Origin of the sequence: Mangrovibacter phragmitis (genome assembly GCF_040429585.1) — a bacterium.
In the GTDB taxonomy this organism is placed as follows: Bacteria; Pseudomonadota; Gammaproteobacteria; order Enterobacterales; family Enterobacteriaceae; genus Mangrovibacter; species Mangrovibacter phragmitis.
On record NZ_CP134782.1, the window covers coordinates 4,544,612 to 4,659,954 of the forward strand.

The following is a 115,343-nucleotide window of genomic DNA, read 5'->3' on the forward strand; positions in this document are numbered from 1 at the left end:
CTTACCTGCCCGGCTGAGCGGGCAGGTAAGTAAAGGCTTACTTTTAGAGAATACGTGCTTTCTCGCGTTGTGCTGCCCGGGCTTCTTCAGCCATACGCTTTTTACGCGCATCACAAGGTTCCGGGCAGTTACACACTTTTTCCAGCCCCAACGTTGTTATGCCACCGCAACTCCCCTGGATTGCCTTGCGCTTAAACAACCAGCCAAGAGACATACCCAGAATAACCAGTAAAAAAATGGCAAATGTGGCTACAAAAACAGTGAGCACTTTTCTTCCCCTTATCAGCCGCCGAAGTCATCCAGCATGATGTTTTCGTCTTCCACACCCAGTTCTTTCAGCATACGAATGACAGAAGCATTCATTACTGGTGGCCCACACATGTAAAACTCGCAGTCTTCAGGCGCTTCGTGATCCCGCAGGTAGTTTTCATAAAGAACATTGTGGATAAACCCGGTGTACCCTGTCCAGTTGTCCTCTGGCAGCGGTTCAGACAACGCAACATGGAAAGTGAAATTCGGGTTATCCCGTGCCAGTTGTTCAAACTCGTCCTGGTAGAACATCTCACGCATGGAGCGCGCACCGTACCAGAAGCTGATTTTACGCTTGCTGCTGAGGCGTTTTAACTGGTCGAAAATATGAGAACGCATTGGCGCCATTCCCGCACCACCACCCACAAATACCATTTCCGCATCGGTTTCTTTGGCGAAAAACTCCCCAAATGGCCCGGAAATCGTCACTTTATCGCCAGGCTTAAGTGACCAGATATACGAAGACATAATGCCCGGTGGGAGATCAGGTTTTGCTGGCGGCGGCGTGGCAATACGCACATTCAGCATGATAATGCCTTTTTCATCCGGATAGTTCGCCATGGAATAAGCACGAACACAGGGTTCTTTCACTACAGAGCGGTAACGGAATAAATTGAATTTATCCCAGTCGCTACGGTATTTTTCTGGTACATCGAAATCGCTATACGCCACTTCATGCGGGTCACACTCAATCTGAATATAACCGCCAGCCCGAAACGGTACATCTTCACCGTCCGGAATCCGTAACTTCAGCTCTTTAATGAAAGTGGCTTTGTTATCGTTAGAGATAACTTCGCATTCCCATTTTTTGACCCCGAAAATTTCCTCCGGAAGCTCAATTTGCATATCCTGCTTTACTGCAACCTGGCAGGCCAGGCGGCAACCTTCGCGGGCTTCACGTTTTGATATGTGGGAAAGCTCAGTAGGCAGAATATCGCCCCCACCTTGCTTAATTTTCACCCGGCACTGGCCACAGGAACCACCGCCACCACAGGCAGATGAAACAAAAATGCCCTGCCCGGATAACGTATTCAGCAGTTTGTCGCCAGCTGACGCGCGAAACTGTTTGTCAGCATCGCCGTTTACTTCAATCAGAACATCACCAGAGTTGACCAACTTTGATTTTGCAAAAAGAATCAACAGCGCCAGCGCCAGGACAATCAGCGTAAACATTACTACGCCAAGAATAATTTCCATACATTTCCGCCCTTATAGCTGCACACCAGAGAAAGACATAAAACCCAGTGCCATTAACCCGGTGGTGATAAAGGTAATGCCCAGACCACGCAACCCTGCGGGTACATTGGCATACTTCATTTTTTCACGAATACCTGCCAAAGCAACAATCGCCAGCATCCAGCCCACACCTGAACCAATGCCATAAACAATCGATTCACCAAAGTTGTAATCACGCTGCACCATGAACGAAACGCCACCGAAAATAGCGCAGTTCACAGTGATTAATGGCAGGAAGATCCCCAGCGCGTTATAGAGCGCAGGGAAAAAGCGATCCAGGATCATCTCCAGAATCTGCACCAGTGCCGCGATCACCCCAATAAAAGTAATGAAGTTCAGGAAGCTGAGATCCACGCCACTGACCAGCGCACCATCACGCAGAACCAGGTTGTAGACCAGATTATTCACGGGTACAGAAATGCCCAGCACCACCGTAACGGCAATGCCCAGGCCAAATGCCGTGGAGACTTTTTTGGATACAGCCAGGAAGGTGCACATGCCAAGGAAGAAGGCTAACGCCATGTTCTCCACAAAAACAGCGCGGACAAACAAGCTAATATAGTGAGCCATTGGCGGTTACTCCTTTTCCTGCTGAGCGGGTTTGAGGGTGCGAATTCCCCAAATCAGCAGGCCAATGATGAAAAACGCACTGGGTGCGAGCAAAAACATGCCATTTGGTTGGTACCAGCCACCGTTTTGTACGGTTTGCAGCACAGTGACACCAAACAGTTTCCCGCTGCCAATCAGTTCACGTAAAAAACCAACGATAATCAGAATGACACCGTAACCCAGGCCATTACCGATACCGTCCATAAAGCTTGCCAGTGGCGGGGATTTCATTGCATAGGCTTCAGCACGCCCCATCACAATACAGTTCGTGATAATCAGGCCGACGAATACTGATAACTGCTTGGAAATTTCGTAAGCGAAAGCCCTGAGCAACTGGTCCACGACAATCACCAGTGATGCAATAATTGCCATCTGCACTATGATACGCACACTGTTAGGAATATGGTGGCGAATCATGGAGATAAACATACTGGAAAACGCCGTAACCAGCGTTACTGCCAGCGTCATCACAAACGCCGTTTCCAGTTTGGTCGTAACGGCAAGCGCGGAGCAAACCCCAAGAATTTGCAAGGCAATCGGGTTGTTGTCCACTAACGGAGAAACAACTACCCGTTTAATTTCTTTCAAACCAGCAGCATCAGCCATTGTTCAGCCCCCCTTCCTGGACATGTTTCAGGAATGGCCCAAAACCTAATTTACCCAGCCAAAAATCGAAGGTGTGTTGCACGCCGTTTGAGGTCAGCGTTGCACCTGATAAGGCATCCACACCGTGTTTATCGCCTTGTGGCGCACCACCTTTCACTACGCGAATAGCAGGTTTACCACTATCATCAAACAGTGTTTTCCCCACCCACTTTTGCCGCCAGCTCGGGTTTTCAACTTCACCACCCAGCCCCGGAGTTTCTCCCTGGTCGTAATAGGTGATTCCCTTGACAGTACGGCCGTCGATATCCAGCGCTACAAAGGCGTACATCATGGACCACAAACCATTGCCATATACTGGCAACACTAATTCCTGAATTTTGTTGTCTTCGCCTTTTACCAGGTAAATTTCAACCAAATTACTGCGCCGTTTAATGCCTGCCGGATCTTGCGAAGCACTCAACGCAATACTCTGGTCGGCGGAGCGCAATGCTGCTGCCTGGTCAAATGACGCAGGATCTTTGTCTGTTAACTGGCCACTCTGCAAATCCAGCAACCGCGGTTCAATGCGCGAGCTGTAAATTTTCTTCACAGCTTCACTGCTCATGCCCGGTTTCACCAGACCTGCAACATCCAGAATATTACGTTGCTTATCCAGCAACTTCTGTTCCTGTTGGCGCGGTTTTAACCCTACGGCAGAACCTGCCACCACAACGGAACAGGCCAGACAAAGTAGCAGCACAACCAGCAATGTCTTGCCGATGCTATCGTTACTTTTTTTCTCAGCCACGAGATTTCCTCCGTTTGATGTTAGCCTGCACTACCAGGTAGTCGAACAACGGCGCGAAAAGGTTAGCAAACAAAATTGCCAGCATCATACCTTCCGGGTAAGCCGGGTTTACTACCCTTATCAAGACACACATGACGCCAATCAGCAGGCCATAACTCCATTTGGCTTTGTCAGTAAAAGAGGCGGAAACGGGATCGGTTGCCATGAACATCATGCCAAAAGCGAAACCACCCAGGACTAAATGCCAGTACCACGGCATCGCGAACATAGGGTTCGTGGCAGAGCCAATCAGGTTGAATAAGGTTGCGGTCGCTATCATCCCGATAAGAACACCAGCCACAATGCGCCAGGAAGCCACGCGGCCAAACATGATGATGGCCCCACCAATGATTATCATCAGTGTAGAGACTTCACCAATGGAACCGGGAATGTTGCCGAGAAAAGCATCCAGCCAGGTGACCGGCTGACCTGTCGTGACATTTACCAGCGCCTGCCCACCGTGGCTTGCCCACTGTGAAAGCGGTGTGGCGCCAGAGAAGCCATCGGCAGCCGTCCAGACCAGGTCTCCTGAAATCTGCGCAGGGTATGCAAAGAACAGAAAGGCACGACCGGCCAGTGCAGGGTTGAGGAAATTACGCCCGGTGCCGCCAAAAATCTCTTTAGCAATAACCACACCAAACGAGATCCCCAGTGCCGCCTGCCACAAAGGCAATGTGGGCGGAACAATCAGCGCAAACAGAATCGAGGTAACAAAGAAACCTTCGTTCACCTCATGCTTGCGAATAATGGCAAACAGCACTTCCCAGAAACCACCGACGATAAAAACAGTCAGGTAGATGGGAACAAAGAAAACGGCTCCCAGTAGCATCATGCTTAACCAGCCAGCATCGGGTGCGAAACTCACTCCCAGCCACTGGGCAACAGTATAATGCCAGTCACTGGCGATAACCTGTTGCAGTTGTTCAGGAGAATAGAGTTTATTAAGCGCCGGGATAGTTTGCTGCCCAACGTTATACATTCCCCAAAACATGGCAGGAAACACAGAGAACCAGACCAGAATCATCATGCGCTTCAGGTCAATGGCATCACGAATATGCGATGCGCCTTTAGTGACTGTCCCTGGTGTATAGAACACTGTTGCCGTCGCTTCAAACAGGGGATAATACTTCTCCAGCTTGCCGCCTTTAGTAAAATGCGGCTCAATCTTTTCAAATAACTGTTTTAAGCCCATGGTTATCCTTCCTGCTCGATACGGGTTAATACCTGGCGTAATACCGGGCCATATTCATATTTCCCCGGGCACACATAGGTGCACAATGCGAGGTCCTCTTCATCCAGTTCAAGGCACCCTAACGCCTGAGCGCCGTCTGTATCGCCAGCAAGCAGGTCGCGCAGCAGCAAGGTGGGCAGAATGTCGAGAGGCATCACACGCTCATAGTTACCAATAGGTACCATTGCGCGCTCACCACCGTTGGTATCTGTCGAGAAGTTAAACAGTTTATGTTTCAGGAAGTGACCCAGGGTGGTACGGGTAATCGAGAATTTGTCTTTACCCGGCATGACCCAGCCGAACAACTCTTTCTCGCGCCCTTCAAGTAATACCGAGACCTGCAAATGAAAACGGCCTAACCAGGCATGCGGGCCTTGTGCAATGTGCCCGTTAAGGACAGAGCCTGACAGAACACGGTTTTCACCTTCGGCCAGTTCGCCTTTTACCAGTTCTTCCAGTGATGCACCAAGGCAGGTACGCACCAGGCGCGGATTTTGTACTTGCGGGCCTCCCAGCGCCACAACGCGTTCACAAGATAATTCCCCATTGATAAACAGCTTACCGATGGCGATAACATCCTGGTAATTCAGGTGCCAGACCTGCTTTTGAAGGCTTACCGGTTCAAGGAAATGAATATGAGTACCCGGCAGACCAGCGGGATGAGGCCCGGCGAACTCATTAAATGTAACCTGACCAGATGAATGCCCACCAAGTTTGCCACCACTTGCCTGGCAAACATGCACTTTGCCTTTGGTCAGGCGGGCAAGTACCGACAACCCGGCATTAAACATTTCCCGTTCACTGTGAATAATCAGTTGTGGGTCTGCGGCAAGCGGGTTGGTATCTATTGCCGTAACAAAAATGGCCAGGGGTTCTGAACCCGGAGTGGGGGCTTTACTGAATGGACGCGTGCGTAATGCTACCCATAACCCAGAAACCAGTAGCTGTTGCTCTACCGTTTCCTGGGAGAGTTCAGCGAGGTCATTTGGCTCATAGCGGTTAAAAGTCACCTGCTCCGCGCCTTCAACTTTAATGACGACTGACTGCAACACGCGCTGTTCACCACGGTTAATGGCAACCACAGTGCCACTGGCAGGCGCAGTAAAAATAACCCCGGGATTTTTTTTATCTTCAAAGAGTGGCTGCCCTTTACGGACCTGTTCGCCTTCTTTGACTCGCATAGAAGGGCGCATGCCGACATATTCTTCGCCGAGCACAGCCACATGACTGATGGTGGGACCATCATAAATTTTCTGGATGGGCCGGCCTGCGATGGGCAGGTCGAGACCTTTTTTAATTTTAATCATATGGTTATCACGCAGTTTTTAACGTAATTCCGCCAGCATAAAGCCACTGACGCCAGAGTAGTGATGAAAGGTGTACAGCCTGAGGGTTAAGAGAAGGAGGAGTAACAATGCAGTAAAATACGCACGGCACGCCTTGTACCAAAAGGTGTGTGCCGTTTGTGAATCCCAGGAAAGCGTCCTTTCTTATCTTATCCGCCGGCCATCAATCAACTCACCGGGTTTAACTATGAAGCTACTTTTAGCCCGCAAGATAGTACCATTAATCGTCAGTCTTGCATGCCAAAAACCCAATCCAAAATCAGGGAGTGAGAACAAACTCGCAAAGTGCAGAATAAAAATATGCTTGTCATAACAACCATTACACAATTATCTGCCAAACAGCCCGTTCAAGGGCTTGCGAAAATTAACAGTGGTGTTAATGTGAGCCCGATCAGGCAGAATAATCTGATTTTGGGTCCTCTTAGCCAATCTGGCGATGATTTTCAGGTTTATCAAGGAATATAGTAGTATGCGTAAAATCGCACTTGTATTTGCGATGCTTCTGATGCCCCTCTTGTCGTTTGCCAGTGACATTTCCGGTGGCTCAATGGCAAAACCCGTTAGCGCAGAAATGAAAAAGCAATTAATGGGCTCTCCGGTTTATATCCAGATCTTCAAGGAAGAACGCATTCTTGAACTGTACGTCAAGATGGGTGAACGCTATCAGTTGATGAACAGCTATCACATCTGCGACTATTCTGGTGGCCTGGGGCCAAAACGGCGTATGGGCGATTTTAAAAGCCCTGAAGGCTTCTATTCTGTTGGGCGCAGCCAACTAAAGCCTGACAGCCGCTTTTATAAAGCGATTAACATTGGCTTCCCTAACACCTATGACCGGGAACACGGGTATGACGGCAAGTACCTGATGATCCATGGTGCCTGTGTATCCATTGGTTGCTATGCAATGACTAACTCGAATATTGATGAAATATTCCAGTTTGTTACCGGTGCTATTATTTTTGGGCAACAGCGGGTTGAAGTGAATATCTTCCCTTTCCGCATGACAGACGCCAATATGGCGCGTCATAAATACTCTTACTACATTAAGTTTTGGGAAGAACTGAAACCTGGTTACGACTATTTTGCCAAATACCACCAGCCGCCAGTGGTTTCCGTGGTCAATGGCCATTATGTTGTGGGCGCGCCCAATATGAACGCCACCCAACCGCAACTGGCCTCAAACTATACGGTCCCCCAGGCAAAATAGTGCCCATGAACCGGGCTCAATTTGAGTCCAGGTTTCATTGCCGGTTAAAGGCTGTGTCGCAATAACAGTGACCACATCATTTGGTGTGGTCTCTTTCTGGAAGTCGATTTCGACATCCTGATCCAGTAAGGTCGCTACGCCAAATGGTGCTCTACGGGTTATCCAGTGTAACCGGGTGGAACAATAGGCCATGACATAACGCCCGTCGGATAACAGCATATTGAATACGCCTTTTTCCCGCAGTTCCCCCGCAAGTTGTGCAATGTAGCGAAACACCGCAGGCATGTTACCAGGCGTGCGCGGGTAGCGCTCGTTAAGCTTGTGCAGTAACCAGCAAAAAGCATATTCGCTATCCGTTTCCCCTACCGGGCGAAAATGCCCCGTATCCAGAGAATGGTAGCCTTTCAGTTGCCCATTGTGTGCGTATGTCCAGTTACGCCCCCACAACTCACGGGTAAAAGGATGGGTATTTTCCAACGCAACTTTGCCACGATTGGCCTGACGGATATGCGCAATTACCGAGCATGATTTGATGGGATATTCCTGCACCAGGCGGGCAATGGGCGAACGAAAACTGGGTTGTGGATCTTTGAAGGTCCGGCACCCTTTCCCTTCGTAGAACGTAATTCCCCAACCATCTTTATGAGGACCGGTTCCGCCGCCACGCTGAACCAGCCCGGTAAAACTAAAGCAAATATCGGTGGGCACATTCGCGCTCATCCCGAGCAATTCACACATAAAACACCTCACACCTGCCAGCGGCACAATACGCAAAACCTGTGCCGCCAAGAGCTACTGCGCCATTGCCCTTAGCTGGCTCAGGCTTTTACCATCTCTTTTTCAATTAGCTGAATCAGAATATGGATAACTTTAATATGGATTTCCTGAATACGATCTGCATAGCCAAAATGCGGCACACGGATTTCCACATCAGCACTGCCCGCCATTTTGCCGCCATCTTTACCCGTCAGCGTAATGACTTTCATGCCTTTCGCTTTTGCCGCTTCAATAGCCTTAATCACGTTGCCTGAGTTACCGGAAGTAGAAATACCCAACAGTACATCCCCTTCACGGCCAACAGCTTCTACGTAACGGGAAAAGACATAGTCATAGCCGAAGTCATTGCTGACGCAGGAAAGGTGGCTGACATCAGAAATAGCGATTGCCGGATAGCCAGGACGGTTTTCACGATAGCGCCCGGTAAGCTCCTCAGCAAAATGCATTGCGTCACAATGAGAACCGCCATTACCGCAAGAGAGCACTTTGCCCCCGGCTTTGAAGCTGTCTGCCAGCATCACTGCCGCACGCTGAATGGAATGAATATTTCCATCATCTTTCAAAAAGTTAGCCAGAGTTTCGGCTGCTTCATTCAGCTCACCACGAATCAAATCCTGGTACATATGGAATATCCTTCAGTATTAAAAATATCAATCCGAAGTTTACCGGATAGCGTGAACAGCGAGAAGCGCTGCTGCCCGGATGAAACGTTTTTTTTCAGACTCCGGTAGTGAACATTGTGAACCAGGTTGTAATTATTTTGTAAAGAGATTGATAAAGAAATGCACATCCACTACAACCATAATTACATCAAGTGGTCAGACCTCCTACAAGAAGGGAGCTTTTCTTATGTTGATATTGAGTATTGTTGCAACGTTTGTTTTGCTCGGTGCGGTGTTTTATCACCGTCTGTCGCTGCCGCTGAGCAGCCTGATTCTGTTGCTATGGACCGCAGGTCTTGCTGCTGCCGGGCTTTGGTCTGCCTGGGTGCTATTACCGCTATTGATTATGCTGGTGCCTTTTAATTTCGCCCCCATGCGCAAATCGTTGATTTCAGCGCCAGTATTTCGCACTTTCCGCAAAGTGATGCCCCCTATGTCGCGTACCGAAAAAGAGGCTATTGATGCCGGTACCACCTGGTGGGAAGGTGACCTGTTTCAGGGGAAACCTGACTGGAAAAAATTACATAACTACCCACAGCCCGTATTAACCCCCGAAGAACAGGCTTTCCTGGATGGCCCGGTAGAAGAAGCCTGCCGCATGGCGAATGATTTTCAGATAACCCATGAAATGGCAGACCTCCCTCCAGAATTATGGGCTTACCTGAAAGAACATCGTTTCTTCGCGATGATTATCAAGAAAGAGTATGGCGGTCTGGCATTCTCGGCTTACGCACAGGCTAAAGTATTGCAAAAGCTCTCAGGCGTTTCTGGCATTCTGGCTATTACAGTTGGCGTTCCCAACTCTCTTGGGCCGGGTGAATTACTGCAACACTACGGTACTGAAGAGCAAAAAAACCATTACTTACCACGCCTGGCTCGTGGCCAGGAAATTCCCTGTTTTGCGCTTACCAGCCCGGAAGCCGGGTCTGATGCAGGAGCAATTCCGGATACGGGCGTTGTCTGCATGGGTGAATGGCAAGGTGAGCAAGTGTTGGGCATGCGCCTGACCTGGAATAAGCGCTATATCACCCTGGCGCCCATTGCTACGGTTCTGGGACTGGCGTTTAAACTTTCTGACCCGGATAACTTATTAGGCAAAGAAACGGAGCTGGGCATTACTTGTGCGTTAATTCCAACTTCTACGCCAGGCGTTGAAATTGGTCACCGCCACTTCCCGCTGAATGTGCCTTTCCAGAATGGCCCTACGCGTGGTAACGATGTGTTTGTCCCTATCGATTATATTATTGGTGGCCCGAAAATGGCGGGCCAGGGCTGGCGTATGCTGGTTGAATGCCTGTCTGTCGGACGCGGGATTACTCTGCCATCCAACTCAACTGGTGGCCTGAAATCTGTTGCAATGGCAACCGGGGCTTATGCGCATATTCGCCGCCAGTTCAAAGTTTCCATTGGTAAAATGGAAGGGATTGAAGAAGCACTGGCGCGCATTGCCGGTAATGCCTGGGTGATGGATGCCGCTGCCTCATTAATTACCTACGCGATTGTTATGGGTGAAAAACCGGCAGTGCTGTCGGCAATTGTGAAATACCACTGCACACACCGTGGCCAGCGTTCCATTATTGATGCCATGGATGTGGCAGGCGGTAAAGGTATCATGCTGGGTGAATCCAACTTCCTTGCCCGGGCTTACCAGGGCGCGCCTATTGCCATTACCGTTGAGGGTGCCAATATTCTGACCCGCAGCATGATGATTTTCGGCCAGGGCGCGATTCGTTGCCATCCGTATGTTCTGGATGAAATGGCCGCAGCCCAAAATAATGATGTGAACGCGTTTGATAAACTGCTTTTCCGCCACATTGGCCATGTGGGCAGCAATAAAGTACGCAGCTTCTGGCTGGGCCTGACGAATGGCCGTACCAGTGCTGCACCAACACGCGATGCTACCCGCCGTTATTACCAACAAATGAATAAGCTGTGTGCCAACCTGGCATTACTGTCAGATGTATCTATGGCCGTTCTGGGTGGGAGCCTGAAACGCCGTGAGCGTATTTCGGCGCGGCTTGGCGATATTCTCAGCCAGTTGTATTTGGCCTCTGCGGCGTTGAAACGCTATGAAGATGAAGGCCGCCACCAGGAAGATTTACCACTGGTGCACTGGGGAGTTCAGGATGCACTGTATCAGGCCGAACAGGCCATTGACGACCTGTTACGTAATTTCCCGAATAAAGCCGTTGCCCGTTTGTTGCGTGTGGTGGTGTTCCCGCTTGGCCGCCGCCATCAGGCACCCTCTGATAAACTGGACAGCAAGGTTGCGCAAATTCTGCAACAACCCAGCGCGACCCGTGACCGTCTCGGACGCGGTCAGTTTCTGGAGCCATGCGAGCATAACCCGGCAGGCCTGATGGAGGCCGCGCTGCAGGATGTTATTGCCGCTGAGCCCGTTCATAAACGGATCTGCGAAAGCCGGGGTAAAAACCTGTCATTTACCCGCCTTGACGCACTGGCGAAATCAGCGCTGGCTGCCGGGGAAATAACGGAAGAAGAAGCACAAATATTGCAACAGGCGGAAGCCAGCCGGTTACGCAGTATTAACGTCGATGAGTTTGAGCCAGACGCGCTGGCGACTCAGCCGGTAAAGTTTCACGAGCCCAGCCATAAAGACCAGGCTGCCTGATTTGCATTAAATCCGTTACCACAGTTACACATATCGCAAACCGCACCTGGCTACAGGTGCGGTTTTTATTCGCGGTCAAACGCGTTATTGTCTGATACAGTGTGATAATCGCTGAATAAATGTGGAGCGCTGACGGTGTCTGGTTTGAAAATTACCCTGTTGCAACAACCGCTGGTCTGGATGGATGGTTCCGCCAATTTGCGCCATTTTGATGTGGTGATGGATAAGCTGTCAGGGCGAGATTTGATTGTCCTGCCTGAAATGTTTACGACCGGATTTGCGATGGAAGCCGCACAGCAGTCCATGCCTGAAGCCCAGGTTATTGAGTGGATGAAAGAAAAGGCCAGCCAGTGTGACGCAATGATTGCAGGCAGTGCCGCATTGCAAACCGAATCAGGGGCGGTGAACCGCTTTTTATTGGTTACTCCGCAAGGTGGAGTCAGCCATTATGATAAACGGCACCTGTTCCGTATGGCAGATGAACACCAGTATTATCAGGCTGGCAATACCAGAGTAATTGTTGAATGGCGTGGTTGGCGGATTTTACCGTTAGTATGCTATGACCTGCGTTTCCCGGTGTGGTCTCGCAATCACGGTGATTACGATTTGGCTTTGTATGTTGCCAACTGGCCAGCGCCCCGCTCACAGCACTGGCAAACGTTACTGGCTGCCCGGGCCATTGAAAACCAGGCCTGGGTTGCAGGTTGTAACCGGGTGGGAACCGATGGCAATGGCCACCATTACCGGGGCGACAGCCGGGTTATCTCACCACAAGGGGAAATCATTGCCTCCTGTGATCCTCACCATGCTGCCCGTATTGATGCCGAGCTCTCACTCACTGCGTTGCAGGAGTACCGGGAAAAATTCCCGGCCTGGCGTGATGCGGATAACTTCACGCTTAACCCGTGATGCACGCCCTCTCATGCACTGGCATGAGGGGGTTTTAGCCTGCATTCAACTTCCCCGGTAGGTTGACCATGACCAGGGGGAAATCAAAAAGGGTAAGTGGTAGTGCAGATTATCTGCAGGCAAAATCAGGTCAATTTGCGCTACCGGGTAGAGCGTTTCACGTTGTGTAACCGCAAAATATTCACCGGTTTGCGCGACCAGCCGGTACTGCCCAGGCCCTAATTCCCCACCGCCGAGGTTTTTCAGGCGGCCATCGGTATCTGTTTCACCCTGTGTTAACGTTACCCACTCACCCGCCTGAAGCTGTTCCAGGCTAATCAATACACCCACAGCCGGTTTCCCGATAGCCGTATCCAGAATATGTGTGCTGAGCGTACTCATGGTAAGAAAACTCCTTCAAGGCGTAGTAACGTAATCTGACGTAACTGCTCAAGCGCTTCCTGAGTTTCTTGTTCCGGGTTCGACTTCATCCGGCGCTGTAACGCCTGCAAAATATCGTGCCCGGATAACCCTTTTGCACGAATAAGGAAAACTCGCCCAAAGCGCGCTTCGTAATCGGCATTCCCTTTTGCCAGCGCCTGTGCAAGTTCCTGGTCTGCAGTATTCACCGCAGCCTGTTCGCCGCGCGATAACTGCGCTTCCTCACTCTTACCTGTTGGCCGCTCGCCAATGCGGGGGTGAGCACTGAGCGCCTGATTAAGCTCTGCTGTTTGCCAGGTTGCAGCTAACGCAACAGCGTGCTTTTTCAATGCAGTAAACGACGAATAAGGCCGGCCGGCAACCAGCGCATCCTGCCAGGCAGGAATTGCAACGCAAGCCTGAATCATAGCCGTTGCAGCCTGGCTATCCGCCTGGTTAAACCGCACCAGTGGCGTTGGGGCTTCTGCAACCGCGCACACCGCCTGGCTCCATGCTTTCATCGCGACAGCAACATCAGCTTCAGTTATCGATTCTGCCGGATGATGGCTGATGCCTTTCTCGCAGCGAACAAACAACATACCGACAGGCCAGCGCTCTGCAACAGCAATAGCATCATGCCCTGCCCCGCTTGGCAGAGAAAGCGCTTTGCCCTGAGCAGAAGCAACCGCTTCACTCAATGCTGCCTGTAATATCGGGGAGCATGGCGTTGCCGGAATAGAATAGAAAGTGTCGTGAGTGAAGGACAACCCTCGCTGACTGGCGATGTTTTCTGCCTGTGCCAGCAATTGCGACAACAGTGCATCCCGGCTGTCATCCGATGGGCTGCGAATATCCAGGGTCAGTTCCACTGAGCCAGGAATAACATTGACGGCGCCTGGCAAACAGTTAACCGTACCAACCGTTGCTACATTGTCGCCACCGCTTGCCAGGGTTATCTGTTCCACCCGGTGAATCCAGGCGGCAGCGGCGGCAAGTGCGTCATGGCGATGCGCCATCGGTACTGTACCGGCATGCCCGGCCTGGCCGGTAAAACAACAACGCAAACGGTGAGCACCATTGATTGCTGTCACTACACCCAGCGGGAAATCAGCCTGCTCCAGCACCGGTCCCTGCTCGATATGCAGTTCAAGATAGGCGGTAAAATCCTCCTGGTTACGAGCCGCCATACCAATTCTTGCGGGATCAAGCCCTGCCTGTACCATCGCCTGAGCAACAGTAATACCTTCATTGTCCTGGCATTCCAGCCAGTTTTCCGGCCAGGTTCCGGTTATTCCCCGGCTACCCAGCAAGGTAATGCCAAAGCGCGTACCTTCTTCGTCAGAGAAGCCAATGACTTCAATTGCCTGGTTCAGGCGTTTTCCTTGCCGGTTAAGCCAGTCAACCACTTCAATGGCTGTCAGTACTCCCAGCATGCCATCATAACGCCCGGCATTTCTGACAGTATCCAGGTGTGAGCCCAGTAATACAGCACTCGCGCCTTCCGTTGCGCCTTCATAGCGGCCACAGATATTTCCAGTGGCGTCCTGCCAGGTGGTCATACCCGCCTCTTCCATCCAGCGGGCAACTTGCTGATTTGCGCGCAGATGTTCAGGCGACAGGAAAACCCGGGTAAGTTGCCCCGGGGTTTGAGAAATTAACGCCAGCGTATCGCTGCGCGCCATAATGCGGCTGGCCGCCTGGCGGGATTGTTCGTCGGGCATTGCCATTACTGTCATGGGCGCGCCTCCGCATCATAGATATCCCATGCAGCCTGCATCGCCGCACCTTGCGTGGTGCGAAAGCCCTGGCGGTTAAGCACGGCTTCCAGCGCCGCCAGCGTTTGCAGAACACAATCTTTACGGGCGTTATAGCCCATGGTGCCAATACGCCAGATTTTGCCCTGCAATGGGCCAAATGACGTGCCAATTTCAATATGGAAGTCTTCCAGTAGTGTTTTGCGCACCGCTTCGCCATGAACATTTTCCGGAATAACCACGCCCATTACATTGTTCATTTTATTGGCAATATCACCAAATACTGACAAGCCCATGCCCTGAATGCCAGCCACCATGGCCCGGCCGTGTAACGCGTGGCGGGCAATAATATTGTCCATGCCTTCTTCCAGCATGATGCGTGCGCACTCGCGCGCGGCAAATAACATGCTGGTTGCTTCAGTGTGGTGGTTGAGGCGCTCTGGTCCCCAGTAATCCATGATCATGCCCAGATCAAAATAGTTGGACCAGATCATTTCATCGTCGCCATCTTCATGAGATGCACTGCGTATCCCTTGCTCGATGCAACGCCGCTTGCTGATGACACTGGCCATTTCAGGGCTGAGCGTTACCGGAGAACTCCCGGAAGGCCCGCCCAGGCATTTTTGTAACCCCGCGGAAACGGCATCCAGGCCCCACTCATCTGCCTGCAATGGGTTCCCCCCCAGCGAAGCTGTGGCATCGGTGTAAAACAACACGCCATGGCGACGGCAAATCGCACCTAATTCTTCCAACGGCTGTAACATTGTGGTTGAGGTATCGCCCTGAACCGTCAGCAGCAGACGGGGTTTCACCTGCCGGATAGCATCTTCGATTTGATCCGGGGTAAATACCTCTCCCCAGGGAACTTCAATGGTATGCACTTCTGCATGGCATCGCCGGGCAATTTCACACAACAAATGGCCAAAACGGCCAAAAACGGGCACCAGAACTTTATCGCCAGGACGAATTGCTGACACCAGCACGGCTTCAATACCGGCACGAGATGTGCCGTCCACCAGCATCGTCCACTGGTTTTGAGTGCGAAAGACACCTCGGTATAAAGCCATCACTTCATTCATGTATCCCGTCATCACCGGATCATACTGGCCGATCAGTTGGCTGGACATAGCACGTAAAACGCGAGGGTCAGCATTAATTGGACCCGGTCCCATCAATAACCGGTGAGGAGGATTGATTTGTGGATATAGCTGGGTGTCGGACATGATGATTCCTTTGATATGGACAATTCTCAGTGAAACAAAAGATTCTTAATAAAAACTTCTGCAACTAATGTGCCATAGCAAAACAAAAACAACCAGCGCCATAACTACAGGTAAAATATTTATTTTTCAGAAAAGTTACAGCAGGAACAATGAGAAAGAACGACCCAAAAACGAGCACTACCGTGGTGCAATGGCACCACGGTAGTGCAATTCAACGTTGTTCCAGTTCATCAAGAGAACCATACAGTTCCGCTATCTGATGGATACGTTGCCTGCCATCTGCCAGGCTGTGGTGTAACAGTGCATTTGCCAATAAATTTACCAGGCTCATTGCACTGCTGTAGCAATCAAATGCCGACACGCTGTCGAGTGGAGCTTCAAGATGCCAGCCACCAATGCCTTTCAGAGTACTGGCCTGCGGCTCACTGATGACCAGCAGCGGAATACCACGCTGCGCCAGGTCATTGAGTATTGGGCGGATAATGCGCGGGCGGCGGCGAAAGGCCACCATAACAACACAATCACTGGGGCTGATGTCTACCAACTCTTCAGACAAAGTTTGCCCGGGCTGAGGAAGTACATAGACATTGCCACGGCTTTGCAGCAATTGCTGGCGCAGGTGCAGAGCGACAGGCCAACTGTTACGTAAGCCAACAATCAGAATACGTTTTGCGGCCGCCAAAGCAGAAATAATACTGCTGAATTGTGTAGCATCAAGGGTGTTGACCCAGTGCGTCAGGTTCGCCATTTCTTGTTTATAGTGACGTGCCAGCAGTGTGTTGCCCTGCACCGCATCACGGTTTTCTGTCAGGGGCATACCGCTTTGGCGCAATGTACGTAATTCATCACGCATGACTTTATAGCGGTCATACCCCAGGCGTTTAAACAGCCTGCTGACTGTCGCTTTCGAAACCCCACTCAGCCTTGCCAGTTCAGCACTGTTATAGCTTATCAAGTCATCGAAGTGATCCATGATAAACCCGGCCACTCGCTGTTCTTGTGGGGAAAGCTGGGCATAGCTGGCCCTAAGACGCTCATCCAGTTGTTTCATGGATTCTCCTGTAACTTTTGTTGCAACGGACTTGAGTATAATGAAACATTTCGCGTCATTCTGGAACGCCTCTTGCTTATTATTAATGTACCCCTGAGCAAGAGACATAAACGATGATACAAAGCAACATGGCCCCTTCAGGTATGGCAGTTACGCCACACCACCTGGCGAGTGAAACCGCCCTGTCCGTATTACGTCACGGTGGTGATGCAATTGAAGCCATGGTGGCTGCGGCTGCCACCATTGCCGTCACCTACCCGCATATGAATGGTATTGGTGGCGATGGTTTCTGGTTAATTGTTCCACCTGAAGGCGAACCAGTCGCCATCGACGCGAGTGGTGCGGCAGGCTCCCTGGCTTCAATGGAATTCTACGCCAATGAAACACATATTCCTCACCGTGGCCCTCGTGCTGCACTAACCGTGCCAGGTACTGTCAGTGGCTGGCAGGAAGCGCTGCAGATTTCACAGGAATTAGGTGGCGGGCAACTTCCTCTTTCCCGTTTACTGGCCGATGCCATTCGCTATGCGTCAGACGGGATACCCGTCACGCAATCACAGGCGATTGCCACTCAGGGGAAATACCATGAGCTGGTAAACGTGCCGGGATTCGCGCAGACATTTCTTTCCCGCGGTGAAGTGCCAATTGCCGGTAGCCGTTTTTGTCAGCCACGCCTGGCGCAAACACTCACGCGTTTAACAACAGAAGGCCTGGAGAGTTTTTACCGCGGCCCCCTCGCCAGCCAGATGGCCCAGGAACTGGAAGAATTGGGCATCCCGGTTACATTGCAGGACCTGGCCGCACACCGTGCCCACCGCCGGTTACCATTACACCTGTCTCACCCACAAGGTGATGTCTATAACCTTGCGCCTCCGACTCAGGGGCTGGTTTCGCTGGCCATTCTGGGTATTACAGCCGGGATGGAAATGACACAGGCGAGCGAAGTACAAACGATTCATCGGATTGTTGAAGCCACGAAAAAAGCATTTGCTCTTCGGGATCAGTATATTACGGATCCTCGCCATGTTACCCGCCCGGTACAAAGTCTGCTTGATCCGGAAAATTTAGAAAATATGGCAGCTGAAATTGATGATAACCAGGCGGCTCCCTGGGGAACCGGTAAAGGCCCGGGAGATACCGTATGGATGGGCGTTATTGATAATAACGGATTAGCGGTTTCTTTTATTCAGAGCATTTACCATGAATTTGGCAGCGGAGTGGTGCTGCCTCAAAGCGGTGTGCTGTGGCAAAACCGCGGGGCAGCATTCAGCCTGGATCCCCAACATATTCTGGCCTTATCGCCTGGCAAGCAACCTTTTCACACGCTCAACCCGGCGGCTGTGCGCCTGGCCGATGGCAGAGTAATGGTTTACGGCTCAATGGGAGGTGACGGGCAACCACAAACCCAGGCCGCACTGTTTACGCGCTATGTACTGCAAGGTGTACCACTTCAACAAGCCGTTTCCGCTCCCCGCTGGCTGCTGGGCCGCACCTGGGGGCAATCTTCCGACAGCCTGAAACTGGAGAACCGCTTCAGCCCACGAACATTTGAAGCCTTACGCGCCATGGGCCACGAAGTGGAAGCGCTGGATGACTTCAGCGAGGCCGTTGGCCATGCCGGAGCAATTGTGCGCCATACCAACGGTATGCTGGAAGGTGCTTACGACCCACGCAGCAATGGCAGTGCCGCCGGATTTTAAGGAGAGAACATGCAAACAACCGATTTTGACTGGCCTGGCTATATTACGTTAATGGCCCAAATACTGGATATGCCGCTGGATGATGCACGCCGGGCAGAGCTGGAAGTACAGTTGCGCCGTATTAATGAGATGGCACAACCATTAATGGACTTTAAGCTGGACCAGCGCCAGGAAGTCGCAGGGGTATATCAGTTATGAGTTTGCGGATAAGTGATATTCAACAAGGCCTGCGCGAGAAATCATTTTCTGCCACTGAGCTGGCAACACAGGCACTTGCAGACATTGAACGCATGAATCCGGCTATCAACGCGTTTACCCATGTTACCCAGCAGCGCATGCTGGATGAAGCCGCACATACAGACCAGTGCATTGCCCGTAATGAGGAACTCCCCCCACTTGCGGGTGTTCCCTACGCTGTTAAAAATTTATTTGATATTAGCGGGATAACCACTCTGGCCGGTGCCCGATTATTTCGCGATAACCCACCAGCCAGCCATGATGCTTTCGCCATCAGGCAATTACAGCACGCAGGGGCGTCCCTGGCAGGGGCACTCAATATGGATGCTTATGCCTACGGCTTTACTACCGAGAACACACACTATGGGGCAACCCATAATCCCCATGATCTTAGCCGGGTCGCCGGAGGGTCTTCTGGTGGTTCTGCCGCTGCAGTTGCCGCCGGGCTGGTGAATTTCTCGTTGGGCACTGACACCAACGGGTCAATTCGTGTGCCTTCCTCGTTGTGTGGCATTTTTGGCCTGAAACCGACCTTCGGCCGTCTTTCCCGCAGTGGTAGCCAGCCTTTTGTCGCGAGCCTTGATCATATTGGCCCTATGGCGCGCCATGTGGAAGATCTGGCCCTGGTTTATGATGTGCTTCAGGGTGATGATCCTCATGATCACTTTCAGGCGCGCCGCGCCCCGGCATTAATCGGGCAAGATTTGACGCCGGAACGGCCTTTACGTTGCGTTGTTCTGGGCGATTATTTTGACACCTGGTGCGATAACGATGCCAGAGATGCCGTCAACCGGGTTGCCAGAGGATTACAGGCAGCAGAGAGCATTACACTGCCGCAGGCCGAAATGGCACGTTCAGCCGCTTTCCTGCTCTCTGCTGCAGAAGGTGGCAACCACTATTTACCTTTGCTGCGCACAAAGCCGGAAGAATTTGAACCAAATTCCAGAGATCGTCTGCTTGCGGGTGCGATGACGCCTTCAGCCTGGTATACCCAGGCACAACGCTTCCGGGCCTGGTTCCGCGATATAACACTCCCGTTGTTTAATAACTTTGATATTCTGATCGCCCCGGCGACCCCTTGCTGCGCTACGGAGATTGGCCAGCAGACCATGCGCATCAACCAGTGTGATTTGCCAGTCAAAGCCAGTATGGGTATGTTGACCCAACCGATTTCATTTTTGGGCCTGCCTGTTGTCACCGTTCCTCTCATCACAACAGGAGGTTTGCCCATTGGTGTACAACTGATTGGTGCCCCGTGGCAGGAGAAACGCTGCCTGCAGGCTGCTCAGTCACTTGTTTTACAGAATATTTGCCAGGCAGCGCCGGTACAGGATTGTGTTCCATGAACAGAGATAATATCGACAGACAGGCTATTTTAAACGAAGTCACCGCCGCGTTTTATCGTTATGAGCAGGCGTTGATCAGTAATGATGTCGACGTGCTGGATGAGCTCTTTTGGGAGGATGCGCGCACTGTGCGTTATGGCGCAACAGAAAATCTCTATGGTATCGCAGAGATCCGGGCCTTTCGCCAGGCCCGTTCCCCCAAAGGGCTGGATCGCACACTGCGTAATACCACTATCACTACGTTTGGTGAAGATATGGCAGTGACCTGCACCGAGTTCACCCGTGAAGGTAGTGAGAGTATTGGCCGCCAGATGCAAACCTGGGTGAAGTTCGCGTTTGGCTGGCGGATTGTTGCCGCCCATGTCAGTAAAATGGGCTGAGGTGTTTATTGCGGGATGGCCGGTGGAGCCATCCCGTTGCATTTACTTTTGCCACGGATGCGTTTTTATCCAGTGGTCAGCAATATCCTGCCTGCGGCATACCCAGACGTCGTCGAAGCCCTGGATATAATCCAGGAAACGTTGCAGTGCCCGGAAGCGGCCAGGGCGGCCTAATAACCGGCAATGCATACCCACTGACATCATCTTCGGCGCCTGTGCGCCTTCTTCATATAACACGTCGAAGCTGTCTTTAAGGTAAGTATAGAACTGCTCCGCTGTATTAAACCCTTGTGCGGTGGCGAAGCGCATGTCGTTCGCATCCAGCGTATAAGGCACTATCAGATGAGGTTTTACCGTGCCATCCTGGCAAGTTACTTCACTCCAGAAAGGTAAATCGTCGCCATAATAATCACTGTCATACTGAAAACACCCTTGTTCAACCACCAGCCGTCGTGTGTTTGGGCTGTCGCGCCCGGTATACCAACCCGATGGTTTCTTACCAAACAAGTTTTCCAGGGTTTCAATTGCCTGCAGCATATGCTGGCGTTCTGTTTGTTCATCAATATTTTGATAATGAAGCCAGCGCCAGCCATGGCTGACCACATCATAGTCTGCGTTTTTGATTGCCTGGACGACTTCCGGATTACGCGCCAGCGCCATCGCCACACCAAAAATAGTCATGGTCAGCCCGCGACGTTGAAATTCGTTGTGGATACGCCAGAAACCAGCTCGCGAACCATACTCATAGAGCGAATCCATCGACATATGCCGGTCCGGATAGCTGGCCGCACCAATGATATCTGACAGAAACTGCTCTGAACCAGAGTCACCATGTAATACGTTGTTTTCACTACCCTCTTCATAATTCAGGACAAACTGAATCGCCAGGCGGGCACCACCAGGCCAGTGCGGATGAGGCGGTTTCCCTGCATAACCGAGCATGTCGCGCGGGTAGTTTTGTGTAAAAGGCCAGGGGTTATTTTCTTGTTCTGATTGCATGCCTTACTTTCCTCTTTTTACATCACAGATGGATCATTGAAGATTGCATACGGGCCAGTTAGTGGTTTGGGATTGGGTTTTGCCAAATCCCCATGCTTGCTGGTGCCCAGCCCCAGGCCAAGCAGGGCTTCCACCATTTTGACCGCAGCACTCACGCCATCAATGACCGGAATACTCAGTTCATGGCTCAGCTCTCGCGCCAGGTTTGCCATTCCGCCACAACCCAGCACAATCGCGCCACAATTATCCTGCGCTTTGGCCTGTATACAACGCTCCCGAACCTTTTGTTGAGCAAAACCCGTGCCATCCTCTAAAGACAACACAGGTAAATCAATAGCATGAACCGCCTGACAGTGGTGTTCGAAACCATACTGGCGTAATAAATGACGGGCGATAATCACAGTACGAGGCAGTGTAGTGACAATGGAAAAACGTGTCGCAACCAGTGTTGCCATATGCATAGCCGCTTCCGCTATGCCGACCACCGGGCCGGTTGCCAGTTCACGTGCAGCCAGTAACCCCGGGTCACCAAAACAGGCAATAATATGCCCGTCAACCCCTGCGCGCTCTCCCAGAGTAACCTGCTCCAGTACTCCCATCGCCCCAATAGCTTCATCAAAGTGGCCTTCAATAGACGGCACACCATGAGAAGGGCAAACGGACAAAATTTCAGTCCCCGTACTGGCAACCATACGGGCTGCCTCGCCAATAGTCTGTGTCATAGCCAGGCTGGTATTAGGGTTGATAACCTGAATACGAAATGTGGTCATCTGTTTGCCCCTTGTATACCGAATAACCGCGTGAAATCAGGCACCGTTTCACCACTTCGTTCAAAATGCAGGCTCTGGAGGATGTCTTCAAAGTGCTGTTGCATACACAATACCAGCCTGTCTGTGTCCTTTTGGCGTAACGCGTTAATCAACACACCATGGTCATCGCACCGGCACCCCTGCTGCCATGGTGCGCCCCAGGCGGCAATCACTAATGAGGAACGCCGGGTCAGGCGCGTCAGCGTCTCAACCATCACGGCATTGCCAGAAATAGCATGGAGTTGAATATGGAAATCCGCAGAGTAACGAATTGCTGCCGCGCCATCATGTTCGCGATGAGCCAGTTCTTCACGCTGAGTAATGTTTTCCAACGCAGCAATATGGGGAGGCTGAATATGTGACACGACATCGGGTAAATTGGCACATTCGAGTAACGCGCGGGTGCGAAAAATTTGTTTTGATTCTTCTACGCCCGGGCTTGCCACAAACGCACCACGCCGGGGCGTCATCGTCACCATTTGCACTGTTGCAAGGCGAGTCAGCACCTTTCTGATCCCTGTTCGGCTCACACCAAAGGCTTCAGCCAGCGCTTCCTCAGGAAGCTTACATCCAGGGGGAAGTTGATGTTCAACGATTGCCTGCATTAATGATTGCCATATTTCTGCTTCTTTATCTTGTTGCTCTTGCTGGGGTTGCCCCACATCCTGCTGCCTCATTCATTACTCCCGTACACAATGCATTTCCTATCTTGTATACAATATATATAAAATAAGTACACAAAAAATATGAACCTGGCCTGGTTCCTGCAATGGTTATCGCATACACCATCATCACCTGCTATCAAGTAAAGGAGCAGAATCCATGCCAAACGTACACCATACAACTGCTGATAACCCCAATGCAGGCTACAGCCCCAAATTGTGTAATGAAGATCTGGCGCCCACTCGCCAACAAAGCTGGACCTGGTACAACATCTTTTCATTCTGGATGTCCGATGTTCACAGCATGGGAGGTTATGTTGTTGCCGCCAGTTTCTTTGCATTAGGTTTATCAAGCTGGCAAGTGCTGTTATGCCTGTTGGTCGGTATTTGTATTGTTCAGGTATGCGCTAACCTGGTTGCCAAACCCAGCCAGATGGCCGGCGTGCCTTATGCTGTTATCAGCCGCCAGGCTTTCGGGGTATTTGGTGCCAATATTCCAGCAGTAATCCGTGGTTTGATTGCGTTTGCCTGGTACGGCATTCAGACATACCTTGCGGCAAATGCACTGATGTTGGTTATCCTGAAATTTTGGCCTTCCCTCGCCCCAATGACACAGAATCACTTTCTGGGCCTTTCGCATCTGGGCTGGATTTGCTTTGGCATTATGTGGGTACTGCAGGCGATGGTGTTCTGGCACGGCATGGATGCCATCAAGCGGTTTATTGATGTGGCAGGCCCGGCCGTCTATGTTGTGATGATGTGTCTTGCTGGTTGGATCCTTTACCAGACCGGGCTGGATGGTATTTCTTTTACGCTGTCCAGTAAAACACTCAGCCCTTCAGCTCAAGTGTGGGAAATGATTACCGCAACTGCGCTGGTTGTCTCCTATTTTTCCGGACCACTACTCAATTTTGGTGACTTCTCCCGTTATGCGAAAAACATGAATGAGATTCGCCGTGGTAACCGTTGGGGGCTGCCATTTAATTTCCTGCTCTTTTCCATTGTTACTGTCATTATTGTTTCTGGTACACAATCGTTATTTGGCAAAATGATTACCGACCCTATCGAGACAGTCAGCCATGTGGGAAATAGTCTGGCAATGGCGATTGGTTTGTTGACAATGATAACTGCCACTATTGGGATTAATATTGTCGCTAACTTTGTTTCACCTGCTTTTGACTTCTCAAACTGCTCTCCCCAAAAAATCAGTTTTCGTACCGGGGGCATGATTGCTGCAGTGGGCTCCGTGCTATTGACACCGTGGAATCTGTTCCAGTCACCAGAGTTAATCCATTACACACTGGATGTTCTGGGCTCTTTCATTGGCCCATTGTTTGGGATTTTGCTTGCTGACTTTTATTTGATTAAACGTGGCACAATTAACGTAGATGCTTTATTTAGCGTATCTCAGGAAGGCCCTTACTGGTACAACAATGGGTTCAACCCGAAAGCGATTGCTGCATTGATTCCTTCCGTCGTAGTTTGCCTGATTATCAGCTTTATCCCGTCATTACATGCCGTGGCAAATTTCAGTTGGTTTATCGGTGCGTTTTTGGCGGCCGGGAGCTACCGCTGGATTGCACGTAATGATCGTGTTGAAAATTCCGACACACTGACCCAGGTAATTACTGTACATCAGGAATAACATCTCGCTAATGGTGCCAGAATAGCCGCTCTGGCACCATCAACACTCTGTTTAGCTGATTACCTGGCAGAATAAATTTCCCTATTCGAAATATCCTCCACTCAAAAAAGTTAACACCACCACCTTAAAAGAATATTTTTGATATTTATCAAATAACAATTAAACATAGCTATGTTATAAACCCTACCCGACAAGCACACATGCATGCCGCACTCTTCTTCACTTTCAGGAAATAATTAATGGCTGTTAAAATCAATATGGAAAACCCGAAAACGGGTGAGCACTTACATGGCTTCTATGGTTTTTCATGGACAACGTTTTTCTTCGGTTGTATTCCGGCGCTTTTCAGAAAAGATTTTAAAACGTTTATAGGGGTATTTATTATTTTACTCATTCTGGCATTAGTCACGATGGGTATCGGTTCTACGGTTGCCATGATTGTCTGGGCATTTATGTATAATAAGTACTACACAACAAATCTGATTAAACGTGGTTTCCAGTTTGCCGGGACACATACTGAAAACGAACTGGCTTCAAGTAAACTGGGGCTGACGCTGAACCCGGACAACTGCAAAACCTTCACGCAGAATACCCCGACGTCACAAATTATTTCTTAATAAAGCGCCAAAACTGAAAAGTCACCACTGTTGTTGGTGACTTTCTTATTCTCGCAATAATTCTCTATTCAGTTAAATTATTGTTCCTATAACCATAGCAGGCTTCTTGCTATCTTCACGCCAACTCGCTACCCAGAATAGCCTCTCATCACCTTATGCCTGGCGCAATCAACGCCTCTTCAGGCAAATACAGATTTTTGCTTCACCGGGTATTGCCACACAATGGGAAAATCACTTTTGCCATGCAGGCAGACTACTGCAACAGTAGCAGAACAAACATGATAAGGGGTCGTAAACGAAAAAGCGCCATGTTAGAAATTAACATGGCGCTGGAATAGTGGCGGAACGGACGGGACTCGAACCCGCGACCCCCTGCGTGACAGGCAGGTATTCTAACCAACTGAACTACCGCTCCGCGATTGTTCCCCGTCGGGAACGATGCGGATATTACGGATACCTTACAGAAGCGTCAACGCTTTTTCTTTCTATTTTGACTGTTTGGCGCAAAATTCACCTGAACGGCCGGATTTTGCACACCATCATGCGCGCCACATGCAGCTGCCACCTTTTTTCTGCACCAGGTCCAGACGAGATTCATGCGCCACGCATTCTTCATCTGTTGCTCTGATAATTTTCAACCCGCCAGCGCGAACCACACGTTGTATACCTGTTGAGTCCACGGCCTGCTGTGCATCGCCTTCCATCGCAAATTTGATGCTGGTTTGCCCGCCGGTCATGGTCAGATAGACATCAGCCAGAATCTGGGCATCGAGTAATGCCCCGTGCAACGTTCGTTTACTGTTATCTATTTCGTAGCGCGAGCACAAAGCATCCAAGCTGTTACGTTTGCCGGGGAACATACGCCGCGCCAGAGCCAGGCTGTCTGTAACTTTACAGAATGTCTCTGTTTTGCCAATGCCCTTATTGAGCATGCCAAACTCATAATCCATAAAGCCGATATCAAACGATGCATTATGGATAACCAGTTCAGCCCCACGGATGTAATCAAGAAAATCATCAACAACATCGGCAAATACAGGCTGATATGCGAGGAACTCATCTGAAATACCGTGAACCATAAAGGCTTCCGGATCCACCAAACGGTCAGGCTTGAGATAAATATGAAAGTTGTTGCCTGTCAGGCGGCGGTTAATCACTTCAACAGCACCAATTTCGATAATACGATGCCCTTCGTAGTGCGCCCCTACCTGGTTCATACCTGTGGTTTCAGTATCAAGAACGATCTGTCTTGTGATTTCTGTGCTCATAGCGCTCATTTGTGTCAGACTTAGTTTTTTCTTCAGACCCGGGAAGTTTACCAGAATGCGTAAACAGGTAGAAATTTTCACCGACGGCTCCTGCTTAGGGAACCCAGGCCCTGGTGGCTACGGTGCGATTTTACGTTATAAACAACACGAAAAAACCTTCAGTGAAGGGTACTATCTCACAACGAATAATAGAATGGAGTTAATGGCGGCGATCGTCGCACTCGAAGCCATTAAGGAACACTGTGATATCACACTGAGCACGGACAGTCAGTATGTTCGTCAGGGAATTACCTCCTGGATCCATAACTGGAAAAAGCGTGGCTGGAAAACCGCAGATAAGAAGCCAGTCAAAAATGTTGATCTGTGGAAACGGCTGGACAGCGCTCTCAGCCAGCACAATATTAAATGGGAATGGGTAAAGGGCCATGCCGGCCATCCGGAAAATGAGCGATGTGACGAACTGGCACGCACAGCCGCAGGTTCGCCATCACAGGAAGATACGGGCTATTTATCTGAAAACGGGTGATCAGTCCTGTTTCGGTACTGGCGGGATGCAGTTACCGCCGGTCGCAACGACGCCCGTGATTTTCTGGCAGACATTGGGGTCATCGTTAATGGAATCGTTCTTTTCCGTGCCACTATCAACTGCATGCAACCCAGTGCCGGGAGGTGAGTGGAGAGCAAGCGCCCTCCTGACCGGTGCCAGGGGAGAACATGGAAACGCTTGTAATGCAGCACTTCAAAGTTAAGCAATGAAAGCCAGTCCAACTGGCGAACCAGAGTAAACATCCGGCTTTGAGTTGCCCCCTTTTTGCTACGAAACGGCATTGCTTTACCAATACCTAACAGGCTGACTGGATTAAAACCGCTCAGGATCAACCAGCCATCGTCAATCAATATACGATCAACTTCCCTGAGCAATCGGTGTGGATCCTGACACCAGGAGAGGCTATGGGCTAACAAGCAGGCGTCAACAGATTTTGCGGCAAAAGGCAGCGCCAGTGGATCTGCTATCACATGAAGTGCATGCCCTTGCATTGCCACGTTCACCTGGTGTGATATAGCGCATTCACTGGTATTGATTTCTGCGCTCAAATTCCCCAGTTTAATTAAATGGAATCCAAACATTTTTCCAAGCCAGGGTTGCACCTGCCGTTCAAGCGCTTCACGATAGTATTCACCCCAGGGCAATTCAGCCCATTGTCCAGGCGCCTGGAGTGGCAAAGGTGTCCTTGCCGGTTTCATTAAAACCTTCCATTTGAGAGCATTACCGAGGTCATTTATGAATCTTACCAGTATTCCTGCATTTCAGGACAACTATATCTGGGTACTCTATAACGACATGGGTGAATGCCTGGTTGTCGACCCGGGAGACGCAGGGCCTGTGCTTGACACAGTGGCGAAATTTGGCTGGAAACCTGTGGCGATTTTGCTTACCCACCACCATGCCGACCACACCGGCGGTGTGGCAGAATTATGTGCAACATGGCCGGAGTTGGTTGTTTATGGGCCAGAGGAAACCAGAAGTAAAGGTGCCACGCACATACTGACCGGTGGCGATAAATTCCCATTATTGGGACTTGAGTTTGAGGTAATATTTACACCCGGTCACACTTTAGGACATATCTGTTATTACAGTTCTCCTTATCTATTTTGCGGTGATACACTTTTTTCTGGTGGGTGTGGAAGACTATTCGAAGGCACTCCAACCCAGATGTACCAGTCACTTGGAACATTGAACAAACTGCCTGCTCAAACATTAATCTGTTGTGCCCATGAGTACACGCAATCAAATATTAACTTTTCTTTAAGTATTCTTCCGGAAGATGAAGCAATACTTAAATACAGTAATGAAGTTAATAAGTTACGTAAAAAAAATCACTCTTCCCTCCCCTCCACACTAGAAAAGGAGCGGCAAATTAATCTTTTTCTACGAACAGATGATGCTGTTTTAATTGAAAAAATTAAAGATGAAACAACTTTGCAACAACCTGAACAATATTTTGCCTGGTTACGCGCAAAGAAAGATAACTTCTAAATCCAGGGTTGAGTTATTTTGCAGTCGCAGGTATCATCGCTCGTCTTTTAAGCAACTATTGACACACACATGAAGGCAAAAGCGATTCTAATCGCCTCTGTCCTGCTGGTTGGGTGCCAGGCGTCGAAGCATGACGGGCATATACAACAGCACGCACAGAGCCTTTCTGCGGCTGGTCAAGGAGAAGCAGGAAAGTTCGCAGGTCAGGCGGACAGCGCGCAATGGTTGAACGATGGTACTTCCTTCGCGCATGATCAGGACCTGTGGACCTTCATTGGCAACGAGCTAAAGATGGGGATTCCGGAAAACGCCCGGATTCGCGAACAAAAACAGAAGTATTTGAGTAATAAGAGCTATCTCCACGATGTAACTTTACGGGCAGAGCCGTATATGTACTGGATAGCCGGGCAAGTTAAGAAACGTAACATGCCGATGGAACTGGTACTACTACCCATAGTGGAGAGCGCTTTTAACCCCCATGCAACGTCTGGTGCTAATGCCGCAGGCATTTGGCAAATCATTCCGAGCACGGGAAGGAACTATGGTTTAAAGCAAACTCGTGAGTATGATGCGCGGCGTGATGTGGTAGCTTCCACAACTGCCGCGTTGGACATGATGCAACGCCTTAACACTATGTTTGGCGGCGACTGGCTATTGACTGTTGCTGCATATAACAGCGGCGAAGGCAGGGTAATGCGTGCAATAAAAGCGAACAAAGCCCGTGGGAAACCAACAGACTTTTGGTCACTTTCTTTGCCACATGAAACGCGTGTCTATGTTCCCAAAATGTTAGCGCTGAGTGAGATTTTCAAAAACAGTCAGCGCTATGGTGTTCGCTTACCAACGCCGGATGAAAGCCGTGCGCTGGCAAAAGTGAAAGTATCCAGCCCAGTTCAGATGGACCAACTTGCCGAAATGGCAGGTATGTCGCTTAAAAAACTGAAAGCATTCAATGCGGGTTACAAAGGGGAAGTATTAGGCAAGAGCGGCCCGAAGTATGTCATGGTGCCACAAAAGCATGCGGATGAACTTCGTAGCTCTCTCGCTGCAAATACATTCGATGCAATGCAATCGTCTCTGGTCGCAAGCAATAGCAGCGCCGCGTATACAGTACGGCGTGGTGACACGCTTTCTGGTATTGCTGCTCGCTTGAATGTCTCAGAGCGTGATTTGCGGGCGTGGAATAACCTGACATCCAGCAAGATAAACATTGGTCAGACCCTGCAAACAGGTACGCTGAACAGTGATTCACGGCTGGTAAAAAATGACAGCATCACCTATCGCGTTAAAAAAGGTGACTCGCTGTATAGCATAGCCAGGCGGCATGGTCTCAACATTAATGATGTCATGCGCTGGAATAAGGATGTTGATGCGATTAAGCCTGGTGACCAGTTAACCTTGTTTGTTAACGACGGAACCAGCCCCGACTCCTGAGGAGCCGGAATTATGGCATGAGCATCATGCCCGCCAAACCACCTGTCGTGATATTGCTGCCATGCAGTGTATCAACACAGGTGGTTTTTTTATTTTGTCTTGCATGGGTTAAATTCCACTAACAATGGGTTATGGTCAGATGCCTGAGTAACCAGAACGGATGCATTCGCCACATTCAGGCCACGGTAAAAGACAAAATCCAGCGGGCGTCCGAATGCACGCCGACGCTGGTCATCTTTAAAACGCACTTCACGTAGTGACATTTCACGGGCAAACCCATATAGCGCACTGATCCTGGGACGGCTCCATGCATTGAAGTCCCCCGCCATAATAACTGGCCCACTATGATGCGCCATTTGCTCCCGAATGGGAGCTAATTGTTTGCTGTACACATCCACGCCTAAAGTAAAGTTGATGGCATGAATATTAACGACCATCAGCATCCGGGTATCGGGTAGCGGGTAAACAGTGACCAGAGCAGACTTGGCAAGCCGCAGAATAGGCTCCCGCTCGCGTAATGGACAACAATAGATAGGGTGAGCTGAAGAAAGAGTCATCACGCCTGAAGGGTGTTGAGGCAGGATCAAAGCGGGTACCTGGTCAGCCGCAAGGTAATTCGAAGTTGCGAAATCAACCAACTCCGGCGTTGTCTGGGCTTCCTGCAATAACACCAGATGCGCATCCTTACCAAAATTCTTCAGTACCGACAGCCACTCATTCCGTTGCTGTTTAAAAATGTTCCATACCAGAATACGTATCCGCTCCTCACTGGTAAGCGGTACTCCGGAAGGAAGAGCCTGACCAATGCTCGAAAACACCCCTGGCGGCAAAATCCTCTCCGCAGGCTGGCCTGCGACATAGCGCATGGCATAGGTCGGTTTACGCACGTTACAAAACACCTTTTTTTCGTTTAACCGCACACAACATGTTAGCAGTCTTTTCAGTTATAGAAGTTTTAGCAGCCAGTTTCAATCATCTACTGACGTTGATGCGGCAAGATGCGCTATTTCAGTATTTTCATTGCCAGCCGGTGCTACCGCGGGGTACTTTTATCACCAAATCACCCATAAATTGATTTAACTATTGCCATGGAGGCAATAATGAAAACAAATTCTGAGGAACTCGGCGTTTTTGTCGCAGTTGTGGAAAGCGGCAGCTTCAGCCGTGCTGCAGTGCAGCTTAACCTGGCAAATTCAGCAGTCAGCAGAGCAGTTAAACGCCTTGAGATGAAGTTGGGGGTTAACCTGCTCAACAGAACGACGCGTCAGTTAAGCCTGACAGAGGAAGGTAAACGTTACTTCCGCCGGGCTCAGCATATTCTTCAGGAGATGGCTGACGCCGAAAACGAAGTGCAGGAGACGAAAGAGACACCTTCCGGAACATTGATTATTGATGCAGCGACACCCGTAATATTGCATTTGCTCGTTCCTCTGATTAAAGCTTTTCGCGAGCGCTATCCACAAGTAACATTATCGCTGGTTTCTTCTGAAACCTTTATCAACCTGATTGAACGCAAAGTAGATGTTGCCATCCGTGTAGGTAACTTATCGGATTCGAGTTTACGCGCCCGGCAGTTGTTTAACAGCTATCGCCGTATAGTTGCCACACCAGAATATTTGGCATTAAATGGTACGCCTCAAACACCGGAAGATCTGGACACACATTGCTGCATTGGATTTTCCGAGCCGATATCCCTGAACTCATGGCCGGTACCGGATGAAAATGGCCAGTTAAGGCAAATTAACCCGACATTAACCGCTAACAATGGTGAAACTATTAAGCAGTTATGCCTGGGAGGGAATGGTATTGCCAGCTTGTCAGACTTTATGGTTGATGAGGAAATAATGCAGGGCCGGTTAGTTGAGGTTTTACAGGCACACAAGTTAGCCGTACCTACACCATTCAGCGCCGTTTACTACAGTGACCGGGCTATTAGTACCCGTATCCGTGCATTTATTGATTTTCTTACTGAGCACTTTACTGATAAAGCTATTCTGAATGCACAATTATTACAAGTGAAGCAGAAGCGCTAAAGTGCCGCGAAATAGAGAGTGGTGATCGTCTGCTGATCACCACTCTCATTCATTGAATAGCAACTAAAAACAATTTTCCTGAAGGGATATAAGTGATAAATACAAAAAACCCCTGAGTATCCTCAGGGGTTAATAATAATTGGCGGAACGGACGGGACTCGAACCCGCGACCCCCTGCGTGACAGGCAGGTATTCTAACCAACTGAACTACCGCTCCACCGAATTTTTCTGCAACAGCCATTACAATGGCTTATTACTTTTTCTTTCCACACCCGCATGATGCAGATGCTTAAATTAAAGCCTGGCAGTTCCCTACTCTCGCATGGGGAGACCCCACACTACCATCGGCGCTACGGCGTTTCACTTCTGAGTTCGGCATGGGGTCAGGTGGGACCACCGCGCTCTTGCCGCCAGGCAAATTCTTTGTGCTCGGTCGTGTCTCTTTTACGTTCTTGCTGCGTTGCTCTCGCCTGCCCGCTCAGTCACATACTTCAGTATGCTCCTTGCGCTGTGCGGCTCTGCGCCCTGCCATAACGTAAAATCCATCACGACTTTACTTATCCGTTAACAGGCTGAAAATTTCGTCTCTCTCACACCAAAACATCTTTGGCGTTGTAAGGTTAAGCCTCACGGTTCATTAGTACCGGTTAGCTCAACGCATCGCTGCGCTTACACACCCGGCCTATCAACGTCGTCGTCTTCAACGTTCCTTCAGGACCCTTAAAGAGTCAGGGAGAACTCATCTCGGGGCAAGTTTCGTGCTTAGATGCTTTCAGCACTTATCTCTTCCGCATGTAGCTACCGGGCAGTGCCATTGGCATGACAACCCGAACACCAGTGATGCGTCCACTCCGGTCCTCTCGTACTAGGAGCAGCCCCCCTCAATTCTCCAGCGCCCACGGCAGATAGGGACCGAACTGTCTCACGACGTTCTAAACCCAGCTCGCGTACCACTTTAAATGGCGAACAGCCATACCCTTGGGACCTACTTCAGCCCCAGGATGTGATGAGCCGACATCGAGGTGCCAAACACCGCCGTCGATATGAACTCTTGGGCGGTATCAGCCTGTTATCCCCGGAGTACCTTTTATCCGTTGAGCGATGGCCCTTCCATTCAGAACCACCGGATCACTATGACCTGCTTTCGCACCTGCTCGCGCCGTCACGCTCGCAGTCAAGCTGGCTTATGCCATTGCACTAACCTCCTGATGTCCGACCAGGATTAGCCAACCTTCGTGCTCCTCCGTTACACTTTAGGAGGAGACCGCCCCAGTCAAACTACCCACCAGACACTGTCCCCACGCCAGATTATGGCGCCAGGTTAGAACATCAAACATTAAAGGGTGGTATTTCAAGGTTGGCTCCATGCAGACTGGCGTCCACACTTCAAAGCCTCCCACCTATCCTACACATCAAGGCTCAATGTTCAGTGTCAAGCTATAGTAAAGGTTCACGGGGTCTTTCCGTCTTGCCGCGGGTACACCGCATCTTCACGGCGAGTTCAATTTCACTGAGTCCCGGGTGGAGACAGCCTGGCCATCATTACGCCATTCGTGCAGGTCGGAACTTACCCGACAAGGAATTTCGCTACCTTAGGACCGTTATAGTTACGGCCGCCGTTTACCGGGGCTTCGATCAGGAGCTTCGCTTGCGCTGACCCCATCAATTAACCTTCCGGCACCGGGCAGGCGTCACACCGTATACGTCCACTTTCGTGTTTGCACAGTGCTGTGTTTTTAATAAACAGTTGCAGCCAGCTGGTATCTTCGACTGACTTCAGCTCCATCCGCACGGGACTTCACCTACATGTCAGCGTGCCTTCTCCCGAAGTTACGGCACCATTTTGCCTAGTTCCTTCACCCGAGTTCTCTCAAGCGCCTTGGTATTCTCTACCTGACCACCTGTGTCGGTTTGGGGTACGATTTCGTGTTACCTGGAGCTTAGAGGCTTTTCCTGGAAGCAGGGCATCTGTCACTTCAGCACCGTAGTGCCTCGTCATCACGCCTCAGTGTTAATGAGCAACCGGATTTGCCTGGTCACTCCACCTTCACGCTTAAACCGGGACAACCGTCGCCCGGATGACACAGCCTTCTCCGTCCCCCCTTCGCAGTAACACCAAGTACAGGAATATTAACCTGTTTCCCATCGACTACGCCTTTCGGCCTCGCCTTAGGGGTCGACTCACCCTGCCCCGATTAACGTTGGACAGGAACCCTTGGTCTTCCGGCGTGCGGGTTTTTCACCCGCATTATCGTTACTTATGTCAGCATTCGCACTTCTGATACCTCCAGCATGCCTCACAGCACACCTTCACCGGCTTACAGAACGCTCCCCTACCCAACAACACTCAGTGTCGCTGCCGCAGCTTCGGTGCATGGTTTAGCCCCGTTACATCTTCCGCGCAGGCCGACTCGACCAGTGAGCTATTACGCTTTCTTTAAATGATGGCTGCTTCTAAGCCAACATCCTGGCTGTCTGGGCCTTCCCACATCGTTTCCCACTTAACCATGACTTTGGGACCTTAGCTGGCGGTCTGGGTTGTTTCCCTCTTCACGACGGACGTTAGCACCCGCCGTGTGTCTCCCGTGATAACATTCTCCGGTATTCGTAGTTTGCATCGGGTTGGTAAGCCGGGATGGCCCCCTAGCCGAAACAGTGCTCTACCCCCGGAGATGAATTCACGAGGCGCTACCTAAATAGCTTTCGGGGAGAACCAGCTATCTCCCGGTTTGATTGGCCTTTCACCCCCAGCCACAGGTCATCCGCTAATTTTTCAACATTAGTCGGTTCGGTCCTCCAGTTAGTGTTACCCAACCTTCAACCTGCCCATGGCTAGATCACCGGGTTTCGGGTCTATACCCTGCAACTGGACGCCCGGTTAAGACTCGGTTTCCCTGCGGCTCCCCTATACGGTTAACCTTGCTACAGAATATAAGTCGCTGACCCATTATACAAAAGGTACGCAGTCACCCCACCCCAAAACGCTCCACTGCCTGATTTTTTAAGTTGAACGTCGCTTACGCTCCGTTAACCGTCAGTCGCGCTGTCGTTACGCATTTTGCGCACCACACAAAGCGAAACGCTTTGGTGGTGGGGCTCCCACTGCTTGTACGTACACGGTTTCAGGTTCTTTTTCACTCCCCTCGCCGGGGTTCTTTTCGCCTTTCCCTCACGGTACTGGTTCACTATCGGTCAGTCAGGAGTATTTAGCCTTGGAGGATGGTCCCCCCATATTCAGACAGGATACCACGTGTCCCGCCCTACTCATCGAGCTCACAACGGGTGCGCTTTCGTGTACGGGGCTTTCACCCTGTATCGCCGGCCATTCCGGACCGTTCCACTAACACACCTGCTGATTCAGACTCTGGGCTCTTCCCCGTTCGCTCGCCGCTACTTGGGGAATCTCGGTTGATTTCTTTTCCTCGGGGTACTTAGATGTTTCAGTTCTCCCGGTTCGCCTCATTAACCTATGGATTCAGTTAATGATAGTGTGACGAGTCACACTGGGTTTCCCCATTCGGACATCGCCGGTTATAACGGTTCATATCACCTTACCGGCGCTTTTCGCAGATTAGCACGTCCTTCATCGCCTCTGACTGCCAGGGCATCCACCGTGTACGCTTAGTCGCTTAACCTCACAACCCGAAGATGTCTTCGTGCTGTAAGTTTTGAGAGACTCACGAACAACTTGCGTTGTTCTGTGTTTCAATTTTCAGCTTGTTCCGGATTTTTAAAGAGCAAATATCTCAAACGTGATTCACTGCTGAATCAGTTTTGAGATACTGAGGTTGGCGACTTTCACTCACAAACCAGCAAGTGGCGTCCCCTGGGAGGTCTGACCTCATCAGTTAACGCTTGGCGTCCCCTAGGGGATTCGAACCCCTGTTACCGCCGTGAAAGGGCGGTGTCCTGGGCCTCTAGACGAAGGGGACACAAAATTTGTTCACGAATCGCTGATTCGTAATTTTGTGCAGGGTGAGCTTTCATTAATAGAAAGCGAGCGACATTATCTGCCACAAACTCACGCCCCACGTTAAAACGCCTTGCTTCTTTACTTTCATCAGACAATCTGTGTGAGCACTGCAAAAGACCGTATCTCTAAGGTAAGGAGGTGATCCAACCGCAGGTTCCCCTACGGTTACCTTGTTACGACTTCACCCCAGTCATGAATCACAAAGTGGTAAGCGCCCTCCCTAAGGTTAAGCTACCTACTTCTTTTGCAACCCACTCCCATGGTGTGACGGGCGGTGTGTACAAGGCCCGGGAACGTATTCACCGCGGCATTCTGATCCGCGATTACTAGCGATTCCGACTTCATGGAGTCGAGTTGCAGACTCCAATCCGGACTACGACGCACTTTATGAGGTCCGCTTACTCTCGCAAGTTCGCTTCTCTTTGTATGCGCCATTGTAGCACGTGTGTAGCCCTGGTCGTAAGGGCCATGATGACTTGACGTCATCCCCACCTTCCTCCAGTTTATCACTGGCAGTCTCCTTTGAGTTCCCGGCCTAACCGCTGGCAACAAAGGATAAGGGTTGCGCTCGTTGCGGGACTTAACCCAACATTTCACAACACGAGCTGACGACAGCCATGCAGCACCTGTCTCAGAGCTCCCGAAGGCACTCCCGCATCTCTGCAGGATTCTCTGGATGTCAAGACCAGGTAAGGTTCTTCGCGTTGCATCGAATTAAACCACATGCTCCACCGCTTGTGCGGGCCCCCGTCAATTCATTTGAGTTTTAACCTTGCGGCCGTACTCCCCAGGCGGTCGACTTAACGCGTTAGCTCCGGAAGCCACGCCTCAAGGGCACAGCCTCCAAGTCGACATCGTTTACGGCGTGGACTACCAGGGTATCTAATCCTGTTTGCTCCCCACGCTTTCGCACCTGAGCGTCAGTCTTCGTCCAGGAGGCCGCCTTCGCCACCGGTATTCCTCCAGATCTCTACGCATTTCACCGCTACACCTGGAATTCTACCTCCCTCTACGAGACTCCAGCCTGCCAGTTTCGAATGCAGTTCCCAGGTTGAGCCCGGGGATTTCACATCCGACTTGACAGACCGCCTGCGTGCGCTTTACGCCCAGTAATTCCGATTAACGCTTGCACCCTCCGTATTACCGCGGCTGCTGGCACGGAGTTAGCCGGTGCTTCTTCTGTCAGTAACGTCAATTGATGAGCGTATTAAGCTCACCACCTTCCTCCTGACTGAAAGTACTTTACAACCCGAAGGCCTTCTTCATACACGCGGCATGGCTGCATCAGGCTTGCGCCCATTGTGCAATATTCCCCACTGCTGCCTCCCGTAGGAGTCTGGACCGTGTCTCAGTTCCAGTGTGGCTGGTCATCCTCTCAGACCAGCTAGGGATCGTCGCCTTGGTGAGCCGTTACCTCACCAACAAGCTAATCCCATCTGGGCACATCTGATGGCAAGAGGCCCGAAGGTCCCCCTCTTTGGTCTTGCGACGTTATGCGGTATTAGCCACCGTTTCCAGTAGTTATCCCCCTCCATCAGGCAGTTTCCCAGACATTACTCACCCGTCCGCCGCTCGCCGGCAAAGAAGCAAGCTTCTTCCCGCTGCCGCTCGACTTGCATGTGTTAGGCCTGCCGCCAGCGTTCAATCTGAGCCATGATCAAACTCTTCAATTTAAAGTTTGATGCTCAAAGAATTAAACTGTTTATTCGTAATGAATTAACTGTTAGTCACTCTTTAAGACTTGATAATTTTTAGCGTCTTGCGACGTTAAGATATCAGTGCTTATGAGTGCCCACACAGATTGTCTGATAAATTGTTAAAGAGCAGTGCGACCCGGCATTCTGCCTGCTGTCGCGAGGTGGCGTATATTACGCTTTCCTCTTTCAGAGTCAACCCAATTTTTCAGGATTTTTTCTCTTTATCTCCCCGGCTTACTGCACTCAGTGAAGCGTGCCGCCGTGTCGATGGAGGCGCATTATAGGGCCATGTTTTGGGATGGCAAGCGGAAAACACAAAAAAAATCTCAACCGCTCACCTTTTAGTCATTTCAGCGTTTTTTTATCAGTTCCGGTAAGTCGGCAAGGCTGTCTGCCACCATATCGGCCAAAGCCTGTGCTTCAGGCGTGACAGGCTTACCAGTGCGCACCAGCACTTTTGTTCCAACACCAGCCGCCTGTGCTGCCTGCATATCTTCGGCTTTATCACCAACCATATAGGATGCAGCCATATCTATATGCAGATAATCGCGCGCAGAAATCAGCATACCGGGTTGTGGTTTGCGGCAATCACATTGCTGGCGGTATTCATCTACAGTGCCTTCCGGGTGATGCGGGCAATAATAGATGCCATCCAGGTCAACACCTCTGTCTGCCAGCGACCAGTCCATCCATTCAGTAAGTTGTTCAAACTGAGCTTCACTGAATATGCCCCGGGCAATACCAGACTGGTTAGTTACCAAAACAAGGGCGAACCCCATTGCTTTTAACTCACGTAGTGCCTCAATGGCACCATCAATGAATTCAAATTTATCAATTTCATGGACATAACCGTGATCAACATTAATCGTGCCATCACGATCCAGAAAGATTGCGGGTACAGTTTGGGCCACCTGAAAACTCCTGACGAAATAAAGTGGCGCTATTATCGCACGTTTCCTTCGCGACAACATTTGCCTGATGACTTAGATTGATTTAGACGTCTGGATGCCTTAACATCCATATCCATCAATGGCCGAGGATGCATCGGCAGAGTAAATGCCACGGCTTACATTTATAAGATAATAACCAGACTAATGATTAAACTTTCTAACATCACCAAAGAGTTCCAGCAGGGAAACCGTACTATACAGGCACTGAAAGATGTGTCTCTGCACGTTCCTGCCGGGCAAATTTACGGCGTCATCGGCGCGTCTGGTGCGGGTAAAAGTACCTTAATACGGTGCGTAAACCTGCTTGAGCGCCCAACACAGGGTAGCGTTCTGGTTGATGGCCAGGATTTGACTGCGCTGTCTGCCACACAACTGACCAAAGCCCGCCGCCAGATTGGCATGATCTTCCAGCACTTTAACCTGCTGTCCTCCCGTACTGTTTTCGGGAATATTGCATTGCCACTTGAGCTTGATGGTCTGTCTCGCGATGCGATTAATACTCGCGTGACGGAATTACTGGAGCTTGTAGGGCTCAGCGAGAAGAAAGATGTCTACCCTGCCAATTTATCTGGCGGGCAAAAACAGCGTGTTGCTATTGCCAGGGCTCTCGCAAGTAACCCTAAAGTACTGCTGTGTGATGAAGCAACCAGTGCGCTCGATCCAGCAACAACGCGCGCTATTCTGGAACTACTGAAAGATATCAACCGCCGTCTTGGCCTGACCATTTTACTCATCACCCACGAAATGGATGTAGTGAAGCGTATTTGTGATTGTGTTGCAGTTATCAGTAATGGGGTGTTGATTGAACAAGACACCGTCAGTGAAGTATTTTCACACCCCAAAACGCCGCTGGCACAACAATTTATCCAGTCAACGTTGCATTTGGATATTCCTGATGATTACGTGCAGCGCCTTTCCCCCACCAGCAATGGCGATACAGTCCCGCTACTGCGGCTTGAGTTTACCGGCCAGTCTGTAGATGCGCCGCTATTATCTGAGACAGCTCGCCGTTTTAATGTGAATAACAACATTATTAGTGCTCAAATGGATTATGCCGGTGGAGTTAAGTTCGGCATTATGCTGGCCGAAATGCATGGAGAAAGCGCCAATACCGCTGCAGCCATCGCTTATTTACAACAACATCATGTGAAAATTGAGGTACTGGGTTATGTCTGAAGCAATGATGTGGTTGATGGTTCGCGGTGTCTGGGAAACCCTTGCGATGACATTCGTCTCAGGCTTTTTTGGCTTTGTGCTCGGCCTTCCTGTGGGTGTACTGCTTTATATTACGCGGCCAGGACAAATCCTTGAGAACGGGAAACTTTATCGTTCAGTCTCTGCCCTGGTGAATATTTTCCGCTCCATTCCTTTTATTATTTTACTGGTATGGATGATTCCCTTTACGCGCATGATTGTTGGCACATCAATTGGTCTTCAGGCTGCTATTGTCCCACTGACAGTTGGTGCCGCGCCATTTATTGCCCGTATGGTTGAAAACGCCTTATTGGAAATTCCGTCAGGTTTAATTGAAGCGTCACGCGCAATGGGTGCAACGCCACTGCAAATTATTCGTAAAGTTTTACTCCCGGAAGCACTGGCAGGGCTGGTTAATGCCGCTACTATCACTTTGATAACTCTGGTCGGTTATTCCGCGATGGGTGGTGCGGTAGGTGCCGGTGGTCTTGGGCAGATTGGTTATCAGTACGGCTATATCGGTTATGATGCTACTGTTATGAATACCGTACTGGTATTGCTGGTACTGCTGGTATACCTGATTCAATTCTGTGGCGATCGTATCGTCCGGGCTGTGACTCACAAGTAATTACATAATCAACACGACTGTATATAAGTAAGGAAAGGATATGTCTTTTAAATTCAGAACCTTTGCAGCAATTGGCGCATTAATCGGTTCTTTAGCTCTGGTGGGTTGTGGTCAGGAAGAGAAAGATCCTAACCACATTAAAGTTGGCGTTATCGTTGGGGCTGAACAACAAGTTGCTGAAGTTGCACAGAAAGTCGCTAAAGAAAAATATGGTCTGGATGTTGAACTGGTTACCTTCAACGATTACGTACTGCCTAATGAAGCATTGAGCAAAGGCGACATTGACGTAAATGCGTTCCAGCATAAACCCTATCTTGATCAGCAGATTAAAGACCGCGGTTATAAACTGGTTCCGGTCGGGAACACCTTTGTTTACCCAATTGCAGGTTACTCTAAAAAAATCAAATCCCTCAGTGAACTGCAGGATGGTGCTCAAATCGCCGTACCAAACGATCCGACAAACCTGGGCCGTTCCTTGCTGTTACTGCAAAAAGTGGGGCTGATTAAACTCAAAGATGGTGTTGGCCTGTTACCGACTGTACTGGATATCACCGAAAACCCGAAAAACCTGAAGATTGTTCAACTGGAAGCACCACAGTTGCCACGTTCTTTGGATGATGCGCAAATCGCTCTTGCTGTTATCAACACCACTTATGCCAGCCAGATTGGTTTGACTCCGGAAAAAGACGGTATCTTTGTTGAAGATAAAGACTCTCCGTATGTGAACCTGATTGTGGCTCGAGAAGATAATAAAGATGCTGAGAACGTGAAAAAATTCGTTAAAGCATATGAATCAGATGAAGTTGCTGCCGCTGCGAACAAGATTTTTAACGGCGGTGCTGTGAAAGGTTGGTAAGACTTTCCCAGGCAACAAACAAATAATTACAGGACGGGCGCAAGCCCGTCTTGTTATTTGTGCCATAGCTTGCTTCAATAACAGCCGTTTTAACTATTCCGTTTTCACTTTTATCGAGGAATTATTATGCGTGCTTTACCGGTCTGTTTAATTGCGCTAGCGAGTCTTCTCAGCGGCTGCTCATTGTTAAATAGACCCCCTGTAGAACCTGTTGAAAGCACCGTAACGCCGCCGAAAACAGAACATACTCAACCCAAAGTTAGCCACGCTGCGCCTGTTCAGATTTACACAGACGCAACTGCACTGGTGGGTAAACCCTTCCGCGATTTAGGCGAAGTCTCTGGTGAATCATGCCAGTCAAGTAGCCAGGATTCTCCGCCCAACATTCCAACAGCACGCAAGCGTCTGCAAATTAATGCTTCAAAAATGAAAGCCAACGCGGTTTTACTGCATAGCTGTGAAGTCACCAGTGGTACTCCCGGGTGCTACCGGCAAGCCGTATGCCTGGGATCAGCATTACAGGTTTCTGAGAAATAACGCCTGATGAGCGTTTTCGAGCTTAACCAGATAGGGGTTATTCATTCCCCATATAAGGAAAAATTTGCCGTCCCCCGGCAACCCGGTTTGGTGAATGCGATGGGTGGCGAATTGCATCTTCTCCCCCCTTATAATCAGGCCGAGGCTGTTCGCGGCCTGGAAAACTTTAGTCATTTATGGGTGCTATTCGTTTTTCATCAAACAATGGAAAATGGCTGGCGTCCTACTGTTCGCCCTCCCCGTCTTGGGGGCAATGCGCGTATGGGGGTGTTCGCTACACGGTCAACCTTCAGGCCGAACCCTGTAGGGCAGTCTCTGGTGGCACTTAAACATGTGGAGTGCCGGGGGCAGAACGTGATTTTGCACCTCGGCGGGTTGGATCTGGTTGATGGAACCCCCGTTATTGATGTCAAACCCTATCTTCCTTTTGCTGAATCCATACCTGATGCCCGTGCCGGTTATGCGCAGACGGAGCCACCCGCTGCTCTTGTCATAACATTTACCACACAGGTCGGGGAACAGTTGCGCAACCTGGCATCGCGCTATCCTGACTTAGAGCGCTTTATTGTCGAAGTACTGTCTCAGGACCCACGCCCTGCTTACCGAAAATCGGAGGCACCAGGCAAAACCTATGCTGTATTGCTGGCAGACTTCAATGTTCGCTGGCGAATAACCGGGGCAGGTGCTGAAGTCTTCGCGCTGGAGCCACGCTAATTTCACTGTTCACCCTTTTGACATCTGGCCCACGCTGGTAAACTAAACCACTTTTTATATCAGGCACTGTGCCTGAAACCTTTGTTCAACTGGAACCGTAACAACATGCGTACTAGCCAATACATGCTCTCCACTCTTAAGGAGACACCCGCCGACGCCGAAGTCATCAGCCATCAGTTGATGCTCCGTGCTGGTATGATTCGTAAGCTGGCCTCCGGTTTGTACACCTGGTTGCCCACCGGTTTGCGCGTTCTGAAAAAAGTCGAAAACATCGTGCGCGAAGAGATGAATAATGCCGGTGCTATCGAGGTGTCTATGCCCGTTGTCCAGCCCGCAGACCTCTGGCAGGAAAGTGGTCGTTGGGAACAATATGGCCCGGAATTGCTGCGTTTTGTTGACCGTGGTGAGCGCCCGTTTGTATTAGGCCCAACGCATGAAGAAGTGATTACAGACCTGGTTCGTAACGAGTTGAGCTCCTACAAACAATTACCGCTCAACTTTTTCCAGATTCAAACCAAATTCCGTGATGAAGTGCGCCCTCGCTTTGGTGTTATGCGTTCACGCGAATTTATCATGAAAGATGCGTACTCTTTCCATACCAGCCAGGAATCACTGCAAGAAACTTACGACACCATGTACCAGGCGTACAGCAAGATTTTCTCCCGTATGGGGCTGGATTTCCGTGCTGTTCAGGCTGACACTGGCTCAATTGGTGGCAGTGCTTCTCATGAGTTTCAGGTACTGGCACAAAGTGGTGAAGACGATATTGTTTTCTCTACCGAGTCTGATTTTGCCGCTAATATTGAACTGGCAGAAGCCGTAGCACCTGCCTCGGAACGTGCCGCACCTTCTCAGGCTATGAGCACCGTTGATACACCGAACGCGAAAACCATCGCAGAACTGGTGGAGCAGTTTAATTTACCTGTAGAAAAAACTGTCAAAACGCTGTTGGTTAAAGCCGCAGAAGACAGCGAACATCCACTGGTTGCCTTACTGGTACGTGGTGACCATGAGCTGAATGAAGTTAAAGCCGAGAAGTTACCACTGGTTGCCAGCCCGCTGACTTTTGCCACTGAAGAAGAAATTCGTGCAATTGTTAATGCAGGCCCGGGTTCTCTTGGCCCGGTGAATATGCCAATACCGGTAATTGTTGACCGTAGCGTCGCTGTAATGAGTGATTTTGCAGCTGGTGCGAACATTGATGGTAAACACTTCTTCGGTATCAACTGGGATCGTGATGTAGCGTTGCCTGTAGTTGCTGACATTCGTAATGTTGTTGAAGGTGATCCAAGCCCGGATGGTAAAGGTACTTTGCTTATCAAACGTGGTATTGAAGTGGGGCATATTTTCCAGTTAGGTACCAAATATTCAGCTGCGCTGAAAGCCACTGTTCAGGGTGAAGATGGCCGTAATCAAACGCTGACAATGGGTTGCTATGGGATTGGTGTAACACGCGTAGTGGCAGCGGCAATTGAACAGAATAATGATGAGCGTGGTATTGTCTGGCCTGAAGCCATTGCACCTTTCCAGGTTGCAATTCTGCCAATGAACATGCACAAATCTTTTCGGGTTCAGGAAGTTGCTGAGCGCCTGTATAACGAACTGCGTGCTCAGGGAATTGAAGTACTTCTGGATGACCGTAAAGAGCGCCCGGGTGTTATGTTTGCCGATATGGAACTGATTGGGATTCCACACATGGTTGTTATCGGTGACCGTAACCTGGACAGCGACGATATCGAATACAAATATCGCCGTGAAGGTGAGAAGAAAATGATTAAAGTTGGCGAAATTCTCAATTACCTCGTCAACCAAATCAAAGGTTAAGACCGGATTACGGACTAAAAAAGCCCTGTTAATAAATCACAGGGCTTTTCTTTTTATGACGTATATTACGTATTACAGCTAAAGGCTATTGTTGTACCGTTGTACTACACCCCATATTGGGTTTAAAAATGCCTTCAGAATCAGCTACCAGCGCAATATGCATTACACCGGTATCAGGATTAGGCTCATGCGTGAAATGAGCATCAAGCACGACTAAAACGGGTGCCATATCTGGTTTACGGCTTGCCCTGTAACCTCTTTCCAGCGCTATATTACTGACAACAGGAAATCGCTTACCTGTAACACAATCAGTAAACGTTGCGGAATCAGCTATATATTTATACATGCCTCGCATTGGCATAGGTTGTTCGGGAAGCGGTTGTTGTACAGGTTTCAATGTATAGTTCAGTGAAGACTCAATAGCATTGCCTTCTTGATCCAGCATCACCAGGGTATCGCCCTGAGGATGGAAGAACCATTTTTCGCCATCAGTAGCCGTTAATGTCAGTTTATTCGCCGTTCTTGCCCAGGTTCCCCAGGAAGCCGTAGCCGTCCCGTCCCCGCGTCCCTGATATTTTTGTTGCATAATCCATGAACCATCTTTTTCTAAAAAAAGACTGGTTTCAATCCCGCCACAATCCGCACATGGCAAAACACCCTTGTAGCTCTGTTGCATAGGTTTGAATTCTGCTGGCACAACAGCTACGCCCTCAGCACGGTTATTACAGCCTGACAGCACCAGCATACTGCCTAACACAACAGATACCGCTATAATAATTTTTCTCACTTTCTCATTCCTCAGCCAGTAACTTTTCGGCTTGCGCCAGGCGTGAAATTTGCCTTAAAAGCAGGGTTCATTGGTTTTTATTATCGTTATACCTGAACAACGATAGGGTGGACGCCTGATAATTCTCAATATTTCTGAAAAAAACGCCAGTTCCTCACTCAAAAAAACGACGAACCTTACTGCGTAGCGTCTTCACAATACTGTGTTTATTCTTAGCATCCAGCCGGCGTACAACACTTGTCCGTGTTGGTTTAGTACTCTTTCGGATCTTCTCTTCCCGGGTCAACTCACGAATCAACGTGACAAGACGCGAGATTGCAGCATCTTTGTTCATCTGTTGGCTACGATACGATTGCGATTTAATAATGATTACACCATCTTCCGTAATTAAGTGATGCGTGGCAGACAGTAAACGCGCCTTGTAGTGTTCAGGTAATGACGATTGCTTTATATCGAAGCGCAAATGAATTGCCGTGGATGCTTTATTAACATGTTGCCCACCCGCTCCCTGAGCACGAATCGCTGTTATCTCCAGTTCTTCGTCTTCTAAAACAACATGATTCGATAGTCTAATCATCCGTGATTCACCATTGATGAGGTTGTATTTCCAGATTGCTGCTGCCATCAGACAACCAGATAACACCTTCCTGAAGCGTTGCCTGGAGCGACATTGTGCGGGATATCAACGCGGTAAGTTGCGCCAGTTGTTGATCGTCCAGATACCATACTGTTAAATCAGCATAACCATTGATTACGCCTCGCATCTGCTCATACCACACTTGTGCTGCCCGTGAATTATAAGCAAACAAAACCACTTTATCTGAAAGACTATTCGCTTTTTTGAGGCGCTTCTCTTCTGGGAGTCCTAAATCTATCCAAAGTTCAATGCCACCAAAATCATTACGTAACCAGAGCTCTGGTTCATCATCCGCACATAAACCACGAGTAAAATGCAAAGACTCGCTGGCATACATTATCCAGGCCAGCAAACGAAGCATCATTCTTTCCTGGGTTTCCGATGGGTGCTGAGCCAGGGTAAGGTTATGTTCCAGATAAACGTGCCTGTTCAGATCTGCCACATTCACCGTAGCCTTATAAACCGTTGCTTTTAATGCCATATATCCCCCACAAAAACACCTGACGTGCATTGTAACGAAAAGCATTAATTTGCACAGGTAAACGAATGAATTTATGCGTGACTTTACATAAGCCCGCGGTAATATCAACCAGATGAGTATGCTATAGTCACCTTGCGAAACAGCATTTATCTTCGTAGGCTTAACTGGCATCCCATGTATAAGTCTGTAGCCAAAAGCTGACTGGAGGGTATGTGGAAAAATATTGTGATTTGATTCGCAGACGTTACTCAGAAATTGCCAGTGGCGACCTGGGCTATGTGCCTGATGCGCTGGGTTGTGTATTGAAAACGTTGAATAACATTGCCTCAGACGAAACGCTTTCTGATTCTGTCAGGGAACCTGCAGCTTACGCTGCCGCTAACTTACTGGTGAGCGATTATGTCAATGAATGATGCGTATCAGCCAATCAATTGCGATGACTATGACAATCTGGAGCTGGCCTGCCAGCATCACCTGATGCTGACCGTAGAGTTAAAAACAGGCGATGTAATAAAAGCAAAGGCACAGGATCTGATTTCGCGTAAAAACGTTGAATACCTGGTGCTTGATGACGGCGGAAACAGCCAGGAGTTGCGCCTCGATAAAATTGCCAGCTTCAGCCACCCGGAAATTGGCACCGTAGTGGTCAGTGACTCATAATTGCCCAGGGCAGCAACGCTGCCCTGATTTATTCAGGCTGCCAACAAAAGTACCATTGGTCTGGGCCGGGTTCACCCTGCTGAGTAATAAAATAACCAGCCGCCGCAATAAGTTGTTCGTTATAAAACAATAATGGAACAGTCCTTCTCTTCCATGGTGCAACCCCCAGTTCCTGCCATATTTTCTTCAGTTCCCTCCCTTTGTCCCGACCAACAATGTGCAATAACCCCGAAGCAGTAAAACGAATGGACACTTTTTCATCTTCTGTTGCTGGCCGCACCGCCAGGCCATTACCCGGTACCTCACGGCAAAAAACTTGCCCACACCCGGCAGGTAATTGCAAAGGCGTCAGTGGATATTCCCAGGGTATACAGGCATTTCGTGGGATCCTTACAGGTTTGACCAAATATAACGCCCCCTGGAAACGTCGTACCTCCCATGGTGCTATATGGAGGCAGGGCATAGCGTCTTCACGGCTCACGGCCACTTCATACCACAACCGCTTTAATTGCTCCCGTGAAGGCATTTTTGCACCAAGACACGCCAGCCAGCGCCGTAAGATTGCAGCTCGCCGCACTTCGCTCATGGTGTTCAGAGGCGCTATTTGTAATGAACTATCTGGCTGCACCAGAGCCTCAAGCTCCTCCGCGAGAAGTTCATCCAGCAATTGTTCCTGTTCCGCACACAACTGCGCACTCCTGGCCACAGCCTGCGTGAAATGAGGCCATCGTTGTTTCAGCTCTGGCAATATAGTCAGGCGCAAAAAATTCCGGTCATACCGGGTATCGGTGTTACTGTCATCGTCAATCCAGTGGAGCTTCGCAGCCCGTGCATAATGCTCCAGTTCAGTGCGCGAAAGTGATAATAAAGGGCGCAGTAGCGCACGGCCCGAAAACTGCATTTCTCGCGGCATGGCAGAAAGGCCAGCAGGCCCGCTACCGCGCTTCAATGCCAGTAAGAAAGTCTCGCTTTGGTCGTCAAGGTGCTGAGCAGTCAGCAACGCTTCGTCAGGAGCCAGAACGGCTTCAATCGCCTGATAGCGAACTTCCCGTGCCGCAGCTTCCACTCCTTTACCATTCGGGGAGACAGCCACATGGCAGGCGATAAACTCAACATCCCACAACTGGCATAATTGCCTGCAATGCGCCAGCCAGGCATCAGCGTGAGCGCTTAAGCCATGGTGCACATGTACCGCCCGAACAGATAATGCCGGGTTTTCAGCACGCAGTGCAACCAATTGGTGGAGCAGCACTGTCGAATCCAGCCCGCCACTGAAACCAACCAGGAAGTGGCGGTGATCTCCAAGGTCAGACAGGGAAAATAAAGGGCCAGGTAACATAGCCGTCATACTGTCATTCGTCACAGTAATTAACTCTGATAAAGTTCGAGGGGTAACCCATCCGGGTCACTGAAAAAAGTGAACCGTTTCCCGGTGAACTCATCTGTTCTCACTGGTTCGCAGGTTACCCCTTTGTCCTGCAGCACACCCACGGCCGCCTGAATATCGTCTACCGCAAACGCCAGATGGCGCAAACCACAGGCTTCGGGCCTTGAAGGGCGGGCTGGTGGAAAAGGGAATGAGAAAAGCTCAATAACATACTGCCCGTTCAAACCGAGGTCGGCCTTCCATGAGTCCCGCGCTTCACGGTAAACCTCCGCAAGCAGAGTAAAACCCAGAATGTCGCAATAAAATTGCTTACTTGCTGCATAGTCGGATGCAATTATCGCAATATGATGGATGCGTTTAATAGCCAGCATAATGTCATTATCCCTTTCTTTTAGCGTAAAAATGCCTGTTATTCTTTTAACACCCGCACACGGTAGATACCGTCTTCCCCAAGCCTCGCCCCATGAATATCCGTTTCAAACCCAGGGTAATGTTTACCTATGGAACAAAGCATTAGCAGAAAGTCCAGCACTCCCCTGCTTGCGTCAGTGATACGTTCACCAGGCATAACAACGGGAACACCAGGAGGATAAGGTAAGATCATATTCGCCGAAACTCGACCAGCAAGTTTCTCAATTTCTACAGTTTCTACATTACCGCGTAATTGTTGCTGATACATTTGATGGGGTGTCAATGCCATTTCGGGCAGCGTATCAAACGCATTTAACATCAGGCGTGGCAACTCATGCTGCTGGATAAGATCATGGATCCCTTGTGCCAGTGTCTGAATTCGCATATTGCGATAAAAATCAGGTGCCTCTGCATACAGGTCTGGCAGTATATTGCGCACCCGCAGATTCAGGTCATAAGCGCGCTTGAATTCCATCAGGCCACGCAACAGGCTCATCGCCCGGGTTTTATCAATACCAATACTGAACAGGAACAACAGATTATACGGCCCAGTTTTTTCCACCACCACGCCGCGTTCATCAAGGAACCTGGCGACCAGCGCGGCTGGGATCCCTTCGCTCGCCATAGTACCCTGCTGATCCATACCAGGCGTGAGGATCGTAACTTTGACAGGATCAAGGTACATATGAGCATGGCAGGCGTCACGAAAACCGTGCCAGTCCTCTCCGGGTTCTATGGGCCAACAATCTGCTTCATCAATATCTTCTGGCTGCCAGATATCAAAAAACCACCCATCAGCTTCTTCTCGCAGGCGCTTAATCTCTTTGCGAAAATGCAGGGCCCGTTCAACTGAGCGGTTAATCAACCGCCGGCCGGGATTTCCCCGTAACATTGCCGCCGCAGTTTCAATGGAAGCCACCAGTGGGTAACTGGGAGATGTGGAAGTATGCATCATGTATGCTTCGTTAAAGGTTTCCTCGTCATAGTCACCTTTAATATGAATCAGCGATGCCTGAGAAAGCGCGGCCAACATTTTGTGTGTGGACTGCGTTTCAAAAAAGACCTTGCCCGGAACCCGCTCCCCACTCATGCCACTTTTTCCATTATAAATAGGATGGAACTGGGTATAGGGCACCCAGGCTGAATCAAAATGAATAGAAGGAACATCCAGGGTTTGCTTGATCCAGTTGGTGTTGTACAGCAAACCATCGTAGGTAGAGTTGGTTATCACAGCATGAACAGGCCAGCTCGCACCAGGCGTTAACGCCACTTTGGCCTCAATACTCTCATGTGAAAATTGTGACTGCGGAATACCGCCCAGAATCCCCAGAGCATTACGTGTCGGCTTTAACCAGAGTGGCACAATATCGCTCATCATCAGCAAATGCGTCAGAGATTTATGGCAGTTACGATCAACCAGCACAGTACTGCCAGCGGGTGCCGCATACATGCCCACAATTTTGTTCGAAGTGGATGTCCCATTTGTGACCATATAGCTCTGCTCGGCACCAAAGGTGCGAGCAATATACTCTTCTGCCTCTAAATGTGGCCCGGAATGATCTAATAAAGACCCCAGTTCAGTAACAGAGATGGAGACATCTGCCTTTAAGGTATTCTCACCAAAGAAATCGTAAAACAGACACCCCACCGGGCTCTTTTGATAAGCTGTTCCACCCATATGGCCCGGGGTACAAAATGTGTATTTCCCTTCTTTTACATAAGTAAACAGCGCTTTGGTAAAAGGGGGAGTAATGGCATCAAGATATTCATCAGTGTACTGAACAATACGCTGAGCAATATCATGTGCCACTCCAAGGGTGTATTCAAAAAAACACAATGCCATACGCATTTCATTGGTACTGACATCTAACGTGGAGTGCGTATTGATGAACGCATACAAAGGCAAATGTTCGTTCAGTTGGTTGATTTCCGGGCACAACTCCAGGCCGTAGTCATCCCAGTCAAACACCACACCACAAATGCGCGGATTATGCTCAAGCAATTTCAGTAAGTCTGCACTGCTTCCCGGGAAGATAAGTTGAAAATTCTGCTGGCGCAGGGCATCAGCCAGTTCACGTAATGGACCTTCTTTATAAAACACACCATGCGTTTCCATGATAGCGATAATATTCACATTTACCTCTTTGCTTATTCCTTTGTGTAAGCATAACCAGGCTGTCTGATTCCTGAAACGAAAAAGGGCCGCTAAGCGGCCCTTCAGATTGATGAAAAAGAAGGAAAAAGCGTGGTTTTTCCTTCTTTTTAGCTAGCAGCCGAAAATCAATGAATTGATTTTCCTGGTTTTTATTGGGTGACATCCTCTCGTTCTCTGCGAACATGAGGTTTGTCATCAGGCTCAAGGGCCGCTAAGCGGCCCTTTAAGACAGTCGGTTGATTAAGCGTAACCGTAGGTCATCAAACGCTGATAACGCCTGTCGAGTAATTCATCTTTACTTAACACGTCTAAATCAGCAAGATCAGCAATCAATTGCGCTTTCAATGATTCTGCCATGGTTTCGGGGTTACGATGAGCCCCACCCAGAGGTTCGGCAACTACACTGTCTATCAGTTTCAGTTCTTTAAGACGTGGGGCGGTAATTCCCATCGCCTCTGCAGCCAGTGGGGCTTTATCCGCACTTTTCCACAGAATAGAGGCACAACCTTCCGGTGAAATCACAGAATAAGTGCTGTATTGCAACATGTTGACTTTATCGCCAACGCCAATTGCCAGAGCACCACCTGAGCCCCCCTCACCGATGACTGTACAGATGACAGGCACTTTCAGGCGAGACATTTCGCGCAGGTTACGGGCAATCGCTTCAGACTGACCACGCTCTTCAGCACCCACACCAGGATAAGCGCCAGGAGTGTCAATAAAGGTAATAATGGGCATATTGAAGCGCTCAGCCATTTCCATCAGGCGCAACGCTTTGCGGTAACCTTCTGGTGCCGGCATACCAAAGTTACGGCGGATCTTCTCTTTGGTTTCACGGCCTTTCTGGTGGCCGATTATCATCACCGGGCGCCCATCTAAACGCGCAATACCGCCGACAATCGCTTTATCGTCAGCATAAGCACGGTCTCCGGCCAGCTCATCAAACTCATCGAACGCCAGGCGAACATAATCCAGAGTATAAGGACGCAGAGGATGACGGGCGAGCTGTGCAATTTGCCAGGCCCCCAAATCAGCGAAGATTTTACGCGTCAGTTCCACGCTTTTTTCGCGCAAACGGTGAACTTCTTCGTCGATATTTATATCCAGTTTTTCATCCTGACGGCCTACGCTGGTCAAGGAATCGATTTTCGCTTCCAGCTCTGCAATAGGCTGTTCAAAATCAAGGAAATTCAGACTCATAATATTCCTGTTTTAGTCAAACTCCAGTTCCACCTGCTCCGGGCCAATAAGGCCACGTAAATCGTTAAGTAAACGATCACTCGGAGATACACGCCACGTTGCCCCAAAGCGTAACCGCGCACGTGCGTCCGCCCTCTGATAATAGAGATGTACCGGAATAGTCCCCGAACGGTGGGGTTCCAGTGACTGGCGGAGACGGTTTAAAAGCTGGTCATCAATTTGCCTGTCCGTCAGCGAGATAGCAAGCCCGCGTGCATATTTTTCCCGGGCTTCGTCAATATCTATGACTTCACGGGCGGTCATTTTAAGCCCCCCGCTGAAGTCATCAAAGCTGACCTGTCCACTGACGATCAAAATACGGTCTTTTTCCAGCAATTGCTGGTATTTGTCCAGAGCATCGGTAAATAACATCACTTCCAGGCGACCAGAACGGTCATCCAGAGTACAAATACCAATACGGTTGCCTCGCTTGGTGACCATAACCCGCGCAGCAAGCACCAAACCTGCAGCAGTGGTAACTTTACCACGCTCGGTCGGGTGCATATCTTTCAGACGCATTCCTCCAACATACCGCTCAATTTCTTTCAGATACTGATTAATAGGGTGACCGGTAAGGTATAGCCCAAGGGTTTCGCGCTCGCCATCCAGTACAACCTGTTCAGGCCAGGGTGTTACACTGGCATAAGATTGCTCTACCTGCTCAGGCTCTTCCGCCAGTACACCAAACATATCAGCCTGACCAATGGCTTCGGCTTTGGCATGCTGATCGGCCGCTTTCAGCGCATCACCAAGAGCGTTCATCAGCGCAGCCCGGTGTGGGCCCAGCCGGTCAAACGCCCCCGACATAATCAGTTTTTCCAGCACTCGCCTGTTTAACTTCTTAGTATCAGTACGGGCACAGAGATCGAACAACTCGCGGAAATAGCCCCCTTCATTGCGCGCTTCAATAATGGCTTCAATCGGGCCTTCACCCACACCTTTGATTGCGCCAATGCCATACACAATTTCCCCGTCATTATTCACATGGAAGTGATAAAGACCAGAATTTATATCTGGTGGCAGAATTTTGAGCCCCATCCGCCAGCACTCATCCACCAGCCCGACAATTTTATCGGTATTGTCCATATCAGCGGTCATCACCGCCGCCATAAACTCAGCGGGATAGTGTGCCTTAAGCCAAAGCGTCTGATACGACACCAGAGCATAAGCCGCTGAGTGTGACTTGTTAAACCCATAACCGGCGAATTTCTCCACCAGGTCAAAGATTTTCATTGCCAGTTCGCCATCAACGCCATTTTTTTTCGCACCTTCTTCAAAGGTACCGCGTTGTTTGGCCATTTCTTCTGGCTTTTTCTTACCCATGGCGCGCCGCAGCATATCTGCGCCACCCAGAGTATACCCAGAGAGAACCTGCGCTATCTGCATCACCTGTTCCTGATACAGAATAATGCCATAAGTCGGCTCAAGAACAGGCTTCAGGCTTTCGTGTTGCCACTGAACATCAGGATAGGATATTTCTTCTCGCCCGTGTTTACGGTCAATGAAGTTATCCACCATACCGGACTGCAACGGCCCGGGCCGGAACAGTGCCACCAGGGCTATCATGTCTTCAAAGCAGTCAGGCTGCAGGCGCTTAATCAGATCTTTCATACCACGGGATTCCAACTGGAATACCGCGGTTGTTTCTGAGCGCTGCAGCATATCGAAACTTTTTTTATCATCAAGCGGAATCGCCGCAATATCTAACGGCGGCAGCCCTTCACGCTCCCTGCGGGCGTTGATCATTTCCATCGCCCAGTTGATGATGGTCAGTGTCCGCAAGCCAAGGAAGTCAAACTTCACAAGACCGGCATATTCAACATCACTTTTATCAAACTGAGTAACCGGGTGCCCACCCAGTTCATCGCAATATAATGGTGCAAAATCAGTAATTTTGGTGGGCGAAATGACCACGCCCCCCGCATGTTTCCCGGCATTACGCGTAACACCTTCCAGCTTACGTGCCATATCAATCAGCGCACGAACTTCTTCATCCGCTTCATAGATTTCTGGTAGCTGTGGCTCGGCCTCAAACGCCTTGGCGAGGGTCATCCCCGGGTCTGGAGGAACCAGTTTCGAAATACGGTCGACAAAACCATACGGGTGCCCAAGTACACGGCCAACATCGCGAATAACCGCTTTGGCCGCCATGGTACCGAATGTGATTATCTGCGAAACCGCATCACGCCCGTACATATCCGCAACGTGGTCAATAACCCGGTCGCGCTTTTCCATACAAAAATCGACGTCGAAGTCAGGCATGGAAACACGTTCTGGGTTCAGAAAGCGTTCAAACAGCAAATCCAGCGCCAGGGGATCGAGGTCGGTAATCTTCAGGGAATATGCCACCAGCGAGCCCGCTCCTGAACCACGACCAGGGCCAACGGGAACGCCGTTATCTTTCGACCACTGGATAAACTCCATTACTATCAGGAAGTACCCCGGGAACCCCATTTGGTTGATAACCTTGAGTTCTGTTTCCAGGCGTTCATCATAGGGAGGCCGCCGTTTCTGGCGTTCTTCTTCATCCGGGAACAAGAAAGCAAGGCGTTCTTCAAGGCCTTCGCGAGATTTTTTTACCAGGAAGTCCTCGGTGGACATATCACCAGTTGGGAACTTGGGAAGGAAATATTCGCCAAGGCGCACTGTGACATTGCAACGCTTCGCAATTTCTACGCTGTTTTCCAGCGCTTCCGGAATGTCAGCGAACAATTCGCACATTTCGTCTTCACTGCGCATGTACTGCTGCGCAGAGTAGAGGCGCGGGCGTTTAGGGTCATCAAGTGTAAAACCATCATGAATAGCGACACGAATCTCATGGGCATCAAAGTCCGATGCTTCAAGGAAACGGACATCGTTGGTTGCAACAACAGGCAAATCATGCTGCTCCGCAAGCTTTACTGCTGCGTGCAAATAGTTTTCTTCATCAGGTCGCCCGGTGCGAATCAATTCAAGGTAGAACCGGTTCGGAAAATGTTGTTTCCAGAAAGCCAGGCTTTGCTCGACCTGAACATCATTACCACGCAGTATCGCTTTTCCCACCTCTCCCATGCGCCCACCGGAAAGGATTATCAGCCCTTCACTCAACTCAACCAGCCACTCACGGTCAATCCACGGGCCTGCATCACCATAACCACGCTGGTAGGCATGTGAAATAAGCAAGGTAAGGTTTTGATAACCGGTATTGTTGACAGCCAGCACAGTCAGTTGCGTCATTTCATCGCCACTGATCTCACTGGTCATTTGCAGGTCCGCGCCAACAATAGGCTTCATGCCGACACCATGCGCGCCACCATAAAACTTCACCAGACCACACAAGTTGGTGAAATCCGTAATGGCCATCGCTGGCATGTTAAGTGACGCAGCTTTTTTAACCAACGGCCCGACTTTCGCCAGGCCGTCAATCATTGAGTAATCACTGTGTATCCGTAAGTGGACAAAACGTGGTTCAGCCATCTCTTCATCCGGTTAATGGTCTCAATTGGACAGGCCGTACTTCAGGCCAGACCCAGAGCCCTTTTGACTGGGGAAAAACTGCGGCGATGATGCTCTGTCGCACCCAGGGCCGCCAATTTTTCAAGGTGATAAGCTGTCGGGTAGCCTTTATGTTGAGCAAACCCATATTCTGGATATTGTAAGTCCAGTTCGACCATTTCTTTATCGCGGGTTACTTTTGCCAGAATGGAAGCAGCACTGATTTCCGCTACCAGACTGTCACCTTTGACGACGGCCATTGAAGGCACAGGCAATACCGGGCAACGGTTACCATCTATCAATACATACTCAGGCGAAATGCTCAAACCGGCAACAGCACGCTGCATCGCAAGCATAGTAGCATGAAGAATATTCAGTGAATCTATTTCTGCCGGTTCAGCACGACCAAGGCTCCAGGCAAGAGCTTTATCAACAATCTCGTCGTACAGTGACAGACGGCGTTTTTCTGATAACTTTTTCGAATCCGCCAGCCCTGATATTGGACGGGCAGGATCGAGGATAACGGCGGCAGTCACCACTGCTCCAACAAGTGGGCCTCGCCCCACTTCATCAACCCCCGCCACTCTGTATGTGTGTGGGTAGATAAACTCACTCATTGAACTAACTCCAGTACAGCCTGTGCTGCCTGATCATCTGCATTGCACCGGATTTGCTCATGTAATGCCCGGAAGGTGTCATGCAAATGCTGGCTCTCATCTCCGCCTTCCAGCATGGGAATTAATGCCTGCGCCAGTTTTTCTGGCTGGCATTCATCCTGCAGTAATTCCGGTACCAGTTCGCGCCCGGCCAGCAAATTAGGCAACGAGACATATTGTGTTTTCACCAGACGTTTGGCCAGCCAAAAAGTGAAGGGTTTCATGCGATACCCGACAACCATAGGACATTTCGCCAGCATACATTCCAAAGCAGCAGTGCCCGAGGCCAGTAATGCAGCATCACTGGCAACCATGGCTTCGCGTGCCTGCCCGTCCAGTAAGTGGAGCGGAAAATCAGGAGCAACACGCTGTTTAATCTCTTCAAACTCAGCCCGGCGTTTAGCGTTGACCAGCGGCACAACGACTTCAAGATTAGGCCAACGCTGGCGAAGTAGCTGTGCTGTAGCGATAAAATCAGCGCTCAGCATCGACACTTCGGCATGCCGGCTTCCTGGCAGCAATGCAAGACATCGCGCTTGCGGATCCAGCCCCAATATTTTACGTGCTGCCTGCTTGTCCGGGTCCAGGGGCATAGCATCGGCCATTGTGTGCCCAATAAACCGGCATGCCACCGAGTAGCGATCATAAAAGGCTTTTTCAAATGGCAGAAACGCCAGAACGATATCTGTTGCCCGCCCTATTTTGAATACACGCTTTTGCCGCCATGCCCACACTGAAGGGCTGACATAATGAACAGTACGTATTCCACGCTGTTTGAGGCTTTCTTCCAGTGTGAGATTGAAATCGGGCGCATCAATACCCACAAACACATCTGGCCTGAGTTCACTGAAACGCCGGGTCAGGTCAGCACGGACATGAAGCAGCCGCGGTAAACGCCCTAACACTTCAACAATGCCCATTACGGCCAGTTCTTCCATTTCATACCAGACTTCGCACCCTTCAGCCTGCATGCGTGGTCCTGCGACCCCAACAAAGCGGGCATCAGGGACACGGGCTTTCAGAGCTTTTATCAGACCGGCACCAAGAATATCGCCGGAGGTTTCTCCGGCGACCAGGGCAATAGTGAGGGGACGAGCAGGTTTCATTTAACGAATCAAACCGCGTGTCGAGCGCTCAAAGAACTCGGTGAATAGTGCAACCTCAGGAACGTTAGCAGCCAGCTCGGTAATTTCCGGCTTCACATCTTCCAGTGTTTTACCGCTACGATACAGTAACTTGTACGCACTGCGGATAGCTGTAATCGCTTCACGGCTAAAGCCACGGCGTTTCAGACCTTCAATATTCACACCAAATGGTGATGCATGGTTACCCTGCGCTATCACATACGGTGGTACGTCCTGAGCAACCCCAGAACAACCACCGACCATGACGTGAGCGCCAATAATGCAGAATTGGTGCACAGCCGTCATACCGCCAATAATCGCGAAATCATCAACAGACACATGCCCGGCAAGTGTTGCATTATTTGCAAGGATACAACGATTTCCTACAGTGCAATCATGCGCAATATGCGCATTGATCATCAACAGGTTATCGCTGCCCACCTTTGTCAATCCCCCGCCCTGAGCTGTTCCGCGATGAATAGTGACACTTTCACGAATGCGATTGCGATCACCAATTTCTACACGCGTTGGTTCACCTGCGTATTTGAGGTCCTGATTCACTTCGCCAATAGAAGCAAACTGGTAAATCTCATTGTCACAGCCAATTTTCGTATGGCCGTTAACAACAACATGGGATTTCAGAACTGTACCAGAACCAATTTCCACATGGGGGCCGACAATACAAAAGGGACCAATGTGAGCACCGGCACCAATAACAGCACCGTCTTCAACAATGGCAGAAGGATGAATAAAGGCGGATTTATCTATCACGTATTATGCCTCCCGGCTCCGTGCACACATCATTGTGGCTTCGCAAACCACTTTACCGTCAACCAGAGCCACGCCTTTAAAGCGGGTCAGCCCACGACGTGTTTTCTCGAAAGTCACTTCCATGACCATCTGGTCTCCAGGCACGACTGGGCGTTTAAAACGCGCTTCATCAATACCTGCAAAATAGTAAAGCTCACCTGGCTCCAGTTTACCAACGCTTTTAAATGCCAAAATTCCCGTTGCCTGCGCCATCGCTTCCAGGATTAGTACACCTGGAAAAATCGGTTTACCGGGGAAATGTCCCTGGAAAAACGGCTCATTGACGGAAACGTTTTTCACGGCACGGAGAAAATGGCCTTCTTCAAAATCCAGCACACGGTCTACCAGCAAAAAAGGATAACGATGCGGCAGCAACTCTAAAATCTCTTCAATGTGCAGAGTATGAGTGTCAGTAGTCAAAATACTCTTCCTGTTCAATATACTAAAAAGCAATAATAACACGGCCTGCGGCAACCTAAATAGATCGCTTGCAGGCCGATAATCAGGCAACATCCGTGTCAGCGCGAGTGATGTCAGTCTTGTTGATTAACTTTGCGCTCGATGGCTTTAAGACGTTTTGTCAGGTCATCGATATTCATCACCAACGCAGCTGTTTTGCGCCAGACTTTATTGGGTTGCAAAGGAATACCAGACGAATACACGCCAGGCTCAGTAATCGGGCGCATGACCATCCCCATACCCGTCACTGTGACCTTATCGCAAATTTCCATGTGGCCGTTGATAACACTGGCGCCACCAATCATACAGTAGCGGCCAATTTTCAGGCTGCCAGCCATTATCACACCACCAGCAACTGCGGTATTGTCGCCAATCACAACGTTATGTGCAATCTGGCACTGATTATCAATAATGACACCCTGCCCAATAACTGTATCGTCGAGGGCTCCACGGTCTATGGTGGTACATGCGCCAATCTCAACGTTATCGCCAATAATTACGCGACCAAGCTGAGGAATTTTGATCCAGTTGCCGCGTTCGTTAGCGTAACCGAAACCGTCAGAACCAATCACAGTGCCGGACTGGATAAGGCAGGACTGGCCAATATGAATTTCATGGTAAACCGTGACATTGGCCCACAAACGTGTGCCTGCGCCAATATGGGTATTTTTACCCACAAAGCAGCCAGCACCAATGACTACGTTATCGCCCAGTTCAACGCCTGACTCAATAACCGCGTTTGCGCCAATCGCCACATTGTCACCTAATTTGGCGGTGGCATCGACAACTGCACTCGGAGCTATATTTTTTGCAGGTTGCGGCGTTGTATCCAGAATTTGCGCCATACGCGCATAAGTCACATACGGGTTTTTAACCACCAATGCCGCACTTTTTGCGTAGGGTAAATCATCCGTTGTCATCACAACAGCAGAAGCCTGGCATTGGGCCAGATGCTCGCGATAACGTGGATTAACCATAAAGGTTATTTGGCCTTCCCCGGCAGATTGCATCGAGGCCACACCGGTGATGACGATATCGCCATCACCGTGTAACTCGGCATCCAATTGCTGGGCTAAATCAGCCAGTCGAATTGAAGGCATGAGACTTATTTAACCTGTTTCAGTACATCTGCAGTGATATCTTTAATGTCACTGCTGGTATAAGCAACAGTGTTGGCGTCCAGCACTACATCATAACCTTCATCAGCGGCCACTTTTTTCACTGCGGATTCGATACGTGTAACCAGCTTGCCACGTTCTTCATTAGAACGACGGGCACGATCCTGTTCAAAAGCCTGAGCTTTGCTCTGGAAGGCTTCACGTTTCGCCATAACATCTTTTTCCAGCTTGCTACGGTCGCTGGCTTTCATGGTTGAACCATCACGTTGCAGGCGTTGCATTTGGGATTGCAGGCTGTTTTCCATGCTTTGCAATTCACTGGCGCGGCCTTTGAACTCATTTTCCAGAGATTTAGAAACACCTGAGCTCTGCGCAACTTGCTGGAACAAGTTCCCCATGTTGACTACAGCGATTTTATCTGCTGCCTGAGCAGAAGCAGCCATGACCAGACCCAAACCTGCTGCAACTAACCACTTTTTCACAATAAAACTCCTTACCGTCCCAAATATACCCGAAGGTACGCTTTTGCCAGCCAGTAGTCACCAAAAATGAACTGACTGGCTGAGCTTTGCACTACGAGGCCATCCCGGGCCCGGAAAAATTACCAGGTTTTACCAATGTTAAACTGGAACTGTTCCGCTTTATCTCCACTGTATTTCTTAAATGGCTGCGCATAAGAAAAGACCAATGGGCCTAATGGAGACATCCATTGTAATGACAAACCTGCAGACATACGGATATTAGTTGGATCACTATAGTCAGGAATACCTAACGCGCGCATCTGTTCCGTATTTTTCCAGTGTGTATCCCAGACACTACCTGCATCAACAAACAGTGATGTCCGCAGTGAATTCGCATATTTTTCACTAACAAACGGGGTTGGCGTAATCAACTCAAGACTGGCCACACCCATAGCATTCCCACCAACTGCATCACTTGAGCTACAAAGATCTGCGGAACTACAGTTACTCTGGTTCGGACCATAGTAAACCGCTTTCGGACCAATGTTGTTAGACTGGAACCCACGCACAGTGCTTGAACCACCAGCGTAGAAGTTTTCATAGAATGGCAATTCTTTGCCACCCAGACCATCACCATAACCCCAGCGAGTCCGGCCTAACAGAACCCAGGTGTGATCATCGTTAATAGGCAGATAACTTTGCGTATCCAGCGTAACCTTGTAGAACTCGTTATCAGAGCCAGGGATCGTCACTTTGCCATTCAGGTTAACGCGCGTACCTGACGTTGGGAAGAAACCACGATCAAGACGGTTGTATGTCCAGCCGTAGTTAAAAGTGAAGTCATCCGCACTAAAGCTGTTACTTGTAGACGACATATTCGCGTTCTGGCCAACTGATTTCAGATAGCGCCACATTGCGACCTGAGGCTGCATGTTTGACAAGTCGTTATGCACGTAACCTAAACCTGCACGTAACGAGTTGTACTCATTAATCGGGAACCCGAGAGTGCCGTCCAGGCCATAACTTTTGTTGGTATAGCTGGACAAGTCCGCATTGTCTGCCTTGAAGTCGTTATAGAAAATACGCCCACCAAGGCTGACACCATCTACCGTGAAATACGGATTGGTGACAGAAAATTCTGAATAGGTCTGGTAGTCATTCTTAGTACCATTGATACCCACTGAATAACCCGTACCCAACCAGTTATCCTGCTGTACCCCAACCTGGAAACTGACACCGCTTTCTGTACCGTAACCAACACCAAAGTTGAAGCTACCGGTGTTACGTTCTTTAACTTTGTACACCACATCAACTTCGTCCGGCTTACCTGGTACACGTTGTGTATCGGTATCTACCGTTTCGAAATAACCAAGGCGGTTCAGGCGCTCTTTACCCTGCTCGACTAAATCGCTCCCTAACCACGCACCTTCCATCTGACGCATTTCACGGCGCAAAACAGAATCTTTGGTGATATCGTTACCTTCGAAACGAATACGACGAACATAGAAACGGTTGCCCGCATCTACATTGATATTCAACTTAACGGTCTTATTGGCATCATCGACTTCGGGTACGGTCTGCACGCGTGGGTACGCGTAGCCATATTTGCCCAATAATTTTTTGATGTCGTCTTCCATCTTCGTCACTTTCGTGCCGTTATAGAGTTCGCCCGGCTGGATCTTCGTCAGCGCTTCAATTTCAGCGGAGTGTCCTGCCAGATTACCGCGAACGGTAACGCCTGAAAGCTTATATTGATGGCCTTCAGTAATATTGATGGTGATATAAATGCCTTTCTTGTCTGGCGTGAGACTGACCTGAGTCGAATCAATATTGAAACGCGCATAACCATGATCAAGGTAGAAACTGCGCAGCGTCTCCAGGTCACCAGACAGTTTTTGTTTCTGGTATTTTTGGTCTGCAACAACGTTCCACCACGGAACTTCATCGCGCAACTGGAACCGGGAGACCAGGCTGTCCGTACTGTAAGCATGGTTGCCAACAATGTTGATCTGCTGAATTTTCGCAGATACCCCTTCCTGGAAAACCAGTTTCAGGTCAACACGGTTACGGGGAAGTGGCGTGACTACAGCTTTCACGCTGGCACTGTATTTACCAACGCTATAGTAGAAATCTTCCAGCCCTTTTTCGATATCAGACAGTGTTGTCCGGTCCAGCGCTTCGCCGACACGCACTCCCGAAGCTTCAAGGTTCTGCTTGAGCATGTCGTCTTTCACTGACTTATTGCCAGCAAACGTGATGCTGGCAATCGTCGGGCGTTCTTTGACCTGCACTAACAAAGAATCACCGTCACGCAGAACACGAACATCTTCAAAGTTACCGGTGGCGAACAGTGAACGGATGGTATTACTGATATCCTCGTCAGTAACGGTGTCACCTGGACGCACCGGCATACTGAGAAGGGCCGCACCAACGGCGACTCGCTGCAGGCCTTCGAAATGAATATTCTTCACTACGAAACCGTCTGCGCCGTATACGGTAGCGCTGCTAAACAGCAGCGACGCTATGAGCAACTTTTTTATCGCCATCGTTATTATGCGTTCTTCCTAACCTGAGTCTCTCTATAACCGAGAGAAATCATTAAAAAGTGCAAGCCCCATTAACAGCATCAGTAGAACAGAACCAACCCGATAACTGAGGTCTTGAACTCGCTCGGAAACCGGCGCGCCTTTAAGCTTCTCAATAGCCAAAAACAGCAAGTGTCCCCCGTCCAGCACAGGAAGAGGAAACAGGTTGATTATCCCAAGATTCACACTGATGAGAGCAAGAAACATCAGGTAATAGATCAACCCAAACTCTGCTGACATTCCGGCACCCTGAGCAATAGAAATAGGCCCACTCAGGTTGTTCAGCTTAACGTCACCGATTACTAATTTGCCCAGCATATCGACCGTGAGCCTCATCAATTGCCATGTTTTTCCTGTGGCTTCAATGACTGCGGCAAACGGCCCATACTGGCGCACTGTCTTATACTCATCAGGCAAAGGAATCACATGCGGCACAACGCCCGCGAAGCCCTCAGCCTGTTTTGTTCTGCCATTCTCTTTCACCGCAGGTGTCAGCGTAAGAGAAAGCAAATTTCCTTTGCGTTCGACATCCAGCCGAAGTGGTTTACCCGGGTTATCCCGCACCTGACTGACAAAATCTGACCACTGAACCAATGGCTGACCATCGACTTTAACGATCCTGTCCCCTGCTTGCAAACCTGCATTGCTCGCGGCTGAATGAGGTTGGACCTCAGCAAGTACTGGTTCGACTTGCGGTGATACCGGCAAAAAACCAAGAGACAGAACAGGATCCTGCTTGTCTGGTTCAAAGTGCCACTGGCGTAAATCCAGTGTGACATCACGCTGTTTATCTGTACCAAAAGGTGCCACACGCAGCGTCGTGCTGCTATCACCAATCTTACTGATAAACGCGAGGCGAACAGCATCCCAGTCAGGCGTTTCGATACCATCTACCGCTTTTAGTTCCGTGCCGGGTAAAATTTGTGCCTGCGCGGCGATTGAATCAGGCCTTACGCCACTAACAACCGGATAGACACTGGGGATACCAATAATGAAGACCATCCAATAGGCAAAGATGGCAAAAATGAAGTTAGCAACTGGCCCCGCCGCAATAATTGCAGCACGCTGAGCAACGGTTTTGTTATTGAAAGCACGATGGCGCTGTTCGGGCGCAACAGGTTCAATGCGCTCATCCAGCATTTTGACATACCCCCCAAGAGGGATAAGTGCGATGACAAACTCAGTACCCTGTTTATCTGTTCGTTTCCACAATGCCTTGCCAAAACCAATAGAAAAACGGTCAACACGGACTCCGCAACGGCGCGCAACCCAAAAATGGCCGAACTCATGCACCGTAATTAAAACTCCAAGTGCAACGATAAAAGCAGCCAGATTCCAGAGTATGCTGAGCATAAAACCTTCCGTTAAATCGTCCTGAAAACTAACAACAAAAGACAGGCAAAAACAGGAACCGCCGCTGTCAAACTGTCGATACGGTCGAGAATACCGCCATGCCCGGGAATCAACGAACCACTGTCTTTGATACCCGCTTCGCGTTTAAACATACTTTCCGTTAAATCGCCCAGTACCGAAGCAAGTGCGGCGATGACAGAACAAGTTAGCAAAGTAACCGGTGCGACGTCTAAATGAGCCAGTGCGCCAAATGCCCACGCAATAACAGCGGATGTCAGCAGGCCACCAATAAACCCTTGCCATGTTTTACCTGGTGACACTTTTGGTGCCAGCTTATGCTTGCCAAACAGCTTGCCAAACATGTAAGCCCCTGAGTCTGCTCCCCAGACCAGAAACATAACATACAGCAACCAGACAGATCCGGCGTAATGGTTGTCATCATAATGCCAGGAGCGCAGAACTACCATGCCCCAAAAAAAAGGTACAATGGTGGCAACACCAAAGCACAGGCGTAATATGTGTGAGCGCCTCCAGACACTGGCAGAAGCCGGGTAACTTAATACCAGCAGCAGAGCAACACACCACCAGCCCAGGGCAAGCCACAGCCACCCTTCAATCAAAGGAATGTGCGCATTATGGCGATATTCCGGCAACAGAAACAGCATCAGGGTTAAAAGCAACCCACATAATACTGCCAGCCAGACACGTTGAGAGCGGCTCTTAAAGCCACTCAACTGCCCCCATTCCCAGGCGGCGAGCATGCACACAACCAGCGTCACAATGGCAAATCCTGCGGGCGGCAGCCAGAATAACGCAGCAATGACGACCGGTATTAAAATAAATGCGGAAATCAGGCGATACTTCAGCAAAAGCAACCCCCATCAGGCTTTTTCGCCATCCGGTGCTGTACCGCCATAACGACGTTCCCTGCTCGCAAAGGCATTGAGTGCACCTTCAAAATCTTGTTCATCGAAATCAGGCCAAAGCACTTCGGTAAAGTAAAGTTCAGCATAGGCTATCTGCCACAGCAAAAAATTACTGATCCGGTGTTCTCCACCTGTCCTAATCACTAAATCCACGGGTGACAACTCATTCATACAAACCTGTTGCCCCAGCATGTCTTCATCAATTTGCTCAGGGAGAACTTCGCCCGACTGAACGCGCGCAGCAAGCGCTTTCACTCCCTGAATAATATCCCAGCGCCCACCATAGTTGGCTGCGATATTCAGCGTCAGCCCAGTATTCTGAGCAGTTAACGCCTCCGCTTTTCTGATCCGTTCCTGTAACCGCGCATTAAAGCGGCTGGTATCACCAATAACCCGCAAACGGACATTGTTGCGGTGCAGGTTTTTCACCTCGCTATCCAGTGCCCAGATGAACAGTTCCATTAAAGCACTAACTTCTTGTGCCGGACGGTTCCAGTTTTCGCTACTGAACGCATAAAGTGTCAGCGCATCCAGACCGATATTCGCGGCAAATGTCACAGCCCGACGAACCGATTTGGCTCCGGCCTTATGGCCAAAGGCCCTCATTTTCCCCTGACGTTTCGCCCAGCGCCCGTTACCATCCATAATGATGGCAACATGACGGGCACCATGTTCAGGCAAACTTTCGCTTAATGGTTGGTTAGCAGACAACATAACGCGTTTTATTCCCTAATCGGATTAAGCGGTTCTCAGGAATACTGATGCCTTTACGTAAAAAAGCCGTGCTCAATCACGGCTTACCCGATAAAAAAACAAACTCAGACATTTATCGGGTGGCGCAGACTATATCACCTCAGCCTGATGCTCACAAATGGCACTGAATTCAGCGCGTGAATATTCCCCACGCTACCCCCCAATATGGTTAACCTGTTTACTTGCCAGTTCACGAGCACCTGCATCGACATCCAGCACTTCATCAACCGATAGCGGCTCCCTGACATTCAGCTTATCGAGCACCGCACTGTTAACCTGGGCAATATCCGTAAAACGAATACGATTCGCCAGAAATGCAGCTACTGCAACTTCATTCGCAGCATTCAGTGCAGTTGTCGCAGCCTGGCCTTGTTGCGAGGCATCAATTGCCAGGCGCAGACAAGGATAGCGTGAGTAATCTGGCTGGCTGAAAGTCAGTTGATTCAAACGGCAAAAATCGAGTGGTTTCACGCCAGCATTAACACGGCCAGGCCAGCCCATTGTATGGGCAATGGGTGTGCGCATATCAGGTTCACCCAGTTGCGCCAGTACGCTACCATCACGATAACGCACCATTGAATGAATCACCGACTGGGGGTGAATCAGAACTTCCATCTGCTGTGCTGAGGCATTAAAAAGCCAGCGGGCTTCAATATACTCGAGTCCCTTATTCATCATTGTGGCCGAATCGACTGAAATCTTACGCCCCATTGACCAGTTAGGATGACGACAAGCCTCTTCAGGCGTCATCATTTCAAGGTCACTGAGCACAGTTTCACGAAAAGGCCCACCAGACCCGGTGAGAAGAATGGATGACACTCCATACTCTTCAAGTTCAGCGTATCCCAGATTTTGCTGGATTGGTTCCGGTAAACTCTGAAAAATGGCATTATGTTCGCTATCCACAGGTAGCAATTGCGCACCATATTGCTTCACCGCATTCATGAAAAGGCGACCACAGGTGACCAGTGACTCCTTGTTGGCGAGCAAAATTTGCTTGCTCGCTTTTATCGCGGCAAGAGTTGGCAGCAAACCTGCTGCACCGACAATAGCCGCCATAACCTGGTCAACGCCATCCAGTGCCGCCATTTCGCATGCCGCCTGCGGGCCGAACAGAACCTCTGTTTTGCTGCCTGCATCCCGCAATTGCTGGCACAATGCACGGGCACTCTCCTCATCATTCATAACAGCGAAACGCGGGTTAAATTCCAGACATTGCTCAACCATGCGCGTGACATTTTTGCCAGCGACAAGCGCGGTAACCGAAAATTGCTGAGGATTATGGCGGATGACATCGAGGGTGCTACTACCCACTGACCCGGTGGACCCGAGAATAGTCAATTGCTTCATGCGTTGCCTGTTGTAGAACCGAGTAACCAGGCACATCGTTACCTGATTCGCTCCTGACTGCAGCACACCTGCAGTCCCCTCTCTTTCAGCACACAGGCTGAACAGAGAAAATCACTGAATTGCCCTAAAACGATGCTGGCTGATAAGCCAGGTTGCCTGGTGGCAAAGGCAGTCAGTGCCCAGAAACTAAGCACTACTGACAAAAAAGCCGTGAGTCAGACACGGCTTTTTCTTGCAGCGCTAAGTCATTCAATCAGAACTGCATCAGTTCCGCTTCTTTATCAGCCAGTGCGGCGTCAACTTTCTTGATTGCTGCATCAGTCAGTTTCTGAACATCGTCCTGAGAACGACGGTCGTCATCTTCACTGATTTCTTTTTCTTTCAGCAAAGCTTTAACTTTATCGTTAGCGTCACGACGAACGTTACGCACAGCAACACGCGCCTGTTCGGCTTCACCACGCACGACCTTGATCAAGTCTTTACGGCGTTCTTCAGTCAGTGGTGGCAGCGGCACACGAATAACACTCCCGGCGGAGTTCGGGTTCAGTCCCAGGTCGGAAGCCATAATTGCTTTTTCTACTGCCGGCCCCATGGTGCGGTCAAATACGGTCAGTGCCAGGGTACGGGAATCTTCTGCGACCACGTTTGCCAACTGGCGCAACGGGGTTGGCGTACCATAGTATTCCACCATGATACCGTCCAGCAGACTGGGGGAGGCACGGCCTGTACGGACTTTGCTGATTTGATTTTTAAATGCTTCAACGCATTTTTCCATACGCACTTCAGCATCTTTTCTGATGTCGTTAATCACGTTACGAATCCTTGAAAACTGGTTGTCAGGCAGACCACACTTCTGTTTCCTCCCACAGCAACTGTGGTTGACCTAAGTATAGTCTCGTAAAATTCATGGCACCCGTATGGCTGCCTGTCGTCAAACTAACTTTTCTGGACTGAATGGTACCCTGATTCCGGCCTAAGGAACATTAGTCTGTAATCAAAGTGCCTTCTTTTTCACCCATAACCACCCGACGCAGTGCGCCTGGCTTGTTCATGTTGAAAACACGGATGGGTAATTTGTGATCGCGCGCAAGTGTAAATGCGGCCAGGTCCATCACTTTCAGCTCTCTGTCGAGAACATCATGATAAGACAGTTGTTCATAAAGCGTCGCAGAAGGGTCTTTTACCGGGTCAGCGGAGAACACGCCATCAACTTTGGTTGCTTTCAGTACTACATCGGCTTCAATTTCAATACCACGCAGACATGCTGCTGAGTCAGTAGTAAAGAAAGGATTACCAGTACCAGCAGAAAAAATGACGACGCGATTATTACGCAACAAGCTGATTGCTTCTGCCCAGCTATAGTTATCGCACACGCCATTGAGCGGAATAGCTGACATTAAGCGCGCATTAACATAGGCACGATGCAAAGCGTCACGCATAGCCAGGCCATTCATTACTGTCGCCAGCATCCCCATATGGTCACCGACCACACGGTTCATTCCAGCCTGAGCAAGGCCGGCACCGCGGAATAAGTTACCACCGCCGATGACTACCCCGACCTGGATCCCCAGTTCAACCAGTTCTTTGATCTCCTGAGCCATACGATCCAGTATGCTCGCGTCAATACCGAAGCCTTCCGCTCCTTGCAGTGCTTCCCCACTCAATTTGAGCAGAATACGCTTGTAGACAGGTTTTGCGTTGGTAGCCATGTTTCTTTCCTGGGACAGTAAACAAATGGAATGGATAATCTGGTGACAATATTTGTCATATTTCAGGACGGCTGACATCAGAGCAGGCCGATTTTTTCAGACCCCGCAATAATGCTCTGGTATTTCGCCGGACAATTGCCATCCTGTTGTCATGCTTTTCTCTGCCGGTTGCAGGCATTATCACATTTTTTGAGGGTGGCTTAGTTCTGAAAATGACAGATACAAAAAAGGAGCCGCCCTAAGACGGCTCCTCCCGGCATTACGAGTTTTTGGACATTGCTGCAACTTCAGCAGCGAAGTCAACTTCCGCTTTTTCAATGCCTTCACCCACTTCAAAGCGGATGAAACCTGTTACATCAGCATTGTGTTCTTTCAGCAGCTGACCAACAGTTTTGCTCGGATCCATTACGAAGTTCTGACCAGTCAGAGAGATCTCACCGGTGAATTTACGCATACGGCCTTCAACCATTTTTTCAGCGATTTCACGCGGTTTACCAGACTGCATGGCAATATCCAGCTGGATTTGGTGTTCGTGGCTTACTACGTCAGCCGGTACATCTTCCGGTTTAACGTATTCTGGTTTGCTGGCAGCAACGTGCATGGCAATGTGTTTAACCAGTTCGTCATCCGCACCAGTCGCAGCAACCATAACACCGATACGCGCACCGTGCAGGTAAGAACCCAGAACATCGCCTTCGATAACAGAAACACGACGGATGTTGATGTTTTCACCAATTTTGGCAACCAGTGCAGTACGTTGTTCTTCAAACTGCGCTTTCAGAACTTCTACATCGGAAACACGGCCAGCCACAGCTGCAGCCAGAACTTCTTCGCCAAATGCTTTAAAACCAGCATCTTTAGCAACGAAGTCAGTTTCACAGTTCAGTTCCAGAACGAGACCAAATTTGCCATCGATAGCAGTCAGGATAACGCCTTCAGCAGCAACACGGCCTGCTTTTTTAGCCGCTTTTGCCTGACCAGACTTACGCATGTTATCGATTGCCAGTTCGATGTCGCCATTCGCTTCGACCAGCGCTTTTTTACATTCCATCATGCCTGCGCCAGTACGTTCGCGCAGCTCTTTTACCAGAGAAGCGGTAATTTCTGCCATTTTCTAATCCTCGGTTATCTCGTGCGGGGAGATATACCCTGCATGTTGAAGCCACACCCGGCACCTGTAACAAGTGCTTTCCGATGTGTTTTACCACACCACTGTGACACCAATGCAAAAGGGTATAGCGTTCAGCTTGTCTGGCTTTATAAAGCCGGACAGGCCGGACTCAAACAAAAAAGGGAGCCTGAGACAGGCCCCCTAACCAAACTATTCATACCTGGTTAATAAGGGCTCTTAAAGAGCGAACCTTATTATTCAGCTTCTACGAAGCTTTCTTCCGCCTGAGTAGCCAGATCCTGAGAACGGCCTTCACGTACGGTTTCTGCAACTGCGCCCAGGTACAGGCTGACAGCACGGATTGCATCGTCGTTACCCGGGATAACGAAATCAACACCATCCGGATCAGAGTTGGTATCAACAATAGCAAATACCGGGATGCCCAGGTTGTTTGCTTCTTTGATAGCGATGTGTTCGTGATCAGCGTCGATAACAAACAGTGCGTCCGGCAGGCCGCCCATATCTTTGATACCGCCCAGGCTGTTTTCCAGCTTGTCCAGTTCACGAGTACGCATCAGCGCTTCTTTTTTGGTCAGCTTGTCGAAGGTACCGTCCTGAGACTGAGTTTCCAGGTCTTTCAGACGTTTGATGGACTGACGAACAGTTTTCCAGTTAGTCAGCATACCGCCCAACCAACGATGGTTCACGAAGAACTGATCGCAGCTCAGAGCAGCGTCTTTTACCGCTTCGCTTGCAGCGCGTTTTGTACCAACGAACAGAATCTTACCTTTACGGGAAGAAATTTTGTTCAGCTCGGCCAGAGCGTCGTTGAACATCGGTACAGTTTTCTCAAGGTTGATGATGTGAACTTTGTTACGCGCACCGAAGATGAACGGTTTCATTTTCGGGTTCCAGTAACGGGTCTGGTGACCGAAGTGAACACCAGCCTTGAGCATGTCGCGCATGGAAACAGTTGCCATGTTTTAAAACCTCTATATAAAGTTGGGGTTATGCCTCCACGTATCCCATATTACCGACCCCGAAGAGCACCCCGGAATATGTGCCGATACGTGTGTGTTATACACAAAGTGAGATTGAAATCTTCCATAGTCCGTTTTTTGACACGGAAGTCCGGCGCGCTTTATACCACAAATGACGCAAGGACTCCAATAGTTGTTAGCGGGTTCTTTACTTCATTATTCCCGATTTGGCACTCTCTCGCCTGCCCTGATAACATTAGCGTTACTTTGTTTAATTATTGCCGAAATCCCGGCATCTGCGGACCTGATTAATGGCTATTTCAATTAAGACCCCTGAAGATATCGAAAAAATGCGCGTTGCTGGCCGCCTGGCTGCCGATGTGCTTGAAATGATCGAATCCCATGTAAAACCTGGAGTAACCACAGGCGAGCTGGATCGTATTTGTGATGATTACATCGTAAATCATCAAAAAGCAGTCTCTGCCTGCCTGGGCTACCACGGCTACCCCAAATCTGTCTGCATCTCTGTCAATGAAGTGGTATGCCATGGCATTCCAAGTGAAGACAAGGTTTTGAAAGATGGCGATATTGTTAATATCGATGTGACCGTGATTAAAGATGAATTCCACGGCGATACATCTAAAATGTTTATCGTCGGTAAACCCACTATTCTGGGCGAGCGTCTGTGCCGTATTACCCAGGAAAGCCTGTACCTGGGTCTGCATATGGTGAAACCGGGTATTCGTCTGCGTACCATCGGTGCTGCAATTCAGAAGTTTGTTGAAGCCGAAGGCTACTCTGTTGTACGTGAATACTGTGGTCACGGTATCGGCCGTGTTTTCCATGAAGAGCCTCAGGTGCTGCACTATGACGCAGATGATGGCGGTGTGGTGCTGAAAACCGGCATGACTTTTACCATTGAACCTATGGTGAATGCAGGTGATTACCGTATCCGAACGATGAAAGATGGCTGGACGGTAAAAACCAAAGACAGAAGCTTGTCTGCCCAATACGAGCATACTATTGTGGTGACAGATAACGGCTGCGAAATTCTTACGTTGCGTAAAGATGACACCATCCCCAACATTATTTCGCACGATGAATAAGTGAAAAACCGGCATTGTCCGGTTTATCATTACTCTCAGGCCGGCACTTGCCGGCCTTTTTTATGGGCACCACATATGACCAATAGTTTTCCCGAGCAGTATATCGAGCCAAACCTCCCTCTACTCCCAGGTCAACCTGATTACCCGTCTTCCTGGCCTGGTTGCCAGTTAGAATGTCAGCCCATAAAAAGCGCCCTGGAAACTTTTCAACAATGGCTGGGCAGCGCCTTTGATGAAGGTGTGTCTGTCGAGAAACTGGTTGCGGCCCGAACGGAATTCATTGATCAGCTTCTGGAGCGCCTGTGGTCTCATTTTGGGTTCGACACCATTGCCGGGACTGCTCTGGTTGCTGTGGGTGGTTACGGGCGTGGCGAGCTGCATCCGCTGTCGGATATTGACCTGTTGGTATTAAGCCGTGAACGCCTGCCCGAAGACCAGTCACAAAAAATTGGTGAACTGCTGACACTACTCTGGGATATCAAGCTGGAGGTAGGCCACAGTGTGCGCAGCCTTGAAGAGTGTCTGCTCGAAGGGCTGTCCGATCTGACTATTGCCACGAACCTGATTGAATCACGGCTGCTGACAGGCGATGTGGCCCTGTTTCTCGAACTACAAAAACAAGTCTTCAGTGACGGGTTCTGGCCCTCTGAGAAGTTTTTCGCAGCTAAAATTGATGAGCAAAATGAACGCCATCAACGCTACCACGGTACCAGCTATAACCTGGAACCCGATATTAAAAGCAGCCCGGGCGGCCTGCGAGATATCCAAACACTGCAATGGGTAGCCCGTCGCCACTTTGGCGCCACATCCATGAATGAAATGCTCGGTTTTGGTTTCCTGACCGAGGCCGAGCGCGATGAACTGAATGAATGCCAGCATATTTTGTGGCGAATACGTTTTGCGCTGCATCTGGAACTGAACCGCTACGATAACCGCCTGCTGTTTGACCGCCAACTCAGCGTTGCCCAACGCCTCAAATACCAGGGTGAAGGTAATGAGCCCGTTGAACACATGATGAAAGATTTCTACCGTGCGACACGTCATGTCAGCGAACTCAATCAAATGCTGTTACAACTGTTTGATGAAGCAATTCTTGCACTGGATGCAAACGAAAAACCACGCCCACTGGATGATGATTTTCAACTGCGTGGCACACTGATTGATTTGCGCGATGACACGCTTTTTCTTCAGGATCCCTGCGCTATTTTGCGTATGTTTTACACCATGGTGCGTAATCGCGAAATTAGCGGCATCTATTCAACAACCTTACGTCATTTGCGTCACGCCAGACGCCATCTGAATGAGCCGTTGTGCTACAAAGCCGAAGCGCGTGAACTGTTCCTGGTTATGCTGCGCCACCCGGGAGCTGTCAGCCGTGGGCTGGTGCCAATGCATCGCTACAGCGTATTGTCCGCGTATATGCCCCAGTGGTCGCATATCGTTGGGCAAATGCAGTTTGACTTATTCCATGCCTACACCGTAGATGAACACACTTTGCGTGTGTTGCAAAAACTGGAAAGTTTTTCACACGAAGAAACCCGCCAGCGCCACCCACTGTGCGTTGAATTATGGCCGCGACTTTCTCACCCTGAATTGATTCTGATTGCCGCACTGTTTCACGATATCGCCAAAGGCCGGGGGGGTGATCATTCCGTACTGGGCGCACAGGATGTCATAAAATTTGCTGAACTCCATGGTCTTAACTCCCGGGAAAGCCAGTTAATCGCCTGGTTGGTTCGCCAGCACCTGTTGATGTCTGTTACCGCGCAACGCCGCGATATTCAGGATCCTGAAGTCATTGTGCAGTTTGCTGAAGAAGTCCAGACAGAAAACCGCTTACGTTACCTGGTTTGCCTGACCGTTGCCGATATTTGTGCCACGAATGAGACGTTATGGAACAGTTGGAAACAGAGCCTGATTCGTGAACTCTACTTTGCCACCGAAAAACAACTACGCAGGGGAATGCAAAATACCCCGGATATGCGGGAGCGTGTGCGTAATCACCAGGCCCAGGCTCTGGCGTTACTGCGTATGGAAAATATCGATGAAGAAGCATTACATAAAATTTGGGCACGTTGCCGGGCCAGCTATTTTGTTCGTCACTCCCCGAATCAACTGGCATGGCACGCTCGTCACTTGTTACAACACGATTTAAAGCAACCCATGATTTTGCTCAGCCCACAGGCGACCCGCGGCGGTACCGAAATATTTATCTGGAGCCCGGACCGACCTTATCTGTTTGCCGCAGTGTGTGCTGAACTCGACCGGCGTAACCTTAGTGTTCACGACGCACAGATCTTCACTACTCGCGACGGTATGGCAATGGACAGCTTTATTGTGCTGGAGCCCGATGGCAGCCCGCTATCACCTGACAGGCACGACGCGATTCGTCAGGGACTGGAGCAAACCGTTAACCAGCGTACCTGGCAGCCACCACAACCACGGCGCCAGCCCGCCCGTCTGCGCCACTTTACGGTAGACACTGAAGTCAACTTTTTGCCAACGCATACCGACCGGCGCACATTTATTGAACTGATCGCGTTAGACCAGCCCGGCCTGCTGGCAATTGTCGGCCAGGTCTTCGCTGACCTCGGTATTTCATTACACGGCGCACGTATCACTACCATTGGCGAACGTGTTGAAGATTTATTTATTGTCGCCACCAGCGAGCGGCGAGCTCTGGATGCCACTCTGCAACAAGAAGTACAACAACGGTTGACAGAAGGCCTCAATCCAAACGATAAAGTGTAGTGAAGTTTTTTTCATGTCATTCACATAAAACATCAGGAAATGATTAACAATGCAGCAGCTACAGAACATTATTGAGTCCGCGTTTGAGCGCCGGGCAGATATTACGCCGGTCAATGTAGATACAGTCACCCGTGAAGCAATTAACCAGGTGATTTCACTGCTCGACAGCGGCGCGCTGCGCGTTGCGGAAAAGATTGACGGCCAATGGGTAACCCATCAATGGCTCAAGAAAGCTGTGCTGCTTTCTTTCCGTATTAACGACAATCAGGTCATTGACGGCGCTGAAAGCCGCTTCTATGACAAAGTGCCGATGAAATTCGCCGATTACGACGAAGCACGCTTCCAGAAAGAAGGTTTCCGTGTTGTGCCGCCGGCAGCCGTTCGCCAGGGTGCATTTATCGCCCGCAACACTGTACTGATGCCTTCTTATGTCAATATTGGCGCTTACGTCGATGAAGGTACGATGGTCGATACCTGGGCCACTGTAGGTTCTTGTGCGCAAATTGGTAAAAACGTGCATCTGTCTGGTGGTGTGGGTATTGGTGGGGTTCTGGAACCGCTGCAGGCAAACCCGACCATCATTGAAGATAACTGCTTTATTGGTGCCCGTTCTGAAGTTGTTGAAGGGGTTATTGTTGAAGAAGGCTCAGTTATCTCTATGGGCGTCTATATTGGCCAAAGCACACGTATTTATGACCGTGAAACTGGCGAAATTCACTATGGCCGCGTACCTGCTGGCTCTGTCGTGGTATCTGGCAACCTGCCGTCTAAAGATGGTAAGTACAGCCTGTACTGTGCGGTTATCGTGAAGAAAGTCGACGCAAAGACCCGTGGCAAAGTGGGTATCAACGAGTTGCTGCGTACCATTGACTAATGGCGGTGATAAAAAGGCAGGGAGAACCTGCCTTTTTTGTATCTGGCACTGGCGGAAACACTTTTTTTCGTTAATTATCTAATAGTTATTTATTCGCTGAGGGTACCGCTATGTACGATAATCTGAAAAGCCTGGGTATTACCAATCCTGATGAAATTGATCGTTACAGCCTCCGACAGGAAGCGAATAATGATATCCTGAAGATCTATTTTCATAAGGATAAGGGCGAGTTTTTCGCTAAAAGCGTTAAATTCAAATACCCACGCCAGCGTAAAACAGTTGTGTCAGACAGTGTAGGTCAGGGTTATAAAGAGATTCAGGAAATCAGCCCAAATCTCCGTTACGTTATTGATGAGTTGGATCAAATTTGCCAGCGCGACCGTAGTGAAGTCGATCTGAAAAGAAAAATTCTTGACGATCTGCGCCATCTTGAAAGTGTTGTTGCCAACAAGATCAGCGAAATCGAAGCCGATCTGGAAAAACTCACCCGTAAATGACCTTCAGGCTGGCGCTAAGCCAGCCTTTTCTTTAGCCATGCTGTTCATCCAGCTGTAACGCAATATACAACAGCAGCCGGTCGTCAAAACTACTTAAATCAAGCCCGGTCAGTTCCGCAATTCTGTTCAGTCGGTACTCTAAAGTATTACGGTGAATAAACAGAGATTTGGATGTTGCCAGTGGCTGTACATTATGGCGAAACCAGGCGGTTAATGTGCGACGCAACAAGCCGTTATTATCCATTGCCCTGAGCCTCTCCAAAGGACGGGCAAGTTCATTCGCCTGCCAGCCGCCACGCAGGCTGTCAAGTAAGACAGGCAGCATCAGATCCTGGTAAAAATAACTACGGCTGTCTGGCATACGTTGTTTACCCACCATCATAGTGGTGCGCGCCGTTCGGTAAGAACGGGCAATGCTCCCTTCGCCAGTAAAATAGTTTCCCAGAGCGACGCGAAAACGTAGTTGGCCGTTTTCTTTCATTCGCGACAACAGAACATCTACCCGGCGTCGGTGATCATCGGCATCCCATCGCCCATACTGATTCAGTGCAGGTTTCAATACCACCATTTCACTCAGAGAGACAATCGCCACCAGGTTATTTCGCTCAGGTGTGGTTAATGCTGTTTGCAGTTGCTGAAGTTCATCCATGGCAGAATCCACTCCTAACTGCCCGCTATCGACTTCAACCACAGCCACCACTCTGGGCATCGTCAGGTCAATTCCCAGCCGTTGTGCCCACTCACTTAATGCAGGTGTAATGGTTTCTGCCTGAACCAGGTTCATCACCAGTTCTTCACGCAAACGGCTGTCTTGTGCCAGTAAGTGCATCAGGCGAGACTGCTCCAGCATCATCTCCGCCGTCATGCATACCAGCTCACCATATTTACGTAAGTTCTCTGGTTCACCTGTCAGCCCAATCACCCCCACTATCTCGCCTTCAAGGCGTAAGGGCAAATTGATCCCTTCCCGGACACCATGCAAATGGCGGGCAACAGCATTATCAATGTCAACAACGCGCCCCTGGGACAGTACCAGTAATGCCCCTTCGTGCAATTCCCCAATACGCTCCTGGTCGCCACTACCAATTATCCGCCCGCGCGCATCCATCACGTTGATATTGGTATCAATTATCTTCATGGTACGAGCTACTATCTCTTGCGCCATTCTCGTATCAAAGTGCCAGCCTGCCATATTTGCCGCCTCCTGTACGTCATCAGCACAGCATAATGAAGAGGCAGATGCCTTACATTGGGCAAATGACCAATTCACCAGGTAATAATGCAGAGTTGTGTAAAAGCTCACAAAAAAGGCCGCATACGCGGCCTTTAACTCGAAGAAATTAATTAGTAATGCATTACTGAAGGAGCAGATAAATGGAGCTGTCACCACGTTGAATATTTAACGCCAGTACACTCGGTTTGCTATCCAGGATTTTGCGCAGTTCAGCAATGTTATTCACTGGTTGCTGATTTGCCCCCACGATAATATCGCCTTTCTTCAGCCCGATACGCGCCGCCTGTGAACCGGCTTTCACACTGTTCACTACCACGCCTTTATCTTTACCGGCACGATTGCTCATCTCTGCACCTTCGATACCGCTGAAGATACTGGATGAATCCACCTGGGTTTGGCTGCTCTGCTGCAATTCAACATTCACGTCAATACGCTTGCCTTCACGCAACAAGCCCAGTTTCATTTTACTGCCCACTGGCATAGAACCAATTTCAGCACGTAACGCAGCAAAGCTGTTAATCGGTTTATCGTTCATAGAGACAATCACGTCCCCGGCTTTAATACCTGCTTTGGCTGCAGAAGAGTTTGGCAACACCTGGCTTACAAAAGCACCACGCTGAGCGTCAACTTTCATTGCCTTAGCCAGTTCAGAGTTCAGTTCTGTGCCCATAATGCCCAATTCACCACGGCGCACCTGCCCGTACTGAATCATTTGCTCTGTCAGGTTTTTCACCATATTACTCGGGATAGCAAAACCAATACCGATGTTGCCGCCATCCGGAGCCAGGATTGCTGTGTTAATCCCAATTAGCTCACCTTTGAGGTTAACCAGCGCACCGCCAGAGTTACCCCGGTTAATAGCGGCGTCGGTTTGAATGAAGTTCTCATAATTCTCAACATTCAGACCACTACGCCCCAGAGCGGAAACAATCCCCGAAGTAACAGTCTCGCCCAGACCATAAGGGTTACCAATCGCTACGGTATAATCACCAACCCGTAAATTATCGGAATCAGCAATTTTTATCGCAGTCAGGTTTTTCGGATCTTTAAGTTGGATCAGCGCAATATCAGAGCGCGGGTCTTTTCCAACAACTTTTGCGTCAAACCGGCGCCCATCGCTCAGTTGCACTTTAATTGATGTAGCGTTTTCAACAACGTGGTTATTGGTTACTACATAGCCTTTAGCTGCATCAATAATGACACCGGAGCCCAGTGCCATAAATTTCTGCTGCTGGCTGCCATCAGCACCGCCACCATTCCCTCCCCCCTGGCAGAAGGGTGAGTTCTGGAATGGCGAACCATCCTGGCAGAAGGGCGAGTTATCGCCAAAGAACTGCTGGAAATTACGCGACATGCGTGGCGTATTCACTGTCGTGCTACCTTCGACATTAATACTGACGACAGAAGGCATAATTTTTTCCAGCATAGGTGCCAGGCTGGGCATTTCTTGCGAAGTTGTAGCGGAAGAGGTTTCCGCCGCCAGCGCTGTTACCGGATTTAATGCCAGGCCCAGGCTCAGTGCCAGGGCGCTCAATGCTAGTGTCGTTTTTTTCATATGGCTCATTCTCAAATTAAGCAGGTAATACAACGTTGCTGTGTTCGTGGTTATCAGAGTCATATTTATAGCGTTAAGTTCCACGACAGCGTTTTCATAAAAGTAAAAAAGTATTGTGCATCTTTACAAATCTCGCTGGTATTATTCCACAGCCATCAGGCGTCGATATTCATCCCACGCATACAAATCTGTCATACCACTGATATAGTCCTGAATAAGCCGACAACGATAATAGAACTCCCAGACAGGATATTCAGATTGTGTGTTATCCAGTTTCTCAATGGCTTCCTGATACGCCATACAATGTTTGCTGGATAGTTTATGAAACAGCCGGCTTTCAATTGGCAGCCGGCGTACATTTCCCTCTGAAACTAATAACTGGAAATCCGCAAGTGGCAACAGGAGTAATGGCCGGTAAATATCCAGTAACCCACTGATTACACGGTAACCTTGTAGTTCAAGTTGCTCAACGTCCGGGTGCGAGAAAACGTGACGCATGGCAACACGTTTGAACATGCCAAGTAAACGGCTGTACGAACTATCATCTTCCAACAGGGCATGATTAAAATGCCCTGGGTATATTTCTGGCAGATTATCAATAAACCGCCGGGCGGCATGCGGCACCAGTTTACTGAGAGTATTAACACGTAAATACATAAAGAACACATCTTCCGCACCACTGCGTACTTTTCCTGCTCGCGACTTTTCCCAGGCATCTTCCACAACCAGAGAAAATAAGTCTCCTGAGTGATGCTCCCCCCAGGCGGTAGAAAGGTGCTGATAAAGTTGTTCAAGGCTAAAAATCCGCTTTTCTACAGCATCCTCTAAATCGGCAACGCAATAGGAAATATCATCTGCAGCCTCCATTATCCAGGTAAGTGGGAAACGACAATTTTCCTCAAGTGAAAGTTCTTTACGTAACCGTACAATATAATTCGCTTCTGAAAGATAAAAACCCGGTTTTTTCATTAAATAGTGGAAGCCCTCTGGCGCCGGGCCGCTTTCCCAGGCTGGCCGGGTGTATTTTAAAATACACCCCATTTGTGCCCAGGTGAGGTTCATACGCATCAAGGTATTAACCAAACGAATACCCTGAGCATTTCCTTCAAAGTGGCACAAATCTGTTATTACATGCTGGCGCAGGGTATTCAGGGCGGTCTCCCCTTCACGCAAACACAAAACCTCTGCTGCGCGAGATTCTTTTCCCTGCGCATCGTTATCAACACCGGGAAGCAGGCGTTGCCGGAACCAGTCGTTGATGGCTGCTTCACCAAAATGCCCGAATGGCGGATTACCAACGTCGTGCATCAGGCAGGCCATTTCAACAATACTCTCGAATGGGCCGGTCAGCTCACTCAACCCATATTGCTCCAGCAACCGGGCTTCTTTCAGGCGACTGATAACTTCTTTAGCAATATAGCGCCCCACCTGCTGTACTTCCATTGAATGGGTCAGACGTGTACGTACTGCAGCATTGCGCTCCAGAGGGAATACTTGCGTTTTTTGTTGCAACCGGCGAATGGCCGCAGAATTAATAATTCGCCCACGATCACTTTCAAAAATCCGCTGGATTTCGTGCTCGTTTTTTGTCCCTTCTGGCGAACGGAATTGACGATGCCAGTTTATTTTCTTTTGGAAGTTGAACTCACCCATATCACCGCCTTGAAAGGGAAAAATAATCCGATTAAATCCTGTTTGTCTGCCATGATAGACTATGTCTCTGAATACATCATTTAAACAGGTATGGCTATGAAAGCAGGCATCATTGGTGCAATGGAAGAAGAAGTTACGCTCTTGCGTGACAAAATCGAAAACCGCCAGACAATAAAACTGGCTGGTTGCGAAATCTATACTGGTACGTTAAACGGTACAGAGGTCGCACTGTTAAAATCCGGGATAGGTAAAGTGTCTGCAGCCGTTGGCGCGACATTGTTACTTGAGCACTGCAAACCCGATGTCATTATTAACACCGGCTCAGCTGGTGGCCTGGCGCCAACACTAAAAGTAGGTGATATCGTGGTTTCTGATGAAGTTCGCTATCACGATGCTGATGTGACCGCATTTGGCTATGAATATGGACAACTTCCAGGGTGTCCTGCCGGCTTTAAAGCCGATGAAAAACTGGTGGAAGCTGCGGAACAATGCATTACTGAGTTGTCGTTTCACGCCGTACGCGGACTGGTTGTTAGCGGTGATGCATTTATTAATGGCTCCGTTGGTCTGGCTAAAATTCGCCACAATTTCCCGAAAGCAATAGCAGTAGAAATGGAAGCAACGGCAATTGGTCATGTCTGCCATAAATTTTCCGTGCCTTTTGTTGTAGTACGCGCCATTTCCGATGTGGCAGACCAGCAATCACATCTGAGTTTTGACGAGTTTCTGACTGTTGCGGCGAAGCAATCTACTTTGCTGGTTGAGCGCCTGGTACAAAAACTTGCTCAGAGTTAATCTCCTGTTTTTACGTGTATTCGCTTTATTGCTCTTCCCGGCGTGGCTTATGGCCGCGCCGCGTGTCATTACACTCTCGCCTGGTAATACGGAGCTGGCTTTTGCTGCCGGGATCACCCCTGTTGCTGTCAGCGCCTGGTCTGATTACCCACCAGCGGCAAAGTCTATTGAGCAGGTGGCAAACTGGCAGGGCATTAATCTCGAACGCATCGTCGCATTAAAGCCCGACCTGGTGATCGCCTGGCAGGGGGCTAATGCTCAAAGGCAGGTCGGCCAGCTATCTGCGTTGGGGATTCATGTATTGTGGCTTGACCCGCAAAATGTCTCTCAGGTTGCGGATGCCATTCGCCACCTGGCTGCGTGGAGTCCCCACCCGGAACAGGCATTAAAGGCCGCGGATACGTTGATGTCACAATTTGCGGCGCTTGAAAAACGCTATGCTGCCACCCCACGCAAGCGGGTGTTTTTACAATTTGGTGGTCAGCCACTGTTCACAACCGGCCAACACTCCATTCAGAACCAGGTCCTGCAGGTATGTGGAGGTGATAACGTTTTTGCCGACAGTGCAGTTCCCTGGCCGCAGGTTAGCCGCGAGCAGGTTCTGGCCAGGAAACCCCAGGTGATTCTGGTTACCGGTGATGAGACACAAATCCCAAAAATTGAACAATTTTGGCACAATCAACTTTCAGCGTCGGTTATTGCGGTAAATAACGACTGGTTTGAACGTGCAGGCCCACGTATTATCCTCGCCGCACAACAGATATGTGCAGCGCTGGCTGGTTTGCCCAATGTAAACAAGCTGGCGCATTAACTCACCTGGCGGCATCAATCCGTTGGGAAATGTTTTGGAAAAGCATTCAAGAGGAAGACCATGTTGGTGTACTGGCTGGATATCATCGGTACCGCTGTTTTTGCTATTTCAGGTGTTTTGTTAGCGGGCAAGCTGCGTATGGACCCTTTTGGAGTGCTGGTGCTTGGGGTAGTAACTGCTATTGGCGGTGGCACAATACGGGATATGGCCCTGAATAACGGACCGGTTTTTTGGGTAAAAGACCCAACTGACCTGGTCGTTGCGATGGTGACCTGCATGTTGACTATCTTGTTAGTTCGCCAGCCCCGGCGCCTACCAAAGTGGATCCTGCCAGTACTTGACGCCGTTGGACTGGCTGTTTTTGTCGGCATAGGAGTAAATAAGGCCTTTGCTGCAGATACCGGCCCACTGGTTGCCATCTGTATGGGTGTGGTAACGGGTGTCGGTGGTGGGATTATTCGTGATGTTCTGGCCCGGGAGGTCCCCATGATCCTCAGAACGGAAATCTATGCAACAGCCTGTATTGCCGGCGGAATTGTCCATGCAACAGCGTACTACACTTTTGGCGTACCACTTGAAATCGCCAGTATGGCTGGCATGGTAATCACGCTGGCTATTCGCCTGGCCGCAATTCGCTGGCACCTGAAGCTCCCCACCTTTGCTCTGGATGACAGAACGCACTGACACACAAGTCATAGCGCCATCCGGCCAAAACGACGACGCCGTGCATGTGCACGGCGTCAGGTGGCAAAACATCACTAAGGCTGGTCAGATACTGAAAGAAGAACCACAGCCACAGGTGCTTTTCGCATTGGGGTTATTTACCACAAAACGCGAACCTTCAAGTCCTTCGGTATAGTCTACCGCGCCACCAACCAGATACTGCAGGCTCATTGGGTCAACAACCAGTGCCACACCCTGTTTTTCGATGGTCATATCACCTTCGTTAATCTGATCATCAAAGGTAAAACCATACTGAAATCCACTACAACCACCGCCAGTAATATACACACGCAACTTCAGATTCGGGTTCTCTTCATCCGCGATCAGACTTTTTACTTTATTAGCTGCTGCATCAGTAAACTGCAACGGCAACGCGACATCATCACTCATTTTCTGCTCCCAACGAAGAAACAACTCACGCAAGACATGACCACAAACAGGCCTGCCAGACAACACAATACCCGGTGGATACACCTGTCTTGCGCCAGTACTTATTGGTGATTATCTAATACCCTGGTGAATCGTTCAAGTATTCTCCAGTGAAGCCGCCTCGGGTTGGGCGGTTTTCTGCTGCGCATCCTGTTTGGCCAATGTGCGCGCCAGAATAGAAGAATACAGCGGTTTTCCGCCTAAGAATTGTGCTAACAGCGTAGCGCCGAGACAGGTGATAATCATTGGCAAAATGAGCTGATAATTATCGGTCATCTCCAGTACCAGCACGATACCGGTCAGTGGAGCACGCACTGATGCAGCAAACAGCGCCCCCATTCCTGCAATAGCAAATGTCCCCGCTTCCAGGTGATACCCGGGAAACCAGGCGGTACAGGCCATACCGTAGGCGGTGCCAAAAAGTGTCCCCAGCGCAAGCATTGGTGCAAAAATCCCGCCCGGAGCACCAGAACTAAAACACAACAAAGTAGTAATAATGCGTGCAATAAAGATAAACAGCAGTGTCCCTACCGCATAGTTCCCTGCTGCTGCAATAGGGATTAGATTAAAGCCACCGCCAGCCGCTTCCGGTTCAATAAAACCCAAAACCCCACACACACCACCCAGGACTCCGCCGATCAATACCCATTTTGTTATCTCACCGCCGTGTAGACGTTGAAACATATCCTGGGTACGAAAAATAAGTGAATTAAAAATCGGACCGACAATCCCGAAAATCATCCCGAGGATCAGATACAGCCATAACGTATTGACCGGCGCCACGCTGAGTTTACCCACTTCTATCACCGATACTTCGCCATTGAAGTAACGGAAAACAATCGTGGACATGATCACACCAATAAACACGGCCTTAATCGAAATCAGGCTGTAGCGAAATTGTGGGCGCATCTCTTCAATAATGAATAATATGCCTGCCAGTGGTGCATTAAACGCCGCGGCTAACCCGGCTGCAGCCCCTGTCGCCAACAATGTATGGCGGGATTCAGCGCCACGAATACGAAATATATCGAGCACCATACGCCCGATATTTCCTCCCAGTTGCACGGTTGGGCCTTCACGCCCAAGCACCATACCAGCCCCAAGGGTGCCCATCCCACCAAAAAACTTCACTGGAATAACTCGCCACCAGCGAACCGGGCGTAACTCCTCCAATGCACCTTCTATTTCTGGAATGCCTGAACCACCCGCTTCCTGGGCAAAACGGCGAACCAGCCAATACCCCACCATTGCCAGTAGTGCAGAGGCTATAAATGCCAGCGGCCATACCAGAAAAGGAGAATCAGCAAAGTTGAGTAGCATGCTCATTCGGTAATGTAATACCCAATTAACAGCTTTCTCAAAACCAACCCCGGCAAGACCTGCCAGAGTCCCTACAACAGCGGCCATAATAAGAACTGCCAGTGGCGTTTTGTCTCGCCTTACCAGCCGGCGAACCATGTCGCCACGCCGTAACCGAATAATCTGCTGTGCTTCAAAAGAAGGTGTTTCAGGTTTCATGAGTTGTCAGTGCAATTAGTAATACAAATGAGGCAGCATTCTACCTGCCCCGCCAGGGTTAGTCCTGTCCCAAATCAATACATAATGTGTTGTTTCAATCGGGCAAAACTTTCATAACGTTTACCGAATCACTTAGAATGACCCGCACGCTTACATATACCCCTCAGGAGTCCATTGATGAGTAAGTCAGAAAACTTGTATGCCACCGCCAGAGAATTAATCCCTGGTGGCGTCAACTCCCCCGTCCGCGCGTTTACAGGCGTCGGCGGCGTACCGCTGTTTATCGAACGTGCCGACGGGGCCAGACTCTACGACGCCGATGGTAAAGCTTATATTGACTACGTGGGTTCCTGGGGGCCAATGGTACTTGGCCATAATCACCCGGCTATCCGTAATGCGGTGATCGAAGCCGCTCAACGTGGATTGAGCTTTGGTGCACCAACTGAAATGGAAGTTAAGATGGCGCAACTGGTGACTGAGTTAGTGCCAACCATGGATATGGTTCGTATGGTTAACTCAGGAACAGAAGCAACAATGAGTGCAATCCGCCTTGCCCGAGGGTACACCGGACGCGACAAGCTAATCAAGTTTGAAGGTTGCTATCATGGGCACGCAGACTGCCTGCTGGTGAAAGCCGGTTCGGGCGCGCTTACCCTTGGGCAGCCTAATTCCCCAGGTGTGCCAGCTGATTTTGCCCGCCATACGCTGACCTGTACTTACAACTCACTGGATTCAGTGCGTGCGACCTTTGAACAATACCCGCAAGAGATAGCCTGCATTATTGTTGAGCCTGTCGCTGGCAATATGAACTGCGTTCCCCCTCAGCCTGAATTTTTACCTGGCCTGCGTGCACTGTGCGATGAGTTTGGTGCATTGCTGATAATTGATGAGGTGATGACAGGTTTCCGTGTCGCACTGGCGGGCGCTCAGTCTTACTACAATGTTGAACCAGACTTAACCTGCCTGGGTAAAATCATTGGTGGCGGTATGCCGGTAGGTGCGTTTGGCGGACGGCGAGAAATCATGGATGCACTGGCACCAACCGGCCCGGTGTACCAGGCCGGTACCCTTTCCGGTAACCCGATTGCGATGGCTGCGGGTTATGCCTGCCTGACCGAGGTAGCACAACCTGGTGTGCATGAAACACTGGACACCTTAACCACACAACTGGCTGAGGGCCTCAAAGAGGCCGCAGACCAGGCCGGTATTCCTTTCGTGGTAAACCATGTGGGAGGCATGTTTGGCCTGTTCTTCACTGATGCGCCCGCTGTCACCTGCTACCAGGACGTGATGGCCTGTGATGTTGAGCGGTTTAAACGCTTCTTCCACCTGATGCTTGAAGGCGGGATTTACCTGGCGCCTTCCGCGTTTGAAGCCGGTTTTATGTCTGTGGCGCACACGCCGGAAGACATTAACGCCACTATTGATGTTGCCCGTAATGTATTTGCGCAACTCGCCTGACAATAAAATCAGGTAAACAATAAAGTAAGCGTGTTAAGGCAGCCTGGTTTACTGACCGGGCTGCCTCACAGGTCAGTGAGTTTGCTTACGCAACAGGTAAACAAAATAGGGCGCGCCAATAAAAGTGGCGAGTAACCCGGCAGGTACCTGGTATGGAAACAGTAACATGCGGCCCAGCCAGTCGGCAGACATCATCAACACCCCACCTAACAACGCAGCAATGACCAGTTGTGGTAATGTCCTGCGAAATCCCATCATGCGGGTGATATGTGGAGCCATCAAACCGACAAAACTTAATGGCCCTATGGTCAGCGTTGCGGCTGCAGTCAGCGCGGCAGCTAACAGCAATAAGCCAATGCGCACAGGTGTCAGTGCCAGTCCTACCGAGCGTGACATTTCACTTCCCAGTGGGAGTACAGTCAACCAGCGTCCGCACAGTGGTGTCACGGCCAGAAGCACAACCATGATTACCGTTGCCCGGACAGCCTGCTCCCCAGAAACATTATAAGTTGAACCAGAAAGCCAGGTCAGAACTTGCGCCATACGCGGATCACCACTGGCCTGAAGCATCATCAGTAACATCGTAAAAGCGGTACTGAGCGCCATCCCAGCCAGCAACATTCGTTGCGGAGAAAATCCGCCTTTGCCGGCAACTAACAAAATCACTACTAATGTAGCCGCAGCCCCCAGGCACCCGGCAGGCAGCAACCAGGCAAACGCATCACCAGGAACAAAAAACAGCATTAACACCACGCCGAATGCGGCTCCGGAGCTGATACCCAGGACTTCCGGGCTTGCCATGCCATTACCCGTGAGGCGCTGAATAATACACCCGGCGGCAGCCAGCATACACCCGGCACTCAGGGCAGATAATACGCGCGGCCAACGCCAGAACAACAGTGTGTCCAGTTCATGCCCTGTGGCAAAAAACCAGCCATGGCTGCCGCGCCCCAGTGATAACGCCACTCCAGTCAGTAATAGCAAGATGCCTGCGCCAACCAGAGCGAACCACGCCACATGTTGGCGCTCTGGTGTCACACTGTCGCCCTGAGCCAAAGACGGCGCGTTCAGTGACCGCAGGCGCGGCAGCAACCATAATAACAATGGCGTACCAACCAACGATGTCATAGTACCCGTGGATATTTCCCGCCACTCCCGGGTCAATAACACAATCACCTGGTCTGATAGCCATAAAATCAACGCGCCAATGACGGGAGCCAGCAACAAACGGCTGGTCAGCCTGCGGGCACCCAACAGCTTTGCCAGGAGAGGTGCAAACAGCCCAATAAAGCCAATAATCCCTACGGCATTGACCAGCATTGCACTGATACCTGTTGCCAGGATAAGTGTGGCAAAACGTGCCAGTGACAACATCAGCCCCAAATTACGGGCAACGCCATCATCCAGCCCCAACAACGTTAATGGGCGTAGTAATAGCACGGTCATCAGTACACCGACAACCAGCACCGGCCATAACCGGGTAACCCCCAGCCAGTCCGTCTGATTCAGTGCGCCAGTGCTCCACAAAAACATGCTCTGTAACTGGTCATGGTGAAAAATCACCAACAGCTGGTTCACCGCACCGCAATACAGGCTGACCACCAGCCCGGCAAGAATGAGCGTAACCGGTGACAGGCGTTTGCCCCAGGCAACACCAAAGACCAGTGCTCCGACTATGCAGGCACCAAACAGTGCGGAAAATTGCTGAGCCAGCGCACCACCAGGCAAAACCCACAAGGTAGACACAGTAATGCCCAGTTGTGCCCCGGTCGCCACACCTAATGTGGTAGGTTCGGCCAGAGGGTTGCGTAACACCTGCTGGAATAACACCCCGACCAGCCCCAGCCCTGCCCCGACCATTAGCGACATCACCAGGCGAGGTAATGCACTGTAGTGGAATAACATCTGGTTGACTGCATCAGGTGAGGGCGACCAGAATGCGGCAGGCCAGTCCGTCAAAGGCAATAAAGCCTGTAAATTAAACAGAGTCAGCCCAGTACCACACAACAGAATGGCAGCAAACACGCCAGGTGAAATATGCACAGTACGCGTCACTTTTTCTCCCCCAGCGTTTGGCTCAGAACACGGCCAAAATGCATGGCTGAGAGTGTGGCACCATAAAACCAGACCGCAGGAACCCGATGAAAGCGGTTCTGGCGCACAAAAGGCATTGACTGCCATAAAGGTGTGTGGGTAATGGCCCGTTCAGTTGCGTTGTCGCCATGCCCGAAACACAATACGTCTGCATCGCGGATATCCGCCAGGCGTTCAACACCAACAATCGCACTGCCCCAAAAAGTCACCTCCCCCTGCCAGGCATTCTCAATACCCAGCGGATCCAGCACTTGCTGGAATAAGCTGTTATTACCAAGCACTAAAGCATGGTGAGATTCAAGTAAGCTCATCAGCAATACCGGGCGTTTCCCCCGGTGCGCAAATGTCGTTCTCAGGCCATCAATAAACTGATCGTATTGCCCGAGGTGGGTTTGCGCAGCCTGCTGCATATCAAGCAACTCTGCCATCTGGACTAAAGATCGCCGTGCTACATCCAGCGGGTGTTTACCATCAGTAAAAGTAAACCCCTGCCCGGGGGCGATACGGGACAATTTCGTTGCAGCCGGGCCATATCCCGCAGACCAGACAATCAACGAGGGCTTCATGCTGGCCAGCAACTCCAGATTAGGTTCAGTACGCAAACCTAAGTCGATAACCGAGTCTGGCAGGGCTGGTTCACTAACCCAGCGGCGATAATTGGGAATATCTGCCACACCATATGGGGTAACACCCAGTGCAACCAATAACTCAACCGGTAACCATTCCAGTGCGGCAACACGGTGGGGATTTATTCGTGCCGCCAGCGCATTCTGTGATTTCAGCCATAACGGTGAGGAGGCCATCAGCGTGAGTAACTGACGGCGGGATAAAGAAGAGAATAACGATTTCATCAGCAAACAAAACTCACTGGCGCACCACCCGCCGGGTGAGGCAAGGTTCCCATGGGAATACCGTAAATCATGGACAGCGTTTCAGGTTGCATGATGTGTTCAGGTTCTCCCTGAGCAATCATCTGCCCACCGCGCAGTGCGACTAAATAGTCGCAATACCTGGCCGCCATATTGATATCATGCAGCACCGCAATCACAGTTAAACCACGTTGTTCACTGAGCCGGTGAATCAGTGCCAGCACTTCAACCTGATGAGCAATATCCAGCGCAGAGGTGGGTTCATCAAGCAACAAACACTGGCTGTTTTGCGCCACCATCATCGCTATCCATGCCCGCTGGCGTTCACCACCAGACAAGCTATCTACCAGGCGTTGGGCAAAGGGTTTCAAGCCAACCAGGGCGATTGCGTCTTCGACATGTTGCCGGTCTTCGGCACTAAACCGCCCTAACGCGCCATGCCAGGGATAACGCCCTATCGCAACCAGTTCCCGAACGGTCATCCCTTCAGCTGCTGGTAACTGTTGTGGCAAATATGCAACACGCCGCGCACATGCCTTACTGTTCCATGTTTCCAGTGGCGCATTACCCAGTGTTATCTGCCCTTCACTCGGTGTTTGGTGGCGCCCTAACATTTTCAACAATGTTGATTTTCCTGAGCCATTGTGGCCTATCAGACCAGTAACTTTACCTTCCGGAAAAGCCAGACTCAGCGGGTGAAGTAATGTACGCCCGGGCACCCGAAACGTAACATTATCAAGGCTGAAAGTGATAGGAGTTGTTGTGTTCTGTGTATCCTGCATGGTGCCAACGTCGCCCTGACGGTGTATGAATTAAAAAACGGTGCAGCAACACCCGGTAATATAATGAATTCCCGGTGAGTATCACGCCCCCGGCAAGTGAAAACAGGAACGCAAACGAGAATTATTATTATAATCGATGAATAATATGCGAACTGGGCAGCCTGAAGCAAGCCTGAATGGCGGGTTTACATATAGCCAGATTTTCCCTTCTGACCACTGACTGTATTACGTTTTACAGTATTAGTAAGAGAAAGCCCCTGTATGTCGACTGCTTCCCCATAACTAAAATGGGAAAACAGTATGCCATTGTACAGGGGCTGTATGGTTAATTACTGCCGAACATTTCTTTTATCCAGCCAGCCACACCATCACTCTTCTGTTGTTGAGGCTGTTGCTGTTGCGGTTGTTGCGGTTGCTGGGACGGTTGCCCTTGCTGCCCATCAGCCGCAGGTGGTTGCTGAGACATTGGCTGAGACTGCTGGCACAGCACTGACGGGTCGGTGGTCCAGACCGGTAATGTACGTACACCACCACCGTTGCACTGGAACTGCCCCATATCGTCCACGCTCATGTCGACAATGTCCTCAGGTGGCACCAAATCCAGCGGCATTGGCGACTCATTACTGAGATAGCGCTGATACAGCGTCATTGCCCCACTTGAACCATAAAAACGTGTTGGCTGGTTATTATCACGGCCAAGCCAGGTAATCACGACCTCACGGCCATCAATCCCCGCAAACCAGCTATCCACCAGATTGTTCGTCGTCCCGGTTTTACCGGCCAAATGCAGTTTCGGGAACTTCAAACTCAGTGCATGGCCGGTACCACGGCTAACCACCTGTTGCATGGTATAGAGCGTCAGATAGGCAGCCTGAGCCGGTACAGCCCGTTCCGCCTGCGGGAAGCTCTGATACAGCACAGTACCATCTTCACCAATTACAGAACGTAATACGGATAATGTCGCCCGGTTTCCACCGCTGGCAATGGTCTGGAATGCCTGTGCCACCTCAATCGGGGTAAGGTTCAATGCACCCAGCAACATCGCTGGTACCGGTGTCAGTTGGTCTTTGGACACCCCCAGTTTTTGCCAGGTATCAACAATAGAAGACAGGCCCAGCGTCATCCCCAGGTTAACCGTCGGCACGTTCATTGAACGCGTGAGCGCATCCACCAACATCACCTGCCCGCTGAAGCGCTTATCATCGTTTTGCGGCGACCAGGTTTGGCCATTGGATAAACGCAAAGTGATAGGCGCATCAGCAATCCAGGTATTCAGGCGATACTGATTAGGCTGACTCAGTGCCGTCAGGTATGTAGCCGGTTTTGCCAAAGAACCAATAGAGCGACGTGCCTGAAGCGCGCGGTTATACCCGGCAAACTGAGGATTCGCTCCACCAACAATCGCCCGAACTTCCCCTGTGAAGCGGTCGACAACAACCATCGCCGTTTCCAGATCGCTCAATTTACGTTGTTTACGTAATTGTGGGATCCCTTCGGTCACTGCTTTTTCTGCGGCATCCTGGGAAACCTGATCAAATGTCGTGAAAATTTTCACCCCGGAGAGATCTTTGACCTTGTCGCCCAGTTTCTGCTGTAACTCCTGTTTAACCAGTTGCATAAACGCAGGCTGTGGTGAAATCACACCACCACGCGGCTGCACACCTAACGGGCGCGCACTTAGCGTGTTATAGAGATCCTGGTCAATAACTTTCTGCTCCTGCAACAAGCGCAATACGATATTACGCCGCTCCAGTGCCAGTTTTGGCCGGCTCCACGGATTATACAATGACGCCCCTTTCACCATACCAACCAGCAACGCCTGTTGATCCAGGCTCAGCTCTTCTACCGGTCGGCCAAAGTAATACAGGCTGGCAAGCGGGAAACCGCGAATCTCATTATTGCCACTCTGCCCCAGATAGACTTCATTCAGGTAGAGTTCCAGAATACGGTCTTTGCTGTAGCGGGCGTCCATAATCAGCGCCATATAGGCTTCATTGGCCTTACGCCACAAAGAACGCTCATTGGTCAAAAACAGGTTTTTGACCAACTGCTGCGTCAGAGTACTCCCCCCCTGAACAGCACGCCCGGCAGTAATATTCGCGATAAACGCACGGCCAATGGAGTACAGGCTTATCCCGTCATGTTCATAGAAATGCCGATCTTCTGTGGCAATCAGCGTGTCCACCAGCAGGTCAGGGAAGCCTGAGCGTTTCACAAACAAGCGTTCTTCACCATTGGGCGAAGACAGCATGGTTATCAGACGCGGGTCGAGACGCAACAGACCAAAACTGCGGCCATTGTCCATGTTCTGGATGGAATCCAGGTGATCACCATTAAACACCAGACGTGCCCGTACCTGACCTTCCTTGCCATCAGGGAAATCAAATGGACGGCGGATCATCTCAATACTGTTCGCCTGGACAGTAAACTCACCAGGGCGCGTCATCCGCGTCACCTGACGGTATTGCGTTGCTTCCAGCAAATTGATCATCTCTTTTTTGCTGGTGGGCATATCGGGTTCCAGGTTTACCATGCGGCCATAAACGGCTGCCGGTAATTGCCAAACCTGCCCGTCAATACGGCTGCGGATTTTCTGGTCGAGGTAAACCCCATATGCAGCGACAATCACTGCAAAAACAATGAACAGTTTTACCAGTAACCACAGCAACCAGCGCTTTTTGCCCGGAGGGCTCTTTTTCTTACCTTTCCGTTTACTCGGCATGGGCTCCTCGTCTTCGTCCTCATACTCATCGTCGTAATCGTCGTATTCGTCATCGTAATCATCATCCCGATGCCCGCGACGGCTTGCTTTCGGTTTTGAAGGACGGCCAGATTTGGGTTTACGTCCGATTGGTTCGCGGTCATTCCCCGCCATGCTTTTTCTCCAAAAAAACGCCAGGCGCAGGCGTTTGATTCTCATTGCTTGCGCCAATTCTGAAACAAGAAATCTCTCAAAAAACAGATAACCGCCTGATTCAGACTGGCGGTTGGTACTTTTTCGTCCTGCGGGTCGGCGCAGTTGTCGCGGGTGAGTCCGGCCAGAGATGCTTGGGATAACGCCCTTTCATCTCTTTTTGGACCTCCCGATACGCCCCTTGCCAGAACCCGCTCAAATCACTGGTTACCTGCAGCGGGCGCATTGCCGGTGAAAGCAGTTCCAGTGTTAGCGGAACACGATTCTGTGCAATACATGGGGTCACAGCTTCGCCATACATTTCCTGCATTCTTACCGAGAGTATTGGGGGTTTATCACTAAAATAACGAATGGCAACCCGACTCCCGGTGGGCACAGTGTAATGAGTTGGTAGCTCACTATCCAGACGTTGACGTAATGACCAGTCCAGTAAATTGCAAAGAGCTTTAACTAAATCCACATTCAGCAAAGCCTGTCGAGAACTAATCTGTTGAATTTCCGGTGCCAGCCAGGTGTCAATATTTGCCAATAATGCGTCATCATCCACACACGGCCAGTTGTACTCGGGCAACCAGTTCGCCGCACAGGCAATTCGCACCCGCATTTGTTGTGACGCTTCAGTCCAGTTCAGGGCGGACAAACCTTTATCACGTATGCCATTCAAAATCGCCTGAGTCATATCCGCCTGAGAAGGCCTGGCAAGTGGCTGGCTCTTCACCACCAACTCACCAATTTGCCAACGGCGAATAGCGCGCAATGTTCCCTGCTCTTCATGCCATTCCACACTGTCGCGCACTGCAACCAGGTGCCCCATTTCTGCCTGTACAGCGTCAATATCCAGCGGCAGCGCAAGCAGGATCCGGGCATCGGGTGACTGGTTGCCCTGTAACAGACTCACAGCGACCAGCCAGTCATAGCGGTGCAGTGCATTATCCTGGTCCAGCATTGCCCCCATACCATTCGCCAGTTGATAGCGCCCACTCTGTCCCCGCCGCCTGGCGATACGGTCAGCATAAGCCAAAGCCAACAACCGGGTTGCACACTGGCTATTCACTTCACCTACGGGTTCTTTCCTGTGGACACGCTGTAACAATTGCCGGGCGCGTTGGTTCCACTGAGGCGTATTGCGGTACAGTAAAATATTCAAATCACCATCAGCGCCTCTGGGTGGTTCTTCTATAATTGCCACTAATTTTGCCGCTGTCGCACGCTCATCTGCATCTCGCGCATTAGCCAGCATCACACCGGCGCGCGGCTCAACACCACAGGCAGCAACCTGGCGCCCCAGTTCAGTGAGCCGCCATTGCGCATCCATAACACCTAACAGTTGTAGTAAGGTTTGCGCAGCTGTTACCGCAGCATGTGGGGGCGCATCCAGCCAGGTCAACGCTGTAACATCATGGCAGCCCCATTGTGCAAGCTCCAGCAACAGCCCACTCATATCGCTGTGCAGAATATCAGGTTCGCTTTGTAGTGGTGCCCGTTCTGCCTGCTCTTTGCTGGTCAAATGGACACAAATACCCGGCTCAAGCCGCCCGGCACGACCAGCGCGTTGAGTCATAGAAGCCTGACTAATACGCAGCGTTTCCAGACGCGTTAATCCGGTACGGATATCAAACCGGGCTGCACGCTCCTGAGCGCTGTCCACCACCAGCCGTATGCCTTCAATCGTCAGACTGGTTTCAGCAATATTGGTTGCCAGCACCACCTTTCTTAAACCTTCTCCGGCAGGAAGAATCGCTTTGCGTTGTTCTGACAGCGGTAATGCGCCATACAAAGGACACAACACCACATCATCACTAATAAGAGATGACAAGGCCTCCTGCACACGCTGAATTTCACCAACACCGGGCAAAAACAACAACAAAGAGCCCGCTTCTTCCCGTAATAACTGGCTCACTGCACGGGCAACAGCCACATCAAAAGGGATATGGCTGGCCAGAGCCTGGTAACGGCGCTCGACGGGAAAAGCACGCCCCTGCGAAACCACCACTGGCGCATCAGGTAAACAAGTGCTCAGACGTTCATCATCCAGGGTTGCCGACATAATCAGTACCCGCAGGTCGTCACGCAACCCCGTTTGAACATCCAGCAATAACGCCAGAGCCATATCAGCCTGAAGACTACGCTCGTGAAATTCATCCAGTATGACCAGCGCCACACCGCTAAGCTCAGGATCCTGCTGAATCATGCGCGTGAGAATCCCTTCGGTGACGACTTCCAGCACAGTACGCGGGCCAACGCAGGTTTGCGCCCGCATGCGGTAACCAACAGTCTCCCCCGGTTCTTCACCCAACAATTCGGCAAGACGCTGCGCGACGTTGCGCGCGGCCAGCCTGCGGGGCTCAAGCAAGATAATCCGCCCTTTAGCGCGAAAATGCGCCAATAATTGCAGTGGCAGCCATGTCGATTTACCTGCACCGGTAGGCGCATTCAGCAAAACCTGCGGTGCCGTGTTCAGCGCACAAACCAGCTCATCCACAACTTCTGCAACAGGTAATAACGACACAGAGCACTCCTGGGGGTTAACATAAAAAGAGCAGCATTGTAGGCTGTACGCTGTGATTATGCACGGCCCGTAACTTTTACCACACCAGCAGACGACTATGCCTGAAACCAAACGGCTCTTTTTTGCCATTGCCCTGCCAACGCCTCTGCAGCAGGAAATTATCGACTGGCGCGCAACACACTTCCCTGAAACCACCGGGCGACCAGTTGCAGCGGCAAACCTTCATCTGACCCTGGCCTTTTTAGGTGATGTTACCGCTGAGAAACAACAAGTATTGATGCAACTGGCCCGCAGAATTCACCAGCGTAGTTTTTCTCTGACACTGGATGACGCCGGGTTATGGATGCGTTCACAGGTGATTTGGCTGGGAACCCGCAGCCCGGCGCGGGGATTACTGTCGCTGGCTGATATGCTGCGTGCGCAAGCGGCGCGCAATGGCTGCTACCAAAGCCCGCAGCCATTCCATCCCCATATCACACTGTGGCGCAACTCAGCGAGCGATGCCAGGCTCCCTGCCCCCGGTTTTAGCTGGTCTTTCACCGTCAATAATTTTGTTCTTTATGAATCACAATTTATCCGGGGCCGTACACGCTATACTCCGCTGGCTGAATTTCCCCTTGAGCACCCGGAGAATTAATGGATTTTTCCCCTGCACTGCGCCCTGCCACATTGGTACGCCGCTATAAACGTTTTCTGGCTGATGTTATTACTGAACAGGGCGAAGCCCTGACACTACATTGCCCTAATACGGGAGCGATGACCGGGTGTGGCAGCCCGGGCGACAAAGTCTGGTATTCCATCTCGGGTAACCCGAAAAGAAAGTATGCCTGCACCTGGGAACTGACAGAAACTCACAGTGGTGATGTTATTTGTGTTAACACACAGCGTGCCAATCAACTCACAGAAGAAACCTTGCGGGATGAATGTATTCCAGCTTTAGCTGGCTATGAAAATATTAAGCGTGAGGTAAAATACGGGCACGAAAACAGCCGGTGCGATTTTATGTTACAGGCATGTAAACAGGTTAACTGCTATATTGAAGTTAAGTCTGTCACGCTCTCGGACGAGGGTCAGGGCTATTTTCCTGATGCAGTGACGACCCGTGGTCAAAAGCATTTGCGTGAACTGATAGCAATTGCGGAACAGGGGGAACGCGCGGTATTACTGTTTGCGGCGTTACACACCGCCATTACCTGTGTCTCGCCCGCCAGCCACATTGATGCGGCCTATGCGCAGTTGCTGAAACAGGCACTGCACAGCGGCGTAGAGGTTTATGCCTGGGGCGCCTCAATCAGCCCTGAAAAAATGGTACTGAACCGCCCGCTCAATGTTGTGGTCTAACAGATTGTTTCGTGTCAGTATGTTGTTGGATAAATGCTGCGCGCGTGAATACGCTTTTCCTCACAGGGTTGTCAAGAGGTGTGTTTATATAATTGCTATCCGGAAAAGCTTCTGTTATTTATAGCGACCTGATTTTCCCCCGACAGGGGATCGATAGTGCGTGTTAAGGAGAAGCAACATGCAAGAAGGGCAAAACCGTAAAACATCGTCCCTGAGTATTCTCGCCATCGCTGGGGTGGAACCATATCAAGAAAAACCGGGCGAAGAGTATATGAACGACGCCCAATTAGCGCACTTCAGGCGCATTCTTGAAGCATGGCGTAATCAGCTCAGGGATGAAGTAGACCGTACCGTAACACACATGCAGGATGAGGCAGCAAACTTCCCGGATCCGGTTGACCGGGCAGCCCAGGAAGAAGAGTTCAGCCTTGAACTGCGTAACCGTGACCGTGAACGTAAGCTGATCAAAAAAATCGAAAAAACGCTTAAGAAAGTGGAAGACGAAGATTTCGGCTACTGCGAATCCTGTGGTGTTGAAATTGGCATTCGTCGTCTGGAAGCCCGTCCTACCGCTGACTTATGCATTGACTGCAAAACACTGGCAGAAATCCGCGAAAAACAAATGGCTGGTTAATCCACCCGCGGTAAATCTCCCTTTCTTCGGCGGGCTTTCCCGCCGAAGCAACCTCCCGCGCTGAATCATGTCTGCAAACAGTTATATTGGGCGTTTCGCTCCCTCACCTTCTGGCGAGTTACATTTCGGTTCCCTGATTGCCGCATTAGGCAGTTATCTCCAGGCTCGTTCCTGTCTGGGCGTCTGGCTGGTGCGTATCGAAGATATCGACCCGCCTCGCGAAGTGCCGGGGGCTGCCACCACGATTTTGCGCCAGCTTGAACATTATGGGTTGCACTGGGATGGCGAGGTATTGTGGCAATCGCACCGTCACCAGGCATACCGGGATGCTCTGCACTGGCTGGCAAGCCAGAACATGAGCTATTTTTGTACCTGTACCCGGGCTCAGATTCAGGCCAGTGGGGGTTTTTACCCAGGCTGGTGCCGGGATAAACACCATAGCGCCGGGCACGCTGCGATTCGGCTACGACAAACCCATCCAGTTACCCATTTTCACGATAAACTGCGTGGCGAGATATACGCCAGCGATGCAATGGCCAGGGAAGATTTTATCATTCATCGGCGTGACGGGCTGTTCGCCTACAACCTGGCTGTTGTGGTTGATGACCATTTCCAGGGGGTAACAGAAATCGTGCGTGGCGCCGACCTGATTGAACCGACAGTGCGCCAAATAGCGTTATACCGGTATTTTGGCTGGGCTGAACCTGGCTATATTCATTTACCCCTTGCCTGTAACGCGCATGGCGATAAATTATCCAAGCAAAACCACGCACCAGCGCTGCCACAAGGCGACCCAAGGCCCGTTCTTGTCCAGGCGTTAGCATTTCTTAACCAACCCGTTCCACCCGGCTGGCAAGACCTGAATACTGGTGAGTTGCTGGCTTTTGCAGTAAAAAACTGGCAATTAAGTCATGTTCCGGCTACGGTCAGCGCGAATCCGGCATTCTCAAATGGTGAACACTGAGCTATGATTAGCCGCTGTTTTATCCCGACCACGATACACAGAGGTGCAACATTTTTACCCGAGTCGCTAATTTTTGCCGTAAGGTGCTAAACCGCGAGGAGTCTGAAACTCCTGAGGTGCTTATGCAACCGAAGATGACCGTTATCCCGCGAGAACAGCATACGATCTCCCGCAAAGATATCAGTGAAAATGCCCTCAAGGTACTTTACCGGCTAAATAAAGCAGGCTATGACGCGCTGCTGGTAGGTGGTGGTGTCCGGGATTTACTCCTCGGCGCTCGCCCAAAAGATTTTGATGTCACCACAAGTGCCACACCGGAGCAAGTGCGCAAACTGTTCCGTAATTGTCGCCTGGTCGGGCGCCGGTTTCGTCTGGCTCATGTTATGTTCGGCCCGGAAATTATCGAAGTTGCCACCTTCCGTGGTCATCACGAATTACATGACAGTGACAGAACCACATCTCAGCTCGGCCAGAATGGCATGTTGCTGCGCGATAACATCTTCGGGTCGATTGAAGAAGACGCCCAACGGCGTGACTTTACAATTAACAGCCTTTATTACAATGTCGCTGACTTTACGATTCGTGATTATGTCGGTGGTCTGCAAGACTTGCAGGAAGGCATTATTCGCCTGATTGGCGACCCGGAAACACGTTACCGGGAAGACCCGGTACGTATGCTGCGTGCCGTTCGTTTTGCCGCCAAATTGAATATGACAATCAGCCCGGAAACAGCCGAGCCGATTCCACGCCTTGCTTCTCTGCTAAATGATGTTCCCCCTGCCCGCCTGTTTGAAGAATCGCTTAAAATGCTGCAGGCGGGTTATGGTTACCGGACTTATCAGCTACTGTGCCAGTACCAACTTTTTCAACCCCTGTTTCCGGGTATTGCGCGCTATTTCACCGAGCATGGTGACAGCCCGATGGAGCGTATTATCACCCGGGTACTCAAGAACACCGACTCGCGTTTGCAGAATGATTTGCGCGTGAACCCGGCGTTTTTGTTTGCGGCGATTTACTGGTATCCCCAACAGGAAATGGCGCAAAAAATTGCTCATGAAGGTGGTTTGACCTGGTTTGACGCTTTTTCGCTGGCCATGAATGACTTGCTGGACGAAGCGTGCCGCTCACTGGCTATCCCGAAACGCATTACCACCATTATCCGTGATATCTGGCAATTACAATTACGTCTCTCACGCCGCCAGGGTAAACGTGCATGGAAATTGATGGAACATCCAAAATTCCGTGCAGCATACGATTTACTGGAAATGCGGGCTGAAGCGGAACGTAACCCGGAATTACAGCGCCTTGCTCAATGGTGGGGTGAATTCCAGGCTGCAACACCGCCGGTGCAAAAAGAAATGCTCAACCAGCTAGGTGATGACAGTCCCGCTCGCCGTAAGCGCCATCGCCCCCGCCGGAGAACCCCGAGACGTGAAGGCAATTCATGACGCGGGTTTATATCGCTATTGGCAGCAACCTGGCGTCTCCACTAAACCAGGTAGAGGCTGCCATTGATGCACTGAAACAATTGCCTGATAGCCAGGTGGTTGCTGTCTCGCCTTTTTTCCGTACCCCACCCCTTGGGCCGCAGGATCAGCCTGATTACCTGAATGCCGCCGTTGCGCTGGACACAACCCTCACGCCTCTGGCTTTGCTGGATAACACGCAGGAAATTGAACGCCAACAAGGACGGGTACGTAAAGCAGAACGCTGGGGGCCGCGAACTCTGGATCTGGATATCATGCTGTATGGCAATGACACCATTGAGAATGAACGCCTGACCATCCCGCATTACGATATGAAGCATCGTATGTTCATGCTCTGGCCTTTGTTCCAACTGGCACCAGATTTATTTTTCCCTGATGGGCAAAGTTTGCGTGACTGCCTGTCCTGCCTGAAAGATACCCCGCCAGAACGCTGGTAGTCGTTTTTTCGAGCTGGATCATTTCAGTCAGTCGAGTGCTGTTTTTCTGTTCACCCGTCAACCGAATTCAGCGCAAAATAACTAACACCTCCCCCCACATTCTTCTAGAATGCCCTGTCCTATATTTTTCCTATGATGCGACGGGGTAACCATGAAACCAACCACCATGACTCACCTGCGCCAGCTAAAAGACCAGAACAAGAAATTTGCGACTATAACCGCCTACGATTTTAGTTTTGCAAAACTCTTTTTCGATGAAGGGATTCGGGTAATGCTGGTCGGCGATTCTCTGGGGATGACCGTTCAGGGGCACGATTCCACTTTGCCTGTAACAGTTGCAGATATTGCCTATCACACAACCGCAGTACGCCGTGGCGCGCCGGAATGCCTGTTACTGGCTGATTTGCCTTTTATGGCGTATGCCACGCCGGAGCAAGCCTTTGAGAATGCGGCAACCGTGATGCGTGCCGGAGCCAATATGGTAAAACTCGAAGGGGGAAGCTGGCTTGCAGATACCGTGCGTATGCTTACCGAGCGTGCTGTGCCGGTTTGCGGCCACCTGGGGCTGACGCCACAGTCAGTCAATATTTTCGGTGGTTATAAAGTTCAGGGCCGTGATACTGCTGCCGCAGCAACCCTGTTTGATGACGCCAAAGCACTTGAAGCGGCAGGGGCACAAATGCTGGTGCTGGAGTGTGTTCCGGTAGCTTTAGCTGAACGGGTAACCCAAGCGTTATCCATTCCGGTGATTGGTATTGGTGCAGGTAATGTCACTGACGGGCAGATTCTTGTGATGCATGATGCATTCGGGATCACCGGCGGGCATATCCCGAAATTTGCTAAAGATTTTCTTCGTGAAACGGGTGATATACGCGCAGCCGTTCGGGCCTACGTTCACGAAGTCGAAACGGGTGTTTATCCGGGTGAAGAACATAGTTTTCAGTAACGGGAGTAGGTTGTGTTAATTGTTGAATCACTCAGCGTCCTGCGCCAGCACATTCGTGAATGGCGGCAGGCAGGAAAGCGCATTGCGCTGGTTCCCACTATGGGCAACCTGCACGATGGCCATATGACACTGGTTGATGAAGCCCGTCGCCATGCCGATATTGTTGTTGTTTCTGTTTTTGTGAACCCAATGCAATTTGACCGGGCGGATGACCTGGCGCGTTACCCGCGCACACTGCAGGAAGATTGTGAAAAGCTCAATCGCCGCCGCGTGGATCTGGTCTTTGCACCCGCGCCATCCGAAATCTACCCTCAGGGGATGGATACCCAGACCTATGTAGAAGTTCCCGGGCTCTCCACCATGCTGGAAGGTGCCAGCCGCCCCGGTCATTTCCGCGGTGTTGCGACCATTGTCAGCAAGTTACTGAACCTGGTTCAGCCTGATGTTGCCTGCTTTGGTGAGAAAGACTACCAGCAACTGGCTCTGATTCGCAAAATGGTGGCGGATATGGGCTATGACACAGAGATTGTTGGCGTACCTATTGTACGCGCGAAAGATGGCCTGGCACTCAGTTCACGCAATGGTTACCTGACCAGTGAGCAGCGAAAACTCGCGCCTGGGCTGTACCAGGTGATGAACACTGTTGCGGAAAAACTGCGTCAGGGAGAACGGAGCCTGGATGAAATTCTGGCTCTGGCAGCCGCAGAACTGAATGAAAAAGGTCTGCGTAGCGATGATCTGCAAATTCGTGATGCGGACTCACTTGAAGCACTGAGTGAACAAAGCAAAGCCGCTGTGATTCTGATGGCGGCATGGCTCGGGCAGGCACGCCTGATTGATAATATGGTCGTTACACTGACACGCTAGACAGTGTACATAAAACGGGCAATACTGCCCTGGTTCCGGTGTGTTGAGGCACACCGTCAGTCAATGCCACAAAGGTTTAAACTATGATTCGCAAAATGCTGCAAGGCAAACTCCATCGTGTCAAAGTGACGCTGGCAGACTTACATTATGAAGGGTCCTGCGCCATCGACAAAGATTTCCTTGAGGCGGCCGGGATCCTTGAGTACGAAGCCATTGATATCTATAACGTCACCAACGGGAAACGTTTTTCAACCTACGCCATTGCCGGCGAGCGCGGTTCGAAAATCATTTCGGTAAACGGTGCCGCAGCACACTGTGCAGATGTCGGCGACATTCTGATTATCGCCAGCTATGTGGATGTGCCTGATGAGCAGGCCCGCGACTGGCACCCGAAAGTGGCTTATTTCGATGGTGACAACGAAATGAAACGCCTGGCAAAAGCTGTACCGGTACAGGTCGCCTGATTAAGTGTTTCCAGGGTTGGTTGAACCAGCCCTGGTTCATAGAACAAGCGCCCGCTTCGCTAGCTATGTGAACCAGGTTTAATAAGGACAAACGGTGGGTTTTTCTGCTGTTGGTGCCATAAGCTGGTTACGCTACCACCCCCTGCCGCCACAATTTGCTGGCGAAATTGCTCACTGGTCAGAATTTCTCTGGCTGGCAACATGGCCTGTAACAACGCCAGTGAAATACCACAAATAACCTCGCATCCTGGGTGTTTATGGCTTAACAATGCGGCTGCACGATAAGGTGGCGCAGATGGCAGGTCGGTTAAAAAAATCACGCCATCGCCGCTGTCGGTATTATGCAACGCATCACACATAGCACGGCTGAGCATATTATTACTCATTTCGGGCCAAAAATTCACCGTACAGCATTGTGGCAACACACCTGCCTGTGCTTCCAGCGCATCCCGAATTTCCAGTGCCATATTGTTATGGCAGGTAATTACCCAACCCAGCATCACCCATCCTCCTGAAGTACCATACCAGTGTGCCAGACGGGAATAATGATGTTGTGACGTTTATCAATAATGGTCGGTTTCCCCGGCAAAATATTACCGGGGAAGAAGGAAGCACTAACCTAACTGCGCAGACCTCGCCCACGCTGAATTAAAAACCAGCATAACGCATAAAATAATGCAATAAAGCCAACTAATACCGCTACAGTGAAGCTCAGCGAAACATCAGCAATACCCAGAAAACCAAAGCGGAAACCACTTATCATGTAAACGATAGGGTTCAGGTGAGATAATCCGCGCCAGAACGGCGGCAATAAAGTCAGGGAATAAAATACCCCGCCCAAATACGTTAACGGTGTCAGCACGAATGTAGGAATCAGGCTGATATCATCAAACGTTTTGGCAAAAATAGCATTCAGCAAACCAGCCAGTGAAAACAGGATAGTGGTCAGTAACAGTGTCAGGGCAACAAATAACCATGAATGCACCTGAAAAGGGACAAAGAATAACGAAACCGCCGTTACCAATACCCCCACACACAAGCCACGCGCCACTCCTCCGCCGATAAATCCGGCGATCACAACATGAGTCGGTACCGGAGCAACCAGCAATTCCTCAATATTACGCTGAAATTTTGCACTGAAGAATGATGAGGCCACATTCGCATAAGAGTTGGTGATAACCGACATCATAATCAACCCGGGTACGATAAACTGCATATAAGTAAACCCATGCATTTCACCAATACGCGAACCAATCAGGTTACCGAAGATAATGAAGTAGAGCGTCATGGTGATAACAGGTGGCACCAGTGTCTGAACCCAAATACGCATAAAGCGGTGGATCTCTTTGGTCCAGATACTTTTTAACGCAACCCAATACAGCTGCATCATTCCTGGCCTCCTTTTTTCTCATGCACCAGCGTAACGAACAGCTCTTCCAGGCGGTTTGCCTTGTTACGCATACTTAATACCTGAACACCCTGTTTGCTTAACTGGCTGAACACACTGTTTATCCCTTGTTCCCGCAAGATTTCTACTTCAAGCGTTGCGGTATCAACCAGACGATAATTGTAACCATCCAGCACAGGCAGTGGGCTTTTCGGTGCAAGATCCAACAGGAAAGTCTCAGACTTCAGTTTAGAAAGCAGCGCCTTCATTGAGGTATTTTCAACTAACTCACCACTTTGAATAATCCCAATATTGCGGCACAGCATTTCTGCTTCTTCCAGATAATGAGTTGTCAGGATAATTGTCGTCCCCTGATCGTTCAGATCCTTCAGAAACCCCCACATTGAGCGGCGCAGTTCAATATCAACGCCCGCTGTCGGTTCATCGAGAATCAATAAGCGCGGCTCATGCATCAGCGCACGGGCAATCATCAGGCGTCGTTTCATCCCGCCCGATAACATTCTTGCGCGCTCGTTGCGTTTGTCCCATAGATCCAGTTGGGTGAGATATTTTTCACTGCGTCGGAAGGCTTCGTGGCGTTCAACCCCATAATATCCCGCCTGGTGAACCACAATTTGCTGAACGGTTTCAAAGGGATTGAAGTTAAATTCCTGCGGCACCAGGCCCAATTGACGTTTGGCATTCACAACGTCCCGGTCAAGGTCATACCCAAACACTCGTACCAGTCCTGAGGTTTTATTTACGAGAGAGCTGATAATGCCAATAGTGGTTGATTTACCTGCGCCATTTGGTCCGAGCAGTGCATAAAAGTCACCGGCTTCAACGGTTAAATCAATGCCGCGCAGCGCCTGAACACCACCCGGGTAGATTTTTTTGAGTTTTTCTAACTCAAGTGCATACGTCATAGGTTACCAATTACCTTGATTATTACACTGTCTGTGTGGTTTAACATAAAATCGAATTGCTTATTGTAGTCCAATGCGTCTATCTGTTGACAGGTCAGAAACCTCCATGAAAGATATTGAAACACTCATCAGCAATAACCGTGTCTGGTCCAGGTTATTAAAAGAAGAAGAACCTGGATTTTTTGAACAACTGGCACTGTCTCAAAAACCACGCTTTCTATGGATAGGTTGCTCCGACAGCCGCGTTCCTGCTGAACGCCTGACCGGGTTGGAACCCGGAGAAATATTTGTGCATCGCAATGTTGCAAATCTGGTCATTCATACTGATTTGAACTGTCTCTCTGTTGTCCAGTACGCAGTCGATGTGCTGGAAGTCGAACACATTATTATTTGCGGCCACTATGGCTGTGGTGGTGTACAGGCCGCTGTCGAAAACCCGGAATTAGGGTTAATAGATAACTGGTTACTGCATATTCGAGATATCTGGTTCAAACACAGCACACTACTGGGAGAACTTCCACAAGAACGCCGGATGGACACCTTGTGTGAGCTGAATGTGATGGAGCAGGTCTATAACCTGGGCCACTCAACCATTATGCAATCCGCCTGGAAGCGCGGCCAAAAAGTCGCCCTTCATGGCTGGGTTTACGGGATCCATGACGGTTTACTACGCGACCTGGATGTCTCCGCCACCAGCCGCTCTGGCCTTGAACAACAATACCGTAATGGTATTTCCAACCTTAAGCTCACACACCACAGCCACAAATAATAGCAAAAGGGGCGTGATTCGCCCCTTTCCTATTTGTGCTAAACACAGCGATGCTAAGCCTGAATTATGTAAACGCCGTTAGTATCACTCATCCAGCAAAGTGACTTTACCAATATATGGCAAGTGGCGGTAATTTTGCGCGTAGTCAATGCCGTAGCCCACCACGAACTCATCCGGAATAGAAAAACCGACATACTCCACATTCACGTTCACTTCGCGGCGTGATGGTTTGTCCAGCAAAGTACAAATAGCCAGCGATTTTGGCTCACGCAGGCTCAATATTTCACGTACTTTACTGAGGGTATTACCCGAGTCGATAATGTCTTCCACAATCAAAATATCTTTACCGCGGATATCTTCATCCAGGTCTTTGAGAATTTTGACATCACGCGTACTGGACATGCCGCTGCCGTAACTGGAGGCAGTCATAAAGTCGACTTCATGCGGAACATGAACTTCACGGCACAGGTCAGCCATAAACATAAATGACCCGCGCAACAACCCAACCAGCACCATTTCATTACCCCGACCACGGTAATGCTCAGTGATCTGACGCCCTAACGCTTCAATTCGCGCCTTGATTTCCGCCGCCGGAATCATCACTTCAACAGTATGTTTCATTTCTATAACCATATGATTTAAATATAAATCATTAAATGCCAGTCACTTCTCAGCCAGCATCATGAATTTGCCGGGGAAGTATAACAGCAAACGCTGTTTAACGCTCAGCCGGATCAAAAAGCAAATTTTGTGATGCATATCACATTTGTTAATGACTATAATTAAATACGTCTTAATTATTAAAAGAGTGTTTATGTCTGTAAATAAAGAAGCTACGCAGTCACGTTGGCTCGTCATCATTACGGCACTGTTTGCATTATTAACAGGGTTGTATTTGTTGATTGGCGGGATTTGGCTCGTCGCCATTGGCGGCTCCTGGTACTACCCCATTGCGGGTATCGTAATGTTACTCACCGCAGCACTGGTATGGCGTGGCAAGCGCTCCGCTCTTGTGTTGTACGGGGCATTCTTACTTTGCACCATGATATGGTCTGTCTGGGAAGTGGGTTTCGATTTCTGGGCACTGACACCACGCTGCGATATTCTGGTGTTCTTCGGCATCTGGTTAATTTTGCCTTTCATCTGGCGTCGCCTTGCCACACCTTCGTCACTGGCTGTTCCCACTTTGGGCGTCAGCCTGGTGGTAAGCGGCATTATTCTTGGATGGGCGATTTTCAACGACCCGCAAGAAATCAATGGTACGCTGAGCAATGACACCACTTCCGCCACACAGCAAACCAGCACAGTGTCTGACGGGGACTGGCCTGCTTATGGGCGTACTCAGGAAGGGCAGCGTTACTCCCCTCTCAAACAAATTAACGACACCAATGTTCATCAGTTAAAAGAAGCCTGGCGCTTCCGGACTGGTGACCTGAAAACAGCCAGTGATCCGGTAGAAATCACTGATGAAGTCACCCCGATTAAAATTCGTGACACGCTTTATCTGTGTACTCCGCATCAGCGCCTGTTTGCACTGGATGCCGCAACAGGGAAAGAGAAATGGTCGTTTGACCCACAACTGAAAACCGACCCGTCATTCCAGCATGTGACCTGTCGTGGTGTGTCTTACCATGAGGCAACCCCGGAGAACGCACCAGCAGATGTGGTTGCCGACTGCCCGCACCGCATCCTTCTGCCTGTGAATGACGGGCGGCTGTTTGCCCTGAATGCAGACACTGGTAAGTTGTGCGAAACCTTCGCCAACAAAGGTGTGCTGAACCTGCAAACTAACATGCCGGTTACCACGCCGGGTATGTACGAACCCACTTCGCCACCCGTTGTTACTGACAAAGTGATTGTGATTGCGGGCGCTGTAACCGACAACTTCTCAACCCGTGAACCGTCCGGCGTAATTCGTGGTTTTGATGTAAATACCGGGAAACTGGTTTGGGCATTTGACCCGGGTGCCAAAGACCCGAATGCTATTCCGGCAGATGAACATCACTTTACGCTGAATTCACCTAACTCCTGGGCTCCGGCCTCTTACGATGCCAAACTGGACCTGGTCTATTTGCCGATGGGTGTCACCACGCCGGATATCTGGGGTGGTAACCGTACGCCTGAGCAGGAGCGTTATGCCAGCAGCATCGTCGCGTTGAATGCATCGACCGGTAAGCTTGCCTGGTCATATCAAACTGTTCACCACGACCTGTGGGATATGGACATGCCAGCCCAGCCGACACTGGCTGATATCAAAGATAAAAATGGCAATACCATTCCGGCAATTTATGCTCCTGCGAAAACCGGTAATATCTTTGTGCTCGACCGCCGTACGGGTAAACCTATTGTGCCGGCACCGGAAAAACCGGTTCCTCAGGGTGCAGCTAAAGGTGATCATGTTTCCCCCACTCAGCCGTTCTCTGACCTGACTTTCCGCCCGGCCAAAAAACTGACAGGTGCGGACATGTGGGGCGCGACAATGTATGACCAGTTAGTCTGCCGCGTAATGTTCCACCGTCTGCGTTATGATGGCATTTTCACTCCACCATCAGAGCAAGGTACGCTGGTCTTCCCGGGTAACCTTGGCATGTTTGAATGGGGAGGTATCTCCATTGATCCGCAACGCCAGGTGGCGATTGCTAACCCAATGGCGTTGCCTTTCGTCTCCCGCCTGGTTCCACGTGGCCCGGGTAACCCAATGGAGCCGCCGAAAGATGCCAAAGGTTCAGGCACTGAATCCGGTATTCAGCCCCAGTACGGCGTACCTTATGGCGTCACGCTGAACGCTTTCTTATCGCCGTTTGGTCTGCCGTGTAAACAACCGGCCTGGGGTTATATTTCCGCTCTGGATCTGAAAACCAACCAGGTTGTGTGGAAGAAACGTATTGGTACCGTGCGTGACAGTTCACCTGTTCCGCTACCTTTCCGGATGGGCATGCCGATGCTCGGTGCACCCATTTCAACAGCAGGCAATGTTCTGTTCATCGGTGCAACCGCAGATAACTACCTGCGTGCTTACAACATGAGTAACGGGAAAAAACTCTGGGAAGCACGTCTGCCAGCAGGTGGCCAGGCAACACCGATGACATATGAAGTCAATGGTAAGCAGTATGTTCTGATAGCCGCAGGCGGACATGGTTCGTTTGGCACCAAACTGGGGGATTATATTATTGCCTGGGCACTGCCAGACCAGAAATAACCTGCTGTATGACTGATAACATGCAGAATTAAGGCGGAATATCATTCCGTAACCAATAAAAGAGCCGGTCGCCTCAAAAGAGTGACCGGCTCTTTTCAATAACAACTGTTCTCGGGTTGCTTAAACCTCGCCGACAGTAAAGCCCAGCATCATGCCCGTATCTTCGTGTTCTAACAGGTGGCAATGTGCCATGTAAGCATGTTCCGCACTGGCGACATAATCAAAGCGCACCAGTACTTCGCTGCGCCTGCCTTCTACCCGAACAGTGTCCTTCCATCCCCGGCGATGCTCAGCAGGTGGCTGGCCATTTTCAGTTAATATCCGGAATTGCATGCCGTGAATATGGAAAGGATGCAGCATCATGTCGCCTTCCCCGGAGATAACCCAGCGTTCATATCGCCCTTGTGGGACATGAAACGCCGGGTGATGCATATCGAAAGCTTTACCATTAATACGGTTGGCGGTATAGAGATCAAATGCCTCCTGCCCCATTGCTGAATTACTCATATGATGGGTTTGTGGCATTCCTTGCATGCCAGACATCCCCTGCATGCTGTTCATATCACTGGCATGATGCATGTTCATGCCTGCCATGTTCCCACGGCCCATGGCCTGCTGACCATATTTGTCTTTCAAAGCCTGCATGCCCTGGCTGTCTAACCGTGGGTCCATACTCAATGTCAACACACGCTGAGTCAGCCCTTCAAGGGCAGGTAGTGCAGGTAATGCCACCAGTGTATCGGGTAAATCCCCCGATGCCGGAATACGCAGTGGGCGAATACCAACGACCGGGCAGGGCTTATCAAAGGGCGGTAATGTCATGCCCATTTGAGTGACCGGGAGAGTGACCAGGTCAAAAGGGGTACCATCACTGGTATCCACCATGATTTCAAAGCGCTCTCCCATTAATAGCGGCAGGGAAGTGGTTTTGACAGGTTCAGGTAATAACCCGCCATCGCTGGCTATCACGTAGAAAGGGCGATTATCACTGGCGGCAATTGTCAACGAACGCGCATTACAGCCATTCAGTAAACGCAGCCGTAACCAGCCTCGTGGTGGCGCATGTTGCGGGTATTCGGCACCATTACACAATAATGTATCGCCAAACCAGCCGACCGCCGCTGTCATCATATCCAGCTGATAATCTATTTCTCCGGCAGTAGTAAAACGCTTGTCCTGAATAATCAGTGGTACATCATCAATCCCCCACTGCTTCGGTAGTCGCAATGCTCCCTGTGCAGCATCATCAATCAGCACTAATCCGGCCAGCCCCATCGCGACCTGCTGGCCTGTATGTTTATGGTAATGGGGATGAAACCAACAAGTGGATGCAGCCTGGTCAGGCGTGAAAGTCACCGTTCGGGTTTCCCCTGGTGCGATAATCCCTTGCGGGCCGCCATCCACACTGCCAGGAATTGCCAGCCCATGCCAGTGCACAGTCGTGGGTTGTGAAAGTGCATTATGCATTTCCACTGTTACCTCAGTCCCTTTATTCAGTGCCAGCGCCGGTCCCAAAAGATTGCCGTTATATCCCCAGGTTGTGACCTGCTTCCCATTAAAAAGTGTTTTCCCGGCCTGAATCCGTAAGCGAATTTTACCGTGGATATCCGCCTGGAGCAGGTCTGGTACCGGCAATGCCGGGCGCTCAGAAAGGACAGGCATTCTGGCCCAGGTGGGTATTACGCTCAGTGCGCCCAAAGCAGCTGAATACTTAATAAACTCACGACGTCGCATTCTTTTCTCCATTGCAGGTGATGACATAATGAGCGCAGTCTAAACCCTGACCTAACAGGAAGGTCAATCTGCGTTAAACACAAGAAATCACTTCCCGAATACTGTAAATATGCTAACGTTTTATTTCCGCAATCACGTGGTCAGAGCAATGAAGACGTTTGTTAAAATAACCATCCTGGGATGTTTGTTAGCTTTCTCCTCCGCCAGTCAGGCATTGAATGAAGCAGAAGCCGAAGATATGGCTGATTTAACAGCTGTATTTGTATACTTAAAAAATGATTGCGGTTATCAGGATTTACCTAATGACCAAATTCGCCACGCTCTGATTTTCTTTGCACAGCAAAATCAGTGGGACCTGAGTAATTACGACAGTTTTAATATGAAAAAAATGGGGGAAGAGAGTTACCGCGATTTAAGTGGTATTGCGATTCCCACCGCTAAAAAATGCAAATCGTTGGCCCGTGACTCACTGAGCCTGCTGGCCTACGTAAAATAGCCCACCTCTGGCCCCTTTGTTGAAATAATGACCGTGCATGCGCGGTCATTGTTCGTTATGATGTTGCGCCCATTTTATCCGGGTGTTAATGAAGGAGGTGCCAACACATGGCTGAAAATCGCCAGTGGCATGAAACGCTACACGATCAATTTGGTCAGTACTTTGCTGTTGATAATGTGCTGTACCATGAAAAGACAGATCACCAGGATCTGATTATCTTTGAAAATAGCGCATTTGGGCGCGTAATGGCGCTGGATGGCGTGGTACAAACGACTGAACGCGATGAGTTCATTTACCACGAAATGATGACTCATGTCCCTTTGCTGGCCCATGGCCAGGCAAAACATGTGCTGATTATCGGTGGTGGTGATGGCGCGATGTTACGTGAAGTTTGCCGCCATAAAAATGTTGAAACCATTACAATGGTGGAAATTGATGCGGGCGTAGTGTCTTTTTGCCGCCAGTATCTGCCACACCATAACGCCGGTGCCTATGACGACCCACGCTTTAAGCTGGTCATTGACGATGGCGTGAATTTTGTTAACCAAACCACGCAAACGTTTGACGTTATTATTTCTGACTGTACTGACCCGATTGGCCCCGGAGAAAGCCTGTTTACTTCCGCGTTCTACGAAGGGTGTAAACGTTGTCTCACGCCTGGGGGTATTTTTGTCGCCCAAAATGGTGTTTGCTTCCTGCAACAGGATGAAGCTATTGGCAGCCACCGCAAACTGAGCCATTACTTTGGTGATGTCAGCTTTTACCAGGCCGCTATCCCCACCTATTACGGTGGCGTAATGACATTTGCCTGGGCGACTGACAATACGGCTCTGCGCCATCTGCGTACCGAAATCATTCAGTCGCGTTTCCGCCAGGCCAGCCTGACTTGTCGCTATTACAACCCGGCAATTCACACTGCGGCGTTTGCCCTGCCCCAGTATTTACTTAACGCCCTTTCCGGCCCCGATTCCTGAGGAGGTGAGCGAAATTGAAAAAGCTGAAACTACATGGCTTTAATAATCTCACTAAAAGCCTGAGTTTTTGTATCTACGATATTTGTTATGCCAAGACACCCGCTGAGCGTGATGGCTATATTGCTTATATTGATGAGTTGTATAACGCCAACCGTTTGACAGAGATTCTGAGCGAAACCTGTTCAATTATTGGCGCTAATATTCTGAATGTTGCCCGCCAGGATTATGAACCGCAGGGTGCCAGCGTGACAATTCTGGTCAGTGAAGAACCCATTGACCCACTACACATTGATAAATCTGAAAATCCAGGGCCACTGCCTGAAGCCGTCGTTGCTCACCTGGATAAAAGCCACATTTGCGTGCACACTTATCCGGAAAGCCATCCCGAAGGGGATTTATGTACTTTCCGTGCAGATATTGAAGTCTCTACTTGTGGTGTTATTTCTCCCCTGAAGGCACTGAATTACCTTATCCACCAGTTAGAATCCGATATCGTCACCATTGACTACCGCGTCAGGGGCTTTACCCGGGATATTAACGGCATGAAACACTTCATCGACCATGAGATAAATTCTATTCAGAATTTTATGTCTGAAGATATGAAGTCGCTGTACGATATGGTGGATGTGAATGTTTACCAGGAGAATATCTTTCACACCAAGATGCTGTTGAAAGAATTCGATCTGAAACACTATATGTTCCATACCCGGCCAGAAGATTTAACCGCCGCAGAACGTAAAGTGATAACAGATCTGTTATGGAAAGAGATGCGCGAAATTTATTACGGGCGCAATATTCCGGCAATGTAAAGGTAACAGGTTAAAGCCTTGCTATATGCAGGGCTTTAAATTTTTTCTCTGAGCCAGAGATAACCCAAACATTACCTTTCTGGATGGCTTATTTTTTATCCGGATAAACCTGACAGAAACACGACCAGTTTTTCTGCCGTATCACTATCCGTATCACTTTCTATCGTGCACAGCCTGAGCAGTTGTCAGCCACTGCCCTCGTTCTTAAGTCAGATCAACGTCTTTATAACCAAAGAACCATGTGAGGATAAAACCGCATGCATAGGAGATTAATATACCCGCTGCGTAAACGCCCATTCCCGCATAAATACCCAGGCTGGATGTCATCAGCGGCAACGAAACCAAACCTGATGGACCGAACACGGTATTCAGACCAATTGGCAATCCCAGCCAGGCAACCATGCCAATAAAAAAGCCGCCGCAGGCACCACCAAGACAGGCAGTCACAAACGGTTTAACACGGGGTAGCGTCACAGCATAGATCAGCGGTTCACCCACGCCCAGCAGACCGGGGATAATCGCCCCCTTCACCTGATTACGCGTTACGGAATCTTTCCCCGCCCGGAAGTACAACGCTAATGCCGCGCCAACCTGCCCGCCACCGGCCATAGCCAGAATCGGGAATAAGGAGTTGAAACCCTGCGCATCCATCAGCGCGAAATAAACCGGGATAAAACCCTGATGTACACCAAAGACCACTGCTATCAGGAACAGGCCAGCCAGTACCGCGCTGCCAAATGGGTTACCGTTCAGATGCAGGAACAGCCAGGACATACCTTTAAACAGCTCGCCGCCAAACGGCATAATCAGCGTAAAGGTCAGCATACCAGTGATAAGCAGTGTCAGTAGAGAAGTGACTATCATATCGAGGTTATCCGGGACAATCTTGCGGATTTGCCGTTCGATCCACGCCCCCAGAATCGCGGCAATCAGCACGCCGACAATATTGCCGCGTGGGTCTATCCCCATGCCGAAGAAGCTATCGATACCGGAGAAATAACCCACTGTCGCTTCCGGGTTGTAACCCAGCAGAAACAAAGACGCAATGATCGCCCCGTTGACCCCCGAACCGCCAAACGCTTTCTGCGCGTTATACCCAATCAGGATCGGCAGAAAGGTGAACAGGCCCTTGCCGAAGATTTTCATGTAACCAACGATATGCACGATGGCCGCATTTTTTACCGTAGCATCCACCAGCAGAAGTTGTTCGATTAAGGTCGCAAAGCCCAACAAAAGCCCGGCGGCGATAAAGCCCGGGATCAGTGGAGTAAAGATAGTGGCAAACCTTGCGAGGAACTGATGTACCACACTATTTTGCTTTGCTTTCATTTTTTGTTTCGTGTCGCTTGCAACAGAGCTAACGCTCTGCAGAGCGGCAGAAGCGGAATCGCTGCCACTGGACAGCATTCTGTTCATCATCTCGGCGGCACTCTGCGCTTTGCCGGGGCCAAGAATAATTTGCAGTTGGCCGTCGGAGTTAATCACGCCCAAGACGCCATCCAGCACTTTAAGTTTACTGTGTTTGATAAGTTGATCGTTAACGAGCGTCAGGCGCAGGCGGGTCATGCAATGCCCACAGTTCTGGATATTATCTTTATTGCCCACCAGTTCCAGGATTGTAGCGATGAATTGTTCCGTCATCTTAGCCATTACCAGACCTCCATATTGGCTAAAGCGTTGCGAATAGATTCAGCTGGTATCGTTAAGCAGCTGTCTGGCCTGTTGCGCGCTCAACTTGCCCAATACCATGACAATGACCATTTTACAGTGGTTGTTTATGGGCATGCTCCAGCGTAACAAAAGCGAAGGAATGAAAATGATTGAGCAAAGCCGCAATCTGGTTGAGAGATTAACCTTACAGCACTGGCCCCCATTTCTGAAAAAAACCATACGCATCCCGCATATTTCGCCAAACTAAGCTAAATGAGGGCTAACGGCTTATTTTCCCGCTAAAAAGCGTTTATACGCGGCGACAACCTGTAAGAAATCCTCAACACCACACATCGCCAGGCTTTCTTCGTCGTAGTAACTCATCCCTTCTTCGATTTCATCGCCCGAAAAATCCAGTTGGTTGGCCCGCACCATTACTTCTTCACCATCCAGCCACAACGTGTATTCATGCCCGGTCCGTTGCCAGTGGCGCTCACTCCCTTTTACTGTGCGCGCAGCCTGCTCTACTTCATCAAGCAACACCAGGTTCTCTTTCACTTCTTCGTTAAACCAGTGACCGATTGCCTCATGCCCCATTGACATACGCACTTTTACCACGCCAGTAACATCCCGCATAAATTCATAGTCCATAATGTGTTCCTCTCTATGCGTGCCCCAACCTGCAGGCGGGCTTTGACAACGCTATTATCTCAGTCAAACACCAGAAAAAAAGCGGGGAC

General features: G+C 50.1%; 103 protein-coding genes, 3 tRNA genes, 3 rRNA genes and 1 pseudogene. 43 read left to right on the top strand and 67 right to left on the bottom strand.

All coding sequences use genetic code 11. The annotated features are described in order from the left end of the window. Positions 1–43 precede the first annotated feature (43 nt). Genes nqrM through MPHASIOC01_RS22010 form a run of 7 tightly spaced genes read right to left on the bottom strand, consistent with a single transcriptional unit; the run spans position 44 to position 6,124 of the window. Positions 44–268, bottom strand: a complete 225-nt coding sequence (gene nqrM / locus MPHASIOC01_RS21980) for a (Na+)-NQR maturation NqrM (RefSeq protein WP_036104449.1) — start codon at positions 266–268, stop codon at positions 44–46. Positions 269–282: 14 nt separating this feature from the next. Continuing rightward, a complete protein-coding gene (gene nqrF, locus MPHASIOC01_RS21985; protein ID WP_064596434.1) occupies positions 283–1,506 on the bottom strand; it encodes an NADH:ubiquinone reductase (Na(+)-transporting) subunit F in 1,224 nt (407 codons plus the stop codon). 12 nt (positions 1,507–1,518) lie between these two features. Beyond that, positions 1,519–2,115: an NADH:ubiquinone reductase (Na(+)-transporting) subunit E gene (gene nqrE / locus MPHASIOC01_RS21990; RefSeq protein WP_064596436.1), complete on the bottom strand. Its 597-nt coding sequence runs from the start codon at positions 2,113–2,115 to the stop codon at positions 1,519–1,521. Between the two features lie 6 nt (positions 2,116–2,121). Beyond that, positions 2,122–2,760, bottom strand: coding sequence for an NADH:ubiquinone reductase (Na(+)-transporting) subunit D (locus tag MPHASIOC01_RS21995; RefSeq protein ID WP_064596438.1), 639 nt, complete (start codon positions 2,758–2,760; stop codon positions 2,122–2,124). Beyond that, a complete protein-coding gene (locus tag MPHASIOC01_RS22000) occupies positions 2,753–3,547 on the bottom strand; it encodes a Na(+)-translocating NADH-quinone reductase subunit C (RefSeq protein WP_064596439.1) in 795 nt (264 codons plus the stop codon). The genes MPHASIOC01_RS21995 and MPHASIOC01_RS22000 overlap by 8 nt, the downstream gene beginning before the upstream one ends. Then, complete coding sequence (locus tag MPHASIOC01_RS22005) at positions 3,540–4,778, bottom strand: NADH:ubiquinone reductase (Na(+)-transporting) subunit B (RefSeq protein ID WP_064596441.1); 1,239 nt, start codon at positions 4,776–4,778, stop codon at positions 3,540–3,542. Before MPHASIOC01_RS22005 ends, MPHASIOC01_RS22000 begins: the two co-directional genes overlap by 8 nt. A gap of 2 nt (positions 4,779–4,780) precedes the next feature. Continuing rightward, positions 4,781–6,124 (bottom strand): Na(+)-translocating NADH-quinone reductase subunit A, encoded by a 1,344-nt coding sequence (locus tag MPHASIOC01_RS22010; RefSeq protein ID WP_353613308.1) that lies wholly within the window; start codon positions 6,122–6,124, stop codon positions 4,781–4,783. A 508-nt stretch (positions 6,125–6,632) separates the two neighbouring features. On the opposite strand from MPHASIOC01_RS22010, the gene dpaA reads away from it, so the two are divergent. Further along, entirely contained in the window at positions 6,633–7,370 is a 738-nt protein-coding gene (gene dpaA / locus MPHASIOC01_RS22015) for a peptidoglycan meso-diaminopimelic acid protein amidase (protein ID WP_064596445.1), read from the top strand. On the opposite strand, the gene MPHASIOC01_RS22020 is transcribed toward dpaA, so the two are convergent. Further along, positions 7,341–8,108 carry a class II glutamine amidotransferase gene (locus tag MPHASIOC01_RS22020; protein WP_064596525.1) on the bottom strand — a complete coding sequence of 256 codons (768 nt, stop codon included), beginning with the start codon at positions 8,106–8,108 and terminating at the stop codon, positions 7,341–7,343. The genes dpaA and MPHASIOC01_RS22020 overlap by 30 nt on opposite strands. An 80-nt stretch (positions 8,109–8,188) precedes the next feature. Continuing rightward, a complete protein-coding gene (gene lpcA / locus MPHASIOC01_RS22025; protein ID WP_064596447.1) occupies positions 8,189–8,770 on the bottom strand; it encodes a D-sedoheptulose 7-phosphate isomerase in 582 nt (193 codons plus the stop codon). Between the two features lie 226 nt (positions 8,771–8,996). Between lpcA and fadE the strand changes: the two genes are divergently transcribed. After that, positions 8,997–11,441: an acyl-CoA dehydrogenase FadE gene (gene fadE, locus MPHASIOC01_RS22030; RefSeq protein ID WP_064596448.1), complete on the top strand. Its 2,445-nt coding sequence runs from the start codon at positions 8,997–8,999 to the stop codon at positions 11,439–11,441. A 135-nt stretch (positions 11,442–11,576) separates the two neighbouring features. After that, positions 11,577–12,350: an amidohydrolase gene (locus MPHASIOC01_RS22035; RefSeq protein ID WP_064596449.1), complete on the top strand. Its 774-nt coding sequence runs from the start codon at positions 11,577–11,579 to the stop codon at positions 12,348–12,350. A 45-nt stretch (positions 12,351–12,395) separates the two neighbouring features. On the opposite strand, the gene uraH is transcribed toward MPHASIOC01_RS22035, so the two are convergent. The 5 genes and pseudogenes from uraH to MPHASIOC01_RS22060 form a co-directional block, all read right to left on the bottom strand. Further along, positions 12,396–12,731: a hydroxyisourate hydrolase gene (gene uraH, locus MPHASIOC01_RS22040; protein WP_064596450.1), complete on the bottom strand. Its 336-nt coding sequence runs from the start codon at positions 12,729–12,731 to the stop codon at positions 12,396–12,398. Beyond that, on the bottom strand, positions 12,728–13,177 hold the full coding sequence (uraD, locus tag MPHASIOC01_RS22045) for a 2-oxo-4-hydroxy-4-carboxy-5-ureidoimidazoline decarboxylase (RefSeq protein WP_231889167.1): 450 nt from the start codon (positions 13,175–13,177) through the stop codon (positions 12,728–12,730). The genes uraH and uraD overlap by 4 nt, the downstream gene beginning before the upstream one ends. A gap of 60 nt (positions 13,178–13,237) precedes the next feature. After that, positions 13,238–14,470 (bottom strand): annotated as a pseudogene (gene hpxK, locus MPHASIOC01_RS22050) (allantoate amidohydrolase); the annotation flags it as partial. Positions 14,471–14,481: 11 nt separating this feature from the next. Then, on the bottom strand, positions 14,482–15,726 hold the full coding sequence (locus tag MPHASIOC01_RS22055; RefSeq protein ID WP_064596452.1) for an alanine--glyoxylate aminotransferase family protein: 1,245 nt from the start codon (positions 15,724–15,726) through the stop codon (positions 14,482–14,484). A 211-nt stretch (positions 15,727–15,937) separates the two neighbouring features. Continuing rightward, on the bottom strand, positions 15,938–16,777 hold the full coding sequence (locus tag MPHASIOC01_RS22060; RefSeq protein ID WP_064596453.1) for a MurR/RpiR family transcriptional regulator: 840 nt from the start codon (positions 16,775–16,777) through the stop codon (positions 15,938–15,940). 113 nt (positions 16,778–16,890) lie between these two features. Between MPHASIOC01_RS22060 and MPHASIOC01_RS22065 the strand changes: the two genes are divergently transcribed. Genes MPHASIOC01_RS22065 through hpxZ form a run of 4 tightly spaced genes read left to right on the top strand, consistent with a single transcriptional unit; the run spans position 16,891 to position 20,440 of the window. Further along, positions 16,891–18,477, top strand: coding sequence for a gamma-glutamyltransferase family protein (locus MPHASIOC01_RS22065; RefSeq protein WP_064596455.1), 1,587 nt, complete (start codon positions 16,891–16,893; stop codon positions 18,475–18,477). 9 nt (positions 18,478–18,486) lie between these two features. Next, positions 18,487–18,675, top strand: a complete 189-nt coding sequence (gene hpxX, locus MPHASIOC01_RS22070; protein ID WP_064596457.1) for an oxalurate catabolism protein HpxX — start codon at positions 18,487–18,489, stop codon at positions 18,673–18,675. Further along, on the top strand, positions 18,672–20,060 hold the full coding sequence (locus MPHASIOC01_RS22075) for an AtzE family amidohydrolase (protein ID WP_064596459.1): 1,389 nt from the start codon (positions 18,672–18,674) through the stop codon (positions 20,058–20,060). Before hpxX ends, MPHASIOC01_RS22075 begins: the two co-directional genes overlap by 4 nt. Next, on the top strand, positions 20,057–20,440 hold the full coding sequence (gene hpxZ / locus MPHASIOC01_RS22080) for an oxalurate catabolism protein HpxZ (protein ID WP_064596461.1): 384 nt from the start codon (positions 20,057–20,059) through the stop codon (positions 20,438–20,440). The genes MPHASIOC01_RS22075 and hpxZ overlap by 4 nt, the downstream gene beginning before the upstream one ends. A gap of 42 nt (positions 20,441–20,482) precedes the next feature. Here hpxZ and puuE read toward each other — a convergent pair whose 3' ends face one another. Genes puuE through MPHASIOC01_RS22095 form a run of 3 tightly spaced genes read right to left on the bottom strand, consistent with a single transcriptional unit; the run spans position 20,483 to position 22,925 of the window. Further along, the gene (gene puuE / locus MPHASIOC01_RS22085) at positions 20,483–21,439 is read right to left on the bottom strand and encodes an allantoinase PuuE (RefSeq protein WP_064596463.1); all 957 of its coding nucleotides are present in this window, start codon (positions 21,437–21,439) and stop codon (positions 20,483–20,485) included. Positions 21,440–21,456: 17 nt separating this feature from the next. Next, complete coding sequence (locus tag MPHASIOC01_RS22090; RefSeq protein WP_064596465.1) at positions 21,457–22,209, bottom strand: aspartate/glutamate racemase family protein; 753 nt, start codon at positions 22,207–22,209, stop codon at positions 21,457–21,459. Continuing rightward, positions 22,206–22,925, bottom strand: coding sequence for a GntR family transcriptional regulator (locus MPHASIOC01_RS22095; protein WP_064596467.1), 720 nt, complete (start codon positions 22,923–22,925; stop codon positions 22,206–22,208). The genes MPHASIOC01_RS22090 and MPHASIOC01_RS22095 overlap by 4 nt, the downstream gene beginning before the upstream one ends. A gap of 145 nt (positions 22,926–23,070) precedes the next feature. On the opposite strand from MPHASIOC01_RS22095, the gene MPHASIOC01_RS22100 reads away from it, so the two are divergent. Both MPHASIOC01_RS22100 and MPHASIOC01_RS22105 read left to right on the top strand, forming a co-directional pair. Next, a complete protein-coding gene (locus MPHASIOC01_RS22100; protein WP_064596469.1) occupies positions 23,071–24,555 on the top strand; it encodes an NCS1 family nucleobase:cation symporter-1 in 1,485 nt (494 codons plus the stop codon). 239 nt (positions 24,556–24,794) lie between these two features. Further along, entirely contained in the window at positions 24,795–25,172 is a 378-nt protein-coding gene (locus MPHASIOC01_RS22105; protein ID WP_064596471.1) for a hypothetical protein, read from the top strand. A 338-nt stretch (positions 25,173–25,510) separates the two neighbouring features. Here MPHASIOC01_RS22105 and MPHASIOC01_RS22110 read toward each other — a convergent pair. Both MPHASIOC01_RS22110 and dnaQ read right to left on the bottom strand, forming a co-directional pair. Further along, positions 25,511–25,587: transfer RNA gene (locus MPHASIOC01_RS22110), tRNA-Asp, on the bottom strand. Between the two features lie 124 nt (positions 25,588–25,711). After that, a complete protein-coding gene (gene dnaQ, locus MPHASIOC01_RS22115; protein ID WP_064596526.1) occupies positions 25,712–26,440 on the bottom strand; it encodes a DNA polymerase III subunit epsilon in 729 nt (242 codons plus the stop codon). On the opposite strand from dnaQ, the gene rnhA reads away from it, so the two are divergent. Then, positions 26,394–26,966 (top strand): ribonuclease HI, encoded by a 573-nt coding sequence (rnhA, locus tag MPHASIOC01_RS22120; RefSeq protein ID WP_074388782.1) that lies wholly within the window; start codon positions 26,394–26,396, stop codon positions 26,964–26,966. The genes dnaQ and rnhA overlap by 47 nt on opposite strands. Here the strand turns inward: rnhA and MPHASIOC01_RS22125 are convergent. Beyond that, positions 26,945–27,685: a class I SAM-dependent methyltransferase gene (locus MPHASIOC01_RS22125; protein WP_353613309.1), complete on the bottom strand. Its 741-nt coding sequence runs from the start codon at positions 27,683–27,685 to the stop codon at positions 26,945–26,947. The two genes, rnhA and MPHASIOC01_RS22125, sit on opposite strands and share 22 nt — an antisense overlap. A gap of 37 nt (positions 27,686–27,722) precedes the next feature. On the opposite strand from MPHASIOC01_RS22125, the gene gloB reads away from it, so the two are divergent. Both gloB and mltD read left to right on the top strand, forming a co-directional pair. Beyond that, complete coding sequence (gene gloB / locus MPHASIOC01_RS22130; RefSeq protein ID WP_064596481.1) at positions 27,723–28,478, top strand: hydroxyacylglutathione hydrolase; 756 nt, start codon at positions 27,723–27,725, stop codon at positions 28,476–28,478. 69 nt (positions 28,479–28,547) lie between these two features. Next, positions 28,548–29,912: a murein transglycosylase D gene (gene mltD / locus MPHASIOC01_RS22135; protein WP_064596483.1), complete on the top strand. Its 1,365-nt coding sequence runs from the start codon at positions 28,548–28,550 to the stop codon at positions 29,910–29,912. An 89-nt stretch (positions 29,913–30,001) separates the two neighbouring features. Here mltD and MPHASIOC01_RS22140 read toward each other — a convergent pair whose 3' ends face one another. Next, positions 30,002–30,799, bottom strand: a complete 798-nt coding sequence (locus tag MPHASIOC01_RS22140; protein ID WP_064596488.1) for an endonuclease/exonuclease/phosphatase family protein — start codon at positions 30,797–30,799, stop codon at positions 30,002–30,004. A gap of 213 nt (positions 30,800–31,012) precedes the next feature. Here MPHASIOC01_RS22140 and yafC point away from each other — a divergent pair, with 213 nt between their 5' ends. Continuing rightward, a complete protein-coding gene (gene yafC / locus MPHASIOC01_RS22145; RefSeq protein ID WP_353613310.1) occupies positions 31,013–31,945 on the top strand; it encodes a DNA-binding transcriptional regulator YafC in 933 nt (310 codons plus the stop codon). A gap of 140 nt (positions 31,946–32,085) precedes the next feature. Here yafC and MPHASIOC01_RS22150 read toward each other — a convergent pair. From MPHASIOC01_RS22150 to gmhB, 6 genes are all read right to left on the bottom strand, one after another. Then, positions 32,086–32,162 (bottom strand) — tRNA-Asp (locus MPHASIOC01_RS22150). Between the two features lie 82 nt (positions 32,163–32,244). Next, a 5S ribosomal RNA gene (gene rrf, locus MPHASIOC01_RS22155) occupies positions 32,245–32,360 on the bottom strand. A gap of 201 nt (positions 32,361–32,561) precedes the next feature. Further along, positions 32,562–35,580 (bottom strand): 23S ribosomal RNA (locus MPHASIOC01_RS22160). Between the two features lie 221 nt (positions 35,581–35,801). Next, positions 35,802–35,877: transfer RNA gene (locus MPHASIOC01_RS22165), tRNA-Glu, on the bottom strand. A gap of 172 nt (positions 35,878–36,049) precedes the next feature. Further along, positions 36,050–37,591, bottom strand: a 16S ribosomal RNA gene (locus tag MPHASIOC01_RS22170). The 16S, 23S and 5S rRNA genes sit together here with 2 tRNA genes alongside, the layout of an rRNA operon. A gap of 374 nt (positions 37,592–37,965) precedes the next feature. Next, positions 37,966–38,526, bottom strand: a complete 561-nt coding sequence (gene gmhB / locus MPHASIOC01_RS22175) for a D-glycero-beta-D-manno-heptose 1,7-bisphosphate 7-phosphatase (protein WP_353613311.1) — start codon at positions 38,524–38,526, stop codon at positions 37,966–37,968. Positions 38,527–38,709: 183 nt separating this feature from the next. Between gmhB and metN the strand changes: the two genes are divergently transcribed. The 6 genes from metN to proS all read left to right on the top strand — a co-directional run bounded on the left by metN (position 38,710) and on the right by proS (position 44,318). Beyond that, a complete protein-coding gene (metN, locus tag MPHASIOC01_RS22180) occupies positions 38,710–39,741 on the top strand; it encodes a methionine ABC transporter ATP-binding protein MetN (RefSeq protein ID WP_064598967.1) in 1,032 nt (343 codons plus the stop codon). Then, complete coding sequence (locus MPHASIOC01_RS22185; RefSeq protein ID WP_064598965.1) at positions 39,734–40,387, top strand: methionine ABC transporter permease MetI; 654 nt, start codon at positions 39,734–39,736, stop codon at positions 40,385–40,387. The genes metN and MPHASIOC01_RS22185 overlap by 8 nt, the downstream gene beginning before the upstream one ends. A 40-nt stretch (positions 40,388–40,427) precedes the next feature. After that, positions 40,428–41,243: a MetQ/NlpA family lipoprotein gene (locus tag MPHASIOC01_RS22190; protein WP_064598962.1), complete on the top strand. Its 816-nt coding sequence runs from the start codon at positions 40,428–40,430 to the stop codon at positions 41,241–41,243. Positions 41,244–41,369: 126 nt separating this feature from the next. Further along, positions 41,370–41,780, top strand: coding sequence for an Rcs stress response system protein RcsF (gene rcsF, locus MPHASIOC01_RS22195; protein ID WP_064598960.1), 411 nt, complete (start codon positions 41,370–41,372; stop codon positions 41,778–41,780). Positions 41,781–41,786: 6 nt separating this feature from the next. Beyond that, on the top strand, positions 41,787–42,494 hold the full coding sequence (tsaA, locus tag MPHASIOC01_RS22200) for a tRNA (N6-threonylcarbamoyladenosine(37)-N6)-methyltransferase TrmO (protein WP_353613312.1): 708 nt from the start codon (positions 41,787–41,789) through the stop codon (positions 42,492–42,494). Between the two features lie 105 nt (positions 42,495–42,599). Further along, positions 42,600–44,318 (top strand): proline--tRNA ligase, encoded by a 1,719-nt coding sequence (proS, locus tag MPHASIOC01_RS22205; protein ID WP_064598956.1) that lies wholly within the window; start codon positions 42,600–42,602, stop codon positions 44,316–44,318. Positions 44,319–44,403: 85 nt separating this feature from the next. Here proS and nlpE read toward each other — a convergent pair whose 3' ends face one another. From nlpE to MPHASIOC01_RS22220, 3 genes are all read right to left on the bottom strand, one after another. Next, positions 44,404–45,063 (bottom strand): envelope stress response activation lipoprotein NlpE, encoded by a 660-nt coding sequence (nlpE, locus tag MPHASIOC01_RS22210; protein ID WP_353614968.1) that lies wholly within the window; start codon positions 45,061–45,063, stop codon positions 44,404–44,406. 196 nt (positions 45,064–45,259) lie between these two features. Further along, complete coding sequence (arfB, locus tag MPHASIOC01_RS22215) at positions 45,260–45,682, bottom strand: alternative ribosome rescue aminoacyl-tRNA hydrolase ArfB (RefSeq protein WP_064598952.1); 423 nt, start codon at positions 45,680–45,682, stop codon at positions 45,260–45,262. Positions 45,683–45,689: 7 nt separating this feature from the next. Continuing rightward, positions 45,690–46,223 (bottom strand): YaeQ family protein, encoded by a 534-nt coding sequence (locus tag MPHASIOC01_RS22220; RefSeq protein ID WP_064598950.1) that lies wholly within the window; start codon positions 46,221–46,223, stop codon positions 45,690–45,692. 212 nt (positions 46,224–46,435) lie between these two features. Between MPHASIOC01_RS22220 and MPHASIOC01_RS22225 the strand changes: the two genes are divergently transcribed. After that, the gene (locus tag MPHASIOC01_RS22225) at positions 46,436–46,636 is read left to right on the top strand and encodes a YaeP family protein (RefSeq protein ID WP_036105974.1); all 201 of its coding nucleotides are present in this window, start codon (positions 46,436–46,438) and stop codon (positions 46,634–46,636) included. Then, positions 46,623–46,883 carry a Rho-binding antiterminator gene (gene rof / locus MPHASIOC01_RS22230; protein WP_064598948.1) on the top strand — a complete coding sequence of 87 codons (261 nt, stop codon included), beginning with the start codon at positions 46,623–46,625 and terminating at the stop codon, positions 46,881–46,883. The genes MPHASIOC01_RS22225 and rof overlap by 14 nt, the downstream gene beginning before the upstream one ends. A 28-nt stretch (positions 46,884–46,911) precedes the next feature. Here rof and tilS read toward each other — a convergent pair whose 3' ends face one another. The 20 genes from tilS to rpsB all read right to left on the bottom strand — a co-directional run bounded on the left by tilS (position 46,912) and on the right by rpsB (position 70,944). After that, positions 46,912–48,222: a tRNA lysidine(34) synthetase TilS gene (gene tilS / locus MPHASIOC01_RS22235; protein WP_353614969.1), complete on the bottom strand. Its 1,311-nt coding sequence runs from the start codon at positions 48,220–48,222 to the stop codon at positions 46,912–46,914. A 29-nt stretch (positions 48,223–48,251) separates the two neighbouring features. Continuing rightward, a complete protein-coding gene (locus tag MPHASIOC01_RS22240) occupies positions 48,252–48,641 on the bottom strand; it encodes a VOC family protein (RefSeq protein ID WP_064598946.1) in 390 nt (129 codons plus the stop codon). A gap of 38 nt (positions 48,642–48,679) precedes the next feature. Then, entirely contained in the window at positions 48,680–50,815 is a 2,136-nt protein-coding gene (locus MPHASIOC01_RS22245) for a lysine decarboxylase LdcC (RefSeq protein ID WP_064598944.1), read from the bottom strand. Positions 50,816–51,076: 261 nt separating this feature from the next. After that, on the bottom strand, positions 51,077–52,036 hold the full coding sequence (accA, locus tag MPHASIOC01_RS22250) for an acetyl-CoA carboxylase carboxyl transferase subunit alpha (protein WP_036105984.1): 960 nt from the start codon (positions 52,034–52,036) through the stop codon (positions 51,077–51,079). A 12-nt stretch (positions 52,037–52,048) separates the two neighbouring features. Beyond that, positions 52,049–55,531, bottom strand: a complete 3,483-nt coding sequence (gene dnaE / locus MPHASIOC01_RS22255; protein ID WP_064598942.1) for a DNA polymerase III subunit alpha — start codon at positions 55,529–55,531, stop codon at positions 52,049–52,051. Positions 55,532–55,572: 41 nt separating this feature from the next. Beyond that, positions 55,573–56,166, bottom strand: a complete 594-nt coding sequence (rnhB, locus tag MPHASIOC01_RS22260; protein WP_064598940.1) for a ribonuclease HII — start codon at positions 56,164–56,166, stop codon at positions 55,573–55,575. Then, entirely contained in the window at positions 56,163–57,311 is a 1,149-nt protein-coding gene (gene lpxB / locus MPHASIOC01_RS22265) for a lipid-A-disaccharide synthase (protein WP_353613313.1), read from the bottom strand. Before lpxB ends, rnhB begins: the two co-directional genes overlap by 4 nt. Next, the gene (lpxA, locus tag MPHASIOC01_RS22270) at positions 57,312–58,100 is read right to left on the bottom strand and encodes an acyl-ACP--UDP-N-acetylglucosamine O-acyltransferase (protein WP_064598936.1); all 789 of its coding nucleotides are present in this window, start codon (positions 58,098–58,100) and stop codon (positions 57,312–57,314) included. Positions 58,101–58,103: 3 nt separating this feature from the next. Beyond that, on the bottom strand, positions 58,104–58,559 hold the full coding sequence (gene fabZ / locus MPHASIOC01_RS22275; protein WP_064598934.1) for a 3-hydroxyacyl-ACP dehydratase FabZ: 456 nt from the start codon (positions 58,557–58,559) through the stop codon (positions 58,104–58,106). 113 nt (positions 58,560–58,672) lie between these two features. Next, a complete protein-coding gene (lpxD, locus tag MPHASIOC01_RS22280) occupies positions 58,673–59,698 on the bottom strand; it encodes a UDP-3-O-(3-hydroxymyristoyl)glucosamine N-acyltransferase (protein ID WP_064598932.1) in 1,026 nt (341 codons plus the stop codon). A gap of 5 nt (positions 59,699–59,703) precedes the next feature. Beyond that, the gene (gene skp / locus MPHASIOC01_RS22285; RefSeq protein WP_064598930.1) at positions 59,704–60,198 is read right to left on the bottom strand and encodes a molecular chaperone Skp; all 495 of its coding nucleotides are present in this window, start codon (positions 60,196–60,198) and stop codon (positions 59,704–59,706) included. A gap of 119 nt (positions 60,199–60,317) precedes the next feature. Continuing rightward, positions 60,318–62,723, bottom strand: coding sequence for an outer membrane protein assembly factor BamA (gene bamA, locus MPHASIOC01_RS22290; protein ID WP_353613314.1), 2,406 nt, complete (start codon positions 62,721–62,723; stop codon positions 60,318–60,320). Positions 62,724–62,756: 33 nt separating this feature from the next. Beyond that, positions 62,757–64,115 carry a sigma E protease regulator RseP gene (gene rseP, locus MPHASIOC01_RS22295; protein ID WP_353613315.1) on the bottom strand — a complete coding sequence of 453 codons (1,359 nt, stop codon included), beginning with the start codon at positions 64,113–64,115 and terminating at the stop codon, positions 62,757–62,759. An 11-nt stretch (positions 64,116–64,126) separates the two neighbouring features. Continuing rightward, entirely contained in the window at positions 64,127–64,984 is an 858-nt protein-coding gene (gene cdsA / locus MPHASIOC01_RS22300; RefSeq protein WP_064598926.1) for a phosphatidate cytidylyltransferase, read from the bottom strand. Between the two features lie 12 nt (positions 64,985–64,996). Beyond that, positions 64,997–65,755 carry a (2E,6E)-farnesyl-diphosphate-specific ditrans,polycis-undecaprenyl-diphosphate synthase gene (gene ispU / locus MPHASIOC01_RS22305; protein WP_064598925.1) on the bottom strand — a complete coding sequence of 253 codons (759 nt, stop codon included), beginning with the start codon at positions 65,753–65,755 and terminating at the stop codon, positions 64,997–64,999. A gap of 192 nt (positions 65,756–65,947) precedes the next feature. Then, complete coding sequence (gene ispC, locus MPHASIOC01_RS22310) at positions 65,948–67,144, bottom strand: 1-deoxy-D-xylulose-5-phosphate reductoisomerase (RefSeq protein ID WP_353613316.1); 1,197 nt, start codon at positions 67,142–67,144, stop codon at positions 65,948–65,950. Positions 67,145–67,397: 253 nt separating this feature from the next. Further along, entirely contained in the window at positions 67,398–67,955 is a 558-nt protein-coding gene (gene frr, locus MPHASIOC01_RS22315; protein WP_036106016.1) for a ribosome recycling factor, read from the bottom strand. Between the two features lie 172 nt (positions 67,956–68,127). Continuing rightward, on the bottom strand, positions 68,128–68,853 hold the full coding sequence (gene pyrH / locus MPHASIOC01_RS22320; RefSeq protein WP_036106019.1) for a UMP kinase: 726 nt from the start codon (positions 68,851–68,853) through the stop codon (positions 68,128–68,130). A 259-nt stretch (positions 68,854–69,112) separates the two neighbouring features. Beyond that, positions 69,113–69,964 (bottom strand): translation elongation factor Ts, encoded by an 852-nt coding sequence (gene tsf / locus MPHASIOC01_RS22325; protein WP_064598924.1) that lies wholly within the window; start codon positions 69,962–69,964, stop codon positions 69,113–69,115. Positions 69,965–70,218: 254 nt separating this feature from the next. After that, positions 70,219–70,944, bottom strand: coding sequence for a 30S ribosomal protein S2 (gene rpsB, locus MPHASIOC01_RS22330; protein WP_064598922.1), 726 nt, complete (start codon positions 70,942–70,944; stop codon positions 70,219–70,221). A 311-nt stretch (positions 70,945–71,255) separates the two neighbouring features. On the opposite strand from rpsB, the gene map reads away from it, so the two are divergent. The 4 genes from map (at position 71,256) to MPHASIOC01_RS22350 (ending at position 76,172) form a co-directional block, all read left to right on the top strand. Continuing rightward, complete coding sequence (gene map / locus MPHASIOC01_RS22335; protein WP_353613317.1) at positions 71,256–72,050, top strand: type I methionyl aminopeptidase; 795 nt, start codon at positions 71,256–71,258, stop codon at positions 72,048–72,050. Positions 72,051–72,125: 75 nt separating this feature from the next. Continuing rightward, positions 72,126–74,801, top strand: coding sequence for a bifunctional uridylyltransferase/uridylyl-removing protein GlnD (glnD, locus tag MPHASIOC01_RS22340; RefSeq protein ID WP_064598920.1), 2,676 nt, complete (start codon positions 72,126–72,128; stop codon positions 74,799–74,801). A gap of 49 nt (positions 74,802–74,850) precedes the next feature. Continuing rightward, positions 74,851–75,675, top strand: a complete 825-nt coding sequence (dapD, locus tag MPHASIOC01_RS22345; RefSeq protein WP_064598918.1) for a 2,3,4,5-tetrahydropyridine-2,6-dicarboxylate N-succinyltransferase — start codon at positions 74,851–74,853, stop codon at positions 75,673–75,675. Between the two features lie 110 nt (positions 75,676–75,785). After that, the gene (locus tag MPHASIOC01_RS22350; protein ID WP_064598916.1) at positions 75,786–76,172 is read left to right on the top strand and encodes a DUF3461 family protein; all 387 of its coding nucleotides are present in this window, start codon (positions 75,786–75,788) and stop codon (positions 76,170–76,172) included. Between the two features lie 31 nt (positions 76,173–76,203). On the opposite strand, the gene MPHASIOC01_RS22355 is transcribed toward MPHASIOC01_RS22350, so the two are convergent. The 3 genes from MPHASIOC01_RS22355 to dgt form a co-directional block, all read right to left on the bottom strand. Beyond that, a complete protein-coding gene (locus tag MPHASIOC01_RS22355; RefSeq protein WP_064599023.1) occupies positions 76,204–77,364 on the bottom strand; it encodes a CdaR family transcriptional regulator in 1,161 nt (386 codons plus the stop codon). Between the two features lie 163 nt (positions 77,365–77,527). Continuing rightward, on the bottom strand, positions 77,528–78,961 hold the full coding sequence (gene degP, locus MPHASIOC01_RS22360; RefSeq protein WP_064598914.1) for a serine endoprotease DegP: 1,434 nt from the start codon (positions 78,959–78,961) through the stop codon (positions 77,528–77,530). Positions 78,962–79,102: 141 nt separating this feature from the next. After that, on the bottom strand, positions 79,103–80,614 hold the full coding sequence (dgt, locus tag MPHASIOC01_RS22365) for a dGTPase (RefSeq protein ID WP_064598912.1): 1,512 nt from the start codon (positions 80,612–80,614) through the stop codon (positions 79,103–79,105). 96 nt (positions 80,615–80,710) lie between these two features. Here dgt and mtnN point away from each other — a divergent pair, with 96 nt between their 5' ends. Genes mtnN through MPHASIOC01_RS22380 form a run of 3 tightly spaced genes read left to right on the top strand, consistent with a single transcriptional unit; the run spans position 80,711 to position 82,904 of the window. After that, positions 80,711–81,409, top strand: coding sequence for a 5'-methylthioadenosine/S-adenosylhomocysteine nucleosidase (gene mtnN / locus MPHASIOC01_RS22370; protein WP_064598910.1), 699 nt, complete (start codon positions 80,711–80,713; stop codon positions 81,407–81,409). Further along, positions 81,396–82,220, top strand: a complete 825-nt coding sequence (gene btuF / locus MPHASIOC01_RS22375; protein ID WP_369936131.1) for a vitamin B12 ABC transporter substrate-binding protein BtuF — start codon at positions 81,396–81,398, stop codon at positions 82,218–82,220. Before mtnN ends, btuF begins: the two co-directional genes overlap by 14 nt. Positions 82,221–82,280: 60 nt before the next feature. Further along, positions 82,281–82,904: a TRIC cation channel family protein gene (locus MPHASIOC01_RS22380; protein WP_064598906.1), complete on the top strand. Its 624-nt coding sequence runs from the start codon at positions 82,281–82,283 to the stop codon at positions 82,902–82,904. An 84-nt stretch (positions 82,905–82,988) separates the two neighbouring features. Here MPHASIOC01_RS22380 and erpA read toward each other — a convergent pair whose 3' ends face one another. Both erpA and clcA read right to left on the bottom strand, forming a co-directional pair. Next, positions 82,989–83,333, bottom strand: coding sequence for an iron-sulfur cluster insertion protein ErpA (gene erpA, locus MPHASIOC01_RS22385; protein ID WP_036106861.1), 345 nt, complete (start codon positions 83,331–83,333; stop codon positions 82,989–82,991). A gap of 135 nt (positions 83,334–83,468) precedes the next feature. Continuing rightward, a complete protein-coding gene (gene clcA, locus MPHASIOC01_RS22390; RefSeq protein WP_064598904.1) occupies positions 83,469–84,890 on the bottom strand; it encodes a H(+)/Cl(-) exchange transporter ClcA in 1,422 nt (473 codons plus the stop codon). A 177-nt stretch (positions 84,891–85,067) separates the two neighbouring features. Here clcA and hemL point away from each other — a divergent pair, with 177 nt between their 5' ends. Beyond that, entirely contained in the window at positions 85,068–86,351 is a 1,284-nt protein-coding gene (gene hemL / locus MPHASIOC01_RS22395) for a glutamate-1-semialdehyde 2,1-aminomutase (RefSeq protein ID WP_064598902.1), read from the top strand. Between the two features lie 72 nt (positions 86,352–86,423). On the opposite strand, the gene fhuB is transcribed toward hemL, so the two are convergent. The 5 genes from fhuB to hrpB form a co-directional block, all read right to left on the bottom strand. Beyond that, complete coding sequence (gene fhuB, locus MPHASIOC01_RS22400) at positions 86,424–88,406, bottom strand: Fe(3+)-hydroxamate ABC transporter permease FhuB (RefSeq protein WP_064598901.1); 1,983 nt, start codon at positions 88,404–88,406, stop codon at positions 86,424–86,426. Then, positions 88,403–89,296 (bottom strand): Fe(3+)-hydroxamate ABC transporter substrate-binding protein FhuD, encoded by an 894-nt coding sequence (gene fhuD / locus MPHASIOC01_RS22405; protein ID WP_353613318.1) that lies wholly within the window; start codon positions 89,294–89,296, stop codon positions 88,403–88,405. The genes fhuB and fhuD overlap by 4 nt, the downstream gene beginning before the upstream one ends. Continuing rightward, the gene (gene fhuC, locus MPHASIOC01_RS22410) at positions 89,296–90,096 is read right to left on the bottom strand and encodes a Fe3+-hydroxamate ABC transporter ATP-binding protein FhuC (protein WP_353613319.1); all 801 of its coding nucleotides are present in this window, start codon (positions 90,094–90,096) and stop codon (positions 89,296–89,298) included. Before fhuC ends, fhuD begins: the two co-directional genes overlap by 1 nt. A gap of 325 nt (positions 90,097–90,421) precedes the next feature. Next, positions 90,422–92,971 carry a bifunctional glycosyl transferase/transpeptidase gene (gene mrcB / locus MPHASIOC01_RS22415; RefSeq protein ID WP_353614971.1) on the bottom strand — a complete coding sequence of 850 codons (2,550 nt, stop codon included), beginning with the start codon at positions 92,969–92,971 and terminating at the stop codon, positions 90,422–90,424. A 100-nt stretch (positions 92,972–93,071) separates the two neighbouring features. Beyond that, positions 93,072–95,519 carry an ATP-dependent helicase HrpB gene (gene hrpB, locus MPHASIOC01_RS22420; protein WP_353613320.1) on the bottom strand — a complete coding sequence of 816 codons (2,448 nt, stop codon included), beginning with the start codon at positions 95,517–95,519 and terminating at the stop codon, positions 93,072–93,074. Between the two features lie 97 nt (positions 95,520–95,616). Between hrpB and thpR the strand changes: the two genes are divergently transcribed. The 9 genes from thpR (at position 95,617) to panD (ending at position 102,659) form a co-directional block, all read left to right on the top strand. Beyond that, positions 95,617–96,156 carry an RNA 2',3'-cyclic phosphodiesterase gene (gene thpR / locus MPHASIOC01_RS22425; RefSeq protein WP_064598893.1) on the top strand — a complete coding sequence of 180 codons (540 nt, stop codon included), beginning with the start codon at positions 95,617–95,619 and terminating at the stop codon, positions 96,154–96,156. Then, a complete protein-coding gene (gene sfsA / locus MPHASIOC01_RS22430; protein ID WP_064598891.1) occupies positions 96,156–96,860 on the top strand; it encodes a DNA/RNA nuclease SfsA in 705 nt (234 codons plus the stop codon). Before thpR ends, sfsA begins: the two co-directional genes overlap by 1 nt. 178 nt (positions 96,861–97,038) lie before the next feature. Further along, complete coding sequence (gene dksA / locus MPHASIOC01_RS22435; protein WP_036106071.1) at positions 97,039–97,494, top strand: RNA polymerase-binding protein DksA; 456 nt, start codon at positions 97,039–97,041, stop codon at positions 97,492–97,494. 67 nt (positions 97,495–97,561) lie between these two features. Then, positions 97,562–98,458, top strand: a complete 897-nt coding sequence (gene gluQRS, locus MPHASIOC01_RS22440) for a tRNA glutamyl-Q(34) synthetase GluQRS (protein WP_064598889.1) — start codon at positions 97,562–97,564, stop codon at positions 98,456–98,458. A gap of 50 nt (positions 98,459–98,508) precedes the next feature. Beyond that, positions 98,509–99,906: a polynucleotide adenylyltransferase PcnB gene (gene pcnB, locus MPHASIOC01_RS22445; protein WP_074388817.1), complete on the top strand. Its 1,398-nt coding sequence runs from the start codon at positions 98,509–98,511 to the stop codon at positions 99,904–99,906. Further along, positions 99,903–100,382 carry a 2-amino-4-hydroxy-6-hydroxymethyldihydropteridine diphosphokinase gene (gene folK, locus MPHASIOC01_RS22450; protein ID WP_064598887.1) on the top strand — a complete coding sequence of 160 codons (480 nt, stop codon included), beginning with the start codon at positions 99,903–99,905 and terminating at the stop codon, positions 100,380–100,382. Before pcnB ends, folK begins: the two co-directional genes overlap by 4 nt. A 151-nt stretch (positions 100,383–100,533) precedes the next feature. Further along, positions 100,534–101,328 (top strand): 3-methyl-2-oxobutanoate hydroxymethyltransferase, encoded by a 795-nt coding sequence (panB, locus tag MPHASIOC01_RS22455; protein ID WP_064598886.1) that lies wholly within the window; start codon positions 100,534–100,536, stop codon positions 101,326–101,328. Positions 101,329–101,340: 12 nt separating this feature from the next. Beyond that, positions 101,341–102,195, top strand: coding sequence for a pantoate--beta-alanine ligase (gene panC, locus MPHASIOC01_RS22460; RefSeq protein WP_353613321.1), 855 nt, complete (start codon positions 101,341–101,343; stop codon positions 102,193–102,195). A gap of 83 nt (positions 102,196–102,278) precedes the next feature. After that, positions 102,279–102,659 (top strand): aspartate 1-decarboxylase, encoded by a 381-nt coding sequence (gene panD, locus MPHASIOC01_RS22465; RefSeq protein WP_064598882.1) that lies wholly within the window; start codon positions 102,279–102,281, stop codon positions 102,657–102,659. Positions 102,660–102,718: 59 nt separating this feature from the next. Here panD and MPHASIOC01_RS22470 read toward each other — a convergent pair whose 3' ends face one another. The 3 genes from MPHASIOC01_RS22470 to MPHASIOC01_RS22480 form a co-directional block, all read right to left on the bottom strand. Continuing rightward, on the bottom strand, positions 102,719–103,159 hold the full coding sequence (locus MPHASIOC01_RS22470; protein WP_064598880.1) for a PTS sugar transporter subunit IIA: 441 nt from the start codon (positions 103,157–103,159) through the stop codon (positions 102,719–102,721). A gap of 119 nt (positions 103,160–103,278) precedes the next feature. Further along, a complete protein-coding gene (locus MPHASIOC01_RS22475) occupies positions 103,279–104,049 on the bottom strand; it encodes an ABC transporter permease (protein WP_036106091.1) in 771 nt (256 codons plus the stop codon). Next, positions 104,046–104,972 carry an ABC transporter ATP-binding protein gene (locus tag MPHASIOC01_RS22480; RefSeq protein WP_064598878.1) on the bottom strand — a complete coding sequence of 309 codons (927 nt, stop codon included), beginning with the start codon at positions 104,970–104,972 and terminating at the stop codon, positions 104,046–104,048. The genes MPHASIOC01_RS22475 and MPHASIOC01_RS22480 overlap by 4 nt, the downstream gene beginning before the upstream one ends. A 106-nt stretch (positions 104,973–105,078) precedes the next feature. Between MPHASIOC01_RS22480 and can the strand changes: the two genes are divergently transcribed. Continuing rightward, on the top strand, positions 105,079–105,741 hold the full coding sequence (gene can, locus MPHASIOC01_RS22485; RefSeq protein WP_064598876.1) for a carbonate dehydratase: 663 nt from the start codon (positions 105,079–105,081) through the stop codon (positions 105,739–105,741). Positions 105,742–105,825: 84 nt separating this feature from the next. Here the strand turns inward: can and hpt are convergent, their stop codons facing one another. Further along, on the bottom strand, positions 105,826–106,362 hold the full coding sequence (hpt, locus tag MPHASIOC01_RS22490; RefSeq protein WP_064598874.1) for a hypoxanthine phosphoribosyltransferase: 537 nt from the start codon (positions 106,360–106,362) through the stop codon (positions 105,826–105,828). Positions 106,363–106,555: 193 nt separating this feature from the next. On the opposite strand from hpt, the gene MPHASIOC01_RS22495 reads away from it, so the two are divergent. Then, positions 106,556–108,940, top strand: coding sequence for a glucose/quinate/shikimate family membrane-bound PQQ-dependent dehydrogenase (locus MPHASIOC01_RS22495; protein WP_353613322.1), 2,385 nt, complete (start codon positions 106,556–106,558; stop codon positions 108,938–108,940). Positions 108,941–109,060: 120 nt separating this feature from the next. On the opposite strand, the gene cueO is transcribed toward MPHASIOC01_RS22495, so the two are convergent. Further along, positions 109,061–110,674, bottom strand: coding sequence for a multicopper oxidase CueO (cueO, locus tag MPHASIOC01_RS22500; RefSeq protein WP_064598869.1), 1,614 nt, complete (start codon positions 110,672–110,674; stop codon positions 109,061–109,063). 148 nt (positions 110,675–110,822) lie between these two features. Here cueO and MPHASIOC01_RS22505 point away from each other — a divergent pair, with 148 nt between their 5' ends. The 3 genes from MPHASIOC01_RS22505 to speD all read left to right on the top strand — a co-directional run bounded on the left by MPHASIOC01_RS22505 (position 110,823) and on the right by speD (position 112,953). Then, the gene (locus MPHASIOC01_RS22505; RefSeq protein WP_064598867.1) at positions 110,823–111,170 is read left to right on the top strand and encodes a YacC family pilotin-like protein; all 348 of its coding nucleotides are present in this window, start codon (positions 110,823–110,825) and stop codon (positions 111,168–111,170) included. 107 nt (positions 111,171–111,277) lie between these two features. Next, on the top strand, positions 111,278–112,144 hold the full coding sequence (gene speE / locus MPHASIOC01_RS22510; protein ID WP_064598865.1) for a polyamine aminopropyltransferase: 867 nt from the start codon (positions 111,278–111,280) through the stop codon (positions 112,142–112,144). 14 nt (positions 112,145–112,158) lie between these two features. After that, positions 112,159–112,953 carry an adenosylmethionine decarboxylase gene (gene speD, locus MPHASIOC01_RS22515; protein WP_064598862.1) on the top strand — a complete coding sequence of 265 codons (795 nt, stop codon included), beginning with the start codon at positions 112,159–112,161 and terminating at the stop codon, positions 112,951–112,953. Between the two features lie 204 nt (positions 112,954–113,157). On the opposite strand, the gene murP is transcribed toward speD, so the two are convergent. Together murP and yacL are read right to left on the bottom strand one after the other, a co-directional pair. Continuing rightward, complete coding sequence (gene murP / locus MPHASIOC01_RS22520; protein WP_353613323.1) at positions 113,158–114,603, bottom strand: PTS N-acetylmuramic acid transporter subunit IIBC; 1,446 nt, start codon at positions 114,601–114,603, stop codon at positions 113,158–113,160. Between the two features lie 288 nt (positions 114,604–114,891). Further along, positions 114,892–115,254: a protein YacL gene (gene yacL / locus MPHASIOC01_RS22525; protein WP_064598858.1), complete on the bottom strand. Its 363-nt coding sequence runs from the start codon at positions 115,252–115,254 to the stop codon at positions 114,892–114,894. Between the last annotated feature and the right edge of the window lie 89 nt (positions 115,255–115,343).

Coding starts and splice junctions, on each gene's coding strand:
- MPHASIOC01_RS22470 (WP_064598880.1), bottom strand. CDS start 103,159: ATGCTGGGTTGGGTAATTACCTGCCATAACAATATGGCACTGGAAATT.
- fadE (WP_064596448.1), top strand. CDS start 8,997: ATGTTGATATTGAGTATTGTTGCAACGTTTGTTTTGCTCGGTGCGGTG.
- cueO (WP_064598869.1), bottom strand. CDS start 110,674: ATGCGACGTCGTGAGTTTATTAAGTATTCAGCTGCTTTGGGCGCACTG.
- degP (WP_064598914.1), bottom strand. CDS start 78,961: ATGAAAAAAACGACACTAGCATTGAGCGCCCTGGCACTGAGCCTGGGC.
- fhuC (WP_353613319.1), bottom strand. CDS start 90,096: ATGCAGGATACACAGAACACAACAACTCCTATCACTTTCAGCCTTGAT.
- MPHASIOC01_RS22125 (WP_353613309.1), bottom strand. CDS start 27,685: ATGAAACCGGCAAGGACACCTTTGCCACTCCAGGCGCCTGGACAATGG.
- panD (WP_064598882.1), top strand. CDS start 102,279: ATGATTCGCAAAATGCTGCAAGGCAAACTCCATCGTGTCAAAGTGACG.
- tsaA (WP_353613312.1), top strand. CDS start 41,787: ATGAGCGTTTTCGAGCTTAACCAGATAGGGGTTATTCATTCCCCATAT.
- bamA (WP_353613314.1), bottom strand. CDS start 62,723: ATGGCGATAAAAAAGTTGCTCATAGCGTCGCTGCTGTTTAGCAGCGCT.
- nlpE (WP_353614968.1), bottom strand. CDS start 45,063: ATGCTGGTGCTGTCAGGCTGTAATAACCGTGCTGAGGGCGTAGCTGTT.
- nqrF (WP_064596434.1), bottom strand. CDS start 1,506: ATGGAAATTATTCTTGGCGTAGTAATGTTTACGCTGATTGTCCTGGCG.
- puuE (WP_064596463.1), bottom strand. CDS start 21,439: ATGCAATCAGAACAAGAAAATAACCCCTGGCCTTTTACACAAAACTAC.
- lpxB (WP_353613313.1), bottom strand. CDS start 57,311: ATGAAACCTGCTCGTCCCCTCACTATTGCCCTGGTCGCCGGAGAAACC.
- MPHASIOC01_RS21995 (WP_064596438.1), bottom strand. CDS start 2,760: ATGGCTGATGCTGCTGGTTTGAAAGAAATTAAACGGGTAGTTGTTTCT.
- erpA (WP_036106861.1), bottom strand. CDS start 83,333: ATGAGTGATGATGTCGCGTTGCCGTTGCAGTTTACTGATGCAGCAGCT.
- MPHASIOC01_RS22505 (WP_064598867.1), top strand. CDS start 110,823: ATGAAGACGTTTGTTAAAATAACCATCCTGGGATGTTTGTTAGCTTTC.
- accA (WP_036105984.1), bottom strand. CDS start 52,036: ATGAGTCTGAATTTCCTTGATTTTGAACAGCCTATTGCAGAGCTGGAA.
- arfB (WP_064598952.1), bottom strand. CDS start 45,682: ATGATTAGACTATCGAATCATGTTGTTTTAGAAGACGAAGAACTGGAG.
- MPHASIOC01_RS22020 (WP_064596525.1), bottom strand. CDS start 8,108: ATGTGTGAATTGCTCGGGATGAGCGCGAATGTGCCCACCGATATTTGC.
- MPHASIOC01_RS22185 (WP_064598965.1), top strand. CDS start 39,734: ATGTCTGAAGCAATGATGTGGTTGATGGTTCGCGGTGTCTGGGAAACC.
- rnhB (WP_064598940.1), bottom strand. CDS start 56,166: ATGAGTGAGTTTATCTACCCACACACATACAGAGTGGCGGGGGTTGAT.
- dnaE (WP_064598942.1), bottom strand. CDS start 55,531: ATGGCTGAACCACGTTTTGTCCACTTACGGATACACAGTGATTACTCA.
- hpt (WP_064598874.1), bottom strand. CDS start 106,362: ATGAAACATACTGTTGAAGTGATGATTCCGGCGGCGGAAATCAAGGCG.
- lpcA (WP_064596447.1), bottom strand. CDS start 8,770: ATGTACCAGGATTTGATTCGTGGTGAGCTGAATGAAGCAGCCGAAACT.
- MPHASIOC01_RS22475 (WP_036106091.1), bottom strand. CDS start 104,049: ATGATGCAGCTGTATTGGGTTGCGTTAAAAAGTATCTGGACCAAAGAG.
- MPHASIOC01_RS22350 (WP_064598916.1), top strand. CDS start 75,786: ATGTACGATAATCTGAAAAGCCTGGGTATTACCAATCCTGATGAAATT.
- dgt (WP_064598912.1), bottom strand. CDS start 80,614: ATGGGTGAGTTCAACTTCCAAAAGAAAATAAACTGGCATCGTCAATTC.
- proS (WP_064598956.1), top strand. CDS start 42,600: ATGCGTACTAGCCAATACATGCTCTCCACTCTTAAGGAGACACCCGCC.
- MPHASIOC01_RS22065 (WP_064596455.1), top strand. CDS start 16,891: ATGATACAAAGCAACATGGCCCCTTCAGGTATGGCAGTTACGCCACAC.
- map (WP_353613317.1), top strand. CDS start 71,256: ATGGCTATTTCAATTAAGACCCCTGAAGATATCGAAAAAATGCGCGTT.
- rseP (WP_353613315.1), bottom strand. CDS start 64,115: ATGCTCAGCATACTCTGGAATCTGGCTGCTTTTATCGTTGCACTTGGA.
- MPHASIOC01_RS22190 (WP_064598962.1), top strand. CDS start 40,428: ATGTCTTTTAAATTCAGAACCTTTGCAGCAATTGGCGCATTAATCGGT.
- mrcB (WP_353614971.1), bottom strand. CDS start 92,971: ATGGCGGGGAATGACCGCGAACCAATCGGACGTAAACCCAAATCTGGC.
- folK (WP_064598887.1), top strand. CDS start 99,903: ATGACGCGGGTTTATATCGCTATTGGCAGCAACCTGGCGTCTCCACTA.
- yafC (WP_353613310.1), top strand. CDS start 31,013: ATGAAAACAAATTCTGAGGAACTCGGCGTTTTTGTCGCAGTTGTGGAA.
- MPHASIOC01_RS22355 (WP_064599023.1), bottom strand. CDS start 77,364: ATGGCAGGCTGGCACTTTGATACGAGAATGGCGCAAGAGATAGTAGCT.
- glnD (WP_064598920.1), top strand. CDS start 72,126: ATGACCAATAGTTTTCCCGAGCAGTATATCGAGCCAAACCTCCCTCTA.
- clcA (WP_064598904.1), bottom strand. CDS start 84,890: ATGAAACCTGAAACACCTTCTTTTGAAGCACAGCAGATTATTCGGTTA.
- murP (WP_353613323.1), bottom strand. CDS start 114,603: ATGGCTAAGATGACGGAACAATTCATCGCTACAATCCTGGAACTGGTG.
- MPHASIOC01_RS22380 (WP_064598906.1), top strand. CDS start 82,281: ATGTTGGTGTACTGGCTGGATATCATCGGTACCGCTGTTTTTGCTATT.
- hemL (WP_064598902.1), top strand. CDS start 85,068: ATGAGTAAGTCAGAAAACTTGTATGCCACCGCCAGAGAATTAATCCCT.
- dnaQ (WP_064596526.1), bottom strand. CDS start 26,440: ATGAGCACAGAAATCACAAGACAGATCGTTCTTGATACTGAAACCACA.
- tsf (WP_064598924.1), bottom strand. CDS start 69,964: ATGGCAGAAATTACCGCTTCTCTGGTAAAAGAGCTGCGCGAACGTACT.
- gloB (WP_064596481.1), top strand. CDS start 27,723: ATGAATCTTACCAGTATTCCTGCATTTCAGGACAACTATATCTGGGTA.
- hpxX (WP_064596457.1), top strand. CDS start 18,487: ATGCAAACAACCGATTTTGACTGGCCTGGCTATATTACGTTAATGGCC.
- sfsA (WP_064598891.1), top strand. CDS start 96,156: ATGGATTTTTCCCCTGCACTGCGCCCTGCCACATTGGTACGCCGCTAT.
- hpxZ (WP_064596461.1), top strand. CDS start 20,057: ATGAACAGAGATAATATCGACAGACAGGCTATTTTAAACGAAGTCACC.
- MPHASIOC01_RS22105 (WP_064596471.1), top strand. CDS start 24,795: ATGGCTGTTAAAATCAATATGGAAAACCCGAAAACGGGTGAGCACTTA.
- MPHASIOC01_RS22090 (WP_064596465.1), bottom strand. CDS start 22,209: ATGACCACATTTCGTATTCAGGTTATCAACCCTAATACCAGCCTGGCT.
- mtnN (WP_064598910.1), top strand. CDS start 80,711: ATGAAAGCAGGCATCATTGGTGCAATGGAAGAAGAAGTTACGCTCTTG.
- MPHASIOC01_RS22495 (WP_353613322.1), top strand. CDS start 106,556: ATGTCTGTAAATAAAGAAGCTACGCAGTCACGTTGGCTCGTCATCATT.
- MPHASIOC01_RS22060 (WP_064596453.1), bottom strand. CDS start 16,777: ATGAAACAACTGGATGAGCGTCTTAGGGCCAGCTATGCCCAGCTTTCC.
- MPHASIOC01_RS22075 (WP_064596459.1), top strand. CDS start 18,672: ATGAGTTTGCGGATAAGTGATATTCAACAAGGCCTGCGCGAGAAATCA.
- fhuD (WP_353613318.1), bottom strand. CDS start 89,296: ATGAAATCGTTATTCTCTTCTTTATCCCGCCGTCAGTTACTCACGCTG.
- rof (WP_064598948.1), top strand. CDS start 46,623: ATGTCAATGAATGATGCGTATCAGCCAATCAATTGCGATGACTATGAC.
- rpsB (WP_064598922.1), bottom strand. CDS start 70,944: ATGGCAACTGTTTCCATGCGCGACATGCTCAAGGCTGGTGTTCACTTC.
- uraD (WP_231889167.1), bottom strand. CDS start 13,177: ATGATTCAGGCTTGCGTTGCAATTCCTGCCTGGCAGGATGCGCTGGTT.
- pyrH (WP_036106019.1), bottom strand. CDS start 68,853: ATGGCTACCAACGCAAAACCTGTCTACAAGCGTATTCTGCTCAAATTG.
- gluQRS (WP_064598889.1), top strand. CDS start 97,562: ATGTCTGCAAACAGTTATATTGGGCGTTTCGCTCCCTCACCTTCTGGC.
- ispU (WP_064598925.1), bottom strand. CDS start 65,755: ATGTTGTCTGCTAACCAACCATTAAGCGAAAGTTTGCCTGAACATGGT.
- panB (WP_064598886.1), top strand. CDS start 100,534: ATGAAACCAACCACCATGACTCACCTGCGCCAGCTAAAAGACCAGAAC.
- MPHASIOC01_RS22010 (WP_353613308.1), bottom strand. CDS start 6,124: ATGATTAAAATTAAAAAAGGTCTCGACCTGCCCATCGCAGGCCGGCCC.
- yacL (WP_064598858.1), bottom strand. CDS start 115,254: ATGGACTATGAATTTATGCGGGATGTTACTGGCGTGGTAAAAGTGCGT.
- MPHASIOC01_RS22055 (WP_064596452.1), bottom strand. CDS start 15,726: ATGTCCGACACCCAGCTATATCCACAAATCAATCCTCCTCACCGGTTA.
- metN (WP_064598967.1), top strand. CDS start 38,710: ATGATTAAACTTTCTAACATCACCAAAGAGTTCCAGCAGGGAAACCGT.
- dapD (WP_064598918.1), top strand. CDS start 74,851: ATGCAGCAGCTACAGAACATTATTGAGTCCGCGTTTGAGCGCCGGGCA.
- can (WP_064598876.1), top strand. CDS start 105,079: ATGAAAGATATTGAAACACTCATCAGCAATAACCGTGTCTGGTCCAGG.
- MPHASIOC01_RS22220 (WP_064598950.1), bottom strand. CDS start 46,223: ATGGCATTAAAAGCAACGGTTTATAAGGCTACGGTGAATGTGGCAGAT.
- lpxD (WP_064598932.1), bottom strand. CDS start 59,698: ATGCCTTCAATTCGACTGGCTGATTTAGCCCAGCAATTGGATGCCGAG.
- dksA (WP_036106071.1), top strand. CDS start 97,039: ATGCAAGAAGGGCAAAACCGTAAAACATCGTCCCTGAGTATTCTCGCC.
- tilS (WP_353614969.1), bottom strand. CDS start 48,222: ATGTTACCTGGCCCTTTATTTTCCCTGTCTGACCTTGGAGATCACCGC.
- mltD (WP_064596483.1), top strand. CDS start 28,548: ATGAAGGCAAAAGCGATTCTAATCGCCTCTGTCCTGCTGGTTGGGTGC.
- MPHASIOC01_RS22095 (WP_064596467.1), bottom strand. CDS start 22,925: ATGAGGCAGCAGGATGTGGGGCAACCCCAGCAAGAGCAACAAGATAAA.
- MPHASIOC01_RS22005 (WP_064596441.1), bottom strand. CDS start 4,778: ATGGGCTTAAAACAGTTATTTGAAAAGATTGAGCCGCATTTTACTAAA.
- dpaA (WP_064596445.1), top strand. CDS start 6,633: ATGCGTAAAATCGCACTTGTATTTGCGATGCTTCTGATGCCCCTCTTG.
- MPHASIOC01_RS22100 (WP_064596469.1), top strand. CDS start 23,071: ATGCCAAACGTACACCATACAACTGCTGATAACCCCAATGCAGGCTAC.
- speE (WP_064598865.1), top strand. CDS start 111,278: ATGGCTGAAAATCGCCAGTGGCATGAAACGCTACACGATCAATTTGGT.
- thpR (WP_064598893.1), top strand. CDS start 95,617: ATGCCTGAAACCAAACGGCTCTTTTTTGCCATTGCCCTGCCAACGCCT.
- MPHASIOC01_RS22480 (WP_064598878.1), bottom strand. CDS start 104,972: ATGACGTATGCACTTGAGTTAGAAAAACTCAAAAAAATCTACCCGGGT.
- nqrE (WP_064596436.1), bottom strand. CDS start 2,115: ATGGCTCACTATATTAGCTTGTTTGTCCGCGCTGTTTTTGTGGAGAAC.
- uraH (WP_064596450.1), bottom strand. CDS start 12,731: ATGAGTACGCTCAGCACACATATTCTGGATACGGCTATCGGGAAACCG.
- rcsF (WP_064598960.1), top strand. CDS start 41,370: ATGCGTGCTTTACCGGTCTGTTTAATTGCGCTAGCGAGTCTTCTCAGC.
- MPHASIOC01_RS22240 (WP_064598946.1), bottom strand. CDS start 48,641: ATGCTGGCTATTAAACGCATCCATCATATTGCGATAATTGCATCCGAC.
- ispC (WP_353613316.1), bottom strand. CDS start 67,144: ATGAAGCAATTGACTATTCTCGGGTCCACCGGGTCAGTGGGTAGTAGC.